At 66.5% G+C, this 115,343-nt stretch carries 79 protein-coding genes and 2 pseudogenes (2 of these 81 running past the window's edge); 38 read left to right on the top strand and 43 right to left on the bottom strand.

Going from position 1 to position 115,343, the window contains the following annotated elements:
• Positions 1-2,071 carry the 3' portion of a methylmalonyl-CoA mutase gene (scpA, locus tag AZL_RS27035; RefSeq protein ID WP_012977581.1) on the top strand. It extends 83 nt beyond the left edge of the window, so the window shows 2,071 of its 2,154 coding nt (coding positions 84-2,154); its start codon lies beyond the left edge, outside the window; its stop codon occupies positions 2,069-2,071.
• 61 nt (positions 2,072-2,132) lie between these two features.
• On the opposite strand, the gene AZL_RS27030 is transcribed toward scpA, so the two are convergent.
• A complete protein-coding gene (locus AZL_RS27030) occupies positions 2,133-3,263 on the bottom strand; it encodes an ISAs1-like element ISAzs15 family transposase (protein ID WP_012974918.1) in 1,131 nt (376 codons plus the stop codon).
• 189 nt (positions 3,264-3,452) lie between these two features.
• Between AZL_RS27030 and AZL_RS34860 the strand changes: the two genes are divergently transcribed.
• The 9 genes and pseudogenes from AZL_RS34860 (at position 3,453) to xdhC (ending at position 11,747) form a co-directional block, all read left to right on the top strand.
• Positions 3,453-3,638: a type II toxin-antitoxin system CcdA family antitoxin gene (locus AZL_RS34860; protein ID WP_086935483.1), complete on the top strand. Its 186-nt coding sequence runs from the start codon at positions 3,453-3,455 to the stop codon at positions 3,636-3,638.
• Between the two features lie 95 nt (positions 3,639-3,733).
• Positions 3,734-3,958 (top strand): CcdB family protein, encoded by a 225-nt coding sequence (locus AZL_RS37720; protein ID WP_086935482.1) that lies wholly within the window; start codon positions 3,734-3,736, stop codon positions 3,956-3,958.
• On the top strand, positions 3,955-4,647 hold the full coding sequence (locus tag AZL_RS27025; RefSeq protein ID WP_012977580.1) for a DUF2161 domain-containing phosphodiesterase: 693 nt from the start codon (positions 3,955-3,957) through the stop codon (positions 4,645-4,647). Before AZL_RS37720 ends, AZL_RS27025 begins: the two co-directional genes overlap by 4 nt.
• A 39-nt stretch (positions 4,648-4,686) precedes the next feature.
• On the top strand, positions 4,687-5,271 hold the full coding sequence (locus tag AZL_RS27020; protein WP_012977579.1) for a GNAT family N-acetyltransferase: 585 nt from the start codon (positions 4,687-4,689) through the stop codon (positions 5,269-5,271).
• A 6-nt stretch (positions 5,272-5,277) separates the two neighbouring features.
• Positions 5,278-5,907 carry a MarC family protein gene (locus AZL_RS27015; protein ID WP_012977578.1) on the top strand — a complete coding sequence of 210 codons (630 nt, stop codon included), beginning with the start codon at positions 5,278-5,280 and terminating at the stop codon, positions 5,905-5,907.
• A 311-nt stretch (positions 5,908-6,218) separates the two neighbouring features.
• Positions 6,219-6,908 (top strand): hypothetical protein, encoded by a 690-nt coding sequence (locus AZL_RS27010; protein WP_042445742.1) that lies wholly within the window; start codon positions 6,219-6,221, stop codon positions 6,906-6,908.
• A gap of 128 nt (positions 6,909-7,036) precedes the next feature.
• Positions 7,037-8,533 (top strand): xanthine dehydrogenase small subunit, encoded by a 1,497-nt coding sequence (gene xdhA / locus AZL_RS27005; RefSeq protein WP_012977576.1) that lies wholly within the window; start codon positions 7,037-7,039, stop codon positions 8,531-8,533.
• Positions 8,526-10,926 (top strand): annotated as a pseudogene (gene xdhB / locus AZL_RS27000) (xanthine dehydrogenase molybdopterin binding subunit). The gene xdhA and the pseudogene xdhB overlap by 8 nt, the downstream one beginning before the upstream one ends.
• Positions 10,923-11,747 carry a xanthine dehydrogenase accessory protein XdhC gene (gene xdhC, locus AZL_RS26995; RefSeq protein WP_042445739.1) on the top strand — a complete coding sequence of 275 codons (825 nt, stop codon included), beginning with the start codon at positions 10,923-10,925 and terminating at the stop codon, positions 11,745-11,747. The pseudogene xdhB and the gene xdhC overlap by 4 nt, the downstream one beginning before the upstream one ends.
• A 37-nt stretch (positions 11,748-11,784) precedes the next feature.
• Here the strand turns inward: xdhC and AZL_RS26990 are convergent, their stop codons facing one another.
• The 5 genes from AZL_RS26990 to AZL_RS26970 form a co-directional block, all read right to left on the bottom strand.
• Positions 11,785-12,573, bottom strand: a complete 789-nt coding sequence (locus AZL_RS26990; RefSeq protein WP_012977574.1) for a diguanylate cyclase domain-containing protein — start codon at positions 12,571-12,573, stop codon at positions 11,785-11,787.
• Positions 12,570-13,496 (bottom strand): sensor histidine kinase, encoded by a 927-nt coding sequence (locus AZL_RS26985; RefSeq protein WP_012977573.1) that lies wholly within the window; start codon positions 13,494-13,496, stop codon positions 12,570-12,572. The genes AZL_RS26990 and AZL_RS26985 overlap by 4 nt, the downstream gene beginning before the upstream one ends.
• 20 nt (positions 13,497-13,516) lie before the next feature.
• The gene (gene siaC / locus AZL_RS26980) at positions 13,517-13,891 is read right to left on the bottom strand and encodes a biofilm regulation phosphoprotein SiaC (protein WP_012977572.1); all 375 of its coding nucleotides are present in this window, start codon (positions 13,889-13,891) and stop codon (positions 13,517-13,519) included.
• Between the two features lie 20 nt (positions 13,892-13,911).
• The gene (locus AZL_RS26975; protein WP_012977571.1) at positions 13,912-14,457 is read right to left on the bottom strand and encodes a SiaB family protein kinase; all 546 of its coding nucleotides are present in this window, start codon (positions 14,455-14,457) and stop codon (positions 13,912-13,914) included.
• 62 nt (positions 14,458-14,519) lie between these two features.
• Positions 14,520-16,199, bottom strand: a complete 1,680-nt coding sequence (locus AZL_RS26970; protein WP_148219662.1) for a SpoIIE family protein phosphatase — start codon at positions 16,197-16,199, stop codon at positions 14,520-14,522.
• A 572-nt stretch (positions 16,200-16,771) separates the two neighbouring features.
• Between AZL_RS26970 and AZL_RS26965 the strand changes: the two genes are divergently transcribed.
• The 4 genes from AZL_RS26965 to AZL_RS26950 all read left to right on the top strand — a co-directional run bounded on the left by AZL_RS26965 (position 16,772) and on the right by AZL_RS26950 (position 22,189).
• Positions 16,772-17,560, top strand: coding sequence for a substrate-binding periplasmic protein (locus AZL_RS26965; protein WP_247894502.1), 789 nt, complete (start codon positions 16,772-16,774; stop codon positions 17,558-17,560).
• Positions 17,561-17,695: 135 nt separating this feature from the next.
• Positions 17,696-18,469 (top strand): response regulator transcription factor, encoded by a 774-nt coding sequence (locus tag AZL_RS26960; protein ID WP_012977568.1) that lies wholly within the window; start codon positions 17,696-17,698, stop codon positions 18,467-18,469.
• 85 nt (positions 18,470-18,554) lie between these two features.
• Entirely contained in the window at positions 18,555-21,473 is a 2,919-nt protein-coding gene (polA, locus tag AZL_RS26955; protein WP_012977567.1) for a DNA polymerase I, read from the top strand.
• 131 nt (positions 21,474-21,604) lie between these two features.
• On the top strand, positions 21,605-22,189 hold the full coding sequence (locus AZL_RS26950; protein WP_012977566.1) for a hypothetical protein: 585 nt from the start codon (positions 21,605-21,607) through the stop codon (positions 22,187-22,189).
• Between the two features lie 27 nt (positions 22,190-22,216).
• Here AZL_RS26950 and AZL_RS26945 read toward each other — a convergent pair whose 3' ends face one another.
• Positions 22,217-23,806, bottom strand: coding sequence for a hypothetical protein (locus tag AZL_RS26945; RefSeq protein WP_042445927.1), 1,590 nt, complete (start codon positions 23,804-23,806; stop codon positions 22,217-22,219).
• A gap of 280 nt (positions 23,807-24,086) precedes the next feature.
• Here AZL_RS26945 and AZL_RS26940 point away from each other — a divergent pair, with 280 nt between their 5' ends.
• Entirely contained in the window at positions 24,087-24,335 is a 249-nt protein-coding gene (locus AZL_RS26940; protein ID WP_042445733.1) for a hypothetical protein, read from the top strand.
• Positions 24,336-24,482: 147 nt separating this feature from the next.
• On the opposite strand, the gene AZL_RS26935 is transcribed toward AZL_RS26940, so the two are convergent.
• Positions 24,483-25,805: an HlyD family type I secretion periplasmic adaptor subunit gene (locus AZL_RS26935; protein ID WP_012977564.1), complete on the bottom strand. Its 1,323-nt coding sequence runs from the start codon at positions 25,803-25,805 to the stop codon at positions 24,483-24,485.
• A gap of 41 nt (positions 25,806-25,846) precedes the next feature.
• Positions 25,847-29,938: a peptidase domain-containing ABC transporter gene (locus tag AZL_RS33650; RefSeq protein ID WP_148219661.1), complete on the bottom strand. Its 4,092-nt coding sequence runs from the start codon at positions 29,936-29,938 to the stop codon at positions 25,847-25,849.
• A gap of 346 nt (positions 29,939-30,284) precedes the next feature.
• Between AZL_RS33650 and AZL_RS26925 the strand changes: the two genes are divergently transcribed.
• The gene (locus tag AZL_RS26925) at positions 30,285-46,844 is read left to right on the top strand and encodes a beta strand repeat-containing protein (RefSeq protein ID WP_012977562.1); all 16,560 of its coding nucleotides are present in this window, start codon (positions 30,285-30,287) and stop codon (positions 46,842-46,844) included.
• 90 nt (positions 46,845-46,934) lie between these two features.
• Here AZL_RS26925 and AZL_RS26920 read toward each other — a convergent pair whose 3' ends face one another.
• The 3 genes from AZL_RS26920 to AZL_RS26910 form a co-directional block, all read right to left on the bottom strand.
• On the bottom strand, positions 46,935-47,441 hold the full coding sequence (locus tag AZL_RS26920) for a MarR family transcriptional regulator (RefSeq protein WP_012977561.1): 507 nt from the start codon (positions 47,439-47,441) through the stop codon (positions 46,935-46,937).
• A 265-nt stretch (positions 47,442-47,706) separates the two neighbouring features.
• Positions 47,707-49,404 (bottom strand): methyl-accepting chemotaxis protein, encoded by a 1,698-nt coding sequence (locus AZL_RS37555; protein WP_042445730.1) that lies wholly within the window; start codon positions 49,402-49,404, stop codon positions 47,707-47,709.
• A 901-nt stretch (positions 49,405-50,305) separates the two neighbouring features.
• Entirely contained in the window at positions 50,306-51,586 is a 1,281-nt protein-coding gene (locus AZL_RS26910; RefSeq protein ID WP_012977559.1) for an MFS transporter, read from the bottom strand.
• A gap of 840 nt (positions 51,587-52,426) precedes the next feature.
• Here AZL_RS26910 and nifJ point away from each other — a divergent pair.
• From nifJ to AZL_RS26885, 5 genes are all read left to right on the top strand, one after another.
• Positions 52,427-55,945, top strand: coding sequence for a pyruvate:ferredoxin (flavodoxin) oxidoreductase (gene nifJ, locus AZL_RS26905; RefSeq protein WP_012977558.1), 3,519 nt, complete (start codon positions 52,427-52,429; stop codon positions 55,943-55,945).
• Between the two features lie 314 nt (positions 55,946-56,259).
• Positions 56,260-57,780: a tagaturonate reductase gene (locus tag AZL_RS26900; RefSeq protein WP_012977557.1), complete on the top strand. Its 1,521-nt coding sequence runs from the start codon at positions 56,260-56,262 to the stop codon at positions 57,778-57,780.
• Positions 57,781-57,862: 82 nt separating this feature from the next.
• Positions 57,863-58,180, top strand: a complete 318-nt coding sequence (locus AZL_RS26895) for a hypothetical protein (RefSeq protein WP_042445728.1) — start codon at positions 57,863-57,865, stop codon at positions 58,178-58,180.
• A gap of 34 nt (positions 58,181-58,214) precedes the next feature.
• Entirely contained in the window at positions 58,215-59,279 is a 1,065-nt protein-coding gene (locus AZL_RS26890; RefSeq protein ID WP_012977556.1) for a LacI family DNA-binding transcriptional regulator, read from the top strand.
• A gap of 134 nt (positions 59,280-59,413) precedes the next feature.
• Positions 59,414-60,937, top strand: coding sequence for an FAD-binding oxidoreductase (locus tag AZL_RS26885; protein ID WP_042445725.1), 1,524 nt, complete (start codon positions 59,414-59,416; stop codon positions 60,935-60,937).
• A 30-nt stretch (positions 60,938-60,967) separates the two neighbouring features.
• On the opposite strand, the gene AZL_RS26880 is transcribed toward AZL_RS26885, so the two are convergent.
• Positions 60,968-61,861, bottom strand: coding sequence for a LysR family transcriptional regulator (locus tag AZL_RS26880; protein WP_012977554.1), 894 nt, complete (start codon positions 61,859-61,861; stop codon positions 60,968-60,970).
• Positions 61,862-61,999: 138 nt separating this feature from the next.
• Between AZL_RS26880 and AZL_RS26875 the strand changes: the two genes are divergently transcribed.
• Entirely contained in the window at positions 62,000-63,541 is a 1,542-nt protein-coding gene (locus AZL_RS26875) for an MFS transporter (protein WP_012977553.1), read from the top strand.
• A 317-nt stretch (positions 63,542-63,858) separates the two neighbouring features.
• Here the strand turns inward: AZL_RS26875 and AZL_RS37715 are convergent, their stop codons facing one another.
• The 4 genes and pseudogenes from AZL_RS37715 to pflB all read right to left on the bottom strand — a co-directional run bounded on the left by AZL_RS37715 (position 63,859) and on the right by pflB (position 69,692).
• On the bottom strand, positions 63,859-64,791 hold the full coding sequence (locus AZL_RS37715; RefSeq protein ID WP_371304256.1) for an autotransporter domain-containing protein: 933 nt from the start codon (positions 64,789-64,791) through the stop codon (positions 63,859-63,861).
• A gap of 84 nt (positions 64,792-64,875) precedes the next feature.
• Positions 64,876-66,384, bottom strand: a pseudogene (locus AZL_RS37710) (esterase-like activity of phytase family protein); the annotation flags it as partial.
• A gap of 122 nt (positions 66,385-66,506) precedes the next feature.
• Complete coding sequence (pflA, locus tag AZL_RS26865; protein ID WP_042445723.1) at positions 66,507-67,280, bottom strand: pyruvate formate-lyase-activating protein; 774 nt, start codon at positions 67,278-67,280, stop codon at positions 66,507-66,509.
• Between the two features lie 126 nt (positions 67,281-67,406).
• Positions 67,407-69,692 (bottom strand): formate C-acetyltransferase, encoded by a 2,286-nt coding sequence (gene pflB / locus AZL_RS26860; RefSeq protein ID WP_012977550.1) that lies wholly within the window; start codon positions 69,690-69,692, stop codon positions 67,407-67,409.
• A gap of 383 nt (positions 69,693-70,075) precedes the next feature.
• Here pflB and AZL_RS26855 point away from each other — a divergent pair, with 383 nt between their 5' ends.
• On the top strand, positions 70,076-70,954 hold the full coding sequence (locus AZL_RS26855; RefSeq protein ID WP_012977549.1) for a MurR/RpiR family transcriptional regulator: 879 nt from the start codon (positions 70,076-70,078) through the stop codon (positions 70,952-70,954).
• A gap of 55 nt (positions 70,955-71,009) precedes the next feature.
• Here the strand turns inward: AZL_RS26855 and AZL_RS35880 are convergent, their stop codons facing one another.
• Positions 71,010-71,399 carry a hypothetical protein gene (locus tag AZL_RS35880; protein WP_247894475.1) on the bottom strand — a complete coding sequence of 130 codons (390 nt, stop codon included), beginning with the start codon at positions 71,397-71,399 and terminating at the stop codon, positions 71,010-71,012.
• 195 nt (positions 71,400-71,594) lie between these two features.
• Here AZL_RS35880 and rraA point away from each other — a divergent pair, with 195 nt between their 5' ends.
• Together rraA and acnB are read left to right on the top strand one after the other, a co-directional pair.
• On the top strand, positions 71,595-72,107 hold the full coding sequence (gene rraA / locus AZL_RS35875; protein WP_042445721.1) for a ribonuclease E activity regulator RraA: 513 nt from the start codon (positions 71,595-71,597) through the stop codon (positions 72,105-72,107).
• 208 nt (positions 72,108-72,315) lie between these two features.
• Entirely contained in the window at positions 72,316-74,907 is a 2,592-nt protein-coding gene (acnB, locus tag AZL_RS26840; protein WP_012977547.1) for a bifunctional aconitate hydratase 2/2-methylisocitrate dehydratase, read from the top strand.
• 105 nt (positions 74,908-75,012) lie between these two features.
• Here acnB and AZL_RS26835 read toward each other — a convergent pair whose 3' ends face one another.
• From AZL_RS26835 to AZL_RS26825, 3 genes are read right to left on the bottom strand one after another with little or no spacing between them, the layout of a single operon-like run.
• Positions 75,013-75,669 (bottom strand): 2-dehydro-3-deoxy-6-phosphogalactonate aldolase, encoded by a 657-nt coding sequence (locus AZL_RS26835; RefSeq protein ID WP_012977546.1) that lies wholly within the window; start codon positions 75,667-75,669, stop codon positions 75,013-75,015.
• On the bottom strand, positions 75,666-76,682 hold the full coding sequence (locus AZL_RS26830; RefSeq protein WP_012977545.1) for a 2-dehydro-3-deoxygalactonokinase: 1,017 nt from the start codon (positions 76,680-76,682) through the stop codon (positions 75,666-75,668). The genes AZL_RS26835 and AZL_RS26830 overlap by 4 nt, the downstream gene beginning before the upstream one ends.
• Positions 76,667-77,470 carry an IclR family transcriptional regulator gene (locus AZL_RS26825; protein ID WP_148219659.1) on the bottom strand — a complete coding sequence of 268 codons (804 nt, stop codon included), beginning with the start codon at positions 77,468-77,470 and terminating at the stop codon, positions 76,667-76,669. The genes AZL_RS26830 and AZL_RS26825 overlap by 16 nt, the downstream gene beginning before the upstream one ends.
• Before the next feature lie 252 nt (positions 77,471-77,722).
• On the opposite strand from AZL_RS26825, the gene AZL_RS26820 reads away from it, so the two are divergent.
• The 3 genes from AZL_RS26820 (at position 77,723) to AZL_RS26810 (ending at position 80,143) form a co-directional block, all read left to right on the top strand.
• Positions 77,723-78,832, top strand: a complete 1,110-nt coding sequence (locus tag AZL_RS26820; RefSeq protein WP_012977543.1) for a branched-chain amino acid ABC transporter substrate-binding protein — start codon at positions 77,723-77,725, stop codon at positions 78,830-78,832.
• Between the two features lie 70 nt (positions 78,833-78,902).
• Positions 78,903-79,229 (top strand): antibiotic biosynthesis monooxygenase family protein, encoded by a 327-nt coding sequence (locus AZL_RS26815; RefSeq protein ID WP_012977542.1) that lies wholly within the window; start codon positions 78,903-78,905, stop codon positions 79,227-79,229.
• 20 nt (positions 79,230-79,249) lie between these two features.
• Positions 79,250-80,143: a pirin family protein gene (locus AZL_RS26810; protein ID WP_012977541.1), complete on the top strand. Its 894-nt coding sequence runs from the start codon at positions 79,250-79,252 to the stop codon at positions 80,141-80,143.
• Between the two features lie 117 nt (positions 80,144-80,260).
• Here the strand turns inward: AZL_RS26810 and AZL_RS26805 are convergent, their stop codons facing one another.
• The 12 genes from AZL_RS26805 to AZL_RS26750 all read right to left on the bottom strand — a co-directional run bounded on the left by AZL_RS26805 (position 80,261) and on the right by AZL_RS26750 (position 90,791).
• Positions 80,261-81,022: a hypothetical protein gene (locus tag AZL_RS26805; RefSeq protein WP_042445718.1), complete on the bottom strand. Its 762-nt coding sequence runs from the start codon at positions 81,020-81,022 to the stop codon at positions 80,261-80,263.
• 334 nt (positions 81,023-81,356) lie between these two features.
• Positions 81,357-81,701, bottom strand: a complete 345-nt coding sequence (locus AZL_RS26800; RefSeq protein ID WP_012977539.1) for a HesB/IscA family protein — start codon at positions 81,699-81,701, stop codon at positions 81,357-81,359.
• A gap of 21 nt (positions 81,702-81,722) precedes the next feature.
• Positions 81,723-82,178, bottom strand: coding sequence for an iron-sulfur cluster assembly protein (locus AZL_RS26795; RefSeq protein ID WP_012977538.1), 456 nt, complete (start codon positions 82,176-82,178; stop codon positions 81,723-81,725).
• A 16-nt stretch (positions 82,179-82,194) separates the two neighbouring features.
• On the bottom strand, positions 82,195-82,662 hold the full coding sequence (sufU, locus tag AZL_RS26790) for a Fe-S cluster assembly sulfur transfer protein SufU (protein ID WP_012977537.1): 468 nt from the start codon (positions 82,660-82,662) through the stop codon (positions 82,195-82,197).
• Positions 82,659-83,921 (bottom strand): cysteine desulfurase, encoded by a 1,263-nt coding sequence (locus AZL_RS26785; protein WP_012977536.1) that lies wholly within the window; start codon positions 83,919-83,921, stop codon positions 82,659-82,661. Before AZL_RS26785 ends, sufU begins: the two co-directional genes overlap by 4 nt.
• 2 nt (positions 83,922-83,923) lie before the next feature.
• Positions 83,924-85,285, bottom strand: coding sequence for a Fe-S cluster assembly protein SufD (gene sufD / locus AZL_RS26780; protein ID WP_247894474.1), 1,362 nt, complete (start codon positions 85,283-85,285; stop codon positions 83,924-83,926).
• Positions 85,285-86,037, bottom strand: a complete 753-nt coding sequence (gene sufC, locus AZL_RS26775) for a Fe-S cluster assembly ATPase SufC (protein WP_012977534.1) — start codon at positions 86,035-86,037, stop codon at positions 85,285-85,287. Before sufC ends, sufD begins: the two co-directional genes overlap by 1 nt.
• 129 nt (positions 86,038-86,166) lie before the next feature.
• Entirely contained in the window at positions 86,167-87,651 is a 1,485-nt protein-coding gene (sufB, locus tag AZL_RS26770) for a Fe-S cluster assembly protein SufB (protein WP_012977533.1), read from the bottom strand.
• 45 nt (positions 87,652-87,696) lie between these two features.
• Complete coding sequence (locus tag AZL_RS26765; protein ID WP_012977532.1) at positions 87,697-88,170, bottom strand: SUF system Fe-S cluster assembly regulator; 474 nt, start codon at positions 88,168-88,170, stop codon at positions 87,697-87,699.
• Positions 88,171-88,497: 327 nt separating this feature from the next.
• Positions 88,498-89,301 carry a hypothetical protein gene (locus AZL_RS26760; RefSeq protein ID WP_247894473.1) on the bottom strand — a complete coding sequence of 268 codons (804 nt, stop codon included), beginning with the start codon at positions 89,299-89,301 and terminating at the stop codon, positions 88,498-88,500.
• Between the two features lie 186 nt (positions 89,302-89,487).
• Positions 89,488-89,913, bottom strand: a complete 426-nt coding sequence (locus AZL_RS26755) for a phage holin family protein (protein ID WP_012977530.1) — start codon at positions 89,911-89,913, stop codon at positions 89,488-89,490.
• Positions 89,910-90,791 (bottom strand): hypothetical protein, encoded by an 882-nt coding sequence (locus AZL_RS26750; protein ID WP_012977529.1) that lies wholly within the window; start codon positions 90,789-90,791, stop codon positions 89,910-89,912. Before AZL_RS26750 ends, AZL_RS26755 begins: the two co-directional genes overlap by 4 nt.
• Before the next feature lie 207 nt (positions 90,792-90,998).
• Between AZL_RS26750 and AZL_RS26745 the strand changes: the two genes are divergently transcribed.
• The gene (locus tag AZL_RS26745; RefSeq protein ID WP_148219658.1) at positions 90,999-92,180 is read left to right on the top strand and encodes a hypothetical protein; all 1,182 of its coding nucleotides are present in this window, start codon (positions 90,999-91,001) and stop codon (positions 92,178-92,180) included.
• Positions 92,181-92,339: 159 nt separating this feature from the next.
• Positions 92,340-94,499: a malate synthase G gene (locus AZL_RS26740; RefSeq protein WP_012977527.1), complete on the top strand. Its 2,160-nt coding sequence runs from the start codon at positions 92,340-92,342 to the stop codon at positions 94,497-94,499.
• 201 nt (positions 94,500-94,700) lie between these two features.
• Here the strand turns inward: AZL_RS26740 and AZL_RS34835 are convergent, their stop codons facing one another.
• Positions 94,701-95,915: an MFS transporter gene (locus AZL_RS34835; protein WP_012977526.1), complete on the bottom strand. Its 1,215-nt coding sequence runs from the start codon at positions 95,913-95,915 to the stop codon at positions 94,701-94,703.
• Between the two features lie 75 nt (positions 95,916-95,990).
• A complete protein-coding gene (locus tag AZL_RS34830; RefSeq protein ID WP_012977525.1) occupies positions 95,991-96,827 on the bottom strand; it encodes a hypothetical protein in 837 nt (278 codons plus the stop codon).
• A 67-nt stretch (positions 96,828-96,894) separates the two neighbouring features.
• Between AZL_RS34830 and AZL_RS34825 the strand changes: the two genes are divergently transcribed.
• Complete coding sequence (locus tag AZL_RS34825; RefSeq protein ID WP_012977524.1) at positions 96,895-97,608, top strand: GntR family transcriptional regulator; 714 nt, start codon at positions 96,895-96,897, stop codon at positions 97,606-97,608.
• Between the two features lie 11 nt (positions 97,609-97,619).
• Here the strand turns inward: AZL_RS34825 and AZL_RS26730 are convergent, their stop codons facing one another.
• The gene (locus AZL_RS26730) at positions 97,620-98,924 is read right to left on the bottom strand and encodes a class I SAM-dependent methyltransferase (RefSeq protein WP_042445713.1); all 1,305 of its coding nucleotides are present in this window, start codon (positions 98,922-98,924) and stop codon (positions 97,620-97,622) included.
• 12 nt (positions 98,925-98,936) lie between these two features.
• Positions 98,937-99,413, bottom strand: a complete 477-nt coding sequence (locus AZL_RS26725; protein ID WP_148219657.1) for a class I SAM-dependent methyltransferase — start codon at positions 99,411-99,413, stop codon at positions 98,937-98,939.
• Positions 99,414-99,858: 445 nt separating this feature from the next.
• Between AZL_RS26725 and AZL_RS26720 the strand changes: the two genes are divergently transcribed.
• Positions 99,859-100,680 carry a ParB/RepB/Spo0J family partition protein gene (locus AZL_RS26720; protein ID WP_012977521.1) on the top strand — a complete coding sequence of 274 codons (822 nt, stop codon included), beginning with the start codon at positions 99,859-99,861 and terminating at the stop codon, positions 100,678-100,680.
• Positions 100,681-100,693: 13 nt separating this feature from the next.
• Here AZL_RS26720 and AZL_RS26715 read toward each other — a convergent pair whose 3' ends face one another.
• Positions 100,694-101,326, bottom strand: coding sequence for an MBL fold metallo-hydrolase (locus AZL_RS26715; protein WP_012977520.1), 633 nt, complete (start codon positions 101,324-101,326; stop codon positions 100,694-100,696).
• A 261-nt stretch (positions 101,327-101,587) separates the two neighbouring features.
• Here AZL_RS26715 and AZL_RS26710 point away from each other — a divergent pair, with 261 nt between their 5' ends.
• Positions 101,588-102,040, top strand: coding sequence for an RrF2 family transcriptional regulator (locus AZL_RS26710; RefSeq protein ID WP_012977519.1), 453 nt, complete (start codon positions 101,588-101,590; stop codon positions 102,038-102,040).
• Between the two features lie 96 nt (positions 102,041-102,136).
• Entirely contained in the window at positions 102,137-102,841 is a 705-nt protein-coding gene (locus AZL_RS26705) for an SDR family oxidoreductase (RefSeq protein ID WP_012977518.1), read from the top strand.
• A gap of 85 nt (positions 102,842-102,926) precedes the next feature.
• Here the strand turns inward: AZL_RS26705 and AZL_RS26700 are convergent, their stop codons facing one another.
• The 4 genes from AZL_RS26700 to AZL_RS26685 form a co-directional block, all read right to left on the bottom strand.
• A complete protein-coding gene (locus AZL_RS26700) occupies positions 102,927-104,219 on the bottom strand; it encodes an adenylosuccinate synthase (RefSeq protein WP_012977517.1) in 1,293 nt (430 codons plus the stop codon).
• 117 nt (positions 104,220-104,336) lie between these two features.
• The gene (locus AZL_RS26695; protein WP_012977516.1) at positions 104,337-105,491 is read right to left on the bottom strand and encodes an ATP phosphoribosyltransferase regulatory subunit; all 1,155 of its coding nucleotides are present in this window, start codon (positions 105,489-105,491) and stop codon (positions 104,337-104,339) included.
• 253 nt (positions 105,492-105,744) lie between these two features.
• Positions 105,745-106,515 (bottom strand): phosphate signaling complex protein PhoU, encoded by a 771-nt coding sequence (gene phoU, locus AZL_RS26690; RefSeq protein ID WP_012977515.1) that lies wholly within the window; start codon positions 106,513-106,515, stop codon positions 105,745-105,747.
• Positions 106,516-106,725: 210 nt separating this feature from the next.
• Positions 106,726-107,856, bottom strand: coding sequence for an ISAs1-like element ISAzs15 family transposase (locus AZL_RS26685; protein WP_012974918.1), 1,131 nt, complete (start codon positions 107,854-107,856; stop codon positions 106,726-106,728).
• A 221-nt stretch (positions 107,857-108,077) separates the two neighbouring features.
• On the opposite strand from AZL_RS26685, the gene AZL_RS26680 reads away from it, so the two are divergent.
• The 3 genes from AZL_RS26680 to AZL_RS26670 are packed head-to-tail and all read left to right on the top strand — an operon-like array spanning position 108,078 to position 112,667.
• Positions 108,078-108,779 carry a hypothetical protein gene (locus tag AZL_RS26680; RefSeq protein ID WP_012977514.1) on the top strand — a complete coding sequence of 234 codons (702 nt, stop codon included), beginning with the start codon at positions 108,078-108,080 and terminating at the stop codon, positions 108,777-108,779.
• Positions 108,780-108,789: 10 nt separating this feature from the next.
• The gene (locus tag AZL_RS37550; RefSeq protein ID WP_012977513.1) at positions 108,790-110,928 is read left to right on the top strand and encodes an adenylate/guanylate cyclase domain-containing protein; all 2,139 of its coding nucleotides are present in this window, start codon (positions 108,790-108,792) and stop codon (positions 110,926-110,928) included.
• Positions 110,929-110,960: 32 nt separating this feature from the next.
• Positions 110,961-112,667 carry a ShlB/FhaC/HecB family hemolysin secretion/activation protein gene (locus tag AZL_RS26670; RefSeq protein ID WP_148219656.1) on the top strand — a complete coding sequence of 569 codons (1,707 nt, stop codon included), beginning with the start codon at positions 110,961-110,963 and terminating at the stop codon, positions 112,665-112,667.
• A 64-nt stretch (positions 112,668-112,731) separates the two neighbouring features.
• Here the strand turns inward: AZL_RS26670 and AZL_RS26665 are convergent, their stop codons facing one another.
• The gene (locus AZL_RS26665; protein WP_247894472.1) at positions 112,732-113,358 is read right to left on the bottom strand and encodes a cold-shock protein; all 627 of its coding nucleotides are present in this window, start codon (positions 113,356-113,358) and stop codon (positions 112,732-112,734) included.
• Positions 113,359-113,769: 411 nt separating this feature from the next.
• On the opposite strand from AZL_RS26665, the gene AZL_RS26660 reads away from it, so the two are divergent.
• Positions 113,770-115,343 carry the 5' portion of a right-handed parallel beta-helix repeat-containing protein gene (locus AZL_RS26660; RefSeq protein ID WP_012977510.1) on the top strand. It continues 307 nt past the right edge of the window, so only the first 1,574 of its 1,881 coding nucleotides appear in the window; its start codon is at positions 113,770-113,772; its stop codon lies off the right edge, out of view.

Below are 115,343 nucleotides of genomic sequence, written 5' to 3'. Positions count from 1 at the left end.
GCTGGTCTGGAAGACCCCGGAGGGGCTGGACGTCAAGGCGCTCTACACCGCCGCCGACCTGGAAGGGATGGAGCTGGACACGCTGCCCGGCTTCCCGCCCTTCACCCGCGGCCCGCGCGCCACGATGTATGCGGTGAAGCCCTGGACCATCCGCCAATATGCCGGTTTCTCCACCGCCGAGGAATCGAACGCCTTCTACAAGGCCAACCTCAAGGCCGGCCAGATGGGGCTGTCGGTGGCCTTCGACCTCGCCACCCACCGCGGCTATGACAGCGATCATCCGCGCGTCGTCGGCGATGTCGGCAAGGCCGGCGTCGCCATCGACAGCGTCGAGGACATGAAGGTCCTGTTCCAGGACATCCCGCTCGACAAGATGTCGGTGTCGATGACCATGAACGGCGCCGTGCTGCCGATCCTCGCCGGCTACATCGTCGCGGCGGAGGAGCAGGGCGTTTCCCAGGACAAGCTGAGCGGGACCATCCAGAACGACATCCTCAAGGAGTTCATGGTCCGCAACACCTACATCTACCCGCCCGAACCCTCGATGCGGATCATCGCCGACATCATCGAGTACACCTCCCAACATATGCCGAAGTTCAATTCGATCTCGATCTCCGGCTATCACATGCAGGAGGCGGGGGCGACGGCGGTGCAGGAACTGGCCTTCACCATCGCCGACGGGCTTGAATATGTGCGGGCGGCGATGTCGAAGGGGTTGCCGGTCGACAAATTCGCGCCGCGCCTGTCCTTCTTCTTCTCCATCGGCATGAATTTCTTCATGGAGATCGCCAAGCTGCGCGCCGCGCGCCTGCTGTGGTCCTCCCTGATGCAGGAGAAGTTCCAGCCGAAGGATGCCCGCTCGCTGGCCCTGCGCACCCATTGCCAGACCTCGGGCGTCTCGCTGACCGAACAGGACCCCTACAACAACGTCATCCGCACCACCATCGAGGCGATGGCGGCGGTGCTGGGCGGCACCCAGTCGTTGCACACCAACGCCTTCGACGAGGCGCTGGGCCTGCCGACGAAATTCTCCGCCCGCATCGCCCGCAACACCCAGCTGATCATCGCCGAGGAAGCCGGCGTCACCAAGGTGGTCGATCCGCTCGGCGGCTCCTACTATATCGAGCATCTGACCCACAGCCTCGCCAACGCCGCGCTGGAGCTGATCGGCCGCGTCGAGGAGATGGGCGGCATGACCAAGGCGGTCGAGAGCGGCATGCCCAAGCTGCTGATCGAGGAAGCCGCCGCCCGCCGCCAGGCCGCCATCGACCGTGGCGAGGAGGTGATCGTCGGCGTCAACAAGTACCGTCCGGAAAACCCCGAGGGGGTGGACGTGCTGGACATCGACAATACCGCCGTCCGCGAGGCGCAGATCGCCCGGCTGAAGCAAATCCGCGCCAGCCGCGACGAGGCCAAATGCCAGGAGGCGCTGGCCGCATTGACCAGGGCCGCCGCCGAGAAGACCGGCAACCTGCTGGCCCTGTCGGTCGAGGCGACCCGCGCCCGCGCCACCGTCGGCGAGATCTCCGACGCGCTGGAGAAGGCCTTCACCCGCCATGTCGCCGTCATCCGCTCGGTGTCGGGCGTCTATGGCTCGGCCTATGAGGGCGACGAGGGCTTCAGGAGGATTCAGGAGGAGGTGGCCGCCTTCGCCGCCGAGGAGGGGCGTCGGCCGCGCATCCTGGTGGTGAAGATGGGCCAGGACGGCCACGACCGCGGCGCCAAGGTGATCGCCACCAGCTTCGCCGACATCGGCTTCGACGTCGACATCGGCCCGCTGTTCCAGACCCCGGACGAGGCGGCGCGGCAGGCGGTGGAGAACGACGTGCACGTCATCGGCGTGTCCTCGCAGGCCGCCGGCCACAAGACGCTGGTGCCGCAGTTGATCGAGGAGCTGCGCAAGCAGGGCGCCGGCGACATCCTGGTCGTCTGCGGCGGCGTGATCCCGCCGCAGGATTACGACTTCCTCCACAAGGCGGGGGCCGCCGCCATCTACGGGCCGGGCACCAACATTCCGAAGGCGGCGTCGGACATCCTGGGCATCCTGCGCAAGCAGAAGGCGGCGGCGTGATCGGGTTGGGGGAGGCATAAGGCCTTCCCCTTTCCCGCCCAGGGCAATCGCTTGACCGACGTTAGCCGCGCTGCCGGATGACGGTTTCGAGGTAGTCGGCGTTCCAGGACATTTTCTTACGCTTGACGGTCAGGCTCTGTTTGCCTGGGGCCTTTCGGATGAGGTTTATGGCCATGTGCCGGATGGCGGCCATGTTTTGAGGGCCGAAGCCGGACCGCAAGCGGGAGAGGTCGTCGTGGAAGACGACATCAAGCACCCAGTGCAGGCGGTTCTCGACATGCCAATGGCAGCGGACAGCGTGGGCCAGGAGACGGGCGTCGAGGCGTGCCGAGGAGAGAAAGTAACGCCGTTCTCGGCTGGGCTTACCCTCCCGCTCGACGTCGGCCTCGACCATGGCGATGCTGGTCAAGGCGGGGAAGCGGGGCTCGCCCGGGAAGCGGCGGTCGGTGGACAGCCAGTCGACGTCGTGGCTGACGACATGGTGGCGGACTTCGATCCGGCCATGGTCGCCGTCGGTGGTGGTGAACGTGTCGGATACGCCGTCGCGTGCCTCGCTGAAGTAGCGCTCGATTTCCCCGCACAGGATCGGCCAGTTGCCCTTCACCGCCAGCAGATAGTCGGCACCCTTGTCGAGAATGGCTTGGGCGATCTTGGTCTGGCACCCCATGGCATCGATGGTTACCAATGCTCCGGTCAGGGCCAAGCGCTCCAGCAGCAGTGGAATGGCGGTGATCTCGTTCGACTTCGCCTCGCAGGCTTGCTGGCCCAGCACCAGCCGCTGTCGGCTGGCCCAGGCGGAGACGAGATGCAGCGGGTTGCGCCCCTGAGCCCGAGCGTGAGCGCGCCGGGAGGTCTTGCCGTCAATGGCGACGATGTCCGGCTCGCCCTCGCGCAACCCGTCCACCCACGCCGTGAAGCAGGACGAAAACAGCTCGCCATCAAGCGCGTTCATCACGTCGTTGAGCGTGTCATGGCTGGCGATGCCTCGCCGGTAGGGCAGGAAACGACGCAGAAAGTCCAGGCGATCCTCGCCCCACTCCTCGATCTCGACAAAGTTCTCCGCCCCACCCAGGGTGGCACACAGCACCAGGAGCAGGATTTCCGGCAGCGGATATACGACCTTCCATGCCTGACGCGGATCCTCCAGCGCCGAGAAGTGATCCAACAGCGACTTGCCAGCCCCTTCCGCCATACCTGCCTCCCATCAATGGAGGCTCCTATGAATCATGCCCGCCCTTCAGAGGGAATCCACAACCGCGTTTAAACTCGATGCGTCAAGCGCCGCTTCAAGCGATTGCCCTGTTCCCGCCGCCCGATGCTGGACATGCTCGGGATACGGTCCTATTTTGTACCCCGTGACGCGATCTGAAGGGGCGGACCGATGGCGACTGAAGCAGTCAGACCCGATGGCGACCGCTTTTTAAGGCGAGCGGGCGAGCGTGAGCGGATTTGCCCAGGCGAGGCCGACAAGCAGCGCTGGATGGAGGAAAATCGCGAGGCGTTCAGGGCGTTCGACGAACATGTGCGGAAGAATGGCCTGTTTGGTGATGGTCGACGGCTCTTCTGATGCGTTTCCTGGATGTGTGCCTCAATCCCGCGGCGCGGGGCTCCCGTACCCATCCGGTCCCTTATGTGCTTGTCGTATAGGGTGATTTCGTTGACATCCATCTGTCGAAACTTGTCATTCCGCTAAGGCGGATACAGCAGGCTCCGACACGCATAAAAGACGTGATGCCTGTCGTTACCATCCTTGAAGAGCCGTTTGTCGTTATGACGCCTGAGATGGCGGCTGTATCGGTCGCTGACATTGGTCCCGTTGTGGTGTCATTGACGGAATCGCAGTCTCTGATCCGCCGTGCCATCGACGTCCTGACAGGCGACTTTTGACCATCACCGCCGAAACCGACCTCTACGCACCCGTAAAGGCCTTTCTGGAAGACCAGGGCTATGACGTGAAGGCGGAGATCCATGGGTGCGATCTCGTCGCCACGCGCGGGGCCGAGCCGCCGGTGATCGTCGAGCTGAAAAAGCGCTTCACGCTGGAGCTCGTGCTTCAGGGGGTGGATCGGCTGGCGCTCAGCGACAGCGTCTATCTCGCCGTGCCGCAGCCGGGACGCAAGGCGACCGGGGCGTCGCCGCTGGACGGCGATGTGAAGAAGCTCTGCCGCCGGCTGGGGCTTGGCCTGCTGATGGTCGATCCGGGGCTGGCCGAGGGGCGGCGGGTCACCGTGCTGCTCGATCCCATCCCCTATACCCCGCGCAAGGACAAAAAGCGCGCCGGCCGCCTGCTGGGCGAACATGCCCGCCGGGTCGGCGATCCCAACCGGGGCGGTTCCACCCGCGTCGCCATCGTCACCGCCTACCGCCAGGACGCGCTGCGCATCGCCCGCCTGCTGCGCGACGGGCCGCTCGGCGTCGCCGCCCTGCGCAAGGCGGGGGCGCCGAAGGATGTCGGGCCGATGCTGCTGCGCAACGTCTATGGCTGGTTCGAGCGGGTCGGGCGCGGTACTTACGCGCTGACCCCGGCGGGACGGCGAGGGCTGGCGGAATTCGCCGACGCGTTGGCCGAGGGATGACGGGCGTTGCGGTAGAGCTTATGATCGGCGGCGCGTCGAATGGGGGGCTTGCCGGTGCCGATGTCCAGCGTGGCCGAGTTTCCCCATCTGCGGACCGACCGCATGAGCCTTCGGGCGTTTCGGCCGGATGATGCGCGGGCTTTCCATGCTCTGATGCAAATTCCGGAGGTGACGCGGCTGTCCAATTGGCCGGACGCCCCGACCGTGACGGAGTGTGAGAACGACGTCGCCAGGATGTCCGAGGCCTTTTCCAAGGGGACGGGATGTTCCTGGGTGGTGGAGGATCGCGGCACGGGGTGCTTCATCGGCGCGATCCGCTATAATTATTTCATCCGGGACTGGTTCTGTGGCGGTATCGGCTATGAACTGCATCCAGACTGGTGGGGGCAGGGACGGATGACCGAGGCGCTGCGCACCGTCGTCGGCTGCGGCCATGACCTGTTCGGGCTCAACCGGATGGAGGCATGGACCCTGCCGGGCAACTTGGCCTCCGCCCGTGCGCTTGAGAAATGTGGGTTCCGTTTCGAAGGGGTTTTGCGCCAGCGGGCCTGGTTCAAGGGGCGTTTCCATGATTTCCACTGGTTCGGACGGGTCGCGGCCGATCCGTTCACTGAAACTCCGTAGGGTGGAATGATGTCGGACTACATCAGCAACCTCGTCGTCTTCTTCGTCGTGGTCGATCCGCCCGGACTGGTGCCGCTGTTCATCGCCCTGACGCGCGGCTTCGACGACCGCCACAAGCGGATCATCGCCTTGCGCGGCACCGCCATCGCCTTCGTGGTGCTGGTCTTCTTCGCCTATTTCGGCAAGGTCGTTCTGCAAACCCTGTCCATCGAGATGCCGGCCTTCCGCATCGCCGGCGGGGCGCTGCTGTTCTGGATCGCCTTCGAGATGCTGTTCGCCAAGCGCTCCGAACGCAAGGAGCGGGCGACCGGCGAGGCGATGACCGACGAGGACGCCCACGACATCGCCGTCTTCCCGCTGGCGGTGCCGCTGATCGCCGGACCGGGCGCCATCACCTCGATCCTGCTGCTGATGGACCGCGTCGGCGGCACTGCGGCGGGACAGGTCAGCGTGCTGGGTGCCGCGGCGACGGTGATCGGCGGGGTGGCCCTGATCCTGCTGGGAGCGGACCGGGTCGGGCGGCTGTTGGGCCGCACGGTGATCCACACGGTCAGCCGTGTGCTGGGCATCGTGCTGGCGGCGCTGGCGGCGCAGACGGTGATTTCCGGCATCACCGCCGTCTATCCGCCCCACTGACGACATCGTCCAAAGGGGGCGGCTTTTGTTTGGCCGCGAGTTCTGCCACCGCTTTACGGATCCTGGGCGATCCTGGGCGATCCTGGGCGATGCGGCCCCTTCGTCCGGACTCTTCGGCGGAATGGGGGCGGGCGCCTTCGGTTACCATTGAGCGGGCGGGGCGCCCCGGCCTAGAGTGTGATCCTTTCAGGCGGTGTCGCTTGAAGCGTGAATCGCACGGGAAGCCAAAAGCGTGGAGTCTGTCTGGAGCTTCAATAGGCACCAGACAGACTCTAAAAGGGGCTCTATCGCACGGGAGGGAGGACGCGGCCATGGACATCGACATCAGCTTCGCCGAGGCCATGCTGCGTCGCGGCGCCGGCCTGCTGGAGGCTGAGGCGGATGCGGCGGGCAGCGATCTGGCGGAAAACCATCCGCCGGAAAACGACCCCTTCGCCGTGCTGGCCCGGCTGCTGGCCGCTGCCGCGGCGACCGACGCGCCGCTGGTGGTGCTGAGCGAGGGAGGTGGCCATCCCGCCCTGTTCGACGAGGCCAACCGCCGGGCGGCGGAGCCGCCGGCCACCCGGCTCGCCGCTCTCGCCGCGACCCGCCAGGGCGAGCGCGCCGCGATGTATGAGTTCGACGGCAACGGCCCGCTGACCGGCAACCGCATCGTCGCCGCCCTGCTGCGGCCGGAGGAGCGCGCCGACCTGCTGCATGTCTACATCGCCGTCGGCCGGCTGCGCGGCGGCGAGGCGCAGATCACGGTTCCGCCGGCCCTGCTGCGCTTCGACGCCGCGGCACTCGGCCACACGCTGGGGCTGCTGGGCGATGCGGTGTCGCGCAGCGCCAACGCCGCCACCGCGGCGCTGGCCCATGCCGCCGCGATCCTGCCGATGGAGGGGCATGAGCAGGGCGGCATGCCGGCGGCCCTGCTGGATCTCTATTGGCATGCGCTGATCCTGGCTTCGGTGCGGGTGGATGGCGGACTGGCCGGGATGACACCGGAAGGAACGGCGTGAGGGGTGGCCGTCGTCCGCCGCCTCCTTTGCAAATCATTTGAAACTCTTTCCCGCGCTGCCGATCTGGTGACAGACTGAACGTCAGTGAAATACTGCGTCACACCGTCACAAGTTCATCGGGAGCAGCCATGCGCCAGCGCCTCCGCTTCTATCTCGGCGACGAACTTCGGGAGATCGACGCGGTCGATCCGACCCTGACGGTTCTGGATTGGCTGCGGCTGTCGGAACGGCGGGCCGGCACCAAGGAGGGCTGCGCCGAGGGCGATTGCGGCGCCTGCACCGTGGTCGTCGGGCGGCTGGATGGCGACACGCTGCGCTACGAGGCGGTGAACGCCTGCATCCGCTTCCTCGCCACGCTGGATGGCTGCCGGCTGCTGACGGTGGAGCATCTGAAGGGGCCGGACGGCGCGCTGCACCCGGTCCAGCAGGCGATGGTCGATTGCCACGGCTCGCAGTGCGGCTTCTGCACGCCCGGCTTCGTCATGTCGCTGCTGGCGCTCTATCTGAACGAGGAGCGGCCGGACGGGCGGCGTATCGACGACGCGCTGGCCGGGAACCTGTGCCGCTGCACCGGCTATGAGCCGATCGTCCGCGCCGCCCATGCCATGTATGATCTCGGCGACCGCCAGAGCGACCGTTTCGCCGACTGCGCGGCGATGGCGGAAAAGCTGAAGGCCCTGCGTGACGAGGAGATCCTCGGCATCGGGGCTGACGGGGGGGCCGGCGGGGAGGCCGGCGGGCGGCGCTTCCTGGCGCCGGCCACCGTGCCGCAGTTGGCGCGGCTCCTGCTCGACAACCCCGGCGCCACCATCGTCGCGGGGGCGACCGATGTCGGGCTTTGGGTGACCAAGTTCCAACGCGTGCTGGCGACGGTGATTTATACCGGCCGGGTGCGCGCCCTGCGGCGGATCGAGGATCGCGGCGACGCGCTGGTGATCGGGGCCGGCGTCACCTACAGCGACGCGGCGGATCGGATCTCCGTGCTTTATCCTGATTTCGGCGAGCTGATCCGCCGCATCGGGGCGGAACAGGTGCGCAACATGGGCACAATCGGCGGTAACATCGCCAACGGTTCCCCCATCGGCGACACGCCGCCGGCGCTGATCGCCTGTGGCGCCACCCTGCGGCTGCGCCATGGCGACGAGACGCGCGAGCTGCCGCTGGAGGAGTTCTTCATCGACTATGGCAAGCAGGACCGCCGCGCGGGCGAGTTCGTCGAGGCGGTGATCCTGCCCAAACCGGCGGCGGATGCGCGGTTCCGTGCCTACAAGATCGCCAAGCGCTTCGACCAGGACATCTCCGCCGTCTGCGGCGCCTTCCGCCTGACGCTGGATGGTGGTGGGCGGGTGGCCGACATCCGCATCGCCTTCGGCGGCATGGCCGGCACGCCGAAGCGCGCCAGCGGGGCCGAGGCGGCGTTGTCGGGCCAGCCCTGGACCGAGGAAACCGTGCGCCGGGGAATGGCGGCGCTCGCCGGGGACTATGCGCCGTTGACGGACTGGCGGGCCAGCGCGGGCTATCGCTCCATGGTGGCCGCGAATTTGCTGATGAAGCTTTATATCGAGACCAGCGACCCGGCGGCGGAGACCCGTCTGGTCGGTGACCGGAGGCTCGCCCATGCCTGACGCCATGGCACCTGACGCAACGACGCCCGTCTCGCCCATTCCGGGCCGGATCCGGGGCGGCGTCCATGACGCGCACCGGCATGAGAGCGCGCACAAGCATGTCAGCGGCGAGGCGGTCTATGTCGACGACATCGCCGAACCGGCCGGGCTGCTGCATGTCTATCTCGGGTTGAGCAGCCGGGCGCACGCCCGCGTCAGCGCCATCGACCTGTCGCCGGTCCGGCGGGCGCCGGGTGTGGTGGCGGTCTTCACCGCCGAAGACGTGCCGGGGGTGAACGACATCGGCTGTATGGGCAAGCATGACGAGCCGCTGTTCGCCTCGGCCCTGGTCGAGCATGTCGGCCAGCCGCTCTTCGCCGTCGCCGCGGAGACCCGCGATCAGGCCCGCCGCGCCGCCAGGCTGGCGGTGGTGGAGTATGAGGATCTGTCGGCCGTCCTCACCATCGCCGCCGCCCGCGACGGTGCCCCTGACGGCACACGCACGCTCGTTACCGCGCCGATGACGTTGCGGGTCGGTGACGCTGGCGCGGCGCTGGCGGCGGCACCCCATCGTGTCGAAGGGCGGCTGGCCGTCGGCGGGCAGGAGCATTTCTATCTGGAAAGCCAGATCGCCATGGCGGTGCCGGGCGAGGATCAGGAGGTGCTGATCCATGTCTCCACCCAGCATCCGACCGAGGTGCAGCATATCGTCGCCCATGTTCTGGACGTGCCGGACGCCATGGTGACGGTGGAGGTGCGCCGCATGGGCGGCGGTTTCGGCGGCAAGGAGACGCAGTCGAACCTGTTCGCCGCCTGCACCGCCCTGGTCGCCAGACGCACCGGCCGCGCCGCCAAGCTGCGCCCCGACCGTGACGACGATTTCCAGATCACCGGCAAGCGCCATGATTTCGAGATCGACTACCGTGTCGGCTTCGACGGCGACGGTTTGATCCAGGGCGTGGACATGCTGTTCGCGGCACGGGCCGGCTATGCCGCCGACCTGTCGGGGCCGGTGACCGACCGGGCGCTGTTCCATGCCGACAATGGCTATTTCTATCCGGCGGCGCGGCTGGAATCGCTGCCGCTGAAGACCAACACGGTGTCCAACACCGCCTTCCGCGGCTTCGGCGGCCCGCAGGGCATGGTCGCGGCGGAACGGGTGATCGACGAGATCGCCTTCGCGCTCGGCAAGGACCCGCTGGAGATCCGCAAGCGCAACTTCTACGGCTGCGATCCCGAGACGGACGGCCGTAACCTTACGCCCTATCACCAGACCGTCACTGACAATATTCTGCCCGAACTGGTGGCGCAACTCGAGGACAGCAGCGGCTACTGGACACGGAGAGAGGAGATCCGCGCCTTCAACACCAAGAGCCGCATCCTGCGCAAGGGGCTGGCGCTGACGCCGGTGAAGTTCGGCATCTCCTTCACCGCCAGCCATTACAATCAGGCCGGCGCGCTCGTCCATGTCTACACCGACGGCAGCATCCAGCTGAATCATGGCGGGATCGAGATGGGGCAGGGGCTCTACACCAAGGTCGCCCAGGTGGTGGCGGAGGAGTTCCAGGTTGACCTCTCCACCATCCGCCCGACCGCGACCAGCACCGGAAAGGTGCCCAACACCTCGGCCACCGCGGCGTCATCGGGCTCCGACCTGAACGGCAAGGCGGCGCAGGCGGCGGCGCGCACCATCAAGGACCGGCTGGTCGCCTTCGCGGCGGAAAACTGGGGCGTTTCCTCCGATGCGGTTCGGTTCGAGCGCAACCGGGTGCGGGTCGGCGAGCGCGACATGGGCTTCGCCGATCTGGTGCGTGCCGCCTATATGGCGCGGGTGCAGTTGTCGGCCACCGGATTCTACAGGACGCCCAAGATCCATTGGGACCGTGCCGCCGGGCGCGGCACGCCCTTTTACTATTTCGCCTATGGCGCCGCCTGCGCCGAGGTGACGGTGGACACGCTGACCGGCGAATATGTCGTCGACCGGGTGGACATCCTGCATGACTGCGGCCGGTCGCTGAACCCGGCCATCGACAAGGGCCAGATCGAGGGCGGCTTCGTCCAGGGCATGGGCTGGCTGACCATGGAGGAACTGTGGTGGGACGGGCAGGGTCGCTTGCGCACCCACGCCCCCAGCACCTACAAGATTCCGGCCTGTTCCGACCGTCCGCGCATCTTCAACGTGGCGCTGCTGGAGAATGCGCCGAACCGCGAGGACAGCATCTTCCGCTCCAAGGCGGTGGGCGAACCGCCCTTCATGCTGGGCATGTCGGTGTTCCATGCCCTGTCGGACGCGGTGGCGAGCGTCGCCGGCCATCGGCTCTGTCCCCGGCTGGACGCGCCCCGCCACGCCGGAACGGGTGCTGGGTTGCATCGCGGCCTTGCGGGAGCGGATGGCGGCGTCCCCGCAGCCATGACGGCCCTCTCCGTCCTGCTCTCCGACTGGCTGTCGCGGGGTGCCCCCGCCGTGCTGGTCACCGTCGCCGAGGCGCGCGGCTCTACCCCGCGCGAGGAGGGGGCCGGCATGCTGGTGGGGTGGGAGAGCTGCGCCGGCACCGTCGGTGGCGGCCGGCTTGAATGGACCGCCATCGCCGCCGCTCGGCGGATGCTGGAGGATGGACCGGCCACCGCGACGCTCGACCTCGCCCTGGGGCCGGCGACCGGGCAATGCTGCGGCGGGCATGTCGTGCTGCGGCTGGAGCGTGCCGATGACCGCACGCTTGCCGGTCTGCGGGAGAGTGAGCGGCGGGCGATGGCGGCGCGTCCCACCTTGCTGCTGTTCGGGGCCGGGCATGTCGGGCGGGCCATGGCGACCGCCTTCGCTCCGCTGCCGCTGCGCGTGCTGTGGATCGACGGACGGATCCAGGAGTTTCCCGATAGGATCCCGGCGGGGGTGGAGCGCCTTCTGACCGATAACCCGCTCGACCCGCTGGCGGCGGCGCCGGCCGGGTCCGGCTATCTGGTGCTGACCCACAGCCACGCGCTCGATTTCGAAATCACCGAGGCGGCGTTGCGCCGTGGTGACGCCGCCTATGTCGGCATGATCGGCTCGGCGACCAAGCGGGCCAAGTTCGAGCGCTGGTTCCGGGCGCGTGGCCGTGACGCGGCCGCGCTGGATCGGCTGACCTGCCCGATCGGCGCCGCGCTCACCGGCGACAAGCGGCCGGAGGTGATCGCCGCCCTGGCGGTGGCGGAACTGCTGGTGGCGTTCGCCGGAGCGGCGCGGAGAACCGGTTGAGCCCATCGAAGCATCCGGTCACCTTACGGTCCAGGCATCAGGCCGCGGCGGACCACCGGTTGCGGCCGTTGCGTTTGGCGACGTACAGGGCGTCGTCGGCCGCCTGGATGCAGGCGTCGGCCGTCCCCCCCGGCTGGTAGGCGGCGACGCCGAGGCTCAGCGTGATGGCGATGCCGTGACCCTGGTGTTCGATGGCGGTGTTGGCGACGAGCTCCCGCAGCTTCTCGGCCACCGCTTCGGCTTGAAACTGTTTGGCATCCGGCAGCAGGATCAGGAACTCCTCACCGCCCCAGCGGGCGCATAGATCGTGCGTACGCAGGTTCCGCCGCAGAAGGCAGGCGGTCTCGACCAGAACATGGTCGCCAGCGGCGTGACCGAAGGCGTCGTTCACCTCCTTGAAATGGTCGATGTCCACCATGATGAGCGCGAAGCTGCCGCCGCTGCGTCCGACGCGGCACAGTTCCGCTTCCAGCCGCTCGATCATTTGACGGCGGTTGGGCAGGTCGGTCAGCGGATCGGTCTGCGAGGCGGTATGCAGCGCGCGCGCCATCTGGCGGGTATCGGTCTGCATGCGGTCGCTGATCTTGGCGATCTTGGTCAACTGCCGCATCAGCTTCATATGCTCGTCGGCGAGCGCGCGGAACTCACTCATCAGCGGATGAGAGGCATACTCCTCATTCTCGCCAAGCCGGGCGAGCCAGTCCTGAAGTTTTTGTTCCTGGAGCATCATGCCCACCGTTCCCCGCCGCAAGGCCCAGCGCCTGGGCAAGCCCGTCATCGTCGTGCCAGTCGATCGACCGTCGCCCGTGCCTTCGGCGCCGGTCATGACGACGTCTCCGTCACCACCCCGGCCGCGACCGTCGATGTGGCGGCCGGGGCGGCGGCCGGGTCCGTCGCCTGCGCGGCTGGAAGCCGCACGGTGAAGGCCGATCCCCGGCCCGGCTCGCTCACCACCGAAATGCTGCCGCCATGGGTATCCACGATGCCGCGGGCTAGATGGAGACCGAGCCCGGCACCCGTCGTTCCGGCGGCGTTGGACGCCCGGAAATACTTTTCGAACAGCCGTGTCGCGTCGGCCGCATTGACACCGATTCCCTGGTCCGCGATCCGCACCGTCACCTGACCGTCACCGCTGGAGAGATCAAGGCGGATCGTTCCCCCGTTCGGCGAGTATTTGATGGCGTTTTCCAGCAGGTTGGAAAAGACCACGGCCAAAAGATCGCAGTCGCCCGGGATCGGCAACGGCCGATCGAAGCCATGCTGTTCGAAGCGATGGTTGCCGGTGGTCCCCCGCAGTTCGGCAACCAGTCCGGTCAGCATCGCCGCAAGGTCGAAGGCCATCGGCCGCGCCGCCGCGGTGCCCAGCCGGTCGTCGGCCAGACCGCGTTCGATCAGATGCAGCGTCCGTTGGACCGCGTTGCGGATCTTGGCCACCCGCGGCATCGCCGAGACCGGCAGCTTCGGCTCCATCTCCAGGAGTTGCGACGCGCTGTCAATAATCGCCAGGGGTGTACGGAACTCGTGACTGACCATCAGCACGAACTGACGTTGTTGGCGCGCCATGTCCTTGGTCTCGGTCTGCAAGCGGTCGCTGATCTTGGCGATCTTGCGGAATTGGCGCAAAAGCTTGGCATGCCGGTCCGCCAGTTTCTGGAATTCCGCCAGCAGTGGATTGTCGGCATTGGCCGGATCCTCGGCCAGCCGCTGAACCCATTGGCGAAGCTCCTGTTCCTGCGACCGCATCGTCATCCCGGATGCTCAGCGCGCCATCAATGCGCCAGAATTTCGAAAGGCAGAGAGACGTCCTCGGCGAATTCCTCCGCCATGTCGAGCGCGCGGTCATTGTCGCTGTCGTAATGCCAGCGCACCGAAACCGCCTGTCCCTTCTGGTGGGCGCCATCCAGCATCTCCAGCACGTCGATCATGCATTTGATGCTGCTGGTGTTGAGGTAGCTCAGCCCGATGTCCAGCACCACCGTCGGCGCAGGTGTCATCAGGTATTCTTCCAGCCAGTTGAACACCGGCGCATAGAAGTCGAAGGAATTTTCCGGATAGGACTCCCCTTCGATGCGCAGGAGTCCGGCCTCTGGATCGAAATCGATCAGGGGCGAGCAGGAGGTTGCCTCGATCCGCAAGCTGTCCATTATGCGTGTTCCGTGAATTCTTATAGCTGCACTTCAAGGCTGAAGAAGAAATAGGCATCGTCCACCGCGCGCACCGAATATTCCAACGGCCGCGAGGCCTTGCGCGCCATGTCGATCAGCCCCAGGCCGGCGCCGCTGGCACCGGACTCGCGGGGTTTGCGGGACTGCTCCTTGTAGGCGGCCTTCAGGCCGGCCTTGTCCAGTCCGCGCAATTTCTCCAGCATCGCCGACAGGCCGGGGACATCGTCCGCCTCGACCAGATTGCCGGAACTCACGACATAATGGTCGTCCTCCTTGCCGATCACCACGATGCCGCTGTTGGCCGGGATCGGCCGGCCCAGCGCCTCCCGCGATGCGGTGTAGTTCCGGACATTCTGGGCCTGCTCCACATAGACGGAGAAGACGTCCATGATCGCCGACTTCTCGATCCGCTCATTTTCCAGATGGTTGCGGACCGCCTTGCCCAGCTCCTCGATGACGCTGTGGCTGAAGGGGCCACTGAAGCAGATCAGCAGCTTTTGCCGCGACAGCAGTTCCTGTAGGTTGAAGAGTTCGTTGCCTTTCATCGTACCTTGACGACCTGCCTTACGGGTGGATGGGGTGTGATGAAGATGAGCCGGCGGTCATGTCATGCCGGTATCGGGCCGATATCGGGGGACACCGCGGGGGCGGCCGGGGAAACGGCGAAGCCGACCAGGGTGATGTCGTCGCGTTGGGCCCGGTCACCCTGATGATCGGCCAGCGCTTGGGCGAAGGCGGCCCGGCGCTCGGCCATCGGACGGGCGTTCTGTTCGAGCAGCATGGCGCCGAAGCGGCGGTTGCCGAAGCCGAAGCCACGCGCACCTCCGGCCTGATCGAGGAAGCCGTCCGTGGTCAGGTAGAAGCTGCGGCCCGGCACCAGATCCACCCGATGGGTGGTGAAGCGGTGGCCGATGTCGGAGCGGCGATAGCCCAGGCTCTGCGGGTCACCCTTGATTTCCCGGATCTCCTCATGGACACGCTGACCATCGTCCGCGCCGGTGTCGGGATCGACGATGTGAAGCCCGATCCGGCCGCCGGCGAACAGCAGGTCACCCTGGTCCGGCCGCACCAGGCACAGCCCGATGTCCAGGCCATTGTCGAAGCGCGGGTTGTCTCGCCCGCGGGCGAGTGCGGCGCGCACCATCCGGTTGAGCCCGCCCAGGATCGCCGCCGGGTCGCTGTCGGGAATCTCCGACAGCACATGGTCCAGAATGGCGGACACCGTCATCGTCATGAAGGCGCCCGGCACGCCATGGCCGGAACAGTCGGCGACGCCGATCAGGAAGCGGCCGCCCTCCAGTTCACGGAAGATGTGGAAATCGCCGCCCACCACGTCGCGTGGCCGCCACAGCACGCACAGCCCGTCGAGATGGCGGGCCATCTCCCGTTCGTCGGGCAGGATCGCCGACTGCAGAAGGCTGGCATATTGGATGCTGTCCATCACCTGACGGTTGACGACCGCGAGCTGCTCGTTGGAGTGGCGCAGCTCCTCCGTCCGTTCGGCGACGCGCTGTTCCAGCCGCTCGGTATAGCCGTGTACGGTCTCGGCCATGTGGTTGAAGGCGACGGTCAGCTGGCCGATCTCGTCGGCGCGGCTGTTGCGCAGGCGAACGCGGTAGTCTCCGGCTGCGATGGCGCCGGCGGAGCGGGTGAGCCGGGCCAGCGGCGCCAGAACCAGCCGGTTCAGCAGCAGGCTGATCATGCCGATCACGGCGAGCAGCGAGAAGAAGACCAGACCGGCCATCGGGGCCAGCGCCGTCATCGTGGCGCTTTCCGCCTCCTCCAGCGAATAGGTCAGGCGCAGCAGGCCGACCAGCGTGCGCTCGCCATTGCTGTCGGACATGGCGATCTGCCGCTCCACCGTCGCCAGTTCGGCCCGGCCGGCCGGGCGGTCCAGCGCCACCAGCGGTTCGCCATGGCCGCCGCGGCCGCCGGACGCCGCCCAGACCTTGACGCTGCGCACCGCCGGATCCTCGGCCATCAGGCCGCGGATCATCGCCTCCACCGCGCGGGTGTCGAATTCCCATACCGCCTGGCCCATGGCGGAGGCCTGCAGCGTGCCGACCAGCGTGGCGCGGTGGGTCAGCGCGTCGCGTTGCTGCCGGCCGACCAGGACGGATGACACGCCAATGGCGATCACTCCGACCATCAGCGTGCAGCCGACGATCATCAGGATGACGCGGGTCAGCAGTGACGAGCCGCCGGAATGGACGTCGCCGCCCGTTCCACGAGGGCCGGCACCGCGAAGCGTGTAGGATTCGGTGTCGTCCCATCCAGTGACGCTCATCCACATCCTCCTGACCCGGGCGATCGGGCGTCTTGCGTTCAAAGCGGGTCTCATGGCTGTCCCGGTCCGGCCGTCCGGGCCCACCGTAGTCCCGCATCCATCGGTAAATCCACCCCAGCGTGCAAAACTCCGACGGTCATTCGGACCGGCCGAAGCATATGGCGCGCAGCGGGTATGAGACTATCCATAGCACAAGCACATCTGTCAGTCCTGAAATAATATTCGGCAAAGGACTGGTTTGTTGCCAGCATGAATATGGAAAAAGGCTGCGACCGGAGACGGTCGGCGACCAATCCCGTCCAATTGCGACGAACTGTGACAGGCGCGGTGCGTCGATTGCGGAAGCACTTCCTGAACGCGGATTTTTGATGGACGGGCGTGCCAGCACCCATGTTACTCTCCAGCACAGCTCTCCTATAGTAAAACCACTGGTTGGGACTCTCTGTCGCGGAGTGCGAATGATGACGTTCATTAAACGTGCATTCGGTGCCTGGGGAGGCGTTTCTAGCTACCTTGCCGCCATGATCCGGATTGCCCCTGTCCCTGTCCCCGCGGCGGCCGCTCGGGTGACGATGGTCCTGGTTGCGATGGCGTCGCCCGCCGCCGCGCGTCCGGTGACGGTGCTGGCCCCGGAACTGCCGCCGATGATGACCGTCAACGGCACCGGGCGCGAAGCCTCGATCATCGCCGAGACGCTGGCGGTCTGCGGTCATGAGGCGCGTTTCAAGGTTGTTCCCGTCGGACGCCACTGGAATGATTTCCGCGACAGCGCCCAGGGCGGTGGCCAAGCGGGCGCGCCCGAGGTCGATGCCGTTTCCACGGTTCCGGCCAACATGGAGATGCCGGGTGCGCGGTCCGTTCCCTACATCACCTACCAGAACGGGGCGTCGGTTCTGAAGAGCAGCGGTCTGGTGGTACGGTCGCTGGCCGATCTGGCGGGCAAGCGCGTCATCACCTTCACCGGCGCGCCGGACGTGCTGCCCGGCCTGCGGGAAGCGATCCCGAGCTTCGGTGATTTCCGCGAGCGCGCCGACCAGATGGTGCATTCCAACCTGCTGTTCGCCGGCCGGGTGGACGCGGTTCTGGCCGACGGCCTGATCTTCGCCGAATACAACCGCCAGCTCCAGGAAAAGGCGAAGTCGCCCGGTGGCCTGCCCTTCGATCCGGCCCAGCCCGTGCTGTTCACCGCCATCTTTCCGCCCACGCCCTACAGCGTGGTGTTCCGTGACGAGTCGCTGCGCGCCGACTTCGACCGCTGCTTTGCGCAGCTGAAGGCGAAGGGGCGAATCGACGCCATCGACCGCGAATGGGTCGCCCGATACGCGGCGACGGTCGGTGATCGCTATCTGCCGCAAAAATGAGCGGCCGCAAAAATCGCGTGGACGGATCAGCGCGTCGCGCGGACAGGGGGCGGCCTGTCATCTTATAAGGATTGCGTAACCCATTCCGGTGTTTAAGATAACCTCATACAAATGTGAATGGGGGCGTGGGACGTCGTGGCCCGGGTCATTGTGGTCGAAGACGAATCCGATCTTCGTGACGATCTTGTCGAGTATCTCGACCGATGTGGATTCGACGTGCGAGGAGCGTCGCGCGGTGCGGAGCTGGATCGGCTGCTGGAGGAATGCCAGGCGGACGTCATCGTGCTCGACATCAACCTGCCGGACGAGGACGGCTTTTCGGTCGCCCGCCGCGTCCGAGCCCGTTCGCCCGCCGCCATCATCATGCTGACGGCGCGATCCGGTCTGATCGACCGCGTCATCGGGCTGGAACTGGGAGCCGACGTCTATTTGGTCAAGCCGGTCGATTTCCGCGAAGTGGAGGCCCAGATCAAGGCGCTGGTGCGCCGGATGCAGAAGGGTGCCGGCCCGCAGGTGACCGCGGAACCGTCCTTCGCGGTGGTGGGCGCCGTTGCCGTGCCCGTGGCCCTGTCACCGGATGCACGCAAGGCCTGGGTGTTCGATGACATCGAATGGCGCATCCAGCCGCCGACCGGCGGTGCCGTTCCGTTGACCGCGACGGAGTACAAGTTCCTGTCCCTTCTGGTCACCGCCCCAGGTGAGCCGGTGAGCCGCCAGGACATTTCCGTGGCGCTGACCGGCCGCGATTGGGATCCCTACAGCCGCTCCATCGATTCGCTGGTCCGCCGCCTGCGCATCAAGGTGGAGGAGCGCAGCGGCTGCGCCCTGCCGGTCCAGGCGGTGCATGGCGTCGGCTATGCCTTCGTCGGGCCGGTGGTGACCAGTGCTGTGGAGGATGGTGCCTCCTGAGACGGCTCCGGCCCGGTCTCGACACTCGACTCCGGCCCGTCCTTCGGCGATGGTAGCGCCCGCAAGGAAGGGATGAGAGACGATCATGACCGCCGATACCGCTGGCGCCGCCGCCACTCCAGAAACCGTCACCGGTCCCGCCAGCTCCGGTGGCGACGGCAGCGGCCTGTATCTGGTCGACGGCTCCGGTTTCATCTTCCGCGCCTTCCATGCGCTGCCGATGCTGACGCGGCCGGACGGCACGCCGGTCAATGCGGTGCTTGGCTTCTCCAACATGCTGCTGAAGCTGCTGGCCGACGCCAAGGCGGAGGCGGTGGCGGTCGTCTTCGACAGCAAGCGGCTGAATTTCCGCAACGAGTTCTATCCCGACTACAAGGCCCACCGCCCCGAACCGCCGGAGGAGCTGAAGCCGCAGTTCGCCCTGATCCGCGAGGCGACGGAGGCGTTCTGTCTGCCCTGCCTGGAACTGGAGGGTTACGAGGCCGACGACCTGATCGCCACCTACGCCCGTCTGGCGCAGGAGGCCGGGCGCCCGGTGACCATCGTCTCGTCCGACAAGGACCTGATGCAACTCGTCCGTCCCGGAATCGGCATGTTCGACCCGATGAAGAACAAGGCCATCGGACCAGACGAGGTGTTCGAGAAGTTCGGCGTTCCGCCGGAAAAGGTGGTGGATGTCCAGGCGCTGGCCGGCGACAGCGTCGACAATGTTCCAGGCGTGCCCGGCATCGGCGTGAAGACCGCCGCCCAGTTGATCACCGAATATGGCGATCTGGAAGCTCTGTTGGCCAATGCCGACAAGATCAAGCAACCGGCCCGCCGCCAGAAGCTGATCGAGTTCGCCGAGCAAGCCCGCATCTCCCGCCGTCTGGTCCGGCTGGACGACCGGGCACCGCCGCCCAAGCCGCTGGACGAATTGCGCGTGCGCGAGCCGGATCACCGGAAGCTGATCGACTTCCTGAAGGCCCAGGGCTTCCGCAGCATCGTCTCCCGCGTCGAGATGGAGATGCAGAAGGATGGCCGCATCGCCGATGGCGCCGGCTCGGCGCCTGTGGTGACCACTTCGGCGACGCCTTCCGCTCCGCCCGAGAATGTTTCGACCGATGGGACGGCCGACACCCAGGACCATCCGGTTCGAAAGACGGTGCTGCATGTGCCGGAGGTGCGTTACGAGCTGGTGCAGGACGCCGATGCGCTGCGCCGCTGGGTCGAACGGGCGCGCGAGACCGGGCGGCTGGCGGTCGATACCGAGACCGACAGCCTGACCCCGGCCACCGCCACGCTGGTCGGCGTCTCGCTGTCCACCGAACCGGGCATCGCCTGCTACATTCCGCTGGCGCACAAGGCGGAGGGAAGCGCCGCCGCCGGCCAGCTCGACTTCGACGCCCCGCCGCCGCCGGCGCAGATCCCGGCGGCCGAGGCGATGGCGATCCTCAAGGATGTGCTGGAGGACCCCTCGGTCCTGAAGATCGGCCACAACTTCAAGTTCGACCATCAGCTGTTCGGCCGCAACGGCATCACGGTGTCGCCGGTGGACGACAGCATGCTGATCTCCTACGTGCTGGAGGGCGGTTCCCACGGCCATGGCATGGACGAGCTGGCGGAACTGCATCTCGCCTACACGCCGATCCCCTTCAAGGAGGTCTGCGGCACCGGCAAGAACCAGATCACCTTCGACCGAGTGCCGCTGGACAAGGCGCTGGCCTATGCCGCGGAGGATGCCGACATCACGCTGCGGCTGTGGACCCTGCTGAAGCCGCGGTTGGTCGACAGCCGCATGGTCACCGTCTATGAGACGCTGGACCGCCCGCTGGTCCCGGTGGTGGCCAACATGGAGCGGGAGGGCGTGCGCATCGATCAGCAGGCGCTGGCCCGCCTGTCGCAGGACCTGTCCGTCCGCCTTGCCGAGATCGAGAAGGAGGTCCATGCCCTTGCCGGCCAGAGCTTCAACATCGGCTCGCCCAAACAGCTGGGAGAGATCCTGTTCGACACGCTGAAGCTCGGCACTGGCAAGAAGGGCAAGACCGGCGCCTATTCCACCGACAGCAGCGTGCTGGAGGAGCTGGCGGAGCAGGGCCACACCATCGCCCAGCGCGTGCTGGACTGGCGGCAGCTCGCCAAGCTGAAGAGCACCTACACCGACGCGCTCCAGGAAAAGATCTCTCCCGTCACCGGTCGGGTTCACACCGCCTTCGCGCTGGCGGCGACCAACACCGGCCGCCTGTCCTCCACCGACCCCAACCTCCAGAACATCCCGGTGCGGACGGAAGAGGGCAGGAAGATCCGCCGTGCCTTCGTCGCTTCGCCCGGCCACAAGCTGCTGAGCGTCGATTATTCGCAGATCGAGCTGCGTCTGGTGGCGGAGATGGCGGACATCCAGGCGTTGAAGGACGCCTTCCGCGACGGTCTGGACATTCACGCCGCCACCGCCGCCCAGGTCTTCGGCATCCCGCTGGCGCAGATGACGCCGGACATCCGCCGCAAGGCCAAGGCGATCAATTTCGGCATCATCTACGGCATCTCCGGCTTCGGGCTGGGCCGTCAGCTCGGCATCGCGCCCGGTGAGGCCAACGCCTTTATCAAGACCTATCTGGAGCGCTTCCACGAGTTGAAGGTGTGGATGGAGGCGACCAAGGCCTTCGCCCGCCAGCACGGCTATGTCGCGACCCTGTTCGGCCGCCGCTGCTACATGCCCGGCATCCAGGACAAGAACGCCGCCCGCCGCGCCTTCGCCGAGCGTCAGGCCATCAACGCGCCGATCCAGGGCACCGCCGCCGACATCATGAAACGGGCGATGAACCGGATGCCGGATGCCCTGGCGGCGGCGGGGAGCAACGCCCGCATGTTGTTGCAGGTGCATGACGAACTGCTGTTCGAGGTGCCGGAGGCGGAGGTGGACGACGCCGCGCGCATCGTCCGCGAGGTGATGGAGGGCGCGGCCCATCTCGGCGTTCCGCTGGTGGCGGAGGCCGGGATCGGCGACAACTGGGAGGAGGCGCATTGAGGGGGAGGGCGGCCTCCCCGCCGGCTTTTCCTCCCGCTGCCAGTCCGACGCCCGCAACATATTGAGCCTGCATCGTTATGTGTGTTAGCCCCGACCAATCGAAACGATCCTTTTGATGAGGAGGGGGTGGCGTGGCTTCCGTTGCCCAGACGATCGCATTCGCTCCGGTTGAAACCCGCCGCGCCCTGGTCTATGCCGCCTTGTCGCGGAGTCCCGGGGCGATCTCCAAGAAGATGGAGGTGGACGCCGTCGAGACGTCGATCGACCGTCTCAGGCGGGTGCTGTTTCCCTGGATGGTGCTGGATTTCCGCTCGGAGCCGACGAAGACCAAAGCACTGTGCATCTTCAAGATGTTTCTCGGCGATCGGGATGACGACAGCGCGGCCTACGCCAAGCTCGCCAGCGAAATGAAGACGGTCGAGCAGAACTCGGATCTCGCAAAGAGCATGAGCTGGTTCAAGCGCGTCAAGACGTCGAAATCCCGCACCGTCGACGGCAAGATCTTCGACGACATGTTCCTGCTGCATCTGGAAAGCGATCCCAAGAACATCCTGAGATACCAGATGAACCAGGAAATGTTCGATCAGATCCTGCGCACGCCGCCGACCATGAGCCAGAGCAAGGATCTGCTGGCCGCCGTCCGCAAGATCCGTCAGACCTGCAAGGACGCCGGTTTCGACCTAAAGAATCTCGGGTTGAGCGACAGCTTTACCTGATCGGCGCCGGTCCGCAACCGGCCCGGATCAGGCCCGTTGCGGTGTCGGGCCGATACCGCGCTGCTGGGCGGCGTCGAGCAGGCTGACGAGCTCACCCGACACCCACCAGCGGCAACGGCGGCGCTCCTCGGTCGCGACGGTGACGACGCGTTCGATCAGCCTGTTTTCCCCGGCCTTCAGCTCCCGCCCATCGCGCAACGCCCGCTCGCTGATGGTCAGGAGGGTCTTGTCGATTGCCGTTACCTCGATGGGATAGCCGGTCTCCTCCGCCAGTTCGCACAGATCGGCCATGGCTGCCAGCGCCTCTTCCCGGCCATAGGCGCCAATCTGCCGGAACAGGTTGGCCAGATGCTCGCCGATGGCCGGCAGCCAGGGGTTGGTGGAGGCGCCGATGCCGCGGCGGCGCAGGTGGTGATTGAAGCCGTTGATGAAGCGCACCTGATCGATCAGCGGCCGGGTCAGCGAACTGGCGTTCAGAACCAGCAGCCGGTGGCTCAGCACCGGCACGACCTCGCCCTCTACCAGACCGGTTGTCCGGCCGACTGCGGCCGACACCGGCGCCCAGCCGCGGCCACCACGTTCGATCCCGAATCCCTGCAAGGCATCAAACCAGCGGAAGGCGCGTTCCTGTAGCCGGTCCACCGACTCGCCCCCGGTCAGTTGCGGCGGGATGGGGCGGCCAAGATGCAGGCCCTCCATCTTCTGGCGCAGGCATTGCCAGGCGAACTGGACATGACCGATCGCCGCCTCGACCAGAGCCGGGCCGGGGGACATGCCATAGAGCGCCAGCGCCTGATCGGCATCGCGCGATCCGTTGATCAGCGACAGTGCGTAATAGGTGGGGCCGTCGGTGCCACCCATGCCGGCATCGGTTGCACCGGCAATGGTCGCGGCACGCTCCGCCATCATCGATACGCTGTGCAGAATGCCGATGGTGTCGCGCGGACGGACGGCGCCCCTCCACAGCGGCGCATGCTCCAGCATGGCGTCCAGCATCGCGAGATCGCCCATCGACAGCGGAGCGACCCCCGACAGCCCGCGCTTGCGCAGCAGGGTCAGCCGTTCGGCGTTGGCGGTCGCCAACAATGGTCCGGCCCCGCCGCGCTGACGCAAGACCGCGAGCGAGCGGACGCGAAGCTCCTCGGCCCATTCCGCCGCGGCGGGGGAGGCAAGGACGGTGTCCAGGGGATGTTCCCTGGCGCGGCTGGCGACGTCGTCCTGGACCCGCCCGGCAAGCTCGCGCAGGTGTGGCAGCAGAGCGAACCACCAGGCGCTGGCATCGGTCACATGCATGCAGCCTGGAGGGCGGCTTTCCGCCAGCATCAGCGCGTCGGTTCGCAACATCACCGGGTCGAACCAGCCGGTCCAGATCCGGCGCGCATGTTCGGTGCGCGGGCCGTTCAGCATGGCGACGATCAGACGACCGACCTCGACCGTCATCTGGTCGTCCTCCAGATGCCCGGCCTGAACCAGTTCGAACAGTTTGGACTTCTGCGCGCGGTCCAGCGGCGCCAGGATCGCCTTGACCTTTTCCAGGCTGACGGCTGCCTGATCCGGCTCCACCGCGTGAAGCGGTACGGTCTGAAGGGAGGCGCTGCGGTTGGGGCGGCCGGCCATGGCGTTCACGGGCGATGCTGAATCGTGACAATTTTAGATACTGGTGGCCATGATTGCTACTGGCATGTCGTGACATATTCTGTCGAGCTGTGTCGCCCGCCTGCCCGAGCCGTCGGACTTGAATGTTGCCGCTTTTTGGTACGAACCGAAGGCACTTGAAACCAGATGTATCGAATGTCTTTTAAATTTATTTCATTTAAGCGCTAAATAGCGCTTTCACACCCGGTGGCCTCGAAGCCATTATCGGCACAGGCATCGCGTCCAGCATCAAGGTGCTTCCATGACACCTCAGGCCATCGTCGACACCACCCCCAGGTTGTTCCACGTCATGACCCAAGTCGATTCCCGCAAGGCTGGACAGGCTGTGGACGACTTCGTCGCCCATCTGTCAATGCCGGGTCTGCCCGACGATGCGCGCGCCGAGGCTTACGAGGCGGCGTTGAAGCATCTGATGGGATACCTGATCCAGAATGAAGGTTGGCTCGCCGAGGAGTTCACCGCGACCGCCCGGTCGCTCGGCGCCTACTGACCGTTCGCCATTCCGCATCAGGCGCGCGTCCATTCGCGAACGCAAAGAGGCCGCCAGTCCGGATCGGGACTGGCGGCCTCTTTGCGTTCGCGGCTTCCCATCCGCCCTCGGAGAGGGCGCGGCGGGTGAGGGCGCCGCGCGCCGCCCTCACCGTTCGTTGAAGCTGTCGGACAGGGCGAAGTAGATCGGCTTCAGCAGGTATTCCAGCAGCGATCGCTCGCCGGTCGCCAGCTCGACCTGGGTGGTCATGCCGGGCAACACCGGATGCCGGGCATCGTCACGGCCGACATGGTTGCGGCTGAGCGCCACGACCGCCTTGTAATAGGGGCGACGCTGTTCATCGAGGAAGGTGGTGGCCGAGATGCGCTGAAGCGTGCCCGTGATCGCTCCATAGCGGGCGAAGTCATAGGTCAGCACCTTCACCGTCGCCTCCTGCCCGACCTGGAGATGGCCGACGTCGCGCGGGGTGACATGCGCTTCCACCGTCATTTCATGGTCGACCGGAACGATCTGCATCAGGACGCCGCCTTCCGGCACCACGGCGCCGATGGTGTTGACCCGCAGGTCCTGCACCAGCCCGCGCACCGGCGACAGCACGGAAAGGCGCTGGACGCGGTCGTCCAGCTTGCCGCGGGCCTCGCGCAGCTGGGCGATCTCGGCGGTGACCGTGCCCATTTCGTTCACGGCGTCCTGTGACAGCTTGGCCGACTGGTCGAGGATGCGGTTGCCGGCCTCGGTGATCGCCTGCTGCGTGGCGATGAGCTGCCCTTCGATCCGCCGCTGCTCGCCCATCAGGCGCGACTGTTCGCGTTGGGTTTCCAGCGATTGCAGCTTTGACGACAGCCCCATCGATTCCAGCTTGTTGCGGATGTCGACCGATCCGGTGATCAGCGCGATCTGGTCCTTGATGTTGGCGAGCTGACCCTGATAGAGCGCCAACTCCGCCTCGCGCTGGGACACCTGGGCGCGCAGCACGGCGATGGCGGTGTCGCGCGCCTGGCGCTGGGTCTCATAGATCAGGCGCTGGTCGGCGATCTGGGCTTCCGTCTGCGGCGAGTCGGGTCCGGCGACGCCGGCGAGGTCGGGAGCCCGGCCGGCGGCGAAGGCGCGAAGCCGCTCCGCCCGCAGTTCCAGCGTCAGCAGGCGCGCGTTCATCTGCTCGCGCTCCGCCTGGACCTGCTTGGGATCGAAGACGACCAGCGGCTGCCCGGCCTCCACCAGATCGCCTTCCTTCACCAGGATGGACGACACGATGCCGCCTTCCAGATGCTGGACCACCTGGGCGTTGCCGGACGGCACCACCTGGCCGGCGGTGACGACCGCCTCCCTGACCGGCATCAGCGTGGCCCAGGTCAGCAGGGCGGCCATCAGCAAGACCAGCACGACGATGGTGGCGCGGACCAGCGACAGCGTCGCGTCGTCGGCGCTGAGCGACTTGCCGGTGGGGCGGGCGAGGTCTGAAGCGATCATGATGCGGTTCACAGTCGAAGCGGGAGAGGTGTGGGGCGGACTCAATGTTGCGGCGTGGCGGCGATGCCGGACGGGCGTTGCAGCCCAATCCCGCCCAGCAGCGCCCCGGCGATGCCATTGGCGACGCTGTTGCCGCCGCCTGGACCGACCGGGCGGGGGCCGGGCAGGCCGCCTGCCGGATTGGCTGGAGCGATCATGCCGGCGTCCATTGTCAACACCATGTCCGCCAGCGTCAGGTGGCTCGGCCGGTGCGTGACCAGGAAGATGGTGCTGTGTCCGCGGAGCGTCGCCAGCGCCGCATGCAGAGCCTTGTCTCCCTCGAAGTCCAGCCGGCTCGCCGGCTCGTCGAGCAGCAGGATGCGCGGGCGGCGGATATAGGCGCGGGCCAGACAAATCTTCTGCGTCAGGCTGGGCGACAGGCGCAGCGACTGGTTGTCGCCGATGCGGGTGTCGAGCCCGCGCGGCAGCGCCTCCACCTCGTCCAGCGCGCCGGCCAGAGAGAGAGCCCAGCGCAACTCGGACTCGTCGGCGGTCTGGTCGGCGAAGCGCAGATTCTGCTCGATGGTGCCGTAGAACAGCGAGCTGGCCTGCGGCACATAACCGATGGACTTGCGCAGGTCGATCGGGTCCATCTGGCGGATGTCGACGCCGTCGATCCGCACGTTGCCGGCCTGCGGCGCATAGAGCCCCAGCATCACCTTCAGCAGTGACGATTTGCCGGCGCCGTCCGGTCCGACGATGGCGACGATCTGCCCCGGCTTGACGGTGAAGGTCACGCCGACCAATGCCGGATCGGCGTCGTTGCGGTAGCGCAGCGACACGCGGGACAGGGACACCTCGCCTTTCAGCTTGCGCGGCGGCAGGGTGGCGCAACGTGGCTCGCGCTCGGGCCGGATGTTCATCAGGCTGTTGATCTGGCGGGCATTGGCGCGCAACTGCTCGACACGCGGCAGCATCGAGACCGCGGTCTGCAGCGGCACCATCACCCGCCACAGCAGCATCATCGACGCCATCAGCGCGCCCGGCGTCATCGTGCCGGCGAAGACCTGCATGGCGCCGACCCCGACGGTCGCCAATCCGGCGACCGGCACCACCAGCCCGGCCAGCGCCGCATGGGTCGCCGACAGGTTGGCGGCGCTGTGGCCAGCGCGCGCGGTGCGGGCCGACAGGCGGTCGTAGCGGTCGCGCCAATGGGCCAGCCCGCCGATGGCGCGCAGCGCCGGCATCTTGGCGACCATCTCGACGAAGAATTCCTGGCGCTCCGTGTCGGCCCGCGCGGTGGTGCTGGTACGGGCGCGCACCAGCGGGTGGACGGCGGCGCCGATGGCGGCTGTCACCAGCACGGCGGCCAGCGGTACCAGCGCCAGCGGACCACCCAGCACCCCCATCACCCCGAGATAGAGCAGGGCGAAGGGCACGTCGAACAGGGCCGCGACCTGACCCTGGCTGATGAAATCGCGGATCGATTCCAAATCCTTCACCCGGGCGATCTGGGTGCCGATGGCGGCGCGCTCGCTCATGCCAACCGGCAGCATCAGAATGCGTTCGATGGTGGCGTTGCTGATGCCGCGCGCGATGCGCGATCCGGCATGCGCCAATGCCCGGCCGCGGATCTGCCGCAGGGCGAAGTCACCGGCGACGACCAGGGCCGCGCCGACGGCGATGGTCGCCAGCGTGTCGAAGGATCCGGTGCCGATCACCGTGTCGTAGACCGCCATGGTGAAGAGCGGGGCGGCGACGGACAGCAGATTGATGACGGCGCTCAAGCCCAGCACCGCCCACAGCAGCGGCAGATAGGCTTGGATGACCGTTCCGACCCAGTTCTGGGTCCCGGCGCCAGCCGCCGTTTCCAGCGGCGTGAAGAGATAGGCGGTGCCCTTGCCGGAGGTCAGCGTCACCGTTTCGCGCGCCTGGCCGCTGAAGGCGGTGACGCCGCCGGCATCGACGGAGAGCAATGTGAAGATGCGGCCATCGCGGTTGCGGAACAGGCAGGGTAACAGCGACGGCTCGATCCGTGTCAGGTCGAGTTGCAGGCTGCGCCCATCGAAATGCAGGCGCTGGAGCACGTCGCACAGCTCCTCCACCGTCTGCACCTCCGAGAAGTGGGGCAGGGCCTCCGCCAGAGTCTGCGGCGCTCCGCGCCAGCCGAGCGCGTCCAGCAGCGGCACCATGCAGGCGCCGACCGCGGAAGCCTGTGCCAGCCGGCGGCGCAGGATGTCGGCATCGTCATGGGCGGCGCGGATCGGCTCCGCATCGATCCTGCTTTCGCTCTCGGCTTTGGCGGCTTCTGCCGGGGTGCTGGCGACCAGGGTCGGCTGCCCACCGCCCTGGGCACCCTCCATGGCAGGATTTCGGGTCACCACATGGCCGTCGACGATCTGGATCACCCGGTCGGCCAGCGACAGCAGCGACGGGCGGCTGGTGACCAGCAGGATGGTGACGCTGCCGCGCAGCTCTTCAAGCGTGCGGCGGAATGTCTTGTCCGACTCGACGTCGAGGGAGGAGTTGGGCTCGTCCAGCAGCAGAACGGCCGGTTCACGGACCAGCGCGCGGGCAACGCAGATCATCTGGCGGGCGCCGCGCGGCAATGCCTCCTGCGAGGCGTCGCCGACGATGGTTTCATAGCCCTGCGGCAGGCTGGCGATCCGGCGGTCGAGACCGAGGCGCCGGCAGACCTCCATCGCCAGATCGGCCCGGCCGGGGTCGAACAGCGTCAGATTTTGCAGGATGGTGCCTTTGAACAGCTCCGGCTGCTCACCGACATAGACGATGCCGCCGATGCCGGTCATGGCGTCGGCACTATCCGGCAGGGCGCGCACGCCGACCCGCACTTCGCCCGCGGATGGACGCAGCACGCCGAGAATCAGGCGCAGCAGGGTCGTCTTGCCAGAAGAATTGGTCGCCACCACGCCCAGGAATTCGCCCGGTCCGACGCTCAGAGACAGGTCGCCGAGGATCTCCGGACCGCGCTCGTAGGCGAAGCGGACTTTGTCCATCTCGATGGACCCGGGGGCGAGAGGCGTGGTCATGGACCGGTCGTCCTCGGTCCGCTCGACCCTGTTGTGGCGGTCCGTGCGCGACTGTGGTGCCGCACCATCGGAATCGACCTCCAGAAGAACATGGCCGATGCGGCGCAGCGCCAGCGAGACCGACTGGTACCGCACCCAGCGATCGAACAAAGCCTGCACCGGCTGGACGCAGCGCCCGGCCAGCATCGAGCAGGCGGTCAGCACGCCGGTCGTCATCGCCCCGTCCATCACCGGGATGCTGCCCAGGATGACCACCAGCATCATGGTCGCCTGGGCCAGCGTCCCGGCGAGCACCGATGCGGAGCCGCTGAGCCGGGCGACGGTGAAGTCCTCCTCGCTGCAGCCCTGCTGCAACCGCTCGTGACGGCGCAGCAGGCCGGCTTCGGCTCCCAGTCCCTTCACCGTATGGACGCCGCCCAGCACCTCGCTGATGAAGTTCAGGCGCCGCTCCTCCAGCGTGTGCCGGCTTTCCAGCGCCCGGCGCATCCGCCGGCCCAGCAGGGCGGCGGCGATCAGGAACAGCCCGAGCACCGCCACCGGGATCAGCGCGAGCCAGCCGGCCAGCAGCGCGATCAGGCCGAGATAGAGAGCAGCGAAGGGGATGTCGATGGCCGATTGCAGCGCCTGGCCCGAATAGAATTCCCGCACCATCTTGATGGCGCGGTAGACCTCGAAATGGGTGCCGATGCCCTGCTGTGAAAAGGTGTTCAGCGGCATGTGCATCAGCCGGTCGATCAGCGATGCGCTCGACTGGTGTTCGATCCTGGCACCCATCCAGGTGGTCAGCGCCGACCGCGCCACGCGCAGGACGGCCTCCATCACCGCCGCGGCACCACAGCCGAGGCCGAGCAGAAGCATGGTGCCGTAGGACTCGTTCGGCAGGATACGGTCATAGACGTGCAGCAGCGTGACCGGAAGCGCCAGTCCGAAGATATTCAGGGCGAAGGAGGCGAGAACCAGCATCGCCCGGTCACGCCGCGGCCCCAGCATGCCGGACAGCAGGCGCCGCGCTGCCTTTTCGGCCGCCTGGTCACGGTCGGACGCGGTGGCCGCCGATGGGGCGGATGCTGTGGCATTTGGATGGGGCGGGGCTGCGGACTGCAAAACGACCGAACCTGTTCACTGGGGTATGTGGACGCATAATCAACACCACAGTTGCTAGTGATGGGTAAATCAGCGAATAGCAACAAATGGCGACCAGGAGACAAAGCGTCTTTCGCACGTTCGTATCAATCCGTGCGAAGGTGGTAAGAAACGTCGCATTTTGAAGGGTTTGTGCCGATCCTGAGCGCCTGCCGCCGGCAGTGGCGCCGGATGACTGCCGGATGGGGCCCAGCCCAACCTGTTGAAACTCATCACAGGATGTTTCTTATCACAAGCAAGCCAGAGCGCTAGAACCTAGGGTCGTGGCGAGCGGAGCGGCTTTGCGCCCGACTTATGGAGCGGTCCGATGGCTGAGGAAACGGTTCAAGGTAACGTCCCGGCGGTCGATGATCGTCAGATCCTGGACGATCTGACCCTTCTGCAGCAGGTGGACGGCACCCGGTTGGGCGGAGTGATCCATGAGTCGAGCAGTGTGCAGTTGCAGAGGCCGGACGATACGCTGGGTTATGTCCAGACCGACTATCGCGGCAGTGAAGAGCTGATCATCGGCGGTGGCGTCCAGACCGGCAGCGTCGTCGGCGAAACGGTGGCGGTCACGAACGACCAGTCGGTGGATGCGTTGCTGTTGAACGGTGACGCCCTGCGTACGAACGGGACCCGCGGTTCGGGCCAGGGTGGGCCCGAGGGCTCCGGCCTGTCGGACGGGGAGCGTCGCCAAGCTGCCGGCGATACGGTGGAGCGGGCGGCGCTGCTGTCCAACGCGCGCACGACGACCACATTCACCCAGCTGGCCGTCCAACCGCCGGCCAGTCCCGTACTCGACAGTCCTGCCCAGGTGATCGACAACGGCACCGTTCCCAACGCCGATCCCGCCACCGTTCTCCAGAGCGCGGCGCCGGTCGCGGCGACGATCACTGCGGCGACCCGTAATCCGGTGTCGGACGCGCCCAGCCTGACGGTGAATGGCGTCTCGGGCAACGAGGACACCGCCATTGCCCTGAACATCTCGGCGGCGCTGACCGGTAGCAGTGCGACGGAGGTGCTGACGGTCACCTTGTCCGGCATTCCCGGCGGTTCGGTTCTGCGTGACGGGTCCGGAACCGCGCTGACGGTGGTGAACGGCAGCATCGTACTGACGTCCTCCCAGATCCCCGGCCTGTCGCTGACCCCTCCGCCCAACAGCGGCGACAGCTTTTCCCTAACAGTAACAGCCACCGGCGTCGACGGCGCCGCCGCTCCCAGTAGCGTTACCGCCACCTTGCCGGTGACCGTCAACCCGGTGACCGACACGCCGACCTTGAGCGTGAGCGCGGTGACGGGGGATGAGGACACGGCGATCCCGCTGACGATCACCCCGGCGCTGACCGACACGGACGGGTCGGAGACGCTGACGATCACGCTCAGCGGCATCCCGAGCGGGGCCAGCCTTTCCAACAGCGCGGGCGACACGCTGACGATCGGCAACGGGTCGATCACGCTGACGCCGGCCCAGCTGGCCGGCCTGAAGATCACGCCGCCGCACAACAGCGACGTGGACTTCACCCTGACGGTCACCGCCACCGCCAAGGATGGCGTCGCCGATCCGGTGAGCGTCAGCGCCCCGCTGGTCGTCACGGTGACCCCGGTGACCGACACGCCGACGCTGAGCGTGAGCAATGTAACGGGTGACGAAGACACGGCGATTCCGCTGACGATCACCCCGGCGCTGACCGACACGGACGGATCGGAGACGCTGACGATCACGCTCAGCGGCATCCCGAGCGGGGCCAGCCTTTCCAACAGCGCGGGCGACACGCTGACGATCGGCAACGGGTCGATCACGCTGACGCCGGCCCAGCTTGCGGGCTTGAAGATCACGCCGCCGCACAACAGCGACGTGGACTTCACCCTGACGGTCACCGCCACCGCCAAGGATGGCGTCGCCGATCCGGTGAGCGTCAGCGCTCCGCTGGTCGTCACGGTGAACCCGGTGAGCGACACGCCGACGCTGAGCGTGAGCGCGGTCACGGGGGATGAGGACACGGCGATTCCGCTGACGATCACCCCGGCGCTGACCGACACGGACGGGTCGGAGACGCTGACGATCACGCTCAGCGGCATCCCGAGCGGGGCCAGCCTTTCCAACAGCGCGGGCGACACGCTGACGATCGGCAATGGGTCGATCACGCTGACGCCGGCCCAGCTGGCCGGCCTGAAGATCACGCCGCCGCACAACAGCGACGTGGACTTCACCCTGACGGTCACGGCGACGGCCAAGGATGGCGTCGCCGATCCGGTGAGCGTCAGCGCTCCGCTGGTCGTCACGGTGAACCCGGTGACCGACACGCCGACGCTGAGCGTGAGCGCGGTCACGGGGGATGAGGACACGGCGATTCCGCTGACGATCACCCCGGCGCTGACCGACACGGACGGGTCGGAGACGCTGACGATCACGCTCAGCGGCATCCCGAGCGGAGCCAGCCTTTCCAACAGCGCGGGCGACACGCTGACGATCGGCAACGGGTCGATCACGCTGACGCCGGCCCAGCTTGCGGGCTTGAAGATCACGCCGCCGCACAACAGCGACGTGGACTTCACCCTGACGGTCACGGCGACGGCCAAGGACGGCGTCGCCGATCCGGTGTCGGTGACCCAGACGCTGGCGGTGACCGTCAACCCGGTGACCGACACGCCGACCTTGAGCGTGAGCGCGGTGACAGGGGATGAGGACACCGCCATTCCGCTGACGATCACTCCGGCGCTGACCGACACCGACGGGTCGGAGACGCTGACGATCACGCTCAGCGGCATCCCGAGCGGAGCCAGCCTTTCCAACAGCGCGGGCGACACGCTGACGATCGGCAACGGGTCGATCACGCTGACGCCGGCCCAGCTTGCGGGCTTGAAGATCACGCCGCCGCACAACAGCGACGTGGACTTCACCCTGACGGTCACCGCCACCGCCAAGGATGGCGTGGCCGATCCGGTGTCGGTGACCCAGACGCTGGCGGTGACCGTCAACCCGGTGAGCGACACGCCGACGCTGAGCGTGAGCGCGGTCACGGGTGACGAAGACACCGCCATTCCACTGACGATCACTCCGGCGCTGACCGACACGGACGGGTCGGAGACGCTGACGATCACGCTCAGCGGCATCCCGAGCGGGGCCAGCCTTTCCAACAGCGCGGGCGACACGCTGACGATCGGCAACGGGTCGATCACGCTGACGCCGGCCCAGCTTGCGGGCTTGAAGATCACGCCGCCGCACAACAGCGACGTGGACTTCACCCTGACGGTCACGGCGACGGCCAAGGATGGCGTCGCCGATCCGGTGAGCGTCAGCGCCCCGCTGGTCGTCACGGTGAACCCGGTGACCGACACGCCGACGCTGAGCGTGAGCAATGTGACGGGTGACGAAGACACGGCGATCCCGCTGACGATCACCCCGGCGCTGACCGACACGGACGGGTCGGAGACGCTGACGATCACGCTCAGCGGCATCCCGAGCGGAGCCAGCCTTTCCAACAGCGCGGGCGACACGCTGACGATCGGCAACGGGTCGATCACGCTGACGCCGGCCCAGCTGGCCGGCTTGAAGATCACGCCGCCGCACAACAGCGACGTGGACTTCACCCTGACGGTCACGGCGACGGCCAAGGATGGTGTCGCCGATCCGGTGTCGGTGACCCAGACGCTGGCGGTGACCGTCAACCCGGTGAGCGACACGCCGACCTTGAGCGTGAGCGCGGTGACAGGGGATGAGGACACCGCCATTCCGCTGACGATCACTCCGGCCCTGACCGACACGGACGGATCGGAGACGCTGACGATCACGCTCAGCGGCATCCCGAGCGGGGCCAGCCTTTCCAACAGCGCGGGCGACACGCTGACGATCGGCAATGGGTCGATCACGCTGACGCCGGCCCAGCTTGCGGGCTTGAAGATCACGCCGCCGCACAATAGCGACGTGGACTTCACCCTGACGGTCACGGCGACGGCCAAGGATGGCGTCGCCGATCCGGTGAGCGTCAGCGCTCCGCTGGTCGTCACGGTGAACCCGGTGAGCGACACGCCGACGCTGAGCGTGAGCGCGGTCACGGGGGATGAGGACACGGCGATTCCGCTGACGATCACCCCGGCGCTGACCGACACGGACGGGTCGGAGACGCTGACGATCACGCTCAGCGGCATCCCGAGCGGGGCCAGCCTTTCCAACAGCGCGGGCGACACGCTGACGATCGGCAATGGGTCGATCACGCTGACGCCGGCCCAGCTGGCCGGCTTGAAGATCACGCCGCCGCACAACAGCGACGTGGACTTCACCCTGACGGTCACGGCCACCGCCAAGGATGGCGTCGCCGATCCGGTGAGCGTCAGCGCTCCGCTGGTCGTCACGGTGAACCCGGTGACCGACACGCCGACGCTGAGCGTGAGCGCGGTCACGGGGGATGAGGACACGGCGATTCCGCTGACGATCACCCCGGCGCTGACCGACACGGACGGGTCGGAGACGCTGACGATCACGCTCAGCGGCATCCCGAGCGGAGCCAGCCTTTCCAACAGCGCGGGCGACACGCTGACGATCGGCAACGGGTCGATCACGCTGACGCCGGCCCAGCTGGCCGGCTTGAAGATCACGCCGCCGCACAACAGCGACATGGACTTCACCCTGACGGTCACGGCGACGGCCAAGGACGGCGTGGCCGATCCGGTGTCGGTGACCCAGACGCTGGCGGTGACCGTCAACCCGGTGAGCGACACGCCGACGCTGAGCGTGAGCGCGGTGACAGGGGATGAGGACACCGCCATTCCGCTGACGATCACTCCGGCCCTGACCGACACCGACGGATCGGAGACGCTGACGATCACGCTCAGCGGCATCCCGAGCGGGGCCAGCCTTTCCAACAGCGCGGGCGACACGCTGACGATCGGCAATGGGTCGATCACGCTGACGCCGGCCCAGCTGGCCGGCCTGAAGATCACGCCGCCGCACAACAGCGACGTGGACTTCACCCTGACGGTCACGGCGACGGCCAAGGACGGCGTCGCCGATCCGGTGTCGGTGACCCAGACGCTGGCGGTGACCGTCAACCCGGTGACCGACACGCCGACGCTGAGCGTGAGCGCGGTCACGGGTGACGAAGACACCGCCATTCCACTGACGATCACTCCGGCGCTGACCGACACGGACGGGTCGGAGACGCTGACGATCACGCTCAGCGGCATCCCGAGCGGGGCCAGCCTTTCCAACAGCGCGGGCGACACGCTGACGATCGGCAACGGGTCGATCACGCTGACGCCGGCCCAGCTTGCGGGCTTGAAGATCACGCCGCCGCACAACAGCGACGTGGACTTCACCCTGACGGTCACCGCCACCGCCAAGGATGGCGTCGCCGATCCGGTGAGCGTCAGCGCTCCGCTGGTCGTCACGGTGAACCCGGTGAGCGACACGCCGACGCTGAGCGTGAGCGCGGTCACGGGGGATGAGGACACGGCGATTCCGCTGACGATCACCCCGGCGCTGACCGACACGGACGGGTCGGAGACGCTGACGATCACGCTCAGCGGCATCCCGAGCGGGGCCAGCCTTTCCAACAGCGCGGGCGACACGCTGACGATCGGCAATGGGTCGATCACGCTGACGCCGGCCCAGCTGGCCGGCCTGAAGATCACGCCGCCGCACAACAGCGACGTGGACTTCACCCTGACGGTCACGGCGACGGCCAAGGATGGCGTCGCCGATCCGGTGAGCGTCAGCGCTCCGCTGGTCGTCACGGTGAACCCGGTGACCGACACGCCGACGCTGAGCGTGAGCGCGGTCACGGGGGATGAGGACACGGCGATTCCGCTGACGATCACCCCGGCGCTGACCGACACGGACGGGTCGGAGACGCTGACGATCACGCTCAGCGGCATCCCGAGCGGGGCCAGCCTTTCCAACAGCGCGGGCGACACGCTGACGATCGGCAATGGGTCGATCACGCTGACGCCGGCCCAGCTGGCCGGCTTGAAGATCACGCCGCCGCACAATAGCGACGTGGACTTCACCCTGACGGTCACGGCCACCGCCAAGGATGGCGTCGCCGATCCGGTGAGCGTCAGCGCTCCGCTGGTCGTCACGGTGAACCCGGTGACCGACACGCCGACGCTGAGCGTGAGCGCGGTCACGGGGGATGAGGACACGGCGATTCCGCTGACGATCACCCCGGCGCTGACCGACACGGACGGGTCGGAGACGCTGACGATCACGCTCAGCGGCATCCCGAGCGGGGCCAGCCTTTCCAACAGCGCGGGCGACACGCTGACGATCGGCAACGGGTCGATCACGCTGACGCCGGCCCAGCTGGCCGGCCTGAAGATCACGCCGCCGCACAACAGCGACGTGGACTTCACCCTGACGGTCACGGCGACGGCCAAGGATGGTGTCGCCGATCCGGTGTCGGTGACCCAGACGCTGGCGGTGACCGTCAACCCGGTGAGCGACACGCCGACGTTGAGCGTGAGCGCGGTGACGGGTGACGAAGACACCGCCATTCCACTGACGATCACTCCGGCGCTGACCGACACGGACGGGTCGGAGACGCTGACGATCACGCTCAGCGGCATCCCGAGCGGAGCCAGCCTTTCCAACAGCGCGGGCGATACACTGACGATCGGCAACGGGTCGATCACGCTGACGCCGGCCCAGCTGGCCGGCCTGAAGATCACGCCGCCGCACAACAGCGACGTGGACTTCACCCTGACGGTCACGGCGACGGCCAAGGACGGCGTCGCCGATCCGGTGTCGGTGACCCAGACGCTGGCGGTGACCGTCAACCCGGTGACCGACACGCCGACGCTGAGCGTGAGCGCGGTGACAGGGGATGAGGACACCGCCATTCCGCTGACGATCACCCCGGCGCTGACCGACACGGACGGGTCGGAGACGCTGACGATCACGCTCAGCGGCATCCCGAGCGGGGCCAGCCTTTCCAACGGTGCCGGCGATACACTGACGATCGGCAACGGGTCGATCACGCTGACGCCGGCCCAGCTGGCCGGCCTGAAGATCACGCCGCCGCACAATAGCGACGTGGACTTCACCCTGACGGTCACGGCGACGGCCAAGGATGGCGTCGCCGATCCGGTGTCGGTGACCCAGACGCTGGCGGTGACCGTCAACCCGGTGAGCGACACGCCGACGCTGAGCGTGAGCGCGGTGACAGGGGATGAGGACACCGCCATTCCGCTGACGATCACTCCGGCCCTGACCGACACCGACGGATCGGAGACGCTGACGATCACGCTCAGCGGCATCCCGAGCGGAGCCAGCCTTTCCAACGGTGCCGGTGACACGCTGACGATCGGCAACGGGTCGATCACGCTGACGCCGGCCCAGCTGGCCGGCCTGAAGATCACGCCGCCGCACAACAGCGACGTGGACTTCACCCTGACGGTCACGGCCACCGCCAAGGATGGCGTCGCCGATCCGGTGTCGGTGACCCAGACGTTGGCGGTGACCGTCAACCCGGTGAGCGACACGCCGACGCTGAGCGTGAGCGCGGTCACGGGTGACGAAGACACGGCGATCCCGCTGACGATCAGCCCGGCGCTGACCGACACGGACGGGTCGGAGACGCTGACGATCACGCTCAGCGGCATCCCGAGCGGAGCCAGCCTTTCCAACGGTGCCGGCGACACGCTGACGATCGGCAACGGGTCGATCACGCTGACGCCGGCCCAGCTGGCCGGTCTGAAGATCACGCCGCCGCACAACAGCGACGTGGACTTCACCCTGACGGTCACGGCGACGGCCAAGGATGGTGTCGCCGATCCGGTGAGCGTCAGCGCCCCGCTGGTCGTCACGGTGAACCCGGTGACCGACACGCCGACGCTGAGCGTGAGCGCAGTCACGGGGGATGAGGACACGGCGATTCCGCTGAACATCTCCTCCGCCCTGACCGACACCGACGGGTCGGAGACGCTGAGCATCAAAATCAGTGGCGTTCCGGCCGGGGCGATGCTCAACGCCGGAACCCATGTGACTGAGACCGACGGCACCACCAGCTGGACGTTGACAGCGGCCCAGCTGACCGGCCTGACCATCACGCCGAAGCATGACAGTGACGTCGATTTCACACTGACGGTCACCGCCACAGCCAAGGACGGTGTCGCCGCCGCCGTTTCGGTCCAGACGACGCTGGCCGTCACCGTTGTCGCCGTGGCCGACACGCCGACGGTTTCGGTCTCTCCGGTGACCTATGATCTGGCGGTTGGGCAGAACGACACGCTGACAGGCACCGCCGGCAACGACACCTTGTCGGGCGGCGCCGGCAACGACACCATTTTCGGTGGTGGCGGCGACGACGTCATTTATGGCGATGGTACCGGCACCTTTGTCACCGGTTTGGCGATCACCCCCTCCCTGTCCGACATCGACGGGTCGGAATACATTTCCAAGGTGACGATCACCGGCGTTCCGACCGGGGCGAGCCTGAGTGCCGGGACCCAGAACGCTGACGGCAGCTGGACCCTGGACCCGGCGCAGCTGGCCGGCTTGGCGCTGACCGCCAAGGAGGGCGACACCAGCCATCCCATCACCCTTACGGTCGTCGCGACCTCCACCGAGCGGGAGAATGGCAGCAGCGCCGACAGCCCGCCCAAGACATTGACCATCAGCTTCACCAACACGCCCAAGGGCAACGACAGCCTGGACGGTGGCGACGGCAACGACACCCTATATGGTGGGGCCGGCAACGACACCCTGATCGGCGGGCTGGGCGACGACAGCCTGGACGGCGGGGCGGACAACGATCTGCTGGCCGGTGGGCCGGGCAACGACACCATCGACGGCGGCGCCGGCAACGACACCGTCACCTACGCCAATTCGGCCACCGCGGTGAACGCCAACCTGGCGACCGGCGTCGGCACCGGCGAGGGCACCGACGTTCTGCGCAACCTGGAGAATGTCACTGGTTCCGCCTTCGACGATGTCATCACCGGCGATGGCGGCGCCAACATCCTGCTGGGTGGCGGCGGCAAGGACACCATCACCGGCGGGGGCGGGGTGGACACCATCCATGGCGGCGATGGCGACGATCTGTCGATCTTCACTGTCGGTACCGATGGCGGCACCTCCGCCAATCCGGAGCTACAGGATGGCGATGCCGGCATCGACACCTTCCGGGTGATGCTGACCAGCGCCCAGCTGTCCAATTCCGCGATCCTGGCCGACCTGCGCACCCTGCGCAACCAGATCGAGGCGGCGGCGGCCGATCCGAACGCCGCGACCAAGGATACCGATGTCGCCAACGCCGCGACCTTGACCGCGCTCGGCATCAAGGTGGCCGATTTCGAGAAGCTGGAGCTGTATGTCGACGGCCAGCCCGTCGATGTGCGCACGGCGCTGAACTATGCCCCAACCGCGACGGCGGCCACCACCACCACCAAAGAGGATACCCCCGTCCTCAACGGCAAGCTGAAGGCCACCGACCAGGACACGGTCAACGGCCGCACCGACGAGATGATGACCTTCAAGGGGCCGGGCACCAACGGGCAGCCGACGCGGCTGCAGCACGGCACGCTTGTGGTCAACGCCGACGGCACCTTCACCTATACGCCCGATCCCGATTACAGCGGTACCGAGACCTTCAGCTTCACGGTGACGGACGGGTATGGCGGCACCTCCACCGCCACCCAGACGATCAAGGTTACGCCGCAGGCCGACGCCATCACGCTCACCACGCTCAACGCGCGCGGCGACGAGGACGCCGGCGGCGGCATTCCGCTCGCCCCGACCATCACGCTGAGTGATGTCGATGCGGCCAGCCCTGAAAAGGTGAACAGCATCACGCTGACCATGGCGTCGTCGCAGCAGGATGTTGCCGGCGCCACGCTGTACCTGAACGGCACGCTGCTGACGCGCAGTGGTCCCGATACGTCCGGCAATTACAGCTGGACGATCCCGACCAGCGCGCTGGCCGCGGTCGGCGGAGCGGCCGGGACCTGGACGGTGCAGGGGCTGAAGGTCGTCACCACACACAACTCCGACGCCGATCTCACTTACAAGCTGACGGTCGGGACCATCGACAGCACCAGCGCCGGCAACGCCTACGGCAGCCAGACGGCGACCGGCGTCATCACCGTCGATGCCGTGGCCGATGCGCCGACGGTGACCGCCGCCGCCGCCGCGACGGACGAGGACACCTCGGTCGCCCTGAAGATCACCCCGGCCCTGACCGACACCGACGGGTCGGAGAGCATCGGCTACGTCACCATCACCGGTGTGCCCGACGGGGCGGTTCTTTCGGTGGGCAGCAAGCTGAGCACCCAGAGCGACGGCAGCACGACCTGGAAGGTGAACGCCACCGACCTGGCGAGCCTGCGGTTGACCCCGCCGCACGACTTCTCCGGCACCATCACCCTCAACGTCGTCGCGACCTCGGTGGAGCGGGAGAATGGCTCCAGCGCCAACTCGGCACCGGCGACCCTGACCATCACCGTCACCGGCGTCGCCGATGACCCCATCGTCACCCCCCAGCCGGCCACCGGCAACGAGGACTGCGCCATCCCGCTGGCCATCGATGCCCGGTTGTCCGACCTGACCGGCGAGACGCTGGACCACATCACCATCACCGGCGTCCCGGAGGGGGCCACCCTGTCCGCCGGCATCCACAACGCCGACGGCAGCTGGACCCTGACGCCTGGACAGTTGAACGGCCTGACCTTCACCCCGCCGCTGAACTATTCCGGCACGGTGACGCTGAAGGTCTCCGCCACCTCGGTGGAGGGGGCGACCACCGCAACCTCGGTGCCGCAGTCTCTGACGGTAACGGTCACCGCGGTCGCCGACACGCCGGTTCTGTCGGCCTCAGACACCGTGGGGCGCGAGGACACCCCCATCCCGCTGTCGGTGGTCGCCGCCCTGACCGACCGCGACGGGTCGGAAAGCCTCAGCATCCTGGTCGGCGGCGTGCCGGCCGGCGCCACGCTGAACCACGGCCATTACGACTCCTCCCTGGGCAAATGGGTGCTGACCCAGGCCGACCTCAGCGGCCTGACCATCACCCCGCCGACCAACTCCAACACCGCGTTCAATCTGACCTTCACCGCGCGGGCGACGGAAGGGGCCAATGGCTCCTTCGCCGATGCGGCGCCGGTGACCGTCCATGTCGATGTGCAGGGCGTGGCCGACGTGGTGACGCCGAGCGGGCCGCTGAGCGCCCGCGGCGACGAGGATACGGCGATCAACCTGCGGCTCGGCGATCTGGTGATGGCCGACAATGACGGGTCGGAGCGCCTGTCGCTGGTCATCAGCAACCTGCCGTCCGGCTCCTGGCTGTCGTTGGGGGCGGGGCATGACAGTGGGCTGGTCTACCTCGGTAACGGCCGCTGGTCGGTCGATGCGCAGTATCGCAACGAGCTGACGCTGACGACGAAGCAGGATTTCTCCGGCACCGTCGCGCTGAAGGTCGACGTCATCACCACCGACAGCAACGGCGCGCCGATCCTTACGGTGAATGGCGTGACCTCCGGCGGAACGCTGAAGGAGACCCGTGACCTGACCGTCACCGTCGATCCCAAGGCCGACGAGCCGGTCGTCTCGATCAGTGCCAGCGCTCTGGAGGATGCTCCCGGCGGCATTCCGCTGACGATTTCCGCCTTGACCGGCGACATCGACGGGTCGGAGCGCATCTCCTCCATCGTCATTTCCGGCCTGCCGTCCTGGGTGACCCTGAGCAGCACGGTGGCGGGGGCGCTGACCGACAACCATGATGGCAGCTGGACAGTCGATCCGACGAAGATGGGCGGTCTGTGGCTGCATGTGCCGCCGAACAACGCCGACGATTTCACCATCACCGTCAAGGTGACGGCGGTGGATGGCACCGACAGCCTGACCAAGACCTACACCCCGACCGTCACCGTCACCGCCGTGGCCGACGCCCCGGTTTCGCATGGGGCGAACGGCGCGATCCAGGCCTATCATGTCGATGACCAGTCGGTGGCCGGCGTGCCGACCGCCATGGCGCTGAACCTGAACGCGTTCCTGCAGGACACCGACGGATCGGAAAGGCTGGCGGTCACCATCACAGGCGTGCCCAAGGGCACGGTGCTGTCCTTCGGCCGCGACCATGGCGACGGCACCTGGACGCTGACCCCGGACGATTACGCCGCGGCGCTGGCCGATGGCGGGCTGAAGCTGACCGTGAAGGACACCGCGGCCGCCGGCATCACCCATGTCGCGGCCAACGGCACCGACACCGCCAGCATGACGCTGACCGTCAAACCCTACAGCATCGAGAGCGAGGGCGACCGCAACGTCACCGTCTCCGACAGCTTCGTGCTGAGCTGGACCACGCCCATTCCGGGCGGCGGCTCGGGGGGAACTGGCGGCGGCGGTACCGGCGGCGGCACGGGCGGGGGTGGCGGATCGGGCACTCCCTGCGACACCGGCGTCGGCAGCGACCGGCCCTCCGGCGTCACTACGAATGAGGACACCGCCGTTGCCCTGAACCTCGATTCCGGGTTGTGCAACTGGACCGACGTGACGGCGGTGACGCTGTCTGGGATCCCCGGCGGCGCCGTCCTCACCGATGCGACCGGCCATGTGCTGGCGGTCACCAACGGTTCCGTCTCCCTGGATCCGGCCAAGCTCGCGGGGCTGAAGCTGACGCCGCCGCACGACAGCGACGCTGATTTCACGCTGGGCATCACGGTGATCTCCGGTACCAACCATGTGCGGACCAACCTGACCCAGGCGGTGACCGTCACCGCCGTCGCCGACGCCCCGCTGCTGACGGTGCAGACCGCATCGGGCAGCGAGGACAGCGCCGTCGCGTTGAACATCTCCGCCGCGCTGGCCGACACCGACGGATCCGAGATCCTGGCCAGCGTCATCATCAGCGGCCTCCCGGCCGGCTCCACCCTGTCCGCCGGCTATCTCGACTCCACCAACAATCGTTGGGTGCTGACGCCCTCCGAGCTGAACGGGCTGAAATTCACCCCGCCCGCCAATGCCAGCGGGACCTTCCAGCTGACGGTGACCGCGGTCTCGCGCGAGGACAGCAACGCCGACCGGGCGATCACCACCAAGGCCCTGACCGTCGACCTGGCGCCGGTCAGCGACGCTCCCGGCATCGCCTTTACCGCCGGCGCGACGCTGGAGGATCATGCGGCGCACCTGTCAATCGGCGCGGTGGTCACCGATCTGGTCGGCGTGCCCGAGACGATCGTCGCCCTGAAGGTGACGGTTCCGGCCGGCTTCACCCTGTCAGGCGGCACGGCGCTGGGCAACGGCGTCTATGACCTGAGCGGCCTGTCGGCGTCCGATCGCGCTTCGCTGACGCTGACGCCGCCGGCCAACTATTCCGGCACCGTCACGCTCAAGGTCGAGGCGGCTTCCCAGGACGGCACGGCGACACCGGCCTGGACCACCGGCAACTATTCCGTCACCTACACAGCCGTCGCCGATGCGCCGACCGTCACCGTCCATGACGCGACGGGGGCGGAGGATACGCCGATAACGCTCAACCTGTCAGCCGGCCTTGTCGATACCGACGGGTCGGAGACGATGGCGGTCATCCTGTCGGGTCTGCCGGCCGGCGCGATCCTCAACCAGGGATTCAACAACGGCGACGGGTCCTGGACCCTGAAGCCGTCGGAACTGTCCGGCCTGACCGTCACCCCGCCGCGCAACTATTCCGGCGGCATGGACCTGACGCTGACCGCGACCAGCCTGGAAAACTCCAACCGGGATACGGCGAGCACGACCGCCAGCATCCATGTCACGGTGACTCCGGTCACCGACGCGCCCACCGTGATCGTCGCCAACGCCGCCGGCCGCGAGGATACGCTGATCGCGCTGAACCTGACGGCGGCACTGGTCGATACCGACGGGTCGGAGACGATGACCGTCGTCCTGTCGGGCATGCCGGCCGGGGCGGTGCTGATCGATGCCAACGGCCATAGCCTGACGCCCAGCGGCGGGGCGGTCAGTCTGACCGCCGCCCAGCTGACCGGGCTGAAGCTGCTGCCGCCCCTCAACAGCGGCACCGATTTCAACCTGACGCTGACCGCCACATCGACGGAAACGGCGACTGGCCTCAGCGCCAGCACGAGCCAGGTCTTCCGGGTCAGCGTCGATCCGGTCGCCGACCAGCCGATCGTCACCTGGGCGCCGCTGTCCGGGACGGAGGACACGGCGGTTCCGCTGAATCTCGCGGTGGCTCTGGCCGACACCGACGGGTCGGAGCGGCTGGGGCTGCTGACCATCGCCGGCGTGCCGGCGGGCGCGCTGCTGTCGGCCGGCACCCACAATGCCGACGGCAGCTGGACCCTGACGCCGGGCCAGCTCAACGGGCTGACGCTGACACCGCCGGCCAACAGCGACGCGCCGATCACCCTGACCGTCACCGCCGTCAGCATCGAATCCAACGGCAGCACCGCGACCACGGTCGTCACCGTGCCGATCACCCTGGCGGCGGTGTCGGACACCCCGACCCTGTCCGTCACCGCGGCGAGCGGCAACGAGGACACGGCGATTCCGCTGACGATCACCCCGGCGCTGACCGACACCGACGGGTCGGAGACGCTGACCGTCACCATCAGCGGCATCCCCAACGGCGCCAGCCTGACCAACAACGCCCACGACAGCCTGATCATCAGCGGTGGCAGCATCTCCCTCACGCCGGGCCAGTTGGCCGGGCTGGCGATCACGCCGCCGTCGAACAGCGATGTCGACTTCACCCTGACCGTCACCGCCACCAGCCGCGACGGGACCGCCGCCCCGGCCAGCACCAGCGCGCAGCTGGCGGTTACCGTCGCTCCGGTGACCGACACGCCGACGCTCAGCGTCCAGCCCGTGACCGGCGACGAGGATACGCCGATCGCGCTCGCCATCAGCCCGGCCCTGACCGATCTGGACGGGTCGGAGACGCTGACGATCACCATCAGCGGCATCCCGAGCGGTGCCAGCCTGACCAACACCGCCGGCGACCGCCTGACGATCAGCGGCGGCAGCATCACAGTGAATCCGGCGCAGCTGGCCGGGCTGGCGATCAAGCCGCCGTCGAACGACGACACCGATTTCACCCTGACGGTCACCGCCACCGCCAAGGATGGCGTCGCCAGCCCGGTGTCGGTGACCAAATCGCTGGCGGTGACGGTCAACCCGGTGTCGGACACGCCGACCCTGACCGTGACGGCGGCGGCCGGCAACGAGGACACGGCGATCCCGCTGTCGATCACCTCCGCCCTGACCGACCCGTCCGAGACGTTGAGGATCACCATCGCCGGCATCCCCGGCGGAGCGCGGCTGACCAACAGCGCCAATGGCGCGCTGACGGTCACCAACGGCGCGGTTACCCTGACGGCGGCCCAGCTCGCCGGCCTGAAGATCACGCCGCCGCTCAACAATCACAATGATTTCGCCCTGACCGTCACCGCGACGTCCACCGATGGCACCGCCGCCCCGGCCTCCATCGTCGCGCAGCTGCCGGTCACGGTGCATGCGGTGTCCGACACACCCACCCTGCATGTCGATCCCGCGAGCGTGTTGGAGGATGGCACGGTCGCCCTGTCGATCACCACGGCCCTGACCGATCCGTCCGAGACGCTGAGCGTCACCATCGCCAACATCCCGACCGGCGCCAGCCTGTCGAATGCGGCGGGTGATACGCTGACCATCGTCAACGGTTCGATCAGGCTGACGTCCGGCCAGTTGAACGGGCTCGCGATCACGCCGCCCCACGACAGCGGGAGCAGCTTCACCCTGTCGGTCACCGCCAGCTCGCAGGACGGCACAGCCACGCCGGCCACGGTATCCGGCTCGCTGGCGGTGACGGTGACGCCGGTCGCCGATACCCCGACACTGAGCGTGCCGGCCGTCCATGGCAACGAGGACACGGCGATCCCGCTGACCATAACCGCCGCCTCCACCGACATCGACGGGTCCGAGACGCTGTCGGTGCGGATCACCGGGATGCCGGCCGGCGCCAGCTTGAACCATGGCATCCATAACAGCGACGGCAGCTGGACCCTCGGCACGTCGGATCTGGCGGGCCTGACCTATACCCCGCCGGCCAACGCCAACGGCACCGTCACCCTGTCGGTCACCGCGACCGCCCAGGACGGGGCCAGCACCGCCTCGGTGACCCAGTCGCTGACGGTGACGGTCGATCCGGTCAACGACAAACCGGCGCTTGCCGCCACCCATGCCACCACCGTCTTCGCCGCCGACGCCACCGATCATCCGGTGGTGGCCGCCGACGCGACGATCGCCGATGTCGACAGCAGCGCCATGTCCGGCATGTCGATCCGCATCGCCAGCGGATCGCAGAGCGGCGACACGCTGACCCTCGGCGGCCTGACCATCGCCACCGATCCGTCCACCGGGCGCAAGACGGTGTCCGGCACCGGCATCGAGGTCAACTGGGATGGCAACACCCATCAACTCTCGCTGTCCGGCACCGCCCCGACCGCGACCTACACCGACATCCTCCATAATCTGGCTCTGACTCCCAACGGTGCCGGAACCCGCACCCTGGAAGTGACGGTCAGCGATGACCACGGGCTGTCCAGCGATCCGCTGGCGGTCCAAGTGCTGGTTTCGGGTAGTGCGGCGCTGACCGGAACCACCGGTTCCGACATTCTTCATGCCAGCGCCAGCACGACCAGCATGTCCGGCGGTGCCGGCGACGACCTGTTCATCTTCTCGCCGCGTGCCGGCAACCTGACCATCGATGGCGGAGCGGGTTGGACCGACGTGGTCGAGGTCGGCGCCTTCGTCGCCAATGCCGGCAACAACTGGCTCCAGCAGCTCGACGGGCATGCCTACACCCTGGATCCGTCCGGCCATGGCCTGACCTTCACCCAGGAGACGACCGTCACGTTGGAGGACCAGAGCCATCACCTGCTGGTGATGCAGAATATCGAACGCCTGACCTTTTGAGGGCCGGCGTTCCGGGATCGGCTGTTCCGGATCGGTGCCTGGGGGAGTGCCGGTCCGGCGGGGCAGGGTAGACGGTGTGGCGGTGGGCGATCAGGCGTCCGGCGTGCCGTCCACCTTGTGGCCGTCATGCTTCCGGGCGCTGTCCTCCGCCTCGGTGCCGGTCTGCATGTGGGTGATGATTCGCTTCATCAGCCGGCTCAAAGCCGCCCGTTCATTGGCCGCCATGGCGGCGATCGGCGGGCTCAGCGATTGTCGCAGGGGATCACGCTCCAGCAGCGCCCGGCCGTCGTCCGTCAGGTCGAACAGCCAGCCCCGCTTGAAGCCCGGATGGGGGCGGCGGGCCAGCAGTCCCTTGTCCACCAGGGTCGAGACGGTGCGCGAGACCGGAGCAAGGTGGATCTTCTGGAAGCGTGCCAGTGCGGTCAGGGTGCGCGCCGGTTCCGGCGCGTCATGGAAATAGCGCAGAGCCACCCATTGAGCCGGGAACAGCCCGTCAGTGAAGCTGATGCCATAGACAAGCCGGCTGACCTGGTCCAGCAACATGACCAGATCCTCGTCCGCCGACCAGGCATCGCCATCCTCGGGCCTTTTCGACACGCGCCTCTCTCCCTCCCGGTATCTCGCCGAACAAATCCGCGGCAGCTTGGGCGTGGACTGTAGCGAAGTCAACGCGCCAGCGGAAGCGACAGTCTTCGCGCTCCCGTGGAGAAAGTCGATAAGGATTCGCGTTGGTTATCCTTGAGGGAAATCCATCGCCGCCCATGGCAAAGACCTGGGCAAGGCGGAAGACCACCACCGCCATTTCCGTGATCGCGGTCCGGAGCCGACGCCTCCGGTCCACCTGGAGCACGCATAAGATCGGTCAGGCGGCCTTCACCGCGCTGAGGAAACGGCCGACCTCGCCGCGCAACTGCTCGGCTTCGCGCGCCAATTCCCTGGCGGCGGCCAGAACCTGGCTGGCGCCGCCGTTGGTGTTGGTGGCGGCTCCACGGAGGCCGTCGACGTTGCGCTGGACCTCGGTGGTGGCGTCCGCGACCTGACCGACGTTCCGTCCGATCTCCTGGGTGGCGGCGCTCTGCTCCTCCACCGCGCTGGCGACCGATACCGCCATCTGGTCCATCTCCGCCACCACGCCGATGATTTCGGAGATCGAGGAGGCGGTCTCCGTCGCCACCTTCTGGACCGAGGCGATCTGACCGCCGATCTCGTCCGTCGCGCGGGCGGTCTGGTTCGCCAGCGCCTTCACCTCGCTCGCCACCACGGCGAAGCCCTTGCCGGCCTCGCCGGCGCGCGCCGCCTCGATGGTGGCGTTCAGCGCCAGCAGGTTGGTCCGGCCGGCGATCCCGCTGATGAGAGCGACCACTTCGCCGATGCGGCGGCCAGCGGCGTCCAGTCCGGCGACCAGCTCGCTGGCGCGCTGGGACCGTTGGGTGGCGTGGCGGGCGATCACGCGGGAATGGGAGGTCTGCCGGCTGATCTCCTGGATCGAGGAGGCCAACTGTTCGGAGGCCGCGGCGACGGTCTGGACGCTGGTCGCAGCCTCGCTCGACGCGTTGGCGGCGAAGGTGGACTGGCTGTCGGTCTGAGCGCTGATCGCCGACAGGGATTGCGCCGTCGCTTCGAGCTCCGTCGCGGCGGCTGCCAGCATGTCCAGCATGCGGCGGGCGTCCATGTCGAAGCGATCGGTCAAGGTGGCGATCGTCTTCGCGCGGTCGAGCTGGATTTGGCTTTCCGCCTTCTGCCTTTCCTCCAGCTCGCGGTTGCGCACCATGTTCAGTTTGAAGATTTCGGTCGTCCGGGCGATGTCACCGACTTCATCGGAGCGGTCGGTTCCATAGACCTCGGTGTTCAGGTCGCCTTCGGTAAGCCGTTGGAGTGACGCGACGATCCGCCGGATTGGTTTGACGATCGCCCCCCGCGAGATGAGCTGGGCGGAGGCGAATCCCGAGACCATGCCGAGGATCGCGACGACCCCCATGATCCACAGCGTGCGATGGTAGTTGTCCGTGGCCGCTCTGGCCAGACGTTCGGCATTGCCGATGTTGTAATTGGTGAATTCTTGGACCGCCGCTTCCAGTTTCGATGCGGCCTCTCGGCTGCTTTGTCCCTCGTGATTCAGGCGCTGTTGCGCGGTCGACAGCTCGACCGTGCCGACGACCTGATCCGCCACCACCAATGTCGTGTCCAGCTCCCGAAGATAGGCGGCGCCGAGCGTCGCGATCTTTTCGATGCGAGGCCTGCTCTCTTCGGTGGCCTCCTTGCGGAGTTGTTCGATACGCTGTTCGAAGAGCGTTCTGTATTCTTCAATGCTTTTCTTCGTTGCCTGGAGATTTTCCCGGCTGGGATTGGCGGCAATCATATATTCCGCCCGATTCAGACCCAGAGTGTTCAGGCGGAGTCTTGCACCGACGATGCTTTCATTTCCGGCAAAGGCGATATCGTTCGCGGATTCATTCAACTGGCGGAGGCTATTCCCGGCAATGATTGAGATCAAAATCGAAACAGCCACCAGGATCGCGCTTATGATCGTGATCTTTGTCGCGATGCGAAGATTTTGCATGAACACTGTCTCCTTGGCTCGATCTCGCCGGCGTCTGTGAGACGCTCACGATGCCTTCACCGTCAGTTAGGTGGTATATCAAGTCTCATAGGCGGAAATGTCGATCGCGGATTTACATCTATTTGCGACAATTTTGGGATTGCCATGAAATTTTTGACATATTATAAAATATATATACTTATATATTGTCAATATTAAAACATAATTTTGATTATATGGATTTTTTGAACTCCTGGCAGGTATATATATTTTCATATGAAAAAGTTCTCCATCGATGCTAGGCGGAAGCGCCTATGACGGAGGTGTAAAGTATCGTGTATTGTAAAGGCTAAGAAACGGCACCGCGTTGGCGTAATTCCAGAGTGAATGGGCATTTTCTCTCTCAACTTTTCCCAATGTATCATGATGAATCGGAGCGCTAAGATCTGTGGATGTGCTTCGGGTCATTCCAATTGAGGGGATGACTCTATTTTTAAATGTTATTAATAAATGATATTCTCGCCTGTGTCAGGCGGACGCCGGCATGTGCGCGGGACTGTCGGCCGTTGTATCGGGAGCGTCTCGGTTTCGTTGAGGGCCGAATCGCGCCACGCCCCGTCCGCGTCGGAAGATTTCTGGCAGCGCGGACAAAAAAAGAGCCGCCGGTCTATCCGGCGGCTCTTAAGTCCGAGAGGAACGTCCAACAAGTTGTGCCGGGTCAATCCACGGCGCATCCAGCGGTACAGGGCTAATATATTAATATCCCGGTGATCTGGCAAGCCATTTCAACCAGCGGTCAGCTTTTTTTCCCAGTCGCGCCTCTGGTCAAAGGCCGATCCGACGGACGAGACGCCCCCCGGCGATGGGCCGGAGGGCGTCTCGGTTCTGGTGAGGGAAAAGGCCGTTTGGCGGTGCCGGAGCGTCAGTCGGCGCCGGCCGTGGCGTTCGGGATGGCGGCGGCCTTGGCGCCGCGCTGGCCCAGGACCAGGGCGATGATGACGAAGGCGGTCAGATCGAAGACGGTCAGGCAGGCGAACAGCGGTTCGTACCCGATGGTGCTGGCGAGCTGGCCGATGATCAGCGAGAAGATCATGCCGCCGAGATAGCCGGCCATGCCGCCGAAGCCGGTCGCCGTGGCGACATCCTGCTTCTCGAAGGTGTCGGTGACCAGGGCGTAGAGCAGGCTCGACAGCATCTGATGGGCGAAGGCGCCGAGCGAGAAGAGAAAGATGGCGGTGATCGGGCTGGAGGCGAAGCTGATCAGGGCCGGGCCGACCATGCACACGGCACCGACGCCGACGCCGGCGATGCGGGAGTTGACCAGCGACATTTTGAAGCGCTTCACGAAGAAGGGCGACAGGTAACCGCTGAGGATGCAGCCGATGTCACCGGCCAGGAAGGGCAGCCAGGCGAACAGGGCGAACTGCTTGATGTCCATGCCCCGGGCGGAGACCATGTAGAGCGGGATCCAGAAGCTGAAGGTCTGCCACGCCGGCTCGGTCAGGAAGCGGGCGGCGGCGATGCTCCAGAACTTGCCCTTGCCCAGCACGCGCTTCATCGACGGCTTCGGCAGCTCGGCATGCTCCTGGCCTTCCAGGATATAGGCGTGCTCCTCCTTGGTCAGGCGCGGATGGTTCTCCGGATTGCGGTACAGCATGTACCACAGGGCCGACATGCCGACGCCCAGCAGGCCGGTGACGAGGAAGGCCTCCTGCCAGCCATAGGTCAGCGACAGCCAGATGACGAAGGGCGGGGCGATCATCGCGCCGATCGAGCTGCCGGTGTTGAACCAGCCGGTGGCGATGGAGCGTTCCCTGGCCGGGAACCACAGGGTGGAGGTCTTGACGCCCGACGGCATCGCCGCCGCTTCGCTGACGCCCAGCAGGCCGCGGAAGAAGGCCATCGACTGCCAGCTGCCGGCCAGCGCGTGCAGGGCGGCGGCGATGCCCCAGACGCCGGCGAACATCGCGTAGCCCAGCTTCAGGCCGACCAGATCGGTGATGTAACCGGCGACCGGCTGCATCAGGCTGTAGCAGAGCTGGAAGGCGCTGACGATGAAGGAATACTGCTCGGTCGAGAAGTGAAGCTGTTCCTTCAGGGTCGGCGCCAGGATGCCGAGAGTGTTGCGGTCGATGTAGTTGACCACGGTGCCCAGCATCATCAGGGCAAGGATTTGCCACCGCAAACCACGGATCTTGTTCATCTTTTCCTCACATGCCTGCCAAGGCAGGCGCCGGTGCGCACGTATGGGCCCTCAGGCGGCGATCCTTGGCCGGGATGCCTGGCCGGCGGGTGTTCGGTGCCGGGCGACGGGGGCGCTTCCGCTCCGTTTCAAGAGGGACGGGAGCATCGCTGGCGGAGTTATATTAATATATCAGTGTGGAGCGCAAGTGGTTTTCCAGGGCAGCCTTCGGTGCTTGCGAAAATGTCGCAGTCCAATGGTGCGGTGCGCTGATCTCTTCGCGATCGCAGCAGATCCGGGCCTCAGGCCAAAGATGGGCGGATTGCTGCGGTGCCATGCGATCGTCGGATGAAATGCCGATGTCGCGGTCGGAAATCCGCAGGCGGTTCAAGCGTCAGCGGCATCCGCCCGTAGGAAGCCATGCTGGGCGTGGATGATAAATGACTTGGATCAATGGTCTATGCAGCGCTGCGACGGGCACGGATGCGGGCCTCGGCGAGGGGGCGGCGCCCGACGCCGCGGCAAGGCTTTGATCTGTCCATGCTGCGGTGCGACAAATTGAGGCCTTCCTTGCAAAAGTGATATATCAGATCTTTGTGCGATGCAGGACGGCGTCGCTCTGGAAATTCCGCATCGGACTGATGCGCGTCAATGTGTCCGCCCCGTTCCGGATGGACCATTTCCCCTGGCGGATCGCCGTTTCCTGACACCTTTGCCGCCGGCTCCGCCGAACCCGCAGCCGGCATCCGTCAGCCCAGACGCCCCATGGAGACGACGTCGCCACCGAAAAAGGATTGTTCCGGCATGACCCAAAGCTCGCCCATCACCGCATCGACCCGGCGCACTCCCGCCACCCGCATCATGGACGGCAACGAGGCGGCCGCCTCGGTGGCCTACCGTGCCAGCGACGTGATCGCGATCTACCCGATCACGCCATCCTCGCCGATGGGGGAATTCGCCGACGAATGGTCGGCGGCGCGCCGTCCCAACCTGTGGGGTGGCGTGCCGCAGGTGGTGGAGATGCAGTCGGAAGGCGGTGCGGCCGGTGCGGTCCATGGCGCGCTTCAGGCGGGTGCGCTGGCGACGACCTTCACCGCGTCGCAGGGGCTGCTGCTGATGATCCCCAACATGTACAAGATCGCCGGAGAGCTGACGCCCTTCTGCATGCATGTGGCGGCCCGCACGCTGGCGACCCACGCCCTGTCGATCTTCGGCGACCATTCCGACGTGATGGCCTGCCGCCAGACCGGCTTCGCCCTGCTGGCCTCGGCCAATGTGCAGGAGGCGCACGACATGGCGCTGGTCGCCCATGCCGCCACCCTGCGGGCGCGGGTGCCCTTCCTGCATTTCTTCGACGGCTTCCGCACCTCGCACGAGTTCAACCGGGTCGAGGCGCTGGACGACGAGGCTCTGCGCGCCCTGATCGAGGATGCCAGCGTCGATGCCCACCGCCGCCGCGGCCTGAGCCCGGACCATCCCGTCATCCGTGGCACGGCGCAGAATCCCGACGTCTTCTTCCAGGCCCGCGAGGCCGCCAATCCCTGGTACGACGCCTGCCCGGCCATCGTGCAGGACATGATGGACCGGCTCGCCGCCCGCACCGGCCGCGCCTATCGCCTGTTCGACTATCACGGCCATCCGCAGGCCGAGCGGGTGGTGGTGGTCATGGGATCCGGGGCGGAGACCTGCGACGGGGCGGTGGACCGGCTGCTGGCGGCGGGCGAGCGGGTGGGCTGCCTGACCGTCCGCCTGTTCCGCCCCTTCGCCATCGCCGACTTCGTTTCGACGCTGCCGCCGACGGTGCGGCGCATCGCCGTGCTCGACCGCACCAAGGAGCCGGGGGCGGTCGCCGATCCGCTCTATCTCGATGTCGTCGCCGCCCTGGCCGAGGCGCGGGCTGTCGAGATGTCCGCCATCGACCCGATGGTGATCGCCGGCCGTTACGGCCTGTCGTCGAAGGAATTCACTCCCGCTATGGCGAAGGCGGTGTTCGACGAGCTGGACCGTGCGCGGCCGAAGCGCCGCTTCACCGTCGGCATTACCGACGACGTCACCCATCAGTCGATTCCCTGGGATGCCGCCTGGGGCATGGAGGAGCCCGGCGTGTCGCGCGCCGTCTTCTTCGGTCTCGGCGCCGACGGCACGGTCGGGGCGAACAAGAACTCGCTGAAGATCATCCAGGCGCGCAACGGCGGCCATGCCCAGGCCTATTTCGTCTATGACAGCCGCAAGTCCGGTTCGACCACGGTGTCGCATCTGCGCTTTTCCGAGTCGCCGATCCGCGCCCCCTATCTGATCGGGCAGGCGCAGTTCGTCGCCTGCCACCATCTGCCGCTGATGGAGCGGGTGGAGGTGGTGGAGATGGCGGCGCCCGGCGCCACCGTGCTGCTGAACGCTCCCGGCACGCCGCGACAGGTGTGGGACGCCCTGCCGGCGGAGGTGCAGCGCCTGTGCATAGACCGCCGGCTGTCGCTGCACGCCATCGATGCCGGCGCCGTCGCGCGGGAGGCCGGTCTCGGCCGCCGCGTCAACACCATCATGCAGACCTGCTTCTTCGCCCTCTCCGGCGTGCTGCCGCTGGACGACGCCATCGCCGACATCAAGGCGGCCATCGTGAAGACCTATGCCCGCCGGGGCGAGGCGGTGGTGAACCGCAACATCGCCGCCGTCGATCAGGCTCTGGCCCATCTGCACCCTGTCCCGGTGCCGGACCATGTCACCGCCGACCATGACCGTCCGGCCCCGGTGCCGGAGACCGCGCCCGACTTCGTCAAGCGCGTTACCGCCATGATGATCGCCGGCCATGGCGACCGGCTGCCGGTGTCCGCCTTCCCGGTCGACGGCACCTGGCCGACCGGCACCTCGAAATATGAGCACCGCAGCATCGCGGCGGAGGCCCCGGGCTGGAACGCCGACCTCTGCATCGAATGCAACAAATGCGTGCTGGTCTGTCCGCATGCCGCCATCCGCGCCACCGTGGTGCCGGAGTCGGCGCTGGCCGGGGCGCCCGCCGGCTTCGAGACCATTCCCTACAAGGGCCGCGAGTTCCCCGGCGGCCGCTACCGCCTTCAGGCCTCGCCGGCCGATTGCACCGGCTGCACGTTGTGCGTCGCCGCCTGCCCGGCGCAGGACAAGGGAGGGTCGGGCCGCAAGGCGCTGGAGATGCGTCCGGTTCAGGCGCTGGCCGGCCAGCAGGAGGCCTTCGACTTCTTCCGCACCCTGCCGGCCATCCCGCGCGAGTCGGTGCCGGCCACCGTCAAGCACACCCAGCTTCTCGAACCGCTGTTCGAATTCTCCGGCGCCTGCGCCGGTTGTGGCGAGACGCCCTACATCAAGATGCTGACCCAGCTGTTCGGCGACCGCATGGTCATGGCGAACGCCACCGGCTGCTCGTCGATCTATGGCGGCAATCTGCCGACCACGCCCTACACCACCGATGCCAGCGGCCACGGCCCGGCCTGGGCCAACTCGCTGTTCGAGGACAATGCCGAGTTCGGCCTCGGCCTGCGCGTCGCCATCGACCAGATGGCCGAGCAGGCGCGCGACACGCTGGCCCTGCTGTCGGCCCGGCTCGAACCCGGTCTGGTGACGGGTCTGCTGGAGGCCGACCAGCATGACGCCGCCGGCATCGCCGCGCAGCGTGCCCGTGTCGCCGCATTGAGGACGCAGCTCGCCCCGCTGACGGATCCGCTGGCCCGCCGGCTGGAACAGCTGGCCGACTATCTGGTCCGCAAATGCGTCTGGATCGTCGGCGGCGACGGCTGGGCCTATGACATCGGCTATGGTGGGCTTGACCATGCGCTGGCGTCGGGGCGCGACATCAACATCCTGGTGATGGATACGGAGGTCTATTCCAATACCGGCGGCCAGCAATCCAAGGCGACCCCGATCGGCGCCTCGGCCAAATTCGCCACCGCCGGCCGCTCGGCGGCCAAGAAGGATCTCGGGCTGATGGCGATGGCCTATGACCATGTCTATGTCGCCCGCACCGCCTTCGGCGCCCGCGACAGCCACACGCTGAACGCGCTGATGGAGGCGGATGCCTATCGCGGTCCGTCGCTGGTGCTGGCCTACAGCCATTGCGTCGCCCATGGTTATGAGCTGTCGCACGGGCTGGAGCATCAGAAGCAGGCGGTGGACAGCGGCCACTGGTCGCTCTATCGCCGCGACCCGCGCCGGCTCGCCGCCGGCGAGACCGCCCTGCAACTGGACAGTGGCGCCCCGTCCACCGGCCTTGCCTCCTTCATGGCCGGCGAGTCGCGCTTCAGCGCGGTCGAGCGCAGCAACCCCGAGCGCTACCATGCCCTGCTCGACGAGGCGGAGGCGGAGATCCGCCGCAAGCGCCACCTGTTCGAGCATATGGCGGGGTTCAAGGAGTAGTCGTCGCGATTGCCCCCTCCCTGACCCTCCCCCACCCTCGGCCGGCCGAAGGCCGGTCCGATCGTGGGAGAGGGAACTGCCGCCGCTGAACGATTCGGTTCACACCGACACGCATTCCGCCCCCTCTCCCGCGAAAAGCGGGGAGGGACGGGCAGGGATGGGGAGGGGGCAAACGGCACGACCACCACCCCAACCAATCTGCCGCACCCGTTTCCCCTTGCCGCTTCAATTAATATATTAGTATATTTAACCCATCGCCCGCGCCTTCCCATGGCGCCGGCCTCCGCCTTCAGTTCCCGTAAGGATGCCCAGTCATGCGTTCCCTGACCCGTGACCAGCTTGCCGGTGGCGCGTTCGACGCCGCTCACACCGACGGCGCTCCGACCCTGCCCGTGACCATCCTCCAGGTGGGCGACGGCAATTTCCTGCGCGGCTTCGTCGATTGGATGGTCGATGTCGCCAACGGGCAGGGGCTGACCAAAGCCGGCGTCGCCATCGCCCAGCCGCTGGACCAGGGCATCGCCCCGTTGCTGAAGGCGCAGGACAACCTCTACACCGTCCTGCTGCGCGGCATCGAGAACGGGCGGGAGGTCGAATCCCGCCGCGTCGTCTCCTGCGTGTCGGAAGCGCTCAATCCCTATGCCGACTGGGCGCGGATGGTCGAGCTGGCCTGTTCCCCGGCGCTGCGCTTCTTCGTCTCCAACACCACCGAGGCCGGCATCGCCGACCGCGAGGAGGCCTATGCCCCCGGCGCCTGCCCGGACAGCTTTCCGGCCAAGGTCGCGGCCCTGCTGCATGCCCGTTACAAGGCGCTGGGCGGCACGGCCGACAGCGGCCTGGTCTTCCTGCCCTGCGAACTGATCGAGGCCAACGGCAGCAATCTGAAGCGCATCGTCCTGGCCCATGCCGGGCGCGGGGGCCTGGAGGCCGGATTCGCCGACTGGGTCGAGACGCACAACCATTTCCTCAACACGCTGGTCGACCGCATCGTCCCCGGCTATCCGCGCGACGAGGCCGCCGCCCTCTCCGCCCAATGGGGCTATGAGGACAAGCTGGCCGTCGCCGCCGAGCCCTTCCATGTCTGGGTGATCGAGGGTCCGGCCCATCTGGCCGACGAGTTGCCGCTGCACAAGGCCGGGCTCAACGTGGTGTGGACCGACGACCTCCAGCCCTACCGTACCCGCAAGGTCCGCATCCTGAACGGCGCCCACACCGCCAGCGCCCTGGCCGCCTATTGCGCCGGGCTCGACACCGTCAAGTCGATGATGGACGACCCGACCGTCTCCGCCTACCTGAACAAAGTGATGTTCGAGGAGATCGTCCCCTATGTTCCGCTGCCCGAGGCGGAGCGGCAGGATTACGCCCGCACCATCATGGAGAGGTTCGGCAACCCCTATATCCGGCATGAACTGATCTCGATCACGTTGAACTCGGTGTCGAAATGGCAGGTGCGCGTCCTGCCCAGCCTGAAGGACGCGGTGGCCCGCGACGGCGCGGCGCCCGCCGGCCTGTCCTTCTCGCTGGCGGCCCTGCTGCGCTTCTACCGTGGCAATCTCGCCGATGGCGTCTATACCGGCATGCGCGAGGCGGGGTCCTACCCGATCAGCGACAATGCCGAGGTGATCGCCGCCATGGCCGCCGCCTGGGCCGCCAATCCCACCGATACCAAGGCGCTGGTGGCTGCGGTGCTGTCCGACGCCCGGCTGTGGAAGGAGGATCTGGGCGCCATCCCCGGCCTCGCCGCGCGGGTGGCCGACAGCCTCGCCGCCATCGAGGCCAAGGGCATGAAGGCGGCCATGGCGGATCTGGTTGGGGCGGAACCGGTCGCCGGCTGATCCGGCGGCCTTGACCCACCCGGTCGCCTTGGCAATGAGACGGGGGCGCGCCCATCGGGGCCGCCTCCGCAGGTATGGAACGATGACACCCCTTCTGAGCCGGCGCATCGCCGAACTGGAACTCGACGCCGCGGTGCTGCGCCATCGTCTTCTGCATATCCCGCTGGCGATGCAAGAGGATTGCAACCTGCGGGCAAGCCATAGGATCATCGGCCGCGAGGCGCTGAACCTGTTCCGGGCCGTCCGGCAGGAGACGCGCGACAGCGACGACGGGACCGAGTGCGACGAGGCGCTCAGCCGGATCGAGGCCGCCTATCAGCTTGTCCATGAAGCGATAGCGGCCCTGGCTGGTCTGAGCCTTTGCGACCCGGCTCCCGCCGATACGCCGACGCGGCACTGAGCGGCCGCCTCTTGACGCGTGAGGAGGACCGACGATGCAGACGACCGAAACCAGGAAGCGGGCACGCCGCGGCACCCAGCGGGTGACGATGACCGACGTGGCGACCGCCGCCGACGTGTCGCCCAGCACCGTCTCACTCTATCTCCGCCGGCCGGAGGCGGTGTCGCGCCATCTTGCCGAACGCATCGCCCGGGTGATCGACGAGATGGGCTATGTGCCCAATCTGGTCGCCGGCAGCCTCGCCGCCGCCCGCAGCCGCACCGTCGGCGTCATCCTGCCGTCCATCCTCAATTCCTTCTTCGCCGAGACCTACAACACGTTGCAGGGCATGTTCCAGGCGGCGCATTACCAGACCCTGCTGGGCGTCAGCGAATTCAGCCCGGAGGAGGAGGAGGGGCTGATCCGCGCCTTCCTCGCCTGGTCGCCGGCGGCGATGGTGGTGACCGGGTTCCACCACACCGAACGGACCCGCGCCATGCTGGCCTCCTGCGGCGTGCCGGTGGTGGAGATGTGGGACATGCCCGGCCATCCCGGCGAGGCGGTCGGCATCAGCGTCGGATTCTCGCATTTCGAGGTCGGCCGCATGCAGACCAGCCATCTCTATGACCAGGGCAGCCGCAAGGTCGCCTATATCGGCGCCGCCGCCCACCAGGATTTGCGCGTGCGCAGCCGCACCGACGGCTATGACGCCGAGGTGATGCGGCGCGGCCTGCACGATCCCATCGACTTCACCGTTCCCGACGCCGCCACCACCGAGGTCGGCCGCTGGCTGATCGACGAGATCCTGACCCGTCATCCCGACATCGACGGGGTGGTCTGCTCCAACGACGCGCTGGCGCTGGGCGTGCTGTTCGAGGTCACCCGTCGCGACCTGCGCGTTCCGGAGGATCTGGCGGTGGTCGGATTCGGCGATCTGCCCTTCAGCAACTCCTGCCCCCCGCCGCTGACCACCGTCCGTCCGCCGCAGCGGGAGATCGGCCGCCTCAGCGCCAAGCAGATCCTGGCGGCGCTGGACGGTGTCCGCGTCACCCAGAAGCACCACAATCTCGACTGCGAACTGGTGATCCGTGGCAGCACCCGGCCGGTGGTGAAGGGGTAGGGGAGGTTTCATTCCCCAAAACGGGAATGGGCGGAGCCTGCACCGCTTCCGCAAGCATGGTTGACGGAATTTTGTTATCATTAAGATAATGAGTTCCGAAAAACACAACCATGATACGCAGGGTGGACAGGCTCATGGCGCTCGGACTGCACGCTTCCCGCCGCAATTTCCTTGTCGGTGCCGGCCGTTTCGCCGGGGCGGCCGCCGCGGTTCGGCTGATGCCGGGCTCCGCCCTCGCGCTGGAGACGGGTGCGGCCTATTGCCCACCGCTCTCGGCCTGGTCCGATCTGGCGAAGCTGGTGAAGGGCGGCGTGCTGCGGCCCGAGGATCCCTTCTTCGCCGATGTCTGCCGGCCGAACAACCTGCGCTATGGCGCCACCCTGCCGGCCGGCATCGCCCGTTGCACGACGCCCCAGGACGTCCAGGCCTGCATCAAATGGGTGAAGGAGCAGGCGATGCCCTTCGCCGTGCGGTCCGGCGGACACAACTACGCCGGCTTTTCCACCACGCCCGGTCTGCTGATCGACATGACGTTGATGGCGGGGGCGGAACCGGTGACGGGGTCGGACGGGCTGGTGACGGTGCAGGGCGGCACGCTCAACTCGCTGGTCTATAAGCAGATGGAACGGCTGGGCCGCACCATCACCCATGGACGCTGCGATTCGGTCGGCGCCGCCGGCTTCCTGCTCGGTGGCGGCATCGGCTTCAACATGCGCAAGTTCGGCATGGCGTCGGACCTGCTGCGGGCGACGGAGCTGGTGACGGCCGATGGCAGCCACGTCAAGGCCGATGGCAATACCGAGTCGGCCCTCTATTGGGCCTGCCGTGGCGGCGCCGGCGGGAACTTCGGCATCAACACCTCCTTCACCCTGCAAACCCATCCGGTGGAGCCGGTGACGGTTTTCGATCTGGTCTGGACCAAGGATATGCCGAAGGTCCTGAAACTGTTGCTGACCGAGCTGGCGTCGGCACCCGACGGGTTCGGCAGCAAGATCAACGTCACCATCCCCAGCTGGCAGCAGCGCTGCGCCAACGTGCCGCTCAAGCTGTCGATCCTCGGCCAGCTGCACAAATCCGACAAGACGCTTAAGGAGATCTTCCAATCGACCTGGGAGCTGATCGACTGGAGCAAGTCGGAAGTTAAGGAAAATGTGCCCTACTGGGAGGGCCAGGATTTCCTGACCGAGACCACCTTCCCCTATTACTATCAGGAGAAATCCAGCTACATGACGGCGGCGAACATCGGCGACGACGCCATCGCCGCGATGTTCGATTGGGCGGCGAGGATGCCCGCCACCTCGATGCCGGTGGCTTTCAAGTTCTTCCAGGTCGGTGGCGCCATCAACAAGGTCGGGCCGACCGACACCGCCTATGTCCATCGCGGCTATGACTGGCTGTTCTCCGTCGAGGCCAACTGGTGGCGGCCGACCGATTCGGTCCTGCTGGTCGAGCAGGCGCTGGAGTGGCAGCAGCGCTTCTATGACGACGTCAACCGCCGGACCAGGGCGGCGGGGGCCTTCCAGAATTTTCCCGACCCGTCGCTGGCCGACTGGCAGCAGGCCTATTACGGCGAGAATCTCGCCCGGCTCGCCCAGGTGAAGAAGGCGGTCGATCCGGCCATGCTGTTCACCTTCGCCCAGGCGATCCGCCCGGCCTGATCCCGTCGGGGTGGCATGGCCCTTTCCTTTTCAGTTGGAACGGAAAAGTGTGTCCGCCATGTGGTCGATGAACGTGCGCAGGCGGGGTGACACGAGCCGGTTGGACGGCCATAGAATGCTGAACTGTCCCTGATCGACCAGATGGGCATCGAGTACGGTGTGGAGCCGGCCGGCGTCCACATCGTCCCGCGCCAGGAAATCCGGCATGTAGGCGATGCCCAAACCGGCGGTCGCCGCTCCCCGCAATGCCTCCATGTTGTTGCAGGTCAGGGGCGACGGACGGCGGAAGGGATCGACCCCGGCCGCGTCCCGGAACCGCCACGCCTGGATCTTGCCCGAGGTGGGAAAGCGGAACCGGAGGCAGTCATGCTTCTCCAACTCGTGAAGATGTCGTGGGATACCCTTCCGCTCCAGATAGGACGGGGAGGCGCAGAGGACGAAGCGGAACGGCCCGAGCCGGCGCGACATCAGGCTTGAATCCGTCAGGGGACCGCTGCGGATCACCGCATCCAAACCCTCCTCGACAACATCGATCAGACGATCGTTGAAGTCGATGTCGAGTTCTATGTCGGGGTAAAGACGACGGAATTCGGGGATGACCGGCAGAAGGAAATGATAGCCGATCGTCGGCACGCTCACCCGCAGCCTGCCGCGCGGGATGCCAGTCGCATTCGACAACATCGTTTCGGCGTCGCGAAGATCATCGAGAATACGACGGCACCGCTCATGGAAGGCTGCGCCCTCCTCCGTCAGCGAAACACGCCTCGTCGTGCGATGAAACAGCCGGGTGCCGGCGCTCTCCTCCAGCTTCGCGATGCTCTTGCCGACGGCTGAGGCGGAGATTCCAAGTTTGCGGCCGGCGGCCACGAAGCTCAGATCTTCCGCTGCCTGCACGAAGGCGATGAGGCTGCTCAAGCTGTCCATCCCATCATATTAAAGAATTCAATTCCGCAATCAATGGAGTTTCTGGCCGTTTATCGCGATTGCGCTCCGCGATAGGTCTGTCTGGCGGCTGCATCAGTGTCTGCGTCGCGCTCCCAACCCAGCGATGGAGACCCTTATATGTCGACTGTCTCGGCTGAAACCCCAACCAACAGGATGTGGGTCCTGATGGCGGTCTGCCTGGCCGCGCTGGCCCTGCCGCTCGGCTTCGCCGGCGGAGCGGTCGCCACGCCGGCGATCGGCGGTGATCTTGGTGGCGGCCCTGCCGCGCTGAATTGGATCACCAACGCATTCATGCTGACATTCGGCAGCTCGCTCATGGCCGCGGGAGCCCTGGCCGATCAGTTCGGCCGCAAGCGGCTTTTCATGATGGGCATCGTCGCATTCGTAAGCCTCTCTCTGGCTTTGAGCCTGGCTCCGTCGATCCTCGTTCTTGATCTCCTCCGTGCCGGGCAAGGCTTCGCGGCGGCGGCGGCGCTCGCGCAGGAGTTCGAAGGCCGGGCGCGGACCTGGGCCTTCAGCCTGCTCGGCACGACGTTCGGTGTCGGGTTGGCCTTCGGCCCCCTTCTGGCCGGCGTCCTGATCGCGGCCTTCGGCTGGCGGGCGATATTCCTGTCGGGAACGATCATCGGCCTGCTCGCGCTGCTCCTGACCGCCAGGAGGATGCGGGAAAGCCGGGATCCCGACGCGGTTGGCCTCGATCATGCCGGCGCGCTCGTCTTTACGGCGATGCTGGGGCTTTTCACCTATGGCGTGATCGAGGCCCCCGAGATCGGCTGGAACAGCCCGATCGTGGTGGCGTCGCTGGCTGGTTCGGCTGCGATGCTTGCCGCCTTAATCCTCGTCGAAACGCGATCAAAGAGCCCAATGCTCGACCTGTCGCTTTTCCGTTATCCCCGCTTTGTCGGCGTGCAGATTCTGCCGGTCGCCACCTGTTATTGCTACGTCGTTCTTCTCGTCCTGCTGCCGTTGCGCTTCATCGGGGTGGCCGGGCTTGGCGAGGTCGACGCCGGGCTGCTGCTCGTCGCCTTGTCCGCCCCGATGCTGGTCGTGCCTCTCGCGGCATCGTACCTTGTCCGCTGGCTTCCGGCCGGCCTTCTTTCCGCTGCCGGCCTGTTGGTGGCGGCGATCGGACTGTTCTGGCTCGGCCGCGTCGATCCCGCGTCTGGCGGAATCGACGTGATCCTGCCGATGCTCGTTATCGGCATCGGCACCGGCCTGCCGTGGGGGCTCATGGACGGGCTTTCCGTCAGCGTCGTGCCCAAGGAGCGTGCCGGCATGGCGACCGGGATTTTCAGCACGACACGCGTGGCGGGAGAGGGCGTCGCGCTGGCAATCGTGCATGCCGTCCTCGCCGCCCTTGCGAAGGCCCGGTTGGCCGCCGCGATTCCGCGGTACGAACAGGATGCATCGCAAGCCGCTCAAAGACTCGCGATAGGCGATGTCCGGGGAGCATCGGAAATCCTGCCCAACCTGACGCAATCGGATATCCACGAGAGCTATGCGGTCGCCTTCCGGCATTTGAGCATGATGCTCGTCGCCATCACATTGCTGTCGGCCCTTGTTGTCCTCGTCCTCCTTGGCCGCCGCGGTTCGCAAACCGAAAATGCCAACGAGGGGCGTTGTTCCGACCGCGAGCCGGCGAGGAGAGCCGAAGTCTGACATCCCGGATTTGTTCACCCGACGGTGAGCGCCCAGGGTTTGCGCGGCATGTTCGTCGTCGCGGCGTCTTCGAACGTTCCTCGTGCCGTGAATGGCCTGACGTCCGGTTATTCCGGAGCCTGTCGGATGCCTGTTGAGGCATCCGACAGGCTCCGGGCCTTGTGCTTTTGCGTGTGACCGGTGGTCCAGGCGTTTCCACCGGAACCGATCACACTCTAGAGTCTGCCTGGTGCTTACTGAGGCACCAGACAGACTCTAAGTATTTGATTTTCCGTGTGATTCGCGTTTCAAGTGATACCGCTTGAAACGATCGCACTCTAGAACCGGTAGCCGACCGAGGTGAAGACGCTGTGGTCGCGGTTGTCGTGGCCGAACTTGCCATCATAGCCGACTTGCCAGGCCACGGCGCCGCTCAGCAGCGTGACGCCGGCACCGGCCCTCAATCCGCTCCACTCGGGCGTGCCGAAGGTCCGGGTCACCGTTCCCAGGCTGCTGGTGGTGCGGTTGGCGAGGGTGGCGCCCAGCGTCTCGGCCCCGCGCACGCGGTTCCATTCGTAGCTGAGCCGGGCCTGCGGGATGATCGCCGCACTCTCGGTCTCGAAGCGGTGGGCGGCCTGGCCGCCGAATTCCCAGCTCCAGCCGCGCTGGGTCTGGCTCGGCAGGATGCCGTTCAGGTGGATCGCCTCGGTTTCCGTATAGCCGTCGATGGTGGCGCGGGTGTAGCGCGCCGCCGCGACCGGGCCGAACGACCAAGCCCCCTCGCCGAGATCATAGCCGCCATCGACGCCGACCGACCAGCTGCGCCCCTTGGTCTCGCCGCGGGCGGTCAGGCCGTAGGCGCCGGTGTTGCGGGCGATCTTGTCGTAATCGTCGAAGGAGTAGGTGCCCGACAGGCTGCCGAAGACCTTGCCGTAGCTGCCGGCGACATAGGGGCTGATCGAGGCGGAGCGCACCTTGGCGCTGCCGGTGTCGCCGAAGGACAGGCTGTTGCGGGCGGCGCCGACCGCGAAACCGGCGACGATGTTCTCGGTGATGCGGATGTCGGCGCCGACCTGCCCGTTGCGCGAGTCCGTGTCGGCACCGGCCGCCATGCCGGTGTCGTCGGCGCGGTTGAAGCCGAGCTGTCCGCCGACCCATCCGTTGATCACTGGGCCGCCGGTTGCCGGATCGCCTCCGCCTTCGCCGGAGCCGCCCAGGAAGCGCAGGCCGCTCAGATGGCTGCGGACCGAGCGCGACGCCGAATCGGCCATCGCCACCGATGCGTTGCCGAGGCCGCGTGCCAGCGGCAGGGCGGTCTGACGCAGCGATTCGATGGCGAGCGGATCGACATAGGTCGGCAGGGTCAGCCGGTAGACCAGCAGCATGGTGTCGACATTGGCCCCGGCGTCATAGGGGGCGCCGACCTGAAAGCCGTTGCGGGTCAGGAAGTCGTTGTCGTTGCCGACGAACAGGAAGAAATCGTCCGGCCGGGCGGCGTCGAGCGCCGGCAGCAGCCCCATCGCCTCCCATTTTTCCGACAGCAGATTGACGTCCTGGGCGCCGCCATTGTGCAGCCCGAACTTCGCCAGCTGGCCGTTGTTGTTGATGCTGAGGAACTGGGTGTAGGACACCGGCGTCACCGACGCCACCAGATTGCCGCCGGGGGCGACCGGGGTCGTGCCCTCATAGACGGAGCCGACCAGATTGGTGGCGTTCGACACATCGACGATGTCGATGCTGCGGTAGAGCGAGTTGGTGCCGCTCAGCCCCTGGCCGTTGTTGCTGTCGCGCGAAAGGACGAGGAACTGCTTGTCGTTCAGCGCCAGCATCTCGCTCTGGGCCGCCACCAGCGTGTTGTTTCCCGAGCGGAAGGTGGGGAGCGGCACGACATAATGCCCGACCAGCGCCGGGCTGTCCGGGTTGGCGGACACGTCATAGATCAGCAGGCGGGTGTTGCGCCGGGTGGCGCTGCTGCCGCCGGTACCGCCGTCCTGGCGGGTGGCGCTTTGCAGCAGCGTCGCCAGCTTGGTCTTGTCCGGCGTCAGCGACAGGCCTTCGAGCCCCTGGTTGTTCTGCCGGCCGGTGACAGGGTCGGCCGGGGTGGGCGCCGGCTGGCCGGCGGCCGGGTTGTTGGACGAGAAATCGAGCCCGCCGTTGCGCACCGGCAGCAGCGCCGGCGGCGGCTGCACCGCCGAGATCATCCGGCCGGCGGCCGAGAAATGGTAGATGTAGGGGCCGTATTCGTCGCTGATGTAGAAGCTGCCGTCGGCAAGCCGGGCGATGCCCTCGGTGTCGAGGCTGATCTTGCCGTTGGCGGCCTGCGGCAGGGCCGGCAGTCCGTTCGCGGCCGCGCGCACGCCGGTGCGCGGCTGCGGGTCCATGCCGGTGGTGACGGTGCCGTTCGCCTCCGTCAGCAGGGTGGTGTCGATCAGGCTCAGTCCGATCTGCGACTGCTGCCCGCCGCCGGCGGCCAGTGCCGCGCTGCCGTAATAGGGCGTCAGCGACAGGGCCAGCGTGTTGAAGCGCGGGCGGTAGTCCGTGGTGCCGGTGACGTTGTAGCCGCGGTCGGGCAGGGCGAACATGATGCCGCTGTAGCTGTCGCCGCTGCGCCGCCAGGAACTGGCGTCGAAGGTCAGCCCCGACATCGAGCCGAAGGTTTCGCCATACTTGTCGCGGGTGGCGGCGCCGATCCGGCCGACACCGACCAGCCCCTGGTTGACGAAGCTGGAGCCGCCGACCGTCACGCTGTCCACGGTCTGGGCGGAGGCGACCCCCATCGCGGCCCCGCAGGTGGACAGGACGAGAGAGGCGAGGCCGGTCGCGGACAGCAACGCTGTCCTGAACCGCTCCACGCGGCGTATCATCTGCATTGATTAAGAGCCCCCCAGTTTGAAACCCGAGCGAATTCCAAAGGGGTTATCTGGCGCAGGAGCGTGACGGCGTCGTGTCGCCTTGATGACGCGCCGATGACGTTTTCGGAGAGAGATCAGTCGGCCCGCAGGCCCTTCGCCTGGAACTGCCCCCGCACCCGTTCCACCAGGTCGCGCGACGGCGGTTCGGTATCGGTCAGCATGTATTTGCGGCCGAGCGACTTCCATTTATGCTCGCCCATCTTGTGGAAGGGCAGCACATCGACCCGGTCGACCACGCCGAGTCCGGCGACGAAGTCGGCCAGACCGTCGATCTCGGCGGCATCGTCGGTCAGGCCGGGGACCAGCACATAGCGCAGCCAGATGCGCTTGTTCAGCCCGGCCAGCCGCTCGGCGAATTCCAGGGTGGGGCGCAGCGGAACGCCGGTCAGGGGGCGATAGGTCTTTTCCGAAAAGGCCTTGATGTCGAGCAGGACGAGGTCGACATCCTCCAGCAGCAGATCGTCGGCATGGTTGCCGAGGAAGCCGGAGGTGTCGAGTGCGGTGTGCAGGCCCAGCGCCTTCGCCCCGCGCAGGATGGCGGCGGTGAATTCGGGCTGCACCAGCGGCTCGCCGCCGCTCAGGGTCAGCCCGCCATGGGCGCGCTTGAGGAATTCGGCATAGAGCGCGATGTCCTCGAGGATCTCGGTCGAGGTCGTCCGCGTCCCGTCATGCATGTGCTGGGTGTCGGGATTGTGGCAGTAGAGGCAGCGCAGCGGGCAACCCGACATGAACAGGACATAGCGGATTCCCGGCCCGTCCACGGTGCCGCCGGTCTCGACCGAATGGATCCAGCCGGAAACCGGCCCCAAGCCATGGGGGGGGCGGGGCGGGGGGTAGGCGTTCGTCATCGCAAAGCGTCCGTTTGAAAATCTGTCGTCCACAGGGGACCGCATCCCGGATTCGCCACCCCCGCCGGCAAGGCGGGGATGACGGATCGGAGTTTCTGGCCGTTGGACGAACTGTCCGGACGGTCCTCAGTGCTTGTCGTGGAACGTCCGGCTGATGACGTCGAGCTGCTGCTCGCGCGTCAGCTTGATGAAGTTCACGGCATAGCCGGACACCCGGATGGTCAGCTGCGGATACAGCTCCGGATGGTCCATGGCGTGCAGCAGCGTCTCGCGGTCGAAGACGTTGACGTTGATGTGGTGGCCGCCCTGGGCGGCATAGCCGTCCAGCATGCCGACCAGATTGCTGACACGCTCGTCCTCGGTGCGGCCGAGAGCGCCGGGAACGATGGTGAAGGTGTAGCTGATGCCGTCCTGCGCGTGGGCGTAGGGCAGCTTGGCCACGCTGGCCATCGACGCGATGGCGCCCTTCTTGTCCCGCCCGTGCATCGGGTTGGCACCCGGCGCGAAGGGCTGACCGGCCTTGCGGCCGTCCGGCGTGTTGCCGGTCTTCTTGCCATAGACCACGTTGGAGGTGATCGTCAGCACCGACTGGGTCGGCATGGCGTTCCGGTAGGGCTTCTGCTTGCGCAGCGCCGTCATGAAGCGCTCGACCGCCCAGATGGCGATGTCGTCGACCCGCGCGTCGTTGTTGCCGAAGGCCGGATAGTCGCCCTCGATCTCGAAATCGGTGGCGAGGCCCTTGGCGTCGCGGATGACCTTCACCTTGGCGTGCTTGATCGCCGACAGGCTGTCCGCCACCACGCTGAGGCCGGCGATGCCGCAAGCCATGGTGCGCAGGATGTCGCGGTCGTGGAGCGCCATCTCCATCCGCTCATACATGTACTTGTCATGCATGTAGTGGATGGCGTTCAGCGCGTTCATGTAGACCTTGGCCAGCCATTCCATCATCGGCTCGAACCGGGCCATGACCTCGTCATAGTCCAGCACGTCGCCGGTGATCGGGGCGAAGGCCGGGCCGACCTGTTCGCCCGAAACCTCGTCCTTGCCGCCGTTGATGGCGTACATCAGCGTCTTGGCCAGATTGGCGCGGGCGCCGAAGAACTGCATCTGCTTGCCGATGCGCATGGCCGAGACGCAGCAGGCGATGCCGTAATCGTCGCCCCAATAGCCGCGCATCAGGTCGTCGTTCTCGTACTGGACCGAGCAGGTCTTGATCGAGGTGTCGGCGCAGAAGCGCTTGAAGCCTTCCGGCAGCTTCTCCGACCACAGGACCGTCAGGTTCGGTTCCGGCGCCGGACCCAGGTTGTGCAGGGTCTGCAGCATGCGGAAGTTGGTTTTGCTGACCAGCGTCCGGCCGTCCAGCCCCATGCCGCCCAGGCATTCCGTCACCCAGGTCGGGTCGCCTGAGAACAGCTGGTCGTATTCCGGCGTGCGCAGGAAGCGGACCAGCCGCAGCTTCATGACGAAATGGTCGATCATCTCCTGGGCCTCGGCCTCGGTGATGACGCCGTCGCGCAGATCGCGGTCGATGTAGATGTCGAGGAAGCTGGACACGCGGCCCAGCGACATCGCGGCGCCGTTGGCTTCCTTCACCGCCGCCAGATAGCCGAGATAGGTCCACTGCACCGCCTCGCGGCCGGTGGCGGCCGGGCGCTTGACGTCGAAGCCGTAGGAGGCGGCCATCTGGACCAGCTCCTTCAGCGCCTTGATCTGCTCGGAGATCTCCTCGCGCAGGCGCAGGACATCCTCGTCGATCCGGCTGACCTCCAGCGAGGCGAGCTGAGCCTTCTTGTCCTTGATCAGGAAATCGGCGCCGTAGAGCGCCAGCCGGCGATAGTCGCCGATGATGCGGCCGCGGCCATAGGCGTCGGGCAGGCCGGTGATGACACCGGACTTGCGGCAGCGCAGCATCTCGGGCGTGTAGACATCGAACACGCCGTCATTGTGCGTCTTGCGCAGGGCCGGGAACACCTCCTCCAGCTTCGGCGACGGCTTGAAGCCGTAGGCTTCCAGCCCGGTCTTGACCATGCGCCAGCCGCCGAACGGCATGATCGCGCGCTTCAGCGGCTTGTCGGTCTGCAGGCCGACGATGACCTCCAGCTCGCGGTCGATGTAGCCGGCGCCGTGCGAGGTGATGGAGGCGAAGATTTCGGTGTCGGCATCCAGAACGCCGCCCTTCGCGGCGCGTTCCTGCTTCAGAAGGTCGGTGACCTTGGCGAACAGCGCGGTGGTGCGGGCGGTGGGACCGGCGACGAAGCCCGCGTCGCCTTCGTAAGCACGCAGGTTGCGCTGGATGAAATCGCGGACGTCGACCGAGCGGCGCCAGACGCCCGGAGCGAAACCGCGCCAGGGGTCGGCGGCGGACTGCTGCTCCGTAGCCTGGGCAAGTCCGTCCATCAGCAGGGTGTCCATGATGACTCCTCAGAGATTTAGCCGTCGGCGCGGGTCAAGGGCCGTGTCGGCGGTCTCGTGGTGCCCGCAAATCTGCGGGACGAATGAAAGCATAGGCGCAAAAGGCGCCGGTTTCGTTGATGCACGTCAGATCTTCAGACCGGGCGCCGCGCCGGCGATGCCGGGGTTTGCGCCCGCTCTGTAGTTTTACTACATACTCCCCGACGGGCTTCCGGACAAGGCGCCGACGCCCGGCATTTTGTCGCAGGGCAAGGCGCAGGCTATTGGAAATCCTTGGAAAGAGAGCTTCCGGGCCGCGACGGAATCGGTCGTTCGCAGCGCTGTATATGTAGCTTTGCTACATGTGCTAGGCTGCCTCACAATCAGAAGGGAGAGCCCCCCACATGCTGGCGAGAATCGCCGCCGTCCGCGACCAGATCCGGCCTTCCGAACGAAAGCTGGCCGATTACGCGATGGCCCATCCGGGTGATGTCATCAACCTGTCCATGGCCGAATTGGCCGACCGCGTCGGGGTCAGCGAGCCTACGGTGGCGCGCTTCTGTTCGGCGCTGGGTTGCCGCGGCTTTCGCGAATTCAAGATCAAGCTGGCGCAGGATATCGCCGGCGGCATGCCCTTCCTGCACCAGGATCTATCGGTCGGCGGGGAGCAGGATGCCGATGGCGGGGGCGCGGGGGGCGTGCCGGGCGCGGTGCTGGCCGGCAAGCTGTTCGACCGCACCATCGCCACGCTGATGCAGGTGCGCAACAACCTGCCGGCCGAGGCGGTGGACCGCGCCGCCGACGTGCTCGCCGCGGCGCGGCGGATCGAGTTCTACGGCTCCGGCAATTCCGGCACGGTGGCGGAGGACATCCAGCGCAAGTTCTTCCGGCTGGGCATGCCGACGGTCGCCTACACCGACTCCCATGTCTATTTCGCCTCCGCCCTCACCCTGTCGAAGGGCGACGCGGTGGTCGCGGTGTCCAGCACCGGCCGCACCCGCGACATACTCGATGCGGTGCAGAACGCCCGCAAGGCCGGCGCCGACGTGGTCGCCTTGACCCGCTCGGGCTCGCCGCTGGCCGAGATGGCGACGGTCAGCCTCGTCGCCGACGTCGCCGACGATTTCGACATCCATTCGCCGATGACCGTCCGCATCGCCCATCTGGTGCTGGGCGATATCCTGTCCATCGCCGTGGCCCTGCGCATGGGCGACACCTTGCAGGAGCGGCTGAAGCGCCACGACCGCGCCGTAGACGCCCATGTTTCGGAGGAGCGGGGATAGTTAAGACAGGTCAGAGATTCTTGCGGGACGCCATGCGGCGTGTCCCCGTCCCCCCTCAGTGCGCACCCGGCAGCTTCGCCCCTTCGCGGGCGTAGACCTGGATCGGGCGGCAATCCCCGTCGAGCGAGACCACCAGCGCGCCCGGCTGGTCCTTCAGATAAATCCAGGCGTCCCAGCGGATGATCGCATCGCGGAACGGGTCGCGATAGATGCCGTAGTTCGCCCCCCGGATGTTGCCGGCCTGGAGGCGTATCCCGGTCAGCACCGCCGCGGTCTGCGGGTTGCAGTCGTTGGACACGTTGCTGTCCAGCGCGCCCAGCACCGCCGGGTCCGGCTGCGCCACCGGCGGCGGCGAAATGCTGGAGGCGCAGGCCGAGACCAGAAGGGACAGCGCACCGCCGGCCGCAACGGCCGCGATGTTCGGTATTTTCATGGTGGACACCATCTGTTTTCATCCGTGCCGCCGCTCATATGGGCCCCCGACGAGGCGTCGGCCACCGCAACTTCGGCAACCCTCCTGCGTCATGTTCGCCGAGCGGCGGGCCTCTCGATGCAAGGGGCCTTGCCTCCGGTCTGTCTTTGGCGCAAGAGAAAACGCGAGAAAATCCCTGCGCCGTTCACGTTGCGGAGTCCATTCGCCATGACGACCGATCAGACCGCCACCCCCGCTTTCGTGTCCACCTGCGACCTGTTCGACCGCTTCAAGGACGACGCCCGCTATGTTCTGCCCGGCTTCCGCGACTTCGGGGCGGTCACCCGCTTCACCGGCCCGGTCGTCACCGTCAAATGCCTGGAGGACAATTCCCGCGTGAAGGAACTGCTGGGCACCCCCGGCGCCGGCCGGGTCCTGGTGGTGGACGGTGCCGGCAGCCTGCGCTGCGCCCTGATGGGCGACATGATCGCCGCGTCGGCCGTCAGGAATGGCTGGGTCGGGGTGGTGATCTGGGGTTGCGTCCGCGACGTGGCGGAACTGGCGACGCTGCCGCTCGGCATCAAGGCGCTGGCATCGATCCCGCGCGCCTCGACCCGCCGCGACCAGGGGCTGGTCGATGTGCCGGTCGAACTGCCCGGTGCGGTGATCCGCTCCGGCGACATCCTGTTCGCCGACGAGGACGGCATCGTCCTGCTGACGGCCGAGCAGGCTGCCGCCTGAAGTAAAGCAGGGGCGCCGAAGTGGTCATACCAAGCGCCGGTAATACCAGTGCAGAAAGAATGGCTGCTTCGTCCTGTCCGCTTCACGTAAGCGGGGCGCCCCCCTTGCACTTTCATTTAAGCAGGCATATAAACTCGACCTGAGTTCAAGCGGGCCGTCTCACGGTTCCCATCCAAGGGCCGGCCTTTCATTTATGAGGAACCCTGCCGTGCTCGAAGCCTACCGCCAGCACGCGGCCGAACGTGCCGCCCTCGGAATCCCGGCCCTGCCCCTCACCGCGAAGCAGACGTCCGAGCTGATCGATCTGCTGAAGGCGCCGCCGGCGGGGGAGGAGCCCTTCCTCCTCGACCTGATCACCCACCGGGTTCCGGCCGGCGTCGATGACGCCGCCCGCGTCAAGGCCGGCTTCCTGGCCGCCGTCGCCAAGGGCGTCGACAGCTCGCCGCTGATCTCCAAGGTCAAGGCCACCGAACTGCTGGGCACCATGCTCGGCGGCTTCAACGTCCAGCCGCTGATCGACCTGCTGGCGGACGCCGAATGCGGCACCGCCGCGGCGGAAGGGCTGAAGAAGACCCTGCTGGTCTTCGACTTCTTCCACGACATCAAGGAACTGGCCGACCAGGGCAACGCCAACGCCAAGGCGGTGTTGCAGTCCTGGGCCGATGCCGAGTGGTTCACCTCGCGTCCGGAAGTCCCGGCCTCGCTGACGCTGACCGTCTTCAAGGTGTCGGGCGAGACCAACACCGACGACCTGTCGCCGGCCCCCGACGCCTGGAGCCGTCCGGACATCCCGCTGCACGCGCTGGCCATGCTGAAGAACCCGCGTCCGGGCATCGAGGCCGACGAGCCGGGCCAGCGCGGCCCGACCAAGCAGTTGGAAGCGCTGAAGCAGAAGGGCAACCTGATCGCCTATGTCGGCGACGTGGTCGGCACCGGCTCCTCGCGCAAGTCCGCCACCAACTCGGTGCTGTGGTTCACCGGCGAGGACATCCCCTTCGTCCCGAACAAGCGCTTCGGCGGCGTCTGCCTCGGCACCAAGATCGCCCCGATCTTCTACAATACCATGGAAGACGCCGGCGCTCTCCCCATCGAGTTGGACGTCAACAAGATGGAGATGGGCGACGTCATCGAGCTGCGCCCCTATGAGGGCAGGGCCCTGAAGAACGGCGAGGTCATCGCCGAGTTCACCGTCAAGTCCGAAGTGATCTTCGACGAGGTGCGTGCCGGCGGCCGCATCCCGCTGATCATCGGCCGCGGCCTGACCGCGCGGGCCCGCGAGGCGCTGGGCCTGCCGGCCTCCACCCTGTTCCGCCAGCCGGCGGCCCCGGCCGACACCGGCAAGGGCTACAGCCTCGCCCAGAAGATGGTCGGCCGCGCCTGTGGCCTGCCGGAAGGCAAGGGCGTCCGTCCGGGCACCTATTGCGAGCCGAAGATGACCACGGTCGGCTCGCAGGACACCACCGGCCCGATGACCCGCGACGAGCTGAAGGATCTGGCCTGCCTGGGCTTCTCGGCCGATCTGGTGATGCAGTCCTTCTGCCACACCGCCGCTTACCCGAAGCTGGTGGACGTGAAGATGCATCACGAACTGCCGGACTTCATCTCGACCCGTGGCGGCGTCAGCTTGCGTCCGGGTGACGGCGTCATCCATTCCTGGCTGAACCGTCTGCTGCTGCCCGACACCGTCGGCACCGGCGGTGACAGCCACACCCGCTTCCCGATCGGCATCAGCTTCCCGGCCGGTTCCGGTCTGGTCGCCTTCGCCGCCGCCACCGGCGTGATGCCGCTGGACATGCCGGAATCGGTGCTGGTCCGCTTCAAGGGCACGATGCAGCCGGGCGTCACCCTGCGTGACCTCGTCAACGCCATCCCGCTCTACGCGATCAAGGCCGGTCTGCTGACGGTCGAAAAGAAGGGCAAGAAGAACATCTTCTCCGGCCGCATCCTGGAGATCGAAGGTCTGCCGGACCTGAAGGTCGAGCAGGCGTTCGAATTGACCGACGCCTCGGCCGAGCGGTCGGCGGCGGGCTGCACCGTGCTCCTGAACAAGGAGCCGATCATCGAATACATGACCTCCAACATCACGCTGATGAAGTGGATGATCGCCAACGGGTATGCCGACGCGCGCACCCTGGAGCGCCGCATCAAGGCGATGGAGGCCTGGATTGCCGATCCGCAGCTGCTGAAGCCCGATGTCGACGCCGAGTATGCGGCGGTGATCGAGATCGATCTGGCCGACATCAAGGAGCCGATCTTGGCCTGCCCGAACGATCCGGACGACGTGAAGACGCTGTCGGAGGTCGCCGGCGACAAGATCGACGAGGTGTTCATCGGCTCCTGCATGACCAACATCGGCCATTTCCGTGCCGCCGGTAAGATCCTGAACGGCAAGTCGGACATCCCGACCCGGCTGTGGATCGCCCCGCCGACGAAGATGGATGCGATGATGCTGACCGAGGAGGGCTATTACGCCACGCTCGGCAAGGCCGGCGCCCGCATGGAGATGCCGGGCTGCTCGCTGTGCATGGGCAACCAGGCGCAGGTCCGCAAGGGCTCGACCGCGGTCTCGACCTCGACCCGCAACTTCCCGAACCGTCTGGGCATCGACACCCGCGTCTATCTGTCCTCGGCCGAACTGGCCGCCGTCGCGGCGTTGCTGGGCAAGATCCCGACCAACGAGGAGTATCTGGCCCAGGTCGGCGTGGTGAATCAGGCTGCCGCCGACATCTACCGCTATATGAACTTCGACCAGATCCCGGCCTTCCAGGAGGTCGCGGACAAGGTCGTCGTCCCGGCCTGATAATGGCCGGCCGAGACCGTCAGTAACGAAAACCCCCGCCGGAGCGATCCGGCGGGGGTTTTCGTTTGGGGGTTCCAAGCCCCGGTCCGGAGCGGAGGCGGCCGGTCAGCCCACCCCGCCAGTTCCGCCTGCCCATGCCTCGGCGAAGCGGGCGGCGCGGGCGGCAACCTCCGTCACTGGCAGGCCGGGGCTGTAGAGGGCGGAGCCCAGGCCGAAACCGGCCGCCCCGGCCGCGCGGTAGGGCTGCATGGTGTCGGGCGTGATGCCGCCGACCGGAAGCAGCCGCACGCTGTGCGGGATCACCGCGCGCAGGGCCTTCACGATCGGCGGGGCGATCTGTTCGGCTGGAAACAGCTTCAGCGCGTCGGCACCGGCGGCCAGCGCGGCGAAGGCCTCGGTCGCGGTGGCGACGCCGGGGACACAGACCATCGAGCGGGACTTGGCGGCCCGGATGACGGCGGTATCGGCATGCGGCATCACCACCAGATCGGCGCCGATGGCGGCGAGCCGGTCGACATTGTCCAGGGCCAGCACCGTTCCGGCCCCGACCAGGGCGTTTTGCGGCAGGGCTTTGCGGATGGTGGCGATGCTCTCGAAAGGCTCCGGCGAATTCAGCGGTACCTCGATCAGCCGGAAGCCGGCATCATAGAGCGCCTTGGCCACGGGTTCGGCCTCCGCCGGGTTCAGGCCGCGCAGGATCGCGACCAGCGGCAGGGCGGCGAAGGCGGCATCGAAACGGGCGGAAAGCGAAAGCTCTGTCATGGTGCGCTCGTCGGGCTGGAGGGCGTGGCTGGAACGGAGGGCAGCAGTCCGGCCGCCGCGGCGAACTGGAACAGGCCGCGCGGCGCGGTGTTGCCGAGCTGGGCGGCGGCGGTGATGCCGAAGGCGGCGAGGCCGCGGCCGTAGCGGCGGCATAGGGTCGGATCGCCGATCAGCAGCAGCGGCGTGCCGGCCGGCATCGCCGCCAGCTGGGCCAGCCCGGATCGCAGCTCGTGCCCGATCAGCAGGCCCGACAGGTAATGGGCCAGCGCCTCCGGCGGCAGGCGCTTGGTCAGGCCCAGCGTGCGGGTGGCGAACATCTGGTGCGGAAGATCGCCCGGCCCGGCGGTTTGAGCGGCCCGGATGCCGATGGCGAAGGCCGTCTCCTCATCCTCCGGCGTGGCGTCGACCCCGGCCGGCATCAGGCGGCCGAGCAGCGAGTTGCTCTTCAGCACGGCGAACAGCTCGCCGGTCATGAAGGTCGAAAAGCCGATGATGCGGCCGTCGGCGATCCGCACCCATTTGGAATGGGTGCCGGGCATGGCGATACAGGCATTGCGGGCCCATCCGGTATTCTCGGCCAGGGCGCCGGCGATCTGAATCTCCTCGCCCCGCATGACGTCCGGGACGCCGCCGGCGGGATCGTGCAGAACGCCAGGCGCGATCAGGAGCCTGCGGCCGGTCGCTGTTTCGGCCTCCACAGCCTGCCTGGCCAGGATATTGGTGTCGGCGGGGGTGGCGACATAGGGAGCCTCGACCCAGCCCTGGGCGCTGCCGACCATGCCGCCGGCCACCACCGGAAGAGAGGGATGGGCGTCGAGCCAATCGCCGCACAGACCGGACAAGGCGGCCTCGAAGCCGGCGGCGCCGGGCTGCGGCAGGGCCTGGATGCCATGCGCGGTCGCCCGCTCCGCCAGGATGCGGGCGGAACCGTCCAGCAGGAAGCCGCGCAAGCTCGAGGTGCCCCAGTCCAGCGCGATCAGCGCGGGGGCGGAAGGATTTACGGTGCTGTCCATCCCAGATCCTTGGAAATTGCCTCCGCCGTCGCGCGGACCAGCGGCCCCAGTGTCGCCATGCGGTCTTCGGGCATGTAGGGGACGGCGCTGGCGACGCTGATCGCCGCCACCACCAGATCGCGGCCGTCGCGCACCGGGGCGGCGACGCAGCGGATGCCCAGCTCGTTCTCTTCCAAATCCATCGCCCAGCCCTGGGCGACGTATCGCGTCAACTGCTCCTCGAAGTCCGGCCAGTCGGCGGGGCGTGGTCGGCCGCCTGCCGGACCGGTCGGGCAGGCCAGGGCGTGGAGCGCCGTCCAGCGGGCCGGCGGCATCCCCAGCATCAGCGCCTTGCCCAGCCCGGTGGAGGCCAGAGGCATGCGCTGTCCGGTGCGGGAGCGCATCTCCAACCCCCGTGTCCCGGAAATCTTGTCGAGATAGAAGACCTCGCCATTCTCCTCGACGCCGAGATGGATGGTGTCGCCGGTCGCCTGGGCCAGCGCCTCGAGATGCGGCCGGGCGACGGCGACCAGCGGGCGCTGCTCCAATGCCTTCACACCGAGCTGGATCAGCTTCGGGCCCAGCAGATAGCCCTTGTAGGGGATGTGGTGAAGATAGCCTTGGGCGACCAGGCTGGCCAGCATGCGGTTGGTCGTGCTGCGCGGGGTGCCGAGGCGGGCGGCGATCCCCTTCACGTCGCACACGCCGGCCGCCACGCAGTCCAGCAGCGCCAAGCCGCGGAGCAAGGTCTGCGTGCCGGCCGCCTGCGGCCTTCCGCCATCAGCCTCCCGTTCTGTCGCCGCTGTCATCGCGCTCGTTGTTTGTTCAGCCAACGTCATATCCGATGATGCTGGCTCGGCGCCGCCAATGTGTCAAATAGAATTGTTAATTCTCAAATAATGGGACATTTGTCGGAGCGGCGAACGGTCGCGGCCCTCTTCAGAGCGCTGCGAACCCGATGATCGCACTTTCAAATTCCTGTCTTATCGGTCAGAAATGGAAATATGCCGAGGCCGGAGGAGATGGTCCGGCAAGAAATGGTCATCCTGGGAGTACCAATCATGCGTCTCACCGTCCTTTCCTTCGTCAGCGCGACGGCGCTGCTGGCCGGTTTCGGCACTGCGCAGGCCGATATCCTGATCGGCCTCGGCACGGCGACCACCGGTCCGGTGGCGGCGCTGGGCGAGCAGTCGGTGTATGGCGCCAAGCAGGCGGTCGCGGACATCAACGCCAAAGGCGGCGTGCTGGGCCAGAAGCTGGTTCTGAAGGTGGGCGACGATGCTTGCGACCCGCGTCAGGCGGTGGCGGTGGCCAATCAGTTCGTCCGCGATCAGGTCACCGCGGTGGTCGGCCATCTCTGCTCCGGCGCCAGCATCCCGGCGGCCGATGTCTATCAGGAGGAAGGCGTGGTGATGGTAACCCCGACCGCCACCAACCCCCTGCTGACCGCCAAGGGCCACCCGAACATCTTCCGCGTCTGCGGCCGTGACGACCAGCAGGGCGTGGTCGCCGGCAATTATCTGGCCCAGACCTTCAAGGGCAAGAACATCGCCGTGCTGGACGACAAGCAGGCCTATGGCAAGGGGCTGGCCGACGTCGTGGTCGAGACGGTGGAGAAGGCCGGCGGCAAGGTCGCCTATCGCACCTCGATCACGGCGGGCGAGAAGGATTTCTCGGCCCTGATCACCAGCCTGAAGGACAAGGGCATCGATGCCGTCTATTACGGCGGTTATCATCCGGAACTGGGCCTGATCGTCCGTCAGGCGCAGGAACAGGGGCTGAAGCCGCAATTCATCGCCGGCGACGGCCTGAACAACCAGGAATACTGGTCGATCACCGGCCCGGCCGGCGAGGGGACGCTGTACACCGACAGCCCGTCGGCCGCCAGCGATCCCAAGGCGCAGGACCTCATCGCCTCCTTCAAGAAGGCCGGTCTGCCGGAGCCGGGCAATTTCGCCTTCTACAGCTATGCCGCGGTCCAGGTCATCGCCGAGGGACTCCAGAAGGCCGGCAGCGCCGACGGCGGCAAGCTGGCGAAGGCCCTGCATACCGGCAGCTATGACACCGTCGTCGGTTCGGTGGAGTTCGACAAGAAGGGTGACATCACCAAGCCCAACTATGTCATGTATGTCTGGAACAACGGCCAGCCCAAGATGGTTGCCCAGAAGTAAGGGGGAACAGGAGGCGGGGCACCTTCGAAGGGGGCCGCCTCCCTCCCGTAACGCCGGAAAGGAAAACGGCATGTTCATCGCGATGAACCGCTTCAAGGTCCGCCATGGAGCGGAACAGGAGTTCGAGGAGGTCTGGCTGACCCGCGAGGTCCATCTGCACACGGTTCCGGGCTTTGTCGAGTTCCACATGCTGCGCGGACCGGACCGCGAGGAGCATCGGCTTTATTCCTCCCATACGGTGTGGGAGTCGGAGGAGGCTTTCCTGGCCTGGACGCGGTCGGAGGCCTTCCGCAACGCCCATGGCAATGCCGGTGCCCGCAAGCCGCTCTATGTCGGCCCGCCGGAGTTCGAGGGCTTCGAGGTCATACAGACCGTGCGGCGCGATCCGAACACCTGAAACCGTCGGGAGGACGATCCATGCTTGCTCTGGTGATCGAACAGCGCCGGAAGAGCCTCGGCGGATTCGAGGTGGGGCGGGTTCTGCCCTTCGTCCAGCGGCGGATGGTCGGCCCTTTCGTCTTCTTCGATCATATGGGACCGGTCGATTTCCAACCGGGCCTTCCCCGTGACGTCGATGTGCGCCCACATCCGCACATCGGCCTGTCCACCGTCACCTACCTGTTCGAGGGTGAGATCATGCACCGCGACAGCGTCGGGTCGGAGCAGCCGATCCGGCCGGGCGAGGTGAACTGGATGACGGCGGGGCGCGGTATCACCCATTCGGAGCGGTTCGAGCGGGCCCGGTTGGAGGGCGGGCGGATGCATGGCATCCAGGCCTGGGTCGCCCTGCCCGAAGCGGATGAGGAGACCGACCCGGCCTTCAGCCATTACGGCACCGGCGAGCTGCCGCTGTTCGAGGAGGGAGGTGTGCGTGGCCGGCTGGTGGCGGGCGAGGCCTTCGGCGCCAAGGCCGGGGTGGAGACCCATTCCCCGATGTTCTACATCCATTGGGATCTCGGCCCCGGTGCCCGTGTCGCCCTGCCGGAGGATGGCTGGCAGCGTGCGGTCTATGTGGTGACCGGAAGCGTCGAGGCCGAAGGGCGGCGTCTGGAGGCGGGGCAGATGATCGTCTTCGCTCCCGGCCATCCGGCGTTGCTCAGCGCGGTCACGCAGTCCACCATCATGGCCATTGGCGGTGAGCCGCTGGGGCAGCGCTTCATCGACTGGAATTTCGTCTCCTCCCGCAAGGAGCGGATCGAGCAGGCCAAGGCCGATTGGCGCGCCGGACGGATGAAACTGCCGGACCTGGACGACGGCGAGTTCATCCCGCTGCCGGAAATGCCGAAGCCGCCAGCCGAACCGATGTCGTGAGGGGAATGGGGCCGCAGGATGATTCGGGGGCCCCATGACTCACGGTCGGCACAGCGTGCGTGCGGCCGCTGACCGATCGGCCGTCCCGCGACGTTGCGACGCCCTCCGTCTATCGGATCATGTCGGTACCGTGATCGGCTTGAGGCTCTTCCAGGCCGGCATCGTTCCCTTGCCCAGCCCCGGAATGTCGAAATCGGCGGCGAAGCGGGCCATGGCGTTGCTTTCGAGTTTGAAACCGGCGGCAAACAGCCGCTCTTCAGCATCCAGTTCATCCTTGCTCTGGATCTTGTAGGTCGTCGAACCGGTTTCGTTGTCGCCTTCCCCGAAATCGATCTCGGCGAAGCGCTTCGTCTTGCTGCCGAACACTACATTCAGCAGCCGGTGATCCTCGTCATCCTCCTCCTGGGTCAATCCTGTGAGGGTTTCCCTGGTCATCAGCCTGCTGGCGCTGCTCAGCCGCTTGTGGAGTTCCGACATGTCGGCAGTTCCCTGTTCCTGGCTGATGGAGCCGTTCTTCATCGCCTCGCCCAGCCGATCAAGAGCGCCAAGAGCATCGCTGACCTCCTTTGGCAGCCCGGCTTTCATGGCGGCGCTCCGCTTGTCTCCGAACTCCTTCATCCGGGCGCTGGCGGCGCTCTCCTCGGTCGTCGCTGGCGCTTCGCCCGCGAAACGGTTGAACAGCGCGCTTTTCGCAAGGGATCGCAATCCCTTGACAGCATCATCGGCGGAGACGCGACCCGTCTCCACCAGAGTTTCCAACTGCGTCTTGCTGTCCTTGTCCAGATGCTCGAAGGCTTTGGCCGCCATTCCGGTCAAGGCCTGGCCAAGCTTGCTGACTTTGACGCTGTCGCCACCCGGTGTGGTGGTCGCGGCTGCCATTGGCGCATCACCCGCTTTGGCGGCGGGAGGCTTCGCAGTCGCTGCGGTTGCCTTTCCCAAAAGCGGGCTGGCACCAGACGCCGACGAGGATTTGGCCGTCAAGGATGCCCAGGCGCTGCTGTAAACGCTTTGAACCATGACTTCCCCCCAACCATGCATAGTTATCGGAGGATCATAATTCACGAAAGGAGGAGAGTCAAAATTACGGGCACATTTTTCGGTTGTTTCCCCGGTGGTGTCGCGTATGCAGTCATCCAGCCGGATTCGCACGGACATATCGGGACCGGACCGGAAGGACCGGCCTCGACAATCCTGCGGACTCCTTCACCAGACCTTAGACGTGGAAGCTCTCGCCACAGCCGCAGCGGCCCTTCTCGTTCGGGTTCTTGAAGACGAAACCGGTCTGGAACTTGTCGTCGACATAGTCCATCTCGCTGCCGATCAGGAACATGACGGCGGCGGGATCGATCAGGATGGTGACGCCCTTGTCCTCGACCACCTCGTCGAACTTCATTTTCTCCTTGGCATACTGCACGTCGTAGCTGAGGCCGGAACAGCCGCGCGCCTTCACGCCGATGCGCAGGCCGATCATCTCATCGGTGGCCTTGGACATCAGCGCCTTGACGCGCTCCGCGGCGGCGTCGGTGATCGTGATCGCCTTGGGCAGGGAACGGGCCATGGTGACGGTCTCCTAAACGGCTCAGAACATATCGAGTTGCAGACGGGCTTCCTCGGACATCATCCCCTGGTGCCAGGGCGGTTCCCAAACCAGCTCGATCTTGACCTCGTTGACGTCCTCGACGCCCAGCACGGCCTGACGGACCTGCTCGGGCAGTTCGCCGGCCACCGGACACATGGGGCTGGTCAGCGTCATATCAATCTCGACATTGCGCTGCCCATCCATGTCCACGCGGTAGACCAGCCCCAGTTCCCAGATGTCGACCGGGATTTCCGGGTCGTAGCAGGTCTTGATGGCGGCGACGACGCGGTCCATCAGCTCTTCCCGCGGGTCGTACCCCTCGGGCGGCTGGGGCATCGGGGCGAAGTCCTTGGACTCCCCGTTGGTTGCCGGGGGGGTGGCTTCCGCCTTCAGCTGTGCTTCCGCCTCCGCCGGGTTCGGGGCGATCGGGCGTTGGGTCAGGGCTTCATCGGGCATGTCGATTCCCCTTGCCTCAATACTGGTCGCTGGAGGCCGTGGCCTCGCCGTGGAGGGCGGCGTTCATGGCGTGCCAGGCCAGGGTCGCGCACTTCACCCGCACCGGGAACTGGCGCACGCCGGACATCACCATCAGTTTTTCCATGGTCTCGTCATCGACGCCCTCGGGGATGTCGGGCTCGTCCTGGGTGCACAGCTCGTGGAAGGCGTGGAAGAGCGTCTCCGCCTCCTCCGCCGTCTTGCCGTGCACCAGCTCCGTCATCATCGAGGCGCTGGCGGTGGAGATGGCGCAGCCGCGCCCCTGGAAGGCGACGTCGTCCACCACCCCGTCCTTCAGGGTCAGATAGACCATGAAGCGGTCGCCGCACATCGGGTTCTCGCCCTTCGCCTCGCGGTTGGCGTCGTCGGGATGGCGGAAGTTGCGGGGATTCTTGCCGTGATCCAGGATCACTTCCTGATACAGCTCGCGCAGATCGTCGATCATGCTCCGAAGAACTCCTTGACCGCCTGGAGGGACTGGACCAGCGCGTCGGCTTCCTCCCGGGTGTTGTAGAGGCCGAAAGAGGCGCGGACGGTCGGGCCGACGCCGAACCGCTCGGCCAGCGGCTCGGCGCAGTGGCGGCCTACGCGCACAGCGACGCCATACTGGTCGACGATGGTGCCGACATCGTGCGGGTGCACCCCCTCCAGCGCGAAGGAGATGATCGGCCCCTTGCCGGGTGCCGTGCCGACGATGCGCAGCCCCTCGACCTGGGACAATTGTTGGGTGGCGTATTGCAGCAGGTCATGCTCGTGCACGGCGATGGCGTCTCGGCCGAGAGCCTCGACGTAATCGATGGCCGCACCCAGCCCGATGACCTCGGTGATCGGCGGCGTGCCGGCCTCGAAGCGTGACGGCGGCGCCTTGAAGGTGGTGCCCTCGAAGCTGACGCTCTCGATCATGTCGCCGCCGCCCTGGTAGGGCGGCATTTTCTTCAGCAGGTCATACTTGCCGTAGAGCACGCCGAGGCCGGTCGGGCCATAGAGCTTGTGCGCGGTGAAGACGTAGAAGTCGGCGTCGATGTCCTGCACGTCGACCGTGCCATGCACCACCGCCTGGCTGCCGTCGAACAGCACCGGGACGCCGCGCTCATGCGCCAGCTTCGCGATGGCCTTGGCCGGGGTGACGGTGCCGAGAACGTTGGAGCAATGGGTGATCGCCACCAGCCTCGTACGGTCGGAGAGCAGATCCTTGTAGGCGTCCATGTCGAGGACGCCGAACTCGTCGCAGGGCACGACCTTGATGACGATCTTCTTCTCGGCCTGGAGCAGCTGCCATGGAACGATGTTCGCGTGATGCTCCATGATCGACAGGACGACCTCGTCGCCTTCGTTCAGGAAGGTCCGGCCATAGCTGCTGGCGACGAGGTTGATCGCCTCGGTCGAGCTGCGGGTGAAGACGATGCAGCGGTCGCTGGGCGCGTTCAGGAAGCGGGCGACCTTGAGACGTACCGCCTCGAACTGGTCGGTCGCGGTCTGCGACAGGAAATGAACGCCGCGGTGGATGTTGGAGTAATCCTCCTCCAGGAAGCGGGTCATGGCCTGGATGACCTGACGCGGCTTCTGGGCGGACGCCCCGCTGTCCAGATAGACCAGCGGCTTGCCGGGCTTTCCCTTCCTGGCGTGGACGCTGCGGGCGAGAACGGGGAAGTCCTCCCGCACCCGCTGCACGTCGTAGGCTTGGTTCAGGATGGCATCGGACATGGTTACTTCTGCTCCTCCAGCCAGCCGGCCACGATCCCCTGGAAGGCGTCGCGGATCGACTCCTCGGCGATCTCCTCCAGCGATTCCGACAGGAACGCGCCGATCAACAGGCCCTGGGCGGTGTCGCGGTCGATGCCGCGGGCGCGCAGGTAGAACAGCGCATCGTCGTCCAACTCGCCCGCCGTGCAGCCATGGCTGCATTTCACGTCGTCGGCGTGGATTTCCAGTTCCGGCTTGCTGTCGATCTCGGCGCCGTCCGACAGCAGCAGCGCCCGGTTCAACTGATAGCCGTCGGTCTTCTGCGCGCCGGGGCAGACGGTGATCTTGCCCTGGAACACCGCGCGGGCGCTGTCGTCGATGACGCCCTTATAGACCTCGCGGCTGGTGCCGTTCGGCTGGGCATGGACGATCAGCGTGGTGGTGTCGGCATGCTGGGTGCCGCGGACCAGATAGCCGCCGCTGACATGCGTCCGCGCGTCGGTGCCGTCCAGCCGGCTGACCACCTCGTTGCGCGACAGCTTGGCGCCGGTCGTCAGGATGAAGTTGTCGTAGCAACCGCCGGCCGCGACCGTCGCCGCGATGTGCGACAGGTGGATGGCGCCGCCGCCCTCGCACTGCGACTTGTAATGGTGCAGGGTGGCGCCTTCGCCGACGAACACCTCGGTGACATGGTTGGCCAGCGTGGTGCCGGCGCCGCGGCCGACATGGTGTTCGACCACCGCCGCCTTCGAGCCGGCCTCGGCGACCAGCAGGCTGCGCGGGTGGCAGGCGGTCGCCTGCGCCTCCGATCCGACCGACACGAAGACCAGCTCGACCGGCCGTTCGACCTGGACGCCGGCCGGCACATGCAGGACCGGGCCGTCGGCCAGATAGGCGCTGTTCAGCGCGACCAGGGGACGGTCGTCCGCCACGGCGAGGCGGCCGATATGGTCGGCCAACAGGTCACCGTGGCTGGTCAGAGCGGCGGCGAGGCTCAGCAGCTCGACACCCGGCGGCAGGCCCCCGACCGACGACAGGTCGGCGCGGAAGCGGCCGTCGACGAAGACCAGACGCGGGCCGCCCTCGGCCCGCAAGGTCGGCAGCAGGTCGATGCTTGCCGCGGCGGGAGCCGCCGACAGAAAGCTCGTCTTGGCGAGGTCGCGCAGGTTGGTGTAGCGCCAGCTCTCGTTTTTGATCGTCGGCAAGCCGACGGCGGCGAAGCGCTCACGGCCGGCGGCGCGCAACTCGGTCAGCCAGGACAGGCCGCTGCCGGGCAGGCCGGCGCCCAGTTGATCGAGCGGCGCCAGGAAGGCCGGCGCCGTCGCCGGGTCGGCGCCGCGCGTCGAATAGGTCATGGGGTGAAGGGGGGAATGGTGGGCCGTCATCACGCCGCCTCGCTCGCGCCGAAGTCGCGGTAGCCGTTCTTCTCCAGCTCCAGCGCCAGCTCCTTGCCGCCCGACTTCACGATGCGGCCGGCGGCCAGGACATGCACATAATCGGGAACGATGTAGTCGAGCAGGCGCTGATAGTGGGTGATGACCAGCATCGACCGTTCCGGCGAGCGCAGCGCGTTGACGCCCTCGGCGACGATCTTCAGCGCGTCGATGTCCAGCCCGCTGTCGGTCTCGTCGAGGATGGCGAATTTCGGCTCCAGCACCGCCATTTGAAGCGTCTCGTTGCGCTTCTTCTCGCCGCCGGAGAAGCCGACATTGACCGCGCGCTTCAGCATCTCGTCGGTCATGCCGAGAGCCTTGGTCTTCTCGCGGATCAGCTTCAGGAACTGCATGGCGTCCAGCTCCTTCTCGCCGCGATACTTGCGGATGGCGTTGATCGCGGTCTTGAGGAAGGTGGTGTTGCCGACGCCGGGGATTTCCACCGGATACTGGAAGGCCAGGAAGACGCCCTCGGCCGCACGCTGTTCCGGCTCCATCGCCAGCAGGTCCTTGCCGTAATAGGTGACCGAGCCTTGCGTGACCTCGTAGCCGTCGCGGCCGGCGAGGACGTAGGACATGGTGCTCTTGCCGGCGCCGTTCGGCCCCATGATGGCATGGACCTCGCCCGGGCGGATCGTCAGGTCGACGCCCTTGAGGATTTCCTTGCCGTCCACGGTGGCGTGCAGGTTCTTGATTTCGATCATCGTCTTCGCCTCGTTGTCTTCTTCAGGCCGCCGGCACGCCGTCCGGTCTTCACACTTGATTGCTCCCATCCCGACCCTCCCCCGCTCTCGGCGGACCATAGGTCGTCCGATCGCGGGGGAGGGGGATGCTCAGCCCACGCTGCCTTCCAGGCTGATGCCAACCAGCTTCTGCGCCTCCACGGCAAATTCCATCGGGAGTTCCTTCAGGACCTCCTTGCAGAAGCCGTTGACGATCAGCGACACCGCGTCCTCTTCCGAGATGCCGCGCTGGCGGCAGTAGAACAGCTGGTCCTCGCTGATCTTGGCCGTCGTCGCCTCATGCTCGATGCGGGCGGAACGGTTGCGGCTCTCGATGTAGGGGACCGTATGGGCGCCGCATTGATCGCCGATCAGCAGGCTGTCGCACTGGGTGTGGTTGCGCGCACCCTCCGCCTTCGGCAGGATCTTGACCAGGCCGCGGTAGGTCTGCTGCGCCTTGCCGGCCGAGATACCCTTCGACACGATTGTGCTGCGGGTGTTCTTGCCGATGTGGATCATCTTGGTGCCGGTGTCGGCCTGCTGGAAATTGTTGGTGATGGCGACCGAATAAAACTCGCCGACCGAATTGTCACCCTGAAGGATGCAGCTCGGATATTTCCAGGTGATCGCCGAGCCGGTTTCAACCTGCGTCCAGGAAATCTTGGAGTTCCTGCCGCGGCAGGCGCCACGCTTGGTGACGAAGTTGTAGATGCCGCCGACACCCTCTTCATTGCCGGGATACCAGTTCTGGACGGTCGAATACTTGATGGTCGCATCGTCCATCGCCACCAGCTCGACCACCGCGGCGTGCAGCTGGTTCTCGTCGCGCTTGGGCGCCGTGCAGCCTTCCAGATAGCTGACATAGGCGCCTTCGTCGGCGATGATCAGCGTCCGCTCGAACTGGCCGGTGTTGGCCTGGTTGATGCGGAAATAGGTCGACAGCTCCATCGGGCAGCGCACGCCCTTGGGGATGTAGACGAAGCTGCCGTCGGTGAAGACCGCGCAGTTCAGCGTCGCATAGTAGTTGTCGGTATAGGGCACCACCGAGCCGAGATACTTCTTCACGAGATCCGGGTGCTTCTGCACCGCCTCCGAGATCGCGCAGAAGATGATGCCCATCTCCTCCAGCTTCGCCTTGAAGGTGGTGGCGACGGACACGCTGTCGAACACGGCGTCGACAGCGATGGCCGGGCTCTTGCCTTCCGACCCTTCGACGCCGGCCAGGATCTCCTGTTCACGCAGCGGGATGCCCAGCTTCTCATAGGTCTTCAGCAGTTCGGGATCGACCTCGTCCAGCGACTTCGGCCCGGCCTTCTTCTTCGGCGCGGCATAGTAATGCGCGTCCTGATAGTCGATCGGCGGGAAGCTGACGGCGGCCCATTCCGGTTCCTCCATCGTCTGCCAGACGCGGAACGCCTTCAGGCGCCACTCCAGCAGCCATTCCGGCTCCTCCTTCTTGGCGGAGATGAAGCGGACGATGTCCTCGTTCAGGCCCTTCGGCGCGACGTCGGCCTCGATGTCGGTCGTGAAGCCGTACTTGTACTTCTGCTCCGTGACGGCGCGGACCTGCTCGACGGTTTCCGGTTGGGCGGCCATGGCTTTGCCTCGTCCTTCTCAAGAATGCTGTTCGGTGCGCGCCGTTCAGTGCGCAGGGCGGGCCGGCTGGGCGGCTGTGGAAGTCGTCGCGGTCGCTGCCGGCGGCGGGAAGGTGAGGGGAGCCATCATGTCGGCCAGCGTCACCTCCTCCAGCGCGCCGCGGATGGCGCGGTTCACCTTTTCCCAACCGCCGCGCATGGGGCAGAGCTGCTCCACCCCGCATTGGCTGTCGGCGCCGTCGACGCAGGCGGTCAGCGCGATGGGACCGTCGAGCGCCGTGATGATTTCCGCGATGGAGATCGCGGCGGCGGGCCGGCTCAGCGCATAACCGCCGGCGGCGCCACGCTGCGAGGTGGTCAGCCCCGCAGGCGTCATCGCCTTCATCAGCTTGGCGACGGTGGGGGCGGGCACGCCCGTGCGGTCGGCCAGATGGGCGACGGTATGGACCGTTCCGACGTGACGCGCCATCTCGCTCAAGACGACAATGGCATAGTCGGTCAGCTTGCTCAGCCGGATCATGCCCGCACCCCGTTTCACCCCGGTTTCGAATACAGGACCAATTTAGTCCTGATTGCTCCGGGGGGCAAGGGGCGTTTATCGATAAAAGCACTGGCCGTCAGCGGGTTGCCAGCGGGTTCCGCCGGCCTGCATGGCTGATTTGCCGGGAATACCCGCCAAGCCAACTTGGTTATAGCGCCGCTTCCATCGCCACGCTACAGCCAAGGACGGGTGAAATGGCGAGAACGCGACAGTTTGTCGCGCCTGAGTGTGGAAAGCCGGAAGCGGAAACGGAAAACCCCGCGCCGGGCAGGCGCGGGGTCGCTCCCGGCGGGTGGAGCGGAAGGATCAGCCCGGCTTCCTCACCTCGTCACGGGCGGCGCTGGTGGCTTCCGACACGACATCGCGCACGTCTTCCTTCGCGGACTCGACGACGGTCTGGGCGGCCGCCTGGGCGGCGCGGGTGCCGCGGTCGAGCGCATCCATGGCAAGGGCCTTGGCGCGTTCGGTCGCTTCGTCGGCATAGTCGCCGACCCACCGCCTCTCATAGCGGGTAGCGGGCAGGGCGGCGCCGATGGCGGCACCCAACGCCACGCCCATGGCGCCGGCGACGATCGGATGCTCCTCCACCAGATCCCAGAAGCCCGCCGTCATGTCGTGCGCGCGATGACGCAGATGGTCGGTGGACGGCGCCATGGCGGACAGCCGCGACATGCCGCGGCTTGCGTAGGACCGGCCCGCCTGGCCGAACCCCTGGTCATTGCCCGAACCGCCCATCAGGCTGCCGGCGGTTTCGGCCGCGCTGTCATAGGCGGAACCGGCGGCGTCGCGGACTCCGCCGGCGGCATCATTCAGCGTCTCGCGGGCATATTCCACCGCGTCCTCCACGCGATGGCGGGCGGAGCGGATGGTGCTTGAACGGGCGATCCGGCGGTCGTATCCGGTGCTTGACAAGGCCAGCCAGCCGAGGCCGATGCCGACCAGGGCCAGCGGAATCGGGTTGCCGGCGACGCTGTCCAGCATCGACCCCGAGGACCGGAATTCCGAGCGCCTGTGCCGAGCGGTCTGGCCGCTCACGTCGCGGTCGCTCTGGCGCGGGTCGGAGCGCCGGGAGGCGCTGTCGGGAGTGGACGGCGAATAGGTGTGTTTCATCGAATCCTCCATCTGATCTTGGGGAGACCATCGTGTCCGCCTGCCGCGCAGACGGGATGCGCGGTCGCGCAACGCTTCGATGGTGCTGCCGATTCGTGCACGGCTGGCGCGGATGTCGCCCTCCAGGGCGTCGAGAGTCCGCGGTCCGGCTGCGGGTTTTCGTCCGTCTTCAGTCATCCGCCGGCCTCAGCGGGCAAGCTGGGATTTGGCCCACCGTTTATCCTCCTCCAGCGTGTTCATCGTGCGGCGGGGACGGAGGTTGGCGGGACTAAGCCGGCTCTTGCCGACATAGGCCAGGATGCCGCCGACCAGCAGGACCGCAACGCCGACGATCAGGGCCGACAGCCACGGTGCCAGGACGCTGGAAAGGCCGAGAACCGCGGCGGCGAGGAGGGTCAGGATGCCGGCGAAGGCGATCATGCCGCCGATGGCGATGAAGGCCATGCCACCGGCGGCCTCGCTGGCCTTGCCGGTCAACTCGGCCTTCGCCAAGGCGATTTCGGATCTGGCGAGGTTGGCGGATTCGCGGGCGAGATCGGCGAACAGACCGGCGAGAGGCCGGTCCTGCCGTGGATCCCGCTGCTCGTCATAGCGGTTCTCCGCGGTGCTCATGGGCGCGGCCCCTGCGGCTGGGGGACGGAAGTGGTGCCGGCATTCACGCCGCTGCCGGCGCTACCGGCCGTGCTGGTGCCAAGCGCCGTATCCGCCGAGGTCGGAGAACCGCGGCCCGTCACCGGGGCCGGCGCGCTGGACAATGGCATGCCGATGCGGCCGGCGGCCGGTTTCGGTTCACCCGGCCGATCCGATCCGCGCTCCGGATCCTTCCGGTCGGTCGGCGGGGCGGTCAGGGGGCCGGAAGAACCGGTGGCCGGGGTGTCCGCACTGCGGGGCGGAGTGCTGCGACTGACCGGCTCGGCGATGCCGCCGGTCAAGCCTGCCGTCACGCCGCGGGTGCTCCGCACGCTTTGCGCCGGGTGGGCCGTGCCGTGGCGGGAGGTCGGGGCGCGATGCAGTCTGCGCTCGCCGGAGCTTTTGATGAAGCGGGCGGCGAGGAAACCGATGGCGAAGGCGGCCCCGATGAACAGCTCGGGCTGGCGGCGGGCGACGCTTTCGACCTCGCCGACGATGTCATCGACGGTGGCGTCGCGCAGCATGTCGGCGACGCGTTCGACCCGGCCGGCGGCCTGTTCGGCATAATCGGCGACCACGCCGCCATTTTCCCGGGTCAACTGCTCGGCCGCCTTGTGCAGGGCGTTGGCGACTCCGTCCAACTGGCCGGCGGCGCGGCCGGTCTGGTGCTCCAGCAGGGAACGGATGCGGCCCTGGGCGTCGCCCAACGTCTCCCGCCCGGCGGACATCACATCCCCGGCCGCGCGCTCGGCCGTCTTCTTCAGGTCATCGGCGCTGTCGTGCCCGCCCGACACACTGCTTCCGGGGGTGGAGCCGGTCGGGGTCGGTCCGCCGGTGCCGGTCATGTCGCTGTTCGGCATCTTCTCTTTCCTCCTCGGGGATTCCGGTGTTCCGTGGCTCCGCGTCCGCGGCCTCGCACCGCCCGTTGCGGACTCGGTTGTCGCGACATGAAACACCGGTAATGCCGTCGGGGTTCCACGCCCGTGCCGTGCGAAATGGACAGCCGCCGTAATTGTGTTAAACTTTGCCGAGAATTTCCTGGTGCGGCCGGACCGGAGGGTGGCGGCATGAGCGTCTTCAACGTGGTGGCCGACGGCCAGTCCGGTCTTTTCAAGCTGCAACAGGCGAAGAAGCCCTGGGAGAAGGAGCTGGAGGCGAAGGACGCCAAGGGTCAGCTCGCCCAGAAGGCGGAGCGTGCGCAGGCTCTCACCCAGCTCTCCGCCAAATGGCAAAGCGACCACGCCTCGGCACAGGCGGCGCTGGAGGAGGCGAGGCGGGTCGGCGGACCCAAGGCCGCCGCCGCCGCCCGGCTGGAGCAGGTCGAACGCAGAATCGAGGAGTTGAAGCTGGCCATGCGTTTCGCCCAGGGCGATCCGCAGAAACTGGCGGCCCTGGCCCGGCAGGCGGCGCAACTGGCGCGTGAGGCGGGGCGCGCCGCCAAGGAATATGGCGCCGGCATCAAGGCGGCGGCGGACATGGGGCTTCCCGGTGACAGCGCCGCCGGCGGCGGCATGCTGTCGTCAGAGACGACGATCACCCGCAGCACCACCAGCCTGACCCTGCAACAGACCGAAGTGACGCTGACCATCGGTATTTCGACGGGGGAGGGGACATCGGCGGCCGATAGTCAGGCGGCCGGCGGGTCGGCTGAAGGTGCGGCCATTCCGATCACCGCCGATGTCGGGGCGCAGGCCGATGGGGCGGCGGAGACGGCGGGACAGGAAGGCAAGCTGCCGGGGGACATCGACCGGCTGGTGCGGGATGTGCTGTCCGGCCTGGATGGTGGCGGACTGGCCGGGGCCAGTCCGCCGGTCGCTGGCGCGGCTGCCGGCTCCGGTGGCCGCAACGCCATGATCCAGCAGCTGATGGCTGACAATGCCATGAAGATGTCGCGCTATCGCGAAGCCGACGCCTTCGGACAGCGGGTGGAGAAGGTGCTCGCGGCCTCCAAGCGGATCATCGGCGAAGCGAAGGCCGCCAACATGCTGGATGAGTCGGAAAAGCGGCGGCGCGAGCGGCGGGAGGGCTTCAAGGCCGACGACAAGATGGTCGATGCCGCCCAGAAGGAGGTCAACGCCCTGCGCGCCGCGGCGTTCGGATCCGGCGACGCGCTCGGGGTGACCGGGCTGCTGGCTCGTGGCGACCCCAATGGCGATGCGCAGGGCCGGGACACTGCGGGAATCTCCGCCGTTTCATCACTGGCCGGTTCAGCTGCCCAGCCGGCCGCAGCGCTCGATCTGCTGGCCTGACCGGGTGTCGGCCGGCATGTCTCGCCTGCTACCATTTCTCCATACGCTGCGGTGCCACATTATGTTGACCGGCTCGCGCGGAAGACGCGATAACCGTTCATCAAGACTCCCGGAGAGGAGTCTGCGAACCGAGCGCAAGAGAATGGGACAAGCAACGAGATGAGCAACTGGATCCGCCGCGGTGGCCTCGACATCGCCCGACCGCTGTACGACTTCATCAATGACGAGGCGCTGCCGGGGACCGGTGTCGACGCCGACCGTCTCTGGACCGGCCTCGACCAGCTCCTGCACGAGCTGGCGCCGCGCAACAAGGCCCTGCTCGACAAGCGCGACAGCCTGCAGGCGCAGATTGATGACTGGCATGCCGCCCGTCGCGGCAAGCTCTTCGATCCGGCCGAATACGAATCCTTCCTGCGCCGGATCGGCTATCTGGTGCCGGAAGGTGGCGACTTCGCCGTCGCCACCGCCAATGTCGATCCGGAGATCGCCTATCTCGCCGGTCCCCAGCTGGTGGTGCCGATCACCAATGCCCGCTATGCCCTGAACGCCGCCAACGCCCGCTGGGGCAGCCTGTATGACGCGCTGTACGGCACCGACGCCATCCCCGGCGCCCCGGCGGCCGGCGGCTATGACGCCGCCCGTGGCGCGCAGGTGATCGCCTGGGCCCGCAAGTTCCTCGACGACAGCGTTCCGCTGGCCGAGGGCAGCCATGCCGACGCCGCGGGCTATGCGGTCGAGGGCGGTGCGCTGGTTGTGACGCTGAAGGACGGCGGCAAGACCGGCCTGAAGGACAAGGCCGCCTTCGTCGGCTGGCAGGGCGAGGCGTCGGCGCCGTCGGCGGTGCTGCTGGTCCAGAACGGTACCCACATCGAAATCCGCATCGACCGCGACAGTGTCATCGGCAAGAGCGATGTCGCCGGCATCGCCGACGTGGTGCTGGAAGCCGCGCTGTCCACCATTCAGGACTGCGAGGATTCCGTCGCCGCCGTCGATGCGGAGGACAAGGTCGTCGCCTACCGCAACTGGCTCGGCCTGATGAAGGGCACGCTGGAGGCCAGCTTCCCCAAGGGCGACAAGACCATCGTCCGCAAGCTGAACCCCGACCGCGTCTACACCACCCCGGCCGGAAGCGTCACCCTGCATGGCCGCAGCCTGCTGCTGGTCCGCAATGTCGGCCACCTGATGACCATCGACATGGTCAAGCTGTCCGATGGCAGCGAGGCGCCGGAAGGCATCCTCGACGGCGTCTTCACCTCGCTGATCGCCTTGCATGATCTGAAGGCTGATGGGGGGCTGCGCAACAGCCGCGCCGGCTCGGTCTACATCGTGAAGCCGAAGATGCATGGCCCCGAAGAGGTCGCCTTCACCGACGAGCTGTTCGGCCGGGTCGAGGATCTGCTGGGTATCGCCCGCAACACCCTCAAGGTCGGCATCATGGACGAGGAGCGGCGCACCACCGTCAACCTCAAGGAATGCATCCGCGCCGCCAAGGACCGCGTTGTCTTCATCAACACGGGTTTCCTCGACCGCACCGGCGACGAGATCCACACCTCGATGGAGGCCGGACCGGTCGTCCGCAAGGCGGCGATGAAGGCCACCAAGTGGATTTCCGCCTATGAGGACAACAATGTCGATGTCGGCTTGCGCGCCGGGCTGAAGGGCCGCGCCCAGATCGGCAAGGGCATGTGGGCGATGCCGGACCTGATGGCCGACATGCTGGTCGCCAAGATCGGCCACCCGAAGGCCGGCGCCAATACCGCCTGGGTGCCGTCGCCGACCGCCGCCACCCTGCACGCCACCCACTATCACGCGGTGAATGTGGCCGAGGTGCAGGACCAGCTGGCCAAGCGTCAGGCCGCCGCCCTGTCCGACATCCTGACCATCCCGCTCGCCGACCGCCCCAACTGGTCGGAGGACGAAATCCGGCAGGAGTTGGAGAACAACGCCCAGGGCATCCTCGGCTATGTGGTGCGCTGGATCGACCAGGGTGTGGGCTGTTCCAAGGTGCCGGACATCCATGATGTCGGGCTGATGGAGGACCGCGCCACCCTGCGCATCTCCAGCCAGCACATCGCCAACTGGCTGCATCACGGCATCTGCACCGAGGCCCAGGTGATGGAGGTCATGAAGCGCATGGCCGCCGTCGTCGACAAGCAGAATGCCGGCGATCCGCTCTACAAGCCGATGGCCGGCGATTTCGACGGCAGCATCGCCTTCCAGGCTGCCTGCGATCTGGTGTTCAAGGGCCGCGTCCAGCCGAATGGCTACACCGAGCCGGTGCTGCATGCGCGTCGCCGTCAGGTGAAGGCGGCACTGTAAATTTCATCGTCCGCCGTCGGAGCGGGAGCATTGAGAATGCGGCCTGCTCCGATGGATGGTGTTTCCCCTGGCTTGAATGCTGAAGGTGGGCGTCGCACGGGTGGACAAAACCGGGGCTGTTCGATCTTCAGGGCCACTGACCGGTGATCGGGGCTGGCTTGTCGAGGTGTTCGAACGGTGTTCCGGCAATTCCGGAGCGGTTCATGTTTTCCTCAGACAGATAAGCAGGGAAGCGCCGAGGCACACTATCAGCAACGCCCAAGGTGCCGCATAGGTTCCTGACGCATCGCACAGCAGCCCCAGCAATGGAGGCGTGCCGATGATAGAGATTTGGTTGACAGCCATTGCCGTACCAATCGCCAACCCAACGCGATCGGGCGGCGCGGATTCAGACACATAAGCAACCCAAGGTCCGTACCAGCCAAACCCAAAAAAGCCAAGCCAGACCGCGATCAGCAGCAGGACTGGATATGGTGTGTTCGTTGGCAAGAACAGCAGAACGACGAAGCCAGCGATGACGGCTCCCATACTTGTTATTATTGGGAGCAAACGTCCAGCTCGGGAATGATCACTCCACCCCGCAAGAAATACCCGTCCACATGCGCCAGAAACTTGGCACGAAAGCAGAAGTACTGTTCCATATTGAAGTGAAAGTCCCAGAGATTCCTTGAAATATATCACCATGAAGATCAGTATTCCATACTGCGCCATGACAAGGCTGGCGCCGGACCACATGATGCGTCTCATGTAAGGTTGCCGAAGCATCGCCACGAGATAGGACAATGTTGTCGGTGGTCTTGCGGCTGGTGAGGCGACCGACGCGGGGGGCGATTTGTAGAAGCACGCAAAGAGGACGCCTCCTCCAAGCGCGACGACGGCGCTGACGACGAAGGCCGCCCGCCAATCGAAACGCGCCGTGATCATCGGGAGAATGCCGGCCGCGACCGCGCCTCCCAAAGGCAGGCCAGCTTGGCGGATGCCCATCGCCAAGCCGCGCTGGTTCTTCGGGAACCAGGACGAGATCGCCTTGCTGCCGCCGGGTTGAGCGGTGCTGTATCCAATTCCCATCACGAAAAGCCCTGCCAAAAGAACATGGAAATTGGACGCATAGGCTGCGCCAACCATGCCCAACGCGATGACAAAGGCCCCCAAGCCGATGATGTGCCGCTCACTCTGGCGGTCAAGAAGGTTTCCGACGACAAGCAGACCGGGGATGGCGGCGGCGCCGGAGGCTGTGATCAAAAGTCCAACTTCAAGTGCATTCAGCTTTAGACTCTCTTGCAAGAAGCCAGAGAGAATACCAATGCCTTGGGAAGCAAATGATGCGCTTGCCTGAGAAATAGTGGAAACAATGAGGATAACCCAGCGATAAGCGGTGGTGTTTCTATTAAACAAAAATTGCACTCTTTCTCGCATCGCATTGTCCCATGTATTTAAAAGAATAGCGCCGTGCTGATGGTCCCGAGCGCAGCGCTATCTCTCAATGTTATTTCAATTCAACCTTGCGGAAATGCCAGCAAAAGCATCACCAACGCGACGGAGATAGTCTGAGCAACGCGCGCCCAGTCGAATGGGATCGGGCGTGACCTGCGCGCCATAGCAATAATATTCCAGGGCCTGGACGCCGTGACGGAAATGACCGCTTTCCGTGTCTCCCGTATGAACGACGATATAGGCCAGATCACGCTTAACCTGTTGATCCGTAAAGCCAAATTCGCGGGCTAGCCATGGAGCGAACAGGGGAGCGGCAAACGTATATTCCCCATGATTATAGATTTCCGATGCGATGGTCGTCTCAAGTCCGTCTTGGATGTCTTGGGCGATTACGCGCTGGTGCAGAACCCATTTGCGAAACTCGAAAGCACTGGGAACCCGGTTTCGGCGTCGTTCCCATTCATCTCCCTCACAAACGTTGGTGGCAAGGCGATAGTAAAGCTCCGCATGGGCTTCTCCGCAAAGTCCCAGATCCTCGTGAATGATTTTCCCGGTTTCCGAAGCCGCACTAAAGAAGGCAACGGCGCGATCCGGCTGCCCCTCGGCTTGCTCTGCCAGCGCCATGAGGCGGCATGTCATGGCCGCAACAGCATTGGACGTGAGGTGGGTGTCGCGCCATGCGTGGAAGAAGCGCTCCAGAACTGGGCGCGACCACGCTCGCGACGTCAGTTTTTCAAAGCACTCCTCCACCTTCTGTATGGAGGCGCGTTCCCTATGGAATGCGGCGCTGACTTCATTGCCGAAGTCGGAATTGCCAAGGCCTGCGATCGCATTTTCTGCGGTGGCGAGAATTCTGAGGCGGTCTGGTGGTGTGGAGTCCAGAATGGTGGTCATGGCAGGCTCCTCCGTTGTGAAGATCGGGGGGGATCCTATGGGGGCATAAAATCATATATTATATAGGATGAGTCAAGTGACGCGCACATCAAGCCGAACCGAGGGGCTGGAACGTTACCTTCCGCCGCCTGATGGCGAATCGCGGGCGACAGCTGAAATGGTTGCGGAAACTTTAAGGAATGCTATTTCTCATGGTGTTCTGCCCGCCGGGATGCCTCTGCGGCAAGATCACATCGCCGCACATTTTGCAATCAGCCACATTCCAGTGCGAGAAGCGCTCCAGCAGCTTATCAGCGATGGACTTGTCGAGTTCATCCGCAACAAGGGGGCTGTCGTTTCACAACTTTCCGCTAAGGTTGCCCATGAGCTAACGGAGTTCCGATTTATTCTGGAAGGGCAGCTTATCCGTTGGTCTACGCCAAGAATCACTGCGGCTCATGTCAGGGATGCTGAGGTAATACTGGCGGAATTGGATGATGCAAATGAAATAGACAAAGTTTTGGATTTAAGCAAATCTTTCCACTATAAGCTGTATGAGCCTGCCGAGAGGCCATTCTTTATGGCGGAAATTGACAAGGTGCGCGCAAACCTGCGGCGCTACCTTCGGCTTGCTTATAACACATCAGGATATAAGAAAGATTCACAGGATGAACACTGGAAATTGTTAAAATTTGTTCGCAATGGTGATGCTGAAGAGGCGGCCGATCTGGTGCAGAAACATATCCAGGCAACGGGCGGGCTGATCTGCAAATATCTATTGGAGAATGTGCCATCAAAATAAATGCTGGGCAATTATCTTATAATCAGCGCCACCTGCTTTGTGTAGGGGCTGGCGGCGAAATACTCATATCGTACCGTATTCTCCACAGAGAATTCCTGGAAGGCCCGGTATTCATCGTCGCGCCAGCTCAGATTGCCGATATATTCGTCGAACACGATGACCGTTCCCGGCCGAATCCGATCGGCCAGGGCGGTCAGCACCGTCCGGGCCGAGGCATAGATGTCGCTGTCGACATTGACGAAACGCACCGGCTCCGGATGGGTGGCGAGGAAGGGCGGCAGGCTGTCCTCGAACCATCCGACATGCAGGCGGGCGTTGTCGCGCACCGGTGGCAGCTGGCTGCCGGTGGTCAGCACGCCGCGGGGCGAATTGACCCAGCCCTCCGGCAGCCCCTCGAACGAGTCGAAGCCGTGGACCTCTTGTCCGGCGACCTCGGCGATGTGGTTCAGCGAGGTGCCGCGCCTCACGCCGAACTCCAGCACCAGACCCGGCATGGTGGCGCAGGCCAGCGCGTGGCGCAGCAGCCGGCCGCTGCTGCCGAACAGGCGGAAATCGGTCGACAGGGCAGGCAGCAGGGCCTTGACTCCATCCGGCAGCGGTCGGCGCCGGGGATTGTCCCTGACCTCGGCATTCTCCACCGCGTCGGCCTCCGCATCGCGGCCAAGCAGCCGCAGGGTGGCGGCGAGATAGCCCCAATATTTGCCGTTGGCGCCGCCGCAGCGGGTGGCGCGGCGCAGCCGGCGCAACGCCTCCTCGGGACCATGATGGTGCAGCGCCTGGGCATGGCTGCCGAACCAGGCGGCGGCATGTTCGGGATCGTCGGTCAGCAGCGCGTTGAAATGGGCCAGGGACAGCGCGTCGTCGCCGAGATAGGCTGCGGCGGTCGCCGCTTCGAAGCGGATGTCCGCGGAGAAATCGCCGGTGGCCAGCGCCTCCCGCGTCACGGAGATGGCGTCGGCGTAGCGGGCGTCGCGGCGCAGCGCGCCGGCCAGGGCTGCCGTCAGGTCCGGGCGGTCGGGAGCGACCCGACGGGCGCGCTCCAGCCAGCGGACGGCGGGAAGCGGGGCATTGGCGGCCTGATGAGCCTTGGCGAGGGTCGCCATCCGGTCTGCGTCTGCTGGATCGTCGGCCAGCGTGCGGCGCAGGCAGGCGATGGCCTCCGACGGGTTGCGGTGGCCAAGATGGGCCAATCCGAGCAGATGGAGCCGCTCGACTCCGGAGGACGCGGCGGCGCCTCGCAGCAGGCGCAGGGCGGGGCGGAAACGGCGCGCGCCGATCAGGGCGCGCGCCTCGTTCAAGACAGTGTCAGCGGTCAAAATGACTCGTCGTCAGGGCAGCCGGCGGAAGGTCCAGACTGACGCCGGCGGCAGGTTCCGGGCGATCCAGGCATGGCGCCGCGGCTTCAACCGCAGCCGCCGGATCAGTTCCGGATTGACCGGGGCGAAGGGACCATAGGTGAATTGCACGAAAACCCCGTCGGGCGCCAGCACGGAAAAGGCGCCGCGCACGATTCGCGCCTGGACCGGTAGAGGCATCGCGACCAGCGGCAGGCCGGAGACCACGGCGTCGCAGTCTTTCCAGCCATGGGTCTGGACGATGCGCTGGATCCGCGTCGCGTCGCCGCGCACCACCGTGGCGTCCGGATGCTGGATCGCCAGATGATCGGCGAAGGCGGCGTCCAGCTCGACCATCAGCAGATTGCCGGGGGTGACGCCATGGGACAGCAGCGCCGAGGTGACCGGACCGGTGCCCGGCCCCAGTTCCACCACCCGCCGTTCGGGACCGCAGCCGGCCGCCTTCGCCATGGCCCGGCACAGTTCATGTCCGCTTGGAGTTACCGACGCGACCTTCAGGGGTGAGCGAATCCAGCGCTCGACAAAAAGCTTGCGTTCAGCAAGTGACATCGACCGACCTCCCAACAGACGCCGGATCAATTTCTCGGGTCTGCTTGAACCCCTTTTACTAAGTTACGTTTCATTGCGCCAGCTGAATGGATTTTGAACGATCATTTAACAAAACGGTGACGGTGCGATGACGTTTCTTTTTCATCCGACTGTTTTGCTCGGATTCTCGCCGCCGCCGGCCCGCCGATGAGCCAAAGACCGGTTGTCGCAGGGGGCGGCGGCGCGGCGCGGTGGGCGATGTTCTCCTTTTCTTCCAGTGCATCGTTGACAGAGCCGTGACCGCCGGGCACCGTTGCGGAACCGGAAGGACACCGGTTGGATTGGGGATCAGGGACCAGAACAAGACATGCCGACGCTCGCACCCGATCATTCGGATCTGTTCGACGATACGGGCAAGCCGCCCCGGCTGTTGGAACTCGATGTCGCACGGATCATCCGCAATCCGGGCATGCCACGCCGCCACTTCGACCCTCAGGAAATGCAGGGGCTTGCCGACTCGATTGCGCATTACGGGTTGAAGCAGCCGATCCTTGTCCAGGAAACCGTCGGCGGCCATCGTCTGGTCGCCGGTGAGCGCCGGCTGCGGGCGCATGAGATGCTGGGGCTGGCGACCATCTACGCGCTGGTCACCTCCGGCAATCCGGACGAGCTGACGCTGGTGGAGAATGTGCAGCGCGTCGACCTTGACGCGCTGGAACTGGCGGAGGCGCTGGCCCGGCTGATCGACCGCTTCGGCTATACCCAGGAACAGCTGGGCCGCATCATCGGCAAGAGCCAGAGCAATGTCAGCCATACCTTGCGGCTGAACAGCCTGCCGGAGACGATCAAGCAGGAATATGCCGCCGCACACCATGATGTTTCCCGTTCCACCCTGATCGAGATCGCCTGGATCAAGGATCTGGACGAGCAGATCGCGCTTTGGGAACAGGTCAAGGCCGGCGACGGGACGGTACAGGCCGCGCGCAGCCGCAAGGACGCCAGCAAGGAGCCGTCGCTGCGCACCATGTCGGCGGTCGGCCGCTTTCTCGACGCGCTGCGTCGCGCGACCGCCCGGCTGGGCGATCCGCGCGAACACCGCGCCTATGTCGATGACATGCAGCGCCGCGAGCTGATCAGCCTGCGCCGGCGCATCGACCTGCTGCTGGGGGACGATCCGGCGGTGGATTGAGCGTGCCTCGCCCTCAGTCGTTCAGGAACGGATTGTAGAGCCGCTCCTCGCCGAAGCTGGACATCGGGCCGTGGCCGGGGATGAAGGCGAAATCGTCGCCATAGGGGAACAGCCGCTCGCGGATCGAGGCGATCAGGTCGCCATGGTTGCCCTTCGGGAAATCGGTGCGGCCGATGGAGCCCTGGAACAGCACGTCGCCGACGATGGCGAGCTTCGACGGCCGGTGGACGAACACGACATGGCCGGGGGTGTGGCCGGGGCAGTGGCGGACCTCCAGACTCTGGTTGCCGACGGTCACCGTATCGCCTTCCTCCAGCCAGCGGTCGGGGGTGAAGGAGCGGACCGGCGGAAAGCCGAACATCTGGCTCTGGTGCGGCATGCCGTCGATCCAGAACTGGTCCTCGCGGTGCGGTCCCTCGATCGGCAGCGACAGCTTGTCGGCGAGATCGGCGACGCCGCCGGCATGGTCGATATGGCCATGGGTCACCAGGATCTTTTCCAGCGTCACTCCCTTCGCCTTCGCCGCCGCCAGGATGCGGTCCAGCTCGCCGCCGGGATCGATGGCCGCACCCTTCATCGTCTCGGGGCACCAGAGCACCGTGCAGTTCTGCTGGAACGGGGTGACCGGAACAATGGCGTACTGCATGGTCTGACCTTCGACGCTGCGGGGAGGGTGGGGGAGCGGGCCGATGGGGCCGGGCGACCTTAACGCGCCTGCGGCGGCGGCCGCAAACCATTCGCGCAAAGTCCGTCGCAATGGGCGGTGAATCTGATTATGGTCCGCTGGACCGGCCGGGGACGGCGCCTTTCGGGTGGAATACCGGGCCGGCACGAAATGTTAACCATCCAGGCCTTAGATCGGGGCGGACCAACCAGCCGCCGCCGCAAAAAATCGGATTCCGCCGGAATGCTGTCGCAGAAAGCCAAATACGCGTTGCGTGCCCTGATCATGCTGGCGGAGAAGGATACCGGTGATCTGATCCTGATCGCCGACATCGCGGAGCGCGAGAACATCCCGCGCAAGTTCCTGGAAGCGATCCTGGTCGAATTGCGCAAGGAAGGGCTGCTGTTCGCCAAGCGCGGCAAGAGCGGCGGCTACCGGCTGGCCCGCCCCGCCGCCGAGATCACCTTCGGCGAGGTGATCCGCCTGATCGACGGCCATCTGGCTCCGATCCCCTGCGCCAGCAAGGCCTCTTTCCGTCCATGCGAGGACTGCATTGACACGGCGACCTGTTCGGTCCGCTGGCTGATGGTCCAGGTCCGCGACGCCACCGCCGCCGTCCTGGACAACCGGACGCTGGCCGACGCGCTTCGCCATCGCCAGTCCACCGGCAACATCGCCGCCAACTTCGACATCTGAGCCTCTTCGGCCCGCGCCATCGGGCTGAAATCGCGTTTGAGGCGGCGGGGCGCTCTCCCCTATGGTTGGTCAACCACGGGATTGCGAGGAATGGTCATGTCTGAAGAGAAGATTGCGGTCATCACCGCCGGGGGCAGCGGCATGGGGGCGGCCTCGGCGCGCCGGCTCGCGGCCGACGGGTTCAAGGTCGCGATCCTGTCCTCCTCCGGCAAGGGCGAGGCGCTGGCCGCCGAACTGGGCGGCATCGGGGTGACCGGGTCGAACCAGTCCAGCGACGATCTGAAGCGGCTGGTCGATGCCACGATGCGGCGCTGGGGCCGCATCGACGTGCTGGTCAACAGCGCCGGCCATGGTCCGCGCGGGCCCCTGCTGGAGATCAGCGACGAGGATTGGCACCGCGGCATCGAGGTCTATTTCCTCAACGTGGTGCGGGCGGTGCGGCTGGTGGCGCCGATCATGGTCGGGCGGAAGGGCGGCTCCATCGTCAACATCTCCACCGCCTGGGCGTTCGAGCCGAGCGCCATGTTCCCGACGTCCGCCGTCGCGCGGGCGGGACTTGCCGCCTACACCAAGATCTTCGCCGAGCAGTATGCGGCGGACAATGTGCGGATGAACAACGTCCTGCCCGGCTGGATCGACAGCCTGCCCGCGACCGAGGAGCGGCGCCAGAGCGTGCCGATGCGGCGCTACGGCAGCAGCGAGGAGATCGCGGCGACGGTGGCCTTCCTGGCCTCCGCGGGCGCCGGCTATATCACCGGCCAGAACATCCGGGTCGATGGCGGCTTGACCCGGTCGGTGTGAATCTGGGCGGCGTGAACCGGGACGGTGTCAAAGAGGAAGGGCCGGCGAAACGCCGGCCCTTCCTTCTTCGTATCGCGCCACCCGATCAGTCGGCGAAGGGGTCCGTCATCAGGATGGTGTCGTCGCGTTCCGGGCTGGTCGACAGCAGGGCGACCGGAGCCTGGATCAGCTCCTCGATGTGGCGGACATACTTGACCGCCTGGGCCGGCAACTCCGCCCAGGAGCGGGCGCCGCGGGTGGTGTCCTTCCAGCCTTCGAAGGTCTCGTAGATCGGCTCGACGCGGGCCTGGGCGCCGGCGTTCGACGGGTAATAGTCGATCTCCTGCCCGTCGAGGCGATAGCCGACGCAGACCTTCACCTCGTCGAAACCGTCCAGCACGTCCAGCTTGGTCAGGGCGATGCCGTCGATGCCGCCGGTCTTGATCGCCTGGCGGACCATGACGGCGTCGAACCAGCCGCAGCGGCGCTTGCGCCCGGTGACCACGCCGAACTCCTTGCCCTTCTGGCCGATCAGCTCGCCGATCTCGTCCTTCAGCTCGGTCGGGAAGGGGCCGGAGCCGACGCGGGTGGTGTAGGCCTTGCAAATGCCCAGCACATAGCCGACCGCGCGCGGGCCCATGCCGCTGCCGGCGGCGGCGTTGCCGGCCACCGTGTTGGAGGAGGTGACGTAGGGGTAGGTGCCATGGTCGATGTCCAGCATCGTGCCCTGGGCGCCTTCGAACAGGATGCGCTTGCCGGCGCGGCGCAATTCGTCGAGCCGCTTCCACACGACGGCGGCGTAGGGCAGCACCTGCGGCGCGATCTCGCGCAGCGGCTCCAGGATGTCGGCCGGGGTCATTTCCGGCGCGCCCAGCGCGCGGAACAGCGCGTTGTGGTGGGCCAGCAGGGCGTCGACCTTCTCCACCAGGACGGCGTCGTCGGTCAGGTCGCACAGGCGGATGGCGCGCCGCGCCACCTTGTCCTCATAGGCCGGGCCGATGCCGCGGCCGGTGGTGCCGATCTTGCCGGCGCCCTTGGCCTCCTCCCGCGCCTTGTCCAGCGCGCTGTGCACCGGCAGGATCAGCGGGACATTCTCGGCGACGATCAGGTTCTCCGGGGTGACGGAAACACCCTTCTCCTTGATCGCGTTGACTTCGCGGATGAAGGCCCACGGGTCGAAGACGACGCCGTTGCCGATGACCGACAGCTTGTTCTGGCGAACCACGCCGGACGGCAGCAGGCTCAGCTTGTATTCGACGCCGTTGATCACCAGCGTGTGGCCGGCGTTGTGACCGCCCTGGAAGCGCACCACCACATCGGCCCGGCTGGACAGCCAGTCGACGATCTTGCCCTTGCCCTCGTCGCCCCACTGGGCGCCGACCACCGCAACGTTGGCCATCTCTCGTCTCCGCAAAACTTAAAGAAGAAACCGCTCGACCTTACCGATCCACCGCAGGGCACCATCCGCGCGGCGTGGGGGTCCGTTCACCCAACACCCAACTTGCAGACCGCAAGTTTACCCGACCGGCTTGACGTCGCCGCCGGCCAGCCAATGGCCGCACTGAAGCCGTTTGGCTTCAGCGACCGCATCGGCCGCCGGGGCCAGCCCGGCGACCGTCACCCACCCGTCGGCCCGCAGCTTGCGCGCCGTCTCCCAGCCGCTGCCATGCGGCACATAGACCCGGCCCGCGGCCGTGGCCGCCGGAACGGCGCGCAGCAGCGTGTCCATGTAGAGCGTGAAGCCGGTCGCCGGCTCGCCGCGATCCTCGCCCTGGGCGCCGGCGCGGTAGCGCCCGCCCTGGCCCAACTCGCCCGCCGCGCGGGAAAACAGGGTGAAGCTGAGGCCGGTCTGATATTCGAACCCGCGATGCTCGACCAGATCGATGGTCACCGCCAGATCGGGCATCGCCGCGCGCAGCAGCGCCAGCGTGTCGGTCAGCCGGCGGCGGTCCTTCTCGGCGCCCTCCGGCAGCGGCAGGGCGGACAAGGCCAGCATGGCGCGGTCGGCGGGACCCGACGCGCTCATCAGCGTTTCCAGAAGCTTGGCCGCCGGCCCACCGACCGCCGCCACCGCGGCCGAGTCCTTGCGGTCGAGGGCGGCGCGCAGCTGACGGATCTCCGCGTCGCCCAGCCCCAGCCCGGCGCAGATGCGCGACACCATGGTCGGCACGCAGAGATCGACCGACAGGTGCGGCACGCCGATGGCGGTCAGCCCCTGGACGGCCAGCAGAACCACTTCGGCGTCAGCCTCCGCCTCCAGGGCGCCGATCAGCTCGACGCCGACCTGGGTGAACTGGCGTTCGGGGCGCAGCTGCGACCCCTTCACCCGCAACACCTGCCCGGCGTAGCACAGGCGCAGCGGCCGGGCCTCGTTCTTCAGGCGGGTGGTGGCGATGCGGGCGATCTGCGGGGTGATGTCGGCGCGCACCGCCATCATCCGCTGTGAATGTGGGTCCATCAGCCGGAAGGTCTGCTTGGACATCGCGGCCCCCGCGCCGGAGAGCAGGTTCTCCTCGAACTCCACCAGGGGCGGATCGACGCGGCGGTATCCCTGCGCGGCGAATTCCGCCAGCAGGCGTTCGACGGCGGCCGCCTCATGCGCCGCTTCGGACGGCAGCACGTCGTGCAGTCCGGCGGGAAGCAGGGCGGAGCTCAATGCGTCGGCGGGCATGACCAGCGTGTCTCGTTGCAGGCAGGGACAGGGATGCCGCGGCGGATGTCGGGCACACGGGGCGGCCTAATACCCGACCCCCGCGCCGCATGCAAACGGAAAAGCCCCGCACTCCGACGGTATCTCCCCTGCGCCGACGATGCCGGCCGGAAGAACGACCCCTTTCAGGGCCGGGGGAGTGCGGTTGTGGGTCCGGTTGGACAAAGTGTCGCTGCCGTCGCGTCACGCGGGGGGGCGAGGCTGCGGCCGAAGCTCAACCGGCGTCGGCGGGGCCGGACTCGTCATCGGAAAAGGGCGACGCATCCATGCCCGGTTCCGACGGTGATACCACGGCGAAGCTGCTGGTGTCGTTCTTCGGCCGCAGCACGGTCAGCGGGCTGCCGACCACCAGGAAATGGATGTTCTCGGCGATGTTGGTGGCATGATCGCCGATACGTTCCAGATTCTTCGCCATGAACAGCAGATGCGTGCAAGGGGTGATGTTGCGCGGATCCTCCATCATGTAGGTCAGGACCTCGCGGAACAGGCTGGTGTAGAGGTCGTCCAGTTCCTCGTCGCGTTCCCAGGCGGCGATGGCCTTGTCGACGTCGCGCTCGATATAGGCGTCCAGCACGTCCTTCAGGATGGCTTCCACCAGCCGGCCCATGCGCGGGATGCCGGCGGCGGGGCGCACCACCGGCACCTGGGCCAGCGCCAGAGACCGCTTGGCGACGTTGGCGGCATAATCGCCGATCCGCTCCAGGTCGGCGGAGACCTTGAGTGCCGAGACGATCTCGCGCAGATCCTGGGCCATCGGCTGGCGCAGGGCCAGCAGCCGCACCGCCTCCGCGTCGATGTCGCGCTCATAGGCGTCAAGACGCGCGTCGGCCTGCATCACCTGCGAGGCGAGCCCGACATCGCGGCGGGCTACCGCCTTGACCGCGGCCTCCACCTGCGCTTCGGCGACGCCGCCCATCTGGGTGACGAGATTGGACAGGCGCTGCAATTCCTGCGCAAAGGAGCGGACGATATGTTCGGTACCCATGTTCGGTCGCGACGCTCCAATGATGCCCACCCCAACTGCTCGCGACCTGGAAGGCCGTCACGCGCGGGACGTGTACGGTAGCCCGCAGCCATGACGCCGGTGTGGCGGGGATATTTCACTTTTTTGACAATCCAGCCCCGCCGCCGCATCCATAATTGCCGGCGTTGCGATGCCCGCGTCAGGAACGTCAGGGCAATCGCTTGACCGACGTTAGCCGCGCTGCCGGATGACGGTTTCGAGGTAGTCGGCGTTCCAGGACATTTTCTTACGCTTGACGGTCAGGCTCTGTTTGCCTGGGGCCTTTCGGATGAGGTTTATGGCCATGTGCCGGATGGCGGCCATGTTTTGAGGGCCGAAGCCGGACCGCAAGCGGGAGAGGTCGTCGTGGAAGACGACATCAAGCACCCAGTGCAGGCGGTTCTCGACATGCCAATGGCAGCGGACAGCGTGGGCCAGGAGACGGGCGTCGAGGCGTGCCGAGGAGAGAAAGTAACGCCGTTCTCGGCTGGGCTTACCCTCCCGCTCGACGTCGGCCTCGACCATGGCGATGCTGGTCAAGGCGGGGAAGCGGGGCTCGCCCGGGAAGCGGCGGTCGGTGGACAGCCAGTCGACGTCGTGGCTGACGACATGGTGGCGGACTTCGATCCGGCCATGGTCGCCGTCGGTGGTGGTGAACGTGTCGGATACGCCGTCGCGTGCCTCGCTGAAGTAGCGCTCGATTTCCCCGCACAGGATCGGCCAGTTGCCCTTCACCGCCAGCAGATAGTCGGCACCCTTGTCGAGAATGGCTTGGGCGATCTTGGTCTGGCACCCCATGGCATCGATGGTTACCAATGCTCCGGTCAGGGCCAAGCGCTCCAGCAGCAGTGGAATGGCGGTGATCTCGTTCGACTTCGCCTCGCAGGCTTGCTGGCCCAGCACCAGCCGCTGTCGGCTGGCCCAGGCGGAGACGAGATGCAGCGGGTTGCGCCCCTGAGCCCGAGCGTGAGCGCGCCGGGAGGTCTTGCCGTCAATGGCGACGATGTCCGGCTCGCCCTCGCGCAACCCGTCCACCCACGCCGTGAAGCAGGACGAAAACAGCTCGCCATCAAGCGCGTTCATCACGTCGTTGAGCGTGTCATGGCTGGCGATGCCTCGCCGGTAGGGCAGGAAACGACGCAGAAAGTCCAGGCGATCCTCGCCCCACTCCTCGATCTCGACAAAGTTCTCCGCCCCACCCAGGGTGGCACACAGCACCAGGAGCAGGATTTCCGGCAGCGGATATACGACCTTCCATGCCTGACGCGGATCCTCCAGCGCCGAGAAGTGATCCAACAGCGACTTGCCAGCCCCTTCCGCCATACCTGCCTCCCATCAATGGAGGCTCCTATGAATCATGCCCGCCCTTCAGAGGGAATCCACAACCGCGTTTAAACTCGATGCGTCAAGCGCCGCTTCAAGCGATTGCCCTGTCAGGAACGTATTGGATTTGAAGTAATCCGGTTACTTCGCTAAAGGGAAGGCAAACCGATCGAAGCCGTCCGCATGGGGTATTCCCCTGCGATGTCTGGGAGGCCGTTTCCATGTCCGTCCTGTTCCACCCGCCTGTCCGGCCTTTTACCGCGGGGGCTCTGCTTCTTCTGATTGCATCGCCGCTCGCGTATGCCGCCGATCCGGCTCCGTCCACGCCCACGGCACTGGTCGAGGATGTGTCGGATGGTGTCGAGGGGGTGCAGCCGATGGATTATCTCGCGGCGGGGCGTATGGTGGCATTGAAGGTGGGCCAGACGCTGACGCTGAGCTATCTGGAATCCTGCGTGAACGAGACGATCACCGGCGGTTCGGTAACGGTTGGCGCCCGTGAGTCGACGGTGCAGGGTGGCAGCATCGACCGCCATACGCTGCCCTGCGATGGCGGCAAGCTGCTGCTGGCCGCCAACGAGGCGGGCAAGGCCGGGGTGACCGTCTTCCGCAGCGCGCCTATCGCCCTGCCGGGGATGAAGGCGCCGCTGCCCAAGCCGGACCTGACCCTGTTCAAGACCCACCCCCTGCTGATCCTGCCGGCGCCAGGCCCGGTCACCATCGACCGGCTCGACGCACAGGGGGGGACGCCGGCCACGGTCAATATCCCCGGCACGGTGCTGGACACCGCCAAGACGGGTGGCGGGCTGGAGCCGGGCGGTCTTTACAGGATCTCCGCCGGGCAGAAATCCTTCACCGTGAAGATCGACGAGAAGGCCACGGCCGGAGGCGGTCCCGCGCTCGGCCGGCTGATCCGCTTCTGAGCGGCGGGCGATGAGGCTGTCCCGGCGTGTCCGGCTGATCCTGCTCGGCGCGGTGGCTCCGGCCGTTGCGGGGCTGCTGGTGCTGGCGGCGTCGCCCTCGTTGCAGGGACCTTCGATCGACAGTCTCTTTTGGTTGCGGGAACGGGTGCATGGTGCGCGCCCGGCTCCCGACCCGTCGCCGGTGGTGGTGGTCGGCATCGATGAGGAGACCTATCGCCGTCCGCCCTTCGCCGGCACACCGCAGGCGCTGTGGGGGCCGCGTCTCGGCACCGTTCTCGGCGCCATGCTGGATGGCGGGGCGGCGGCCATCGGTCTCGACCTCGTCCATCCGACCTCGGTCGAGACGCTGATCCCCGGATTCGAGCGCGACTATCTGCTGACCCTGCGCCGTGGCGGCAAGGAGGGGCGGCTGGTGCTGGCCAAGGTGCAGCATCAGAGCGACCCGCTGATGCCCTATCGCGGCTACATGATCGCCGCCGGGGTCAACAACATCCGCTCGGTCAATCTGGTGGAGGATCCCGACGGGGTGCTACGCCGGGTTCCGCTGACCCTCTCCGTGACCGGTCCGGACGGCCAGCCCAAGGCCGAACCGGGGATGGCGGTGGAGGTCGCATCCCGCGCGCTGAAGGCGCCGCTGGAACGGGGGGCCGACGGCTCCGTCACGCTGGCCGGCTACCGGCTGCCGGGCGGGGAGGGCAACCGGCTGCTGGTCAACCACGCCACGGCTCCGGGCGCCATCCCGACCTATTCGCTGGCCGATCTCCATGCCTGTGCCGAGGCCGGCAAGGCCGAGTATTTCGCCAGGCACTTCAAGGGCAAGGCGGTGATGGTCGGCACCGTGCTGGATGTCGAGGACCGCAAGCTCTCCTCCAACCGCTGGGTGACCAAGCCGGAGGGACTGAACCTTCCCGAACGTTGCGCCCTGCCGGTGATGAGCGACCTGTATGTCGCCGGCCGCACCCGCGACAGCATTCCCGGCGTCTACATCCATGCCGCCGCCATCTCCAACCTGATCGCGCATGACGCGCTGGCGGAGGCCGCCCGGCCCGTCGCCGTGGTGTTGATCCTGTTGCTGGCCGGCCTGGCCGGGGTGGTGACGCTGGCAACCCGGCCGGGAGTGGCCGCGGCCGGTCTGATCGTGTTGCTGGCGTGCTGGAGCGGCGTGGCGGTGGAAATGTTCCAGGGCGGGCTGGTCCTGCCCTATCTCCAGGCGGCGCTGGCCGCCCTGCTGGTCTTCCCGCTGGCGCTCGGCTTCCGCTTCGCCGTGCTCGACCGCGACCAGCGTCATATCCGCAACGCCTTCAAGCTCTACCTGCCGGGGTCGCTGATCGACGACATGATCGCATCGGGCCAGTCGCCCAGCTTGGGCGGTGAGGAGCGCGACCTGTCCATCCTGTTCTGCGACATCGCCGGCTTCACCAAGATGTCGGAGGGGATGGAGCCGGAGGCCCTGGTCACCGTTCTGAACCGCTATTTCACGGTGATGACCGACATCATCGAGGCGCATGGCGGCTTCGTCGACAAATATATCGGCGACGCCGTGCTGGCGGTGTTCGGTGCCCCCTATGCCATCGACAACCATGCCCGCGCCGCCGTGTCGGCCGCCCTGGCGATGCGTCAGGCGATGGAGGATGATCCGACCCTGTTGGCGACCCCCAGCGGGCGCGGCTCCAACCGCATCGGCATCGCCACCGGCCCGGCCCTGATCGGCAACATCGGCTCGCCCAGACGCTTCAACTACACGGTGATGGGCGACACGGTGAATCTGGCCTCCCGGCTGGAGGGCGCCAACAAATACTACAACACCGCCCTGATGGTCAGCGGCGAGACCATGCGCCACCATGGCGACCCCCAGGCCTTCCGCGCGCTCGACATCGTGCAGGTCGTCGGCCGCAGCGAGCCGGTGGAGGTGTTCGAACCGCTGTCCGACGCCCGCCGCGCCGATCCCGAGGAGCGGGCCCAGCGCGCCGCCTATGCCGCCGCCCTCGACCAATGGCGCGCCGGCCGTTTCGAGGCCGCCGCCGCCGGTTTCCGGACACTGATCGCCGGCGATGGTGCCGCGCTGGCGATGCTGCACAAGGCGGAGAAACGCATCGGCCTGCCGGCGGAGCCGGATTGGGCCGGCGTGACCGCCCTCACCGACAAATAGCCGCAAGACGACAAGCCGTGCCCCGAACCGCCATGCCCAGCCCTCGCCACCAGCGCCGTCCCGTCCGCTTGTCAATCCTGCTGCTGGCCGGCATCGCCGGTCCGTTGCCGGCGCTGGCCCAGGCGGTGTCCCCGGCTCTGCCTCCCTCCCTCGATCCCAACCGGCTGGAGCGGCGCTTCGAACCGCCGGCGGCGCCGCAGTCCTCACCGGAGATCGAGATGCCGGCGCCGGAAAAGGCCCCGCCGCCCCGTGACGCCGAGCGCATCACCCTCACGCTGAACGAGATCCGTATCGACGGCAACAGCGTCTATGACGGTGACAGCCTGTCGGCCCTGTGGCGCGACAAGCTGGGCAAGCCGGTGACGCTCGCCGACCTCTATGCCATCCGTGACGCCATCACCGCGCGCTACCGCAACGACGGCTATGTGCTGTCCCAGGCGGTCGTGCCGGCCCAACGCATCCGGGATGGCGTCGTCCGCCTACAGGTGGTGGAGGGCTATGTTGACGAGGTGGTCGTCCAGGGCGAGGCGACCGACCGCCTCGGTCTGCTGCGGCGGATGGGCGATAAGATCAAGGCTTCCCGCCCGCTGCGCATGACCGATATGGAGCGCTATGTCCTGCTGGCCGACGATCTGCCCGGCGTGGCGGTGAAGACGGTGCTGGAGGCGTCGCCCGACACGCCCGGCGCCTCCCGCCTGACGCTGGCGCTGGAACGCACGCCCGTCAGCGGCTTCCTGTCGCTGGACAACCGCGGCACCCGCTCCATCGGTCCGATGCAACTGACCGGCGTCGCCAGCGTCGAGGACCAGCTTGGTCTGTTCGAGCGGACCACCGCCCAAGGCATCGTCACCCCGCAACTCCGCGAACTGCGCTTCTTCGACCTGGGTCAACTGGTGCCGGTGGATGCCGAGGGGACGACGGTGGAATATGGCGTCCGCCGCTCCTGGTCGGAGCCCGGCGACAGCGTCCGTCCGCTCGACCTGTACGGCCTCACCACCTCCGGCCGGGTGGCGGTGTCGCATCCCTTCATCCGCAGCCGCGCCGAGACGCTGCGGGCCGGCCTCAGCCTCACCATTCGGGACAGCCGTACCGATGCGCTGGGCGACAGGCTGTCCCAGGACCGGCTGCGCATCGTTGCCGCCAACCTCTCCTATGATTTCGCCGATGGTTGGGGCGGCTCCAACCTTGTGACGGCGGAGGTTTCCAAGGGGCTGGACATCCTGGACGCCACCAAATCCGGCAGCGCCACCCTGACCCGCGGCGGCGGGCGCAGTGACTTCCGCAAGTTCCTGCTGACGGCCCAGCGCAACCAGCCGCTGACCGACTCGCTGCTGCTCGTTTTGTCGGGAGAGGGGCAATACAGCCCCGACCAATTGCTGTCGTCGGAGGAATACGGGTTGGGCGGAAAGCAGTATGGCCGAGCCTTCGACCCTTCGGAAATCACCGGCGACAGCGGATTCGCCGGCCGGGCGGAACTGCAATACAGCCTGCCGGTGCAGGAGGAGGGGCTTGACTACGCCGTCACCTACGGTTTCGGTGATTATGGCGCGGTGTATAATTACGAGAGTGGCACGCGCCATGGACGGCGCGCCCTCGCGTCGGCCGGTGTCGGGCTGCGCTTCGGCCTGTTCCGCCGCATCGAGGCTAGCGTGGAGTTCGCCAAACCCTTCGTCACCACGCCGTTCAGCACGCGGAACCGGGAGCCCCGCGCGTTCTTCACGGTGATGACGCGATTCTGATCCAGCGCACGGAGACCGCCACCGGGAAGCAGCCTGCGGAGGCCCCCGGTGGCGGCTTTTGTCGTCAGATCAGTTCGACCCGTTGGGCGACCGGCGCATCCTCCGACCCCACGGCCAGATAGCGGACATCCTCGCCGTCGGCGACGATGTCGAGGCCGGACTGGCGCAGCGTGGCGCGGTCGAAATAGACGGTGGCGCCATCCTCCCACGGCTCGATCAGGCCGGACTGGCTGTCCAGATTGTACCAGCGCACCGTGCCATAGGCCATCGTGGCCGGACCAGTCGGCTCCGCCTGGCGCTCGCGCCGCTCGCGTTGGGGTTTGGGCGGACGGGCGAGGCCCTCGCTTCCATCCTCCACCGGTCCGGCGACCAGACCCATCGGCTGGGTGGCCGATGCGGTGGCGCGCGGCGCGCGCTGGTTGCGGGCGCGCGGGGCTGGCGGCGTTTCCGGCGGCGTGGCGGAGTGAATGGCGACGACCTGCGGTCCCTTGGCCCCCTGGGCCAGATCGCAGACGACCGTCGTGCCCTCGACCGGGTTGGGCAGGGAGGCGGCGGCCAGGACCGAAGCGTGCAGAAAAGCCTCGCCGGAGCCATCGGCGAGGCGGACGAACCCAAAACCCTTTTCCGGCTTGAACCACTTTACCGTCGCGGTGACGTTCGTCGCGGTGACGTTCTTCAACTCTTCGCTCAAGACAGGTCCCTTTCACGTCCTGTAGGCCGGGGGAGGGCGGCCCTGACGCTGAACTGGGCGCGGCACCGCTGTATGACCAAGAACAAAAGACCCCGGCGATCGCAAGCTTATCATAAAATTCCAGAAAATGACCAGCGTGGTGATGCCTCGTATCACTGGGGCAAGGGCTGGGACGATTGGGCGGCAACCTGTACACGTAACGAGAGAGAACGCCGATTTGACCTATGGTGAAAATATATGGTTCAGTTTCGCAAACAAAATGGAAGTATGAACTCACCATAATATAATTTGGATCCCGGATGGGAATAACAAATCCATGGCGGAAACCTGTCCATCAGTAGTAGATTTGTTGTAAATAAAATTTTAACCAAAAAATTGACTCATGACTCCATCGGAACGGAGGAATGACTGATGACGACCACCGACCAGGCCGCTTTTTTCGTGTCCCCGAAGGGCAATGACAGCTGGTCCGGGCGGCTCGCCGCGCCCAACGCTGCCGGTACCGACGGCCCCTTCGCCAGCCTCGAGAAGGCGCGAGACGCCATGCGGGCAAGCGACATCGACACGACCTATGTTCGCGGCGGAACCTATCGCCTGAACAAGACCCTGAGTCTCGACTCCCACGACGATGGCCACAGCTTCCTCGCCTATAAAGGTGAGACGCCGGTGCTGAGCGGTGGGGAGCGGGTGACCGGCTTCACCAACGAGGGCAACGGCCTTTATTCGGCCAAGCTCGCTTCGGCCAATGGCCTGGATGTCAGCATCGGCGGCGTTCGCCAGCACGCGGCGCAGACCGGGGACTTCAACCCGGCCGAGGCTGCGACCAGTGGCTGGAAAGTTCTCAAGGCCGACTATACCGGCGCCAGCAAAGCCGGCTTCAATTTTTCCGCCGGCGACATCCCCACGGGGTTGAAGCCTCACGCCGGGCTGGTCGTCCAGACTTTCGATACGGAAAGGCTGAAGGACGACATCTCGCAGGTGACGTCGATCGACCAGTATCATCACAAGGTCACACTGGACGATGCGGCGTCCTACGCCTTGCGCAGTGGTGGGACCTACCGGCTGATGAACGATGCCTCGCTGATCCGTGACGCCGGCGAATTCGGCTGGCGCGCCAGCGATGGCAAGCTGGTGGTCAAGCCGGTGCATCCCGGTGGTTTCCAGTCGGACGGCGTGGTGGTCTCCCGGCTCGGCACGCTGATCAAGACGAGCAACGCCAGCAATGTCAGCATTGAAGGGCTGACTTTCGCCGACGCCCGTTACGACGGTTCGGCGCTGTCGATGCAGGGTGGTCACGGCAATTCCATCGGCGGCAATCACTTCGTCAATGTCGGGACCGCCGTCTCACTCGATGGCACGGACGACAGCCGTATCGCCGGCAACCATATGGAGCAGCTTGGCGCCAGTGGCATCTCGATGATCCACGCCGCCAACGGCAACCGCATCTACGCCAACAGCATTGACCATATCGGGCAGATCTCGAAAGGCGGCGCCGGCATCGGTGCTGTCGGCAGCAGCAACACGCTGGTCAGCAACAACGACATCAGCGACGCCCCGCGCTATGGCGTGTCTTTCAAGGAGTGGGACGATGGGCAGCTGAACCGCAACAACGCCATCCAGTTCAACAGGATTCAGCATGTCGGGCAGGAAACCGCTGATGGCGGCGGCATCGAGATGCTTGGCCGCTCCGCCAAGGCCATGGGTTCGGTCATTCGTGGCAACGAGGTGATCGATACAGGCGGGCTCGCCACCGACGGCAAGGGCAATTGGCTGACCGATCATAAGGGTTGGGGGATTTCCCTCGATGACCTGACCAGCGGCGTCATCGTTCGTGACAATTTCGTCAAAGGCTTCTCATGGGCCGGCATTTATGTCCATGGTGGCGACGACAATCTATTAGAGAACAATTTCGGCGTGGCCAGCCGTCCGGAGGATGCCTTCATCCGCCTGGAGTGGGTGCCGAAGGCCGGTGATCAGGCACGGCC

Source organism: Azospirillum sp. B510 (genome assembly GCF_000010725.1).
Lineage (GTDB): Bacteria > Pseudomonadota > Alphaproteobacteria > Azospirillales > Azospirillaceae > Azospirillum > Azospirillum lipoferum_B.
This window is presented reverse-complemented; position numbering and strand designations above follow the sequence as displayed.

Coding starts and splice junctions, on each gene's coding strand:
- AZL_RS27030 (WP_012974918.1), bottom strand. CDS start 3,263: ATGGCGGAAGGGGCTGGCAAGTCGCTGTTGGATCACTTCTCGGCGCTG.
- AZL_RS34860 (WP_086935483.1), top strand. CDS start 3,453: ATGGCGACTGAAGCAGTCAGACCCGATGGCGACCGCTTTTTAAGGCGA.
- AZL_RS27020 (WP_012977579.1), top strand. CDS start 4,687: ATGGGGGGCTTGCCGGTGCCGATGTCCAGCGTGGCCGAGTTTCCCCAT.
- AZL_RS27015 (WP_012977578.1), top strand. CDS start 5,278: ATGATGTCGGACTACATCAGCAACCTCGTCGTCTTCTTCGTCGTGGTC.
- AZL_RS27010 (WP_042445742.1), top strand. CDS start 6,219: ATGGACATCGACATCAGCTTCGCCGAGGCCATGCTGCGTCGCGGCGCC.
- xdhA (WP_012977576.1), top strand. CDS start 7,037: ATGCGCCAGCGCCTCCGCTTCTATCTCGGCGACGAACTTCGGGAGATC.
- xdhC (WP_042445739.1), top strand. CDS start 10,923: ATGACGGCCCTCTCCGTCCTGCTCTCCGACTGGCTGTCGCGGGGTGCC.
- AZL_RS26990 (WP_012977574.1), bottom strand. CDS start 12,573: ATGACCGGCGCCGAAGGCACGGGCGACGGTCGATCGACTGGCACGACG.
- AZL_RS26985 (WP_012977573.1), bottom strand. CDS start 13,496: ATGACGATGCGGTCGCAGGAACAGGAGCTTCGCCAATGGGTTCAGCGG.
- siaC (WP_012977572.1), bottom strand. CDS start 13,891: ATGGACAGCTTGCGGATCGAGGCAACCTCCTGCTCGCCCCTGATCGAT.
- AZL_RS26975 (WP_012977571.1), bottom strand. CDS start 14,457: ATGAAAGGCAACGAACTCTTCAACCTACAGGAACTGCTGTCGCGGCAA.
- AZL_RS26970 (WP_148219662.1), bottom strand. CDS start 16,199: ATGAGCGTCACTGGATGGGACGACACCGAATCCTACACGCTTCGCGGT.
- AZL_RS26965 (WP_247894502.1), top strand. CDS start 16,772: ATGGTCCTGGTTGCGATGGCGTCGCCCGCCGCCGCGCGTCCGGTGACG.
- polA (WP_012977567.1), top strand. CDS start 18,555: ATGACCGCCGATACCGCTGGCGCCGCCGCCACTCCAGAAACCGTCACC.
- AZL_RS26945 (WP_042445927.1), bottom strand. CDS start 23,806: ATGGCCGGCCGCCCCAACCGCAGCGCCTCCCTTCAGACCGTACCGCTT.
- AZL_RS26940 (WP_042445733.1), top strand. CDS start 24,087: ATGACACCTCAGGCCATCGTCGACACCACCCCCAGGTTGTTCCACGTC.
- AZL_RS26935 (WP_012977564.1), bottom strand. CDS start 25,805: ATGATCGCTTCAGACCTCGCCCGCCCCACCGGCAAGTCGCTCAGCGCC.
- AZL_RS26925 (WP_012977562.1), top strand. CDS start 30,285: ATGGCTGAGGAAACGGTTCAAGGTAACGTCCCGGCGGTCGATGATCGT.
- AZL_RS37555 (WP_042445730.1), bottom strand. CDS start 49,404: ATGCAAAATCTTCGCATCGCGACAAAGATCACGATCATAAGCGCGATC.
- AZL_RS26910 (WP_012977559.1), bottom strand. CDS start 51,586: ATGAACAAGATCCGTGGTTTGCGGTGGCAAATCCTTGCCCTGATGATG.
- nifJ (WP_012977558.1), top strand. CDS start 52,427: ATGGACGGCAACGAGGCGGCCGCCTCGGTGGCCTACCGTGCCAGCGAC.
- AZL_RS26900 (WP_012977557.1), top strand. CDS start 56,260: ATGCGTTCCCTGACCCGTGACCAGCTTGCCGGTGGCGCGTTCGACGCC.
- AZL_RS26895 (WP_042445728.1), top strand. CDS start 57,863: ATGACACCCCTTCTGAGCCGGCGCATCGCCGAACTGGAACTCGACGCC.
- AZL_RS26890 (WP_012977556.1), top strand. CDS start 58,215: ATGCAGACGACCGAAACCAGGAAGCGGGCACGCCGCGGCACCCAGCGG.
- AZL_RS26885 (WP_042445725.1), top strand. CDS start 59,414: ATGGCGCTCGGACTGCACGCTTCCCGCCGCAATTTCCTTGTCGGTGCC.
- AZL_RS26880 (WP_012977554.1), bottom strand. CDS start 61,861: ATGGACAGCTTGAGCAGCCTCATCGCCTTCGTGCAGGCAGCGGAAGAT.
- AZL_RS26875 (WP_012977553.1), top strand. CDS start 62,000: ATGTCGACTGTCTCGGCTGAAACCCCAACCAACAGGATGTGGGTCCTG.
- AZL_RS37715 (WP_371304256.1), bottom strand. CDS start 64,791: ATGGCCGATTCGGCGTCGCGCTCGGTCCGCAGCCATCTGAGCGGCCTG.
- pflA (WP_042445723.1), bottom strand. CDS start 67,280: ATGACGAACGCCTACCCCCCGCCCCGCCCCCCCCATGGCTTGGGGCCG.
- pflB (WP_012977550.1), bottom strand. CDS start 69,692: ATGGACACCCTGCTGATGGACGGACTTGCCCAGGCTACGGAGCAGCAG.
- AZL_RS26855 (WP_012977549.1), top strand. CDS start 70,076: ATGCTGGCGAGAATCGCCGCCGTCCGCGACCAGATCCGGCCTTCCGAA.
- AZL_RS35880 (WP_247894475.1), bottom strand. CDS start 71,399: ATGGTGTCCACCATGAAAATACCGAACATCGCGGCCGTTGCGGCCGGC.
- rraA (WP_042445721.1), top strand. CDS start 71,595: ATGACGACCGATCAGACCGCCACCCCCGCTTTCGTGTCCACCTGCGAC.
- AZL_RS26835 (WP_012977546.1), bottom strand. CDS start 75,669: ATGACAGAGCTTTCGCTTTCCGCCCGTTTCGATGCCGCCTTCGCCGCC.
- AZL_RS26830 (WP_012977545.1), bottom strand. CDS start 76,682: ATGGACAGCACCGTAAATCCTTCCGCCCCCGCGCTGATCGCGCTGGAC.
- AZL_RS26825 (WP_148219659.1), bottom strand. CDS start 77,470: ATGACAGCGGCGACAGAACGGGAGGCTGATGGCGGAAGGCCGCAGGCG.
- AZL_RS26820 (WP_012977543.1), top strand. CDS start 77,723: ATGCGTCTCACCGTCCTTTCCTTCGTCAGCGCGACGGCGCTGCTGGCC.
- AZL_RS26815 (WP_012977542.1), top strand. CDS start 78,903: ATGTTCATCGCGATGAACCGCTTCAAGGTCCGCCATGGAGCGGAACAG.
- AZL_RS26810 (WP_012977541.1), top strand. CDS start 79,250: ATGCTTGCTCTGGTGATCGAACAGCGCCGGAAGAGCCTCGGCGGATTC.
- AZL_RS26805 (WP_042445718.1), bottom strand. CDS start 81,022: ATGGCAGCCGCGACCACCACACCGGGTGGCGACAGCGTCAAAGTCAGC.
- AZL_RS26800 (WP_012977539.1), bottom strand. CDS start 81,701: ATGGCCCGTTCCCTGCCCAAGGCGATCACGATCACCGACGCCGCCGCG.
- AZL_RS26795 (WP_012977538.1), bottom strand. CDS start 82,178: ATGCCCGATGAAGCCCTGACCCAACGCCCGATCGCCCCGAACCCGGCG.
- sufU (WP_012977537.1), bottom strand. CDS start 82,662: ATGATCGACGATCTGCGCGAGCTGTATCAGGAAGTGATCCTGGATCAC.
- AZL_RS26785 (WP_012977536.1), bottom strand. CDS start 83,921: ATGTCCGATGCCATCCTGAACCAAGCCTACGACGTGCAGCGGGTGCGG.
- sufD (WP_247894474.1), bottom strand. CDS start 85,285: ATGACGGCCCACCATTCCCCCCTTCACCCCATGACCTATTCGACGCGC.
- sufC (WP_012977534.1), bottom strand. CDS start 86,037: ATGATCGAAATCAAGAACCTGCACGCCACCGTGGACGGCAAGGAAATC.
- sufB (WP_012977533.1), bottom strand. CDS start 87,651: ATGGCCGCCCAACCGGAAACCGTCGAGCAGGTCCGCGCCGTCACGGAG.
- AZL_RS26765 (WP_012977532.1), bottom strand. CDS start 88,170: ATGATCCGGCTGAGCAAGCTGACCGACTATGCCATTGTCGTCTTGAGC.
- AZL_RS26760 (WP_247894473.1), bottom strand. CDS start 89,301: ATGAAACACACCTATTCGCCGTCCACTCCCGACAGCGCCTCCCGGCGC.
- AZL_RS26755 (WP_012977530.1), bottom strand. CDS start 89,913: ATGAGCACCGCGGAGAACCGCTATGACGAGCAGCGGGATCCACGGCAG.
- AZL_RS26750 (WP_012977529.1), bottom strand. CDS start 90,791: ATGCCGAACAGCGACATGACCGGCACCGGCGGACCGACCCCGACCGGC.
- AZL_RS26745 (WP_148219658.1), top strand. CDS start 90,999: ATGAGCGTCTTCAACGTGGTGGCCGACGGCCAGTCCGGTCTTTTCAAG.
- AZL_RS26740 (WP_012977527.1), top strand. CDS start 92,340: ATGAGCAACTGGATCCGCCGCGGTGGCCTCGACATCGCCCGACCGCTG.
- AZL_RS34835 (WP_012977526.1), bottom strand. CDS start 95,915: ATGCGAGAAAGAGTGCAATTTTTGTTTAATAGAAACACCACCGCTTAT.
- AZL_RS34830 (WP_012977525.1), bottom strand. CDS start 96,827: ATGACCACCATTCTGGACTCCACACCACCAGACCGCCTCAGAATTCTC.
- AZL_RS34825 (WP_012977524.1), top strand. CDS start 96,895: ATGAGTCAAGTGACGCGCACATCAAGCCGAACCGAGGGGCTGGAACGT.
- AZL_RS26725 (WP_148219657.1), bottom strand. CDS start 99,413: ATGGCGAAGGCGGCCGGCTGCGGTCCCGAACGGCGGGTGGTGGAACTG.
- AZL_RS26720 (WP_012977521.1), top strand. CDS start 99,859: ATGCCGACGCTCGCACCCGATCATTCGGATCTGTTCGACGATACGGGC.
- AZL_RS26715 (WP_012977520.1), bottom strand. CDS start 101,326: ATGCAGTACGCCATTGTTCCGGTCACCCCGTTCCAGCAGAACTGCACG.
- AZL_RS26710 (WP_012977519.1), top strand. CDS start 101,588: ATGCTGTCGCAGAAAGCCAAATACGCGTTGCGTGCCCTGATCATGCTG.
- AZL_RS26705 (WP_012977518.1), top strand. CDS start 102,137: ATGTCTGAAGAGAAGATTGCGGTCATCACCGCCGGGGGCAGCGGCATG.
- AZL_RS26700 (WP_012977517.1), bottom strand. CDS start 104,219: ATGGCCAACGTTGCGGTGGTCGGCGCCCAGTGGGGCGACGAGGGCAAG.
- AZL_RS26695 (WP_012977516.1), bottom strand. CDS start 105,491: ATGCCCGCCGACGCATTGAGCTCCGCCCTGCTTCCCGCCGGACTGCAC.
- phoU (WP_012977515.1), bottom strand. CDS start 106,515: ATGGGTACCGAACATATCGTCCGCTCCTTTGCGCAGGAATTGCAGCGC.
- AZL_RS26685 (WP_012974918.1), bottom strand. CDS start 107,856: ATGGCGGAAGGGGCTGGCAAGTCGCTGTTGGATCACTTCTCGGCGCTG.
- AZL_RS26680 (WP_012977514.1), top strand. CDS start 108,078: ATGTCCGTCCTGTTCCACCCGCCTGTCCGGCCTTTTACCGCGGGGGCT.
- AZL_RS37550 (WP_012977513.1), top strand. CDS start 108,790: ATGAGGCTGTCCCGGCGTGTCCGGCTGATCCTGCTCGGCGCGGTGGCT.
- AZL_RS26670 (WP_148219656.1), top strand. CDS start 110,961: ATGCCCAGCCCTCGCCACCAGCGCCGTCCCGTCCGCTTGTCAATCCTG.